This window comes from Streptomyces chrestomyceticus JCM 4735 (assembly GCF_003865135.1).
In the GTDB taxonomy this organism is placed as follows: domain Bacteria; phylum Actinomycetota; class Actinomycetes; order Streptomycetales; family Streptomycetaceae; genus Streptomyces; species Streptomyces chrestomyceticus.
Genome location: NZ_BHZC01000001.1, coordinates 4,404,084 through 4,516,768, shown reverse-complemented (window position 1 = coordinate 4,516,768; position 112,685 = coordinate 4,404,084). Strand labels below are relative to the sequence as shown.

General features: G+C 72.6%; 102 protein-coding genes, 2 tRNA genes, 1 other RNA gene, 1 pseudogene and 1 riboswitch (2 of these 107 cut by a window edge). Of the genes and pseudogenes, 48 read left to right on the top strand and 58 right to left on the bottom strand.

Annotated elements, in window-relative coordinates:
• The 3 genes from EJG53_RS19250 to EJG53_RS19240 form a co-directional block, all read right to left on the bottom strand.
• Window positions 1–475, bottom strand: the 5' end (the start) of a protein-coding gene (locus EJG53_RS19250; protein ID WP_125045884.1) for a GTP-binding protein. The gene continues 749 nt to the left of window position 1, outside the view; only the first 475 of its 1,224 coding nucleotides appear in the window; the start codon lies at window positions 473–475; its stop codon lies off the left edge, out of view.
• A 6-nt stretch (window positions 476–481) separates the two neighbouring features.
• Complete coding sequence (rpmF, locus tag EJG53_RS19245; RefSeq protein WP_030018017.1) at window positions 482–652, bottom strand: 50S ribosomal protein L32; 171 nt, start codon at window positions 650–652, stop codon at window positions 482–484.
• A gap of 131 nt (window positions 653–783) precedes the next feature.
• Window positions 784–1,620, bottom strand: coding sequence for a hypothetical protein (locus EJG53_RS19240; RefSeq protein WP_154806383.1), 837 nt, complete (start codon window positions 1,618–1,620; stop codon window positions 784–786).
• Window positions 1,621–1,950: 330 nt separating this feature from the next.
• Here EJG53_RS19240 and EJG53_RS19235 point away from each other — a divergent pair, with 330 nt between their 5' ends.
• The gene (locus tag EJG53_RS19235) at window positions 1,951–2,316 is read left to right on the top strand and encodes a hypothetical protein (protein WP_125045882.1); all 366 of its coding nucleotides are present in this window, start codon (window positions 1,951–1,953) and stop codon (window positions 2,314–2,316) included.
• 51 nt (window positions 2,317–2,367) lie between these two features.
• Here the strand turns inward: EJG53_RS19235 and EJG53_RS19230 are convergent, their stop codons facing one another.
• Complete coding sequence (locus EJG53_RS19230) at window positions 2,368–3,153, bottom strand: hypothetical protein (protein WP_125045881.1); 786 nt, start codon at window positions 3,151–3,153, stop codon at window positions 2,368–2,370.
• 337 nt (window positions 3,154–3,490) lie between these two features.
• On the opposite strand from EJG53_RS19230, the gene EJG53_RS19225 reads away from it, so the two are divergent.
• From EJG53_RS19225 to EJG53_RS19215, 3 genes are read left to right on the top strand one after another with little or no spacing between them, the layout of a single operon-like run.
• A complete protein-coding gene (locus EJG53_RS19225; protein WP_167515137.1) occupies window positions 3,491–4,390 on the top strand; it encodes an aminoglycoside phosphotransferase family protein in 900 nt (299 codons plus the stop codon).
• Entirely contained in the window at window positions 4,387–5,919 is a 1,533-nt protein-coding gene (locus EJG53_RS19220) for an amidase (RefSeq protein ID WP_125045879.1), read from the top strand. The genes EJG53_RS19225 and EJG53_RS19220 overlap by 4 nt, the downstream gene beginning before the upstream one ends.
• Before the next feature lie 39 nt (window positions 5,920–5,958).
• On the top strand, window positions 5,959–6,186 hold the full coding sequence (locus EJG53_RS19215; RefSeq protein ID WP_125045878.1) for a hypothetical protein: 228 nt from the start codon (window positions 5,959–5,961) through the stop codon (window positions 6,184–6,186).
• A 35-nt stretch (window positions 6,187–6,221) separates the two neighbouring features.
• Here the strand turns inward: EJG53_RS19215 and EJG53_RS19210 are convergent, their stop codons facing one another.
• The 13 genes from EJG53_RS19210 to EJG53_RS19150 form a co-directional block, all read right to left on the bottom strand.
• Window positions 6,222–6,752: a pyridoxamine 5'-phosphate oxidase family protein gene (locus EJG53_RS19210; protein WP_125045877.1), complete on the bottom strand. Its 531-nt coding sequence runs from the start codon at window positions 6,750–6,752 to the stop codon at window positions 6,222–6,224.
• A 2-nt stretch (window positions 6,753–6,754) separates the two neighbouring features.
• Window positions 6,755–8,257: a purine-cytosine permease family protein gene (locus EJG53_RS19205; protein WP_125045876.1), complete on the bottom strand. Its 1,503-nt coding sequence runs from the start codon at window positions 8,255–8,257 to the stop codon at window positions 6,755–6,757.
• A gap of 257 nt (window positions 8,258–8,514) precedes the next feature.
• Entirely contained in the window at window positions 8,515–9,576 is a 1,062-nt protein-coding gene (locus EJG53_RS19200; protein ID WP_125045875.1) for an ROK family protein, read from the bottom strand.
• Between the two features lie 23 nt (window positions 9,577–9,599).
• Window positions 9,600–10,721, bottom strand: coding sequence for an iron-containing redox enzyme family protein (locus tag EJG53_RS19195; protein ID WP_244955220.1), 1,122 nt, complete (start codon window positions 10,719–10,721; stop codon window positions 9,600–9,602).
• Window positions 10,722–11,723: a 2,3-diaminopropionate biosynthesis protein SbnA gene (gene sbnA, locus EJG53_RS19190; protein WP_125045874.1), complete on the bottom strand. Its 1,002-nt coding sequence runs from the start codon at window positions 11,721–11,723 to the stop codon at window positions 10,722–10,724. It abuts the gene before it with no gap.
• Window positions 11,720–13,414: a GMC oxidoreductase gene (locus EJG53_RS19185; RefSeq protein ID WP_125045873.1), complete on the bottom strand. Its 1,695-nt coding sequence runs from the start codon at window positions 13,412–13,414 to the stop codon at window positions 11,720–11,722. Before EJG53_RS19185 ends, sbnA begins: the two co-directional genes overlap by 4 nt.
• Window positions 13,392–14,939 (bottom strand): GMC family oxidoreductase N-terminal domain-containing protein, encoded by a 1,548-nt coding sequence (locus EJG53_RS19180; RefSeq protein ID WP_125045872.1) that lies wholly within the window; start codon window positions 14,937–14,939, stop codon window positions 13,392–13,394. The genes EJG53_RS19185 and EJG53_RS19180 overlap by 23 nt, the downstream gene beginning before the upstream one ends.
• A complete protein-coding gene (locus EJG53_RS19175) occupies window positions 14,936–15,292 on the bottom strand; it encodes a hypothetical protein (protein WP_125045871.1) in 357 nt (118 codons plus the stop codon). The genes EJG53_RS19180 and EJG53_RS19175 overlap by 4 nt, the downstream gene beginning before the upstream one ends.
• Window positions 15,289–16,719: an aspartate aminotransferase family protein gene (locus tag EJG53_RS19170; protein ID WP_125049449.1), complete on the bottom strand. Its 1,431-nt coding sequence runs from the start codon at window positions 16,717–16,719 to the stop codon at window positions 15,289–15,291. The genes EJG53_RS19175 and EJG53_RS19170 overlap by 4 nt, the downstream gene beginning before the upstream one ends.
• A gap of 82 nt (window positions 16,720–16,801) precedes the next feature.
• On the bottom strand, window positions 16,802–18,241 hold the full coding sequence (locus EJG53_RS19165) for an NAD(P)/FAD-dependent oxidoreductase (protein WP_218041923.1): 1,440 nt from the start codon (window positions 18,239–18,241) through the stop codon (window positions 16,802–16,804).
• Window positions 18,238–19,248, bottom strand: a complete 1,011-nt coding sequence (locus tag EJG53_RS43375; protein ID WP_125045870.1) for a glycosyltransferase family 2 protein — start codon at window positions 19,246–19,248, stop codon at window positions 18,238–18,240. The genes EJG53_RS19165 and EJG53_RS43375 overlap by 4 nt, the downstream gene beginning before the upstream one ends.
• 52 nt (window positions 19,249–19,300) lie before the next feature.
• Window positions 19,301–20,536 (bottom strand): DegT/DnrJ/EryC1/StrS family aminotransferase, encoded by a 1,236-nt coding sequence (locus EJG53_RS19155; RefSeq protein WP_125045869.1) that lies wholly within the window; start codon window positions 20,534–20,536, stop codon window positions 19,301–19,303.
• Between the two features lie 121 nt (window positions 20,537–20,657).
• Window positions 20,658–21,971, bottom strand: coding sequence for a GNAT family N-acetyltransferase (locus tag EJG53_RS19150; protein WP_167515136.1), 1,314 nt, complete (start codon window positions 21,969–21,971; stop codon window positions 20,658–20,660).
• A 486-nt stretch (window positions 21,972–22,457) separates the two neighbouring features.
• On the opposite strand from EJG53_RS19150, the gene EJG53_RS19145 reads away from it, so the two are divergent.
• Window positions 22,458–22,769 carry a hypothetical protein gene (locus EJG53_RS19145; RefSeq protein WP_031011560.1) on the top strand — a complete coding sequence of 104 codons (312 nt, stop codon included), beginning with the start codon at window positions 22,458–22,460 and terminating at the stop codon, window positions 22,767–22,769.
• A 78-nt stretch (window positions 22,770–22,847) separates the two neighbouring features.
• Here EJG53_RS19145 and EJG53_RS19140 read toward each other — a convergent pair whose 3' ends face one another.
• The gene (locus tag EJG53_RS19140; protein WP_244955219.1) at window positions 22,848–24,935 is read right to left on the bottom strand and encodes a TerD family protein; all 2,088 of its coding nucleotides are present in this window, start codon (window positions 24,933–24,935) and stop codon (window positions 22,848–22,850) included.
• Between the two features lie 386 nt (window positions 24,936–25,321).
• On the opposite strand from EJG53_RS19140, the gene EJG53_RS19135 reads away from it, so the two are divergent.
• Window positions 25,322–26,923 (top strand): ABC-F family ATP-binding cassette domain-containing protein, encoded by a 1,602-nt coding sequence (locus EJG53_RS19135; RefSeq protein ID WP_174856427.1) that lies wholly within the window; start codon window positions 25,322–25,324, stop codon window positions 26,921–26,923.
• 22 nt (window positions 26,924–26,945) lie between these two features.
• Here the strand turns inward: EJG53_RS19135 and EJG53_RS19130 are convergent, their stop codons facing one another.
• The 3 genes from EJG53_RS19130 to EJG53_RS42585 form a co-directional block, all read right to left on the bottom strand.
• Entirely contained in the window at window positions 26,946–27,710 is a 765-nt protein-coding gene (locus EJG53_RS19130) for a class I SAM-dependent methyltransferase (RefSeq protein WP_125045866.1), read from the bottom strand.
• Between the two features lie 87 nt (window positions 27,711–27,797).
• Complete coding sequence (locus EJG53_RS19125; protein WP_244955644.1) at window positions 27,798–28,430, bottom strand: alpha/beta hydrolase; 633 nt, start codon at window positions 28,428–28,430, stop codon at window positions 27,798–27,800.
• A complete protein-coding gene (locus EJG53_RS42585; protein WP_244955218.1) occupies window positions 28,325–28,747 on the bottom strand; it encodes a hypothetical protein in 423 nt (140 codons plus the stop codon). Before EJG53_RS42585 ends, EJG53_RS19125 begins: the two co-directional genes overlap by 106 nt.
• Window positions 28,748–28,859: 112 nt before the next feature.
• On the opposite strand from EJG53_RS42585, the gene EJG53_RS19120 reads away from it, so the two are divergent.
• The 5 genes from EJG53_RS19120 to EJG53_RS19100 all read left to right on the top strand — a co-directional run bounded on the left by EJG53_RS19120 (window position 28,860) and on the right by EJG53_RS19100 (window position 33,467).
• The gene (locus EJG53_RS19120) at window positions 28,860–29,861 is read left to right on the top strand and encodes a GlxA family transcriptional regulator (protein WP_125045865.1); all 1,002 of its coding nucleotides are present in this window, start codon (window positions 28,860–28,862) and stop codon (window positions 29,859–29,861) included.
• 197 nt (window positions 29,862–30,058) lie between these two features.
• Entirely contained in the window at window positions 30,059–30,895 is an 837-nt protein-coding gene (locus EJG53_RS19115) for a helix-turn-helix domain-containing protein (protein ID WP_125045864.1), read from the top strand.
• Window positions 30,896–30,977: 82 nt separating this feature from the next.
• Entirely contained in the window at window positions 30,978–31,448 is a 471-nt protein-coding gene (locus EJG53_RS19110) for a cupin domain-containing protein (RefSeq protein ID WP_125045863.1), read from the top strand.
• On the top strand, window positions 31,445–32,164 hold the full coding sequence (locus tag EJG53_RS19105; protein ID WP_125045862.1) for an SGNH/GDSL hydrolase family protein: 720 nt from the start codon (window positions 31,445–31,447) through the stop codon (window positions 32,162–32,164). Before EJG53_RS19110 ends, EJG53_RS19105 begins: the two co-directional genes overlap by 4 nt.
• Window positions 32,165–32,828: 664 nt before the next feature.
• A complete protein-coding gene (locus tag EJG53_RS19100) occupies window positions 32,829–33,467 on the top strand; it encodes an HD domain-containing protein (RefSeq protein ID WP_125045861.1) in 639 nt (212 codons plus the stop codon).
• Window positions 33,468–33,494: 27 nt separating this feature from the next.
• Here the strand turns inward: EJG53_RS19100 and EJG53_RS19095 are convergent, their stop codons facing one another.
• The 3 genes from EJG53_RS19095 to EJG53_RS19085 all read right to left on the bottom strand — a co-directional run bounded on the left by EJG53_RS19095 (window position 33,495) and on the right by EJG53_RS19085 (window position 38,492).
• Window positions 33,495–34,589, bottom strand: coding sequence for an ATP-binding protein (locus EJG53_RS19095; protein WP_125045860.1), 1,095 nt, complete (start codon window positions 34,587–34,589; stop codon window positions 33,495–33,497).
• Between the two features lie 203 nt (window positions 34,590–34,792).
• On the bottom strand, window positions 34,793–37,204 hold the full coding sequence (locus EJG53_RS19090; protein ID WP_167515135.1) for a LuxR C-terminal-related transcriptional regulator: 2,412 nt from the start codon (window positions 37,202–37,204) through the stop codon (window positions 34,793–34,795).
• Between the two features lie 265 nt (window positions 37,205–37,469).
• Window positions 37,470–38,492 (bottom strand): LacI family DNA-binding transcriptional regulator, encoded by a 1,023-nt coding sequence (locus EJG53_RS19085; RefSeq protein ID WP_125045858.1) that lies wholly within the window; start codon window positions 38,490–38,492, stop codon window positions 37,470–37,472.
• 525 nt (window positions 38,493–39,017) lie between these two features.
• Here EJG53_RS19085 and EJG53_RS19080 point away from each other — a divergent pair.
• Window positions 39,018–40,013, top strand: coding sequence for a carbon-nitrogen hydrolase (locus tag EJG53_RS19080; RefSeq protein WP_125045857.1), 996 nt, complete (start codon window positions 39,018–39,020; stop codon window positions 40,011–40,013).
• A gap of 82 nt (window positions 40,014–40,095) precedes the next feature.
• Here the strand turns inward: EJG53_RS19080 and alaS are convergent, their stop codons facing one another.
• From alaS to EJG53_RS19065, 3 genes are all read right to left on the bottom strand, one after another.
• Window positions 40,096–42,747: an alanine--tRNA ligase gene (alaS, locus tag EJG53_RS19075; protein ID WP_125045856.1), complete on the bottom strand. Its 2,652-nt coding sequence runs from the start codon at window positions 42,745–42,747 to the stop codon at window positions 40,096–40,098.
• 57 nt (window positions 42,748–42,804) lie between these two features.
• Window positions 42,805–43,890 (bottom strand): tRNA (adenosine(37)-N6)-threonylcarbamoyltransferase complex transferase subunit TsaD, encoded by a 1,086-nt coding sequence (tsaD, locus tag EJG53_RS19070; RefSeq protein WP_032928290.1) that lies wholly within the window; start codon window positions 43,888–43,890, stop codon window positions 42,805–42,807.
• A gap of 277 nt (window positions 43,891–44,167) precedes the next feature.
• A complete protein-coding gene (locus tag EJG53_RS19065; protein ID WP_125045855.1) occupies window positions 44,168–44,764 on the bottom strand; it encodes a histidine phosphatase family protein in 597 nt (198 codons plus the stop codon).
• Window positions 44,765–44,912: 148 nt separating this feature from the next.
• Window positions 44,913–44,998: riboswitch (cobalamin riboswitch) on the top strand.
• A gap of 53 nt (window positions 44,999–45,051) precedes the next feature.
• Here EJG53_RS19065 and EJG53_RS19060 point away from each other — a divergent pair.
• Window positions 45,052–45,270: a CbtB domain-containing protein gene (locus EJG53_RS19060; RefSeq protein ID WP_125045854.1), complete on the top strand. Its 219-nt coding sequence runs from the start codon at window positions 45,052–45,054 to the stop codon at window positions 45,268–45,270.
• A 16-nt stretch (window positions 45,271–45,286) separates the two neighbouring features.
• On the top strand, window positions 45,287–46,048 hold the full coding sequence (locus EJG53_RS19055; protein WP_125045853.1) for a CbtA family protein: 762 nt from the start codon (window positions 45,287–45,289) through the stop codon (window positions 46,046–46,048).
• A gap of 227 nt (window positions 46,049–46,275) precedes the next feature.
• Here EJG53_RS19055 and EJG53_RS19050 read toward each other — a convergent pair whose 3' ends face one another.
• Window positions 46,276–46,878, bottom strand: coding sequence for a CAP domain-containing protein (locus EJG53_RS19050; RefSeq protein ID WP_167515134.1), 603 nt, complete (start codon window positions 46,876–46,878; stop codon window positions 46,276–46,278).
• A gap of 390 nt (window positions 46,879–47,268) precedes the next feature.
• Here EJG53_RS19050 and guaD point away from each other — a divergent pair, with 390 nt between their 5' ends.
• A complete protein-coding gene (gene guaD, locus EJG53_RS19045) occupies window positions 47,269–48,627 on the top strand; it encodes a guanine deaminase (protein WP_125045851.1) in 1,359 nt (452 codons plus the stop codon).
• Here the strand turns inward: guaD and EJG53_RS19040 are convergent.
• The 7 genes from EJG53_RS19040 to EJG53_RS19010 all read right to left on the bottom strand — a co-directional run bounded on the left by EJG53_RS19040 (window position 48,582) and on the right by EJG53_RS19010 (window position 54,741).
• Window positions 48,582–49,997 carry a hypothetical protein gene (locus tag EJG53_RS19040; protein WP_244955217.1) on the bottom strand — a complete coding sequence of 472 codons (1,416 nt, stop codon included), beginning with the start codon at window positions 49,995–49,997 and terminating at the stop codon, window positions 48,582–48,584. The two genes, guaD and EJG53_RS19040, sit on opposite strands and share 46 nt — an antisense overlap.
• The gene (locus tag EJG53_RS19035; RefSeq protein WP_244955216.1) at window positions 49,994–50,860 is read right to left on the bottom strand and encodes an ABC transporter ATP-binding protein; all 867 of its coding nucleotides are present in this window, start codon (window positions 50,858–50,860) and stop codon (window positions 49,994–49,996) included. Before EJG53_RS19035 ends, EJG53_RS19040 begins: the two co-directional genes overlap by 4 nt.
• Complete coding sequence (locus EJG53_RS19030) at window positions 50,857–51,807, bottom strand: zf-HC2 domain-containing protein (protein ID WP_244955215.1); 951 nt, start codon at window positions 51,805–51,807, stop codon at window positions 50,857–50,859. Before EJG53_RS19030 ends, EJG53_RS19035 begins: the two co-directional genes overlap by 4 nt.
• Before the next feature lie 95 nt (window positions 51,808–51,902).
• Entirely contained in the window at window positions 51,903–52,544 is a 642-nt protein-coding gene (locus tag EJG53_RS19025) for an RNA polymerase sigma factor (RefSeq protein WP_125045849.1), read from the bottom strand.
• Between the two features lie 32 nt (window positions 52,545–52,576).
• Window positions 52,577–52,870 (bottom strand): hypothetical protein, encoded by a 294-nt coding sequence (locus EJG53_RS19020; protein ID WP_244955214.1) that lies wholly within the window; start codon window positions 52,868–52,870, stop codon window positions 52,577–52,579.
• Window positions 52,871–52,916: 46 nt separating this feature from the next.
• Window positions 52,917–53,474 carry a glycoside hydrolase family 25 protein gene (locus EJG53_RS19015; RefSeq protein WP_125045848.1) on the bottom strand — a complete coding sequence of 186 codons (558 nt, stop codon included), beginning with the start codon at window positions 53,472–53,474 and terminating at the stop codon, window positions 52,917–52,919.
• Window positions 53,475–53,850: 376 nt separating this feature from the next.
• Window positions 53,851–54,741, bottom strand: coding sequence for a DUF72 domain-containing protein (locus EJG53_RS19010; protein ID WP_125045847.1), 891 nt, complete (start codon window positions 54,739–54,741; stop codon window positions 53,851–53,853).
• Between the two features lie 95 nt (window positions 54,742–54,836).
• Between EJG53_RS19010 and EJG53_RS19005 the strand changes: the two genes are divergently transcribed.
• Complete coding sequence (locus tag EJG53_RS19005) at window positions 54,837–55,232, top strand: GNAT family N-acetyltransferase (RefSeq protein ID WP_125045846.1); 396 nt, start codon at window positions 54,837–54,839, stop codon at window positions 55,230–55,232.
• A gap of 81 nt (window positions 55,233–55,313) precedes the next feature.
• Here EJG53_RS19005 and EJG53_RS19000 read toward each other — a convergent pair whose 3' ends face one another.
• Window positions 55,314–56,066 carry a DUF4232 domain-containing protein gene (locus EJG53_RS19000; RefSeq protein ID WP_125045845.1) on the bottom strand — a complete coding sequence of 251 codons (753 nt, stop codon included), beginning with the start codon at window positions 56,064–56,066 and terminating at the stop codon, window positions 55,314–55,316.
• A 258-nt stretch (window positions 56,067–56,324) separates the two neighbouring features.
• Window positions 56,325–56,412, bottom strand: a tRNA-Ser gene (locus EJG53_RS18995).
• Window positions 56,413–56,553: 141 nt separating this feature from the next.
• Between EJG53_RS18995 and ffs the strand changes: the two genes are divergently transcribed.
• The 10 genes from ffs to EJG53_RS18945 all read left to right on the top strand — a co-directional run bounded on the left by ffs (window position 56,554) and on the right by EJG53_RS18945 (window position 67,697).
• Window positions 56,554–56,652, top strand: an RNA gene (gene ffs / locus EJG53_RS18990) — signal recognition particle sRNA small type.
• A gap of 52 nt (window positions 56,653–56,704) precedes the next feature.
• Window positions 56,705–59,374, top strand: coding sequence for a DNA polymerase III subunit gamma and tau (locus tag EJG53_RS18985; RefSeq protein WP_125045844.1), 2,670 nt, complete (start codon window positions 56,705–56,707; stop codon window positions 59,372–59,374).
• A 250-nt stretch (window positions 59,375–59,624) separates the two neighbouring features.
• Window positions 59,625–59,981, top strand: coding sequence for a YbaB/EbfC family nucleoid-associated protein (locus EJG53_RS18980; RefSeq protein WP_107058815.1), 357 nt, complete (start codon window positions 59,625–59,627; stop codon window positions 59,979–59,981).
• A 213-nt stretch (window positions 59,982–60,194) separates the two neighbouring features.
• Entirely contained in the window at window positions 60,195–60,794 is a 600-nt protein-coding gene (gene recR, locus EJG53_RS18975; RefSeq protein WP_003984655.1) for a recombination mediator RecR, read from the top strand.
• A complete protein-coding gene (locus EJG53_RS18970) occupies window positions 60,787–61,452 on the top strand; it encodes a DUF5063 domain-containing protein (RefSeq protein ID WP_125045843.1) in 666 nt (221 codons plus the stop codon). Before recR ends, EJG53_RS18970 begins: the two co-directional genes overlap by 8 nt.
• Before the next feature lie 387 nt (window positions 61,453–61,839).
• Complete coding sequence (locus tag EJG53_RS18965; RefSeq protein ID WP_031012973.1) at window positions 61,840–63,111, top strand: aspartate kinase; 1,272 nt, start codon at window positions 61,840–61,842, stop codon at window positions 63,109–63,111.
• Window positions 63,108–64,211 (top strand): aspartate-semialdehyde dehydrogenase, encoded by a 1,104-nt coding sequence (locus EJG53_RS18960; RefSeq protein ID WP_174856426.1) that lies wholly within the window; start codon window positions 63,108–63,110, stop codon window positions 64,209–64,211. The genes EJG53_RS18965 and EJG53_RS18960 overlap by 4 nt, the downstream gene beginning before the upstream one ends.
• Before the next feature lie 556 nt (window positions 64,212–64,767).
• Entirely contained in the window at window positions 64,768–65,343 is a 576-nt protein-coding gene (locus tag EJG53_RS18955; protein ID WP_031012969.1) for a SigE family RNA polymerase sigma factor, read from the top strand.
• Window positions 65,340–66,653 (top strand): DUF4232 domain-containing protein, encoded by a 1,314-nt coding sequence (locus EJG53_RS18950; protein ID WP_125045842.1) that lies wholly within the window; start codon window positions 65,340–65,342, stop codon window positions 66,651–66,653. The genes EJG53_RS18955 and EJG53_RS18950 overlap by 4 nt, the downstream gene beginning before the upstream one ends.
• 108 nt (window positions 66,654–66,761) lie before the next feature.
• Complete coding sequence (locus tag EJG53_RS18945) at window positions 66,762–67,697, top strand: SURF1 family cytochrome oxidase biogenesis protein (protein WP_125045841.1); 936 nt, start codon at window positions 66,762–66,764, stop codon at window positions 67,695–67,697.
• A 12-nt stretch (window positions 67,698–67,709) separates the two neighbouring features.
• Here the strand turns inward: EJG53_RS18945 and EJG53_RS18940 are convergent, their stop codons facing one another.
• On the bottom strand, window positions 67,710–68,546 hold the full coding sequence (locus EJG53_RS18940) for a pentapeptide repeat-containing protein (RefSeq protein ID WP_244955213.1): 837 nt from the start codon (window positions 68,544–68,546) through the stop codon (window positions 67,710–67,712).
• Between the two features lie 247 nt (window positions 68,547–68,793).
• Complete coding sequence (locus tag EJG53_RS18935) at window positions 68,794–70,698, bottom strand: S9 family peptidase (RefSeq protein ID WP_125045839.1); 1,905 nt, start codon at window positions 70,696–70,698, stop codon at window positions 68,794–68,796.
• A gap of 69 nt (window positions 70,699–70,767) precedes the next feature.
• On the opposite strand from EJG53_RS18935, the gene EJG53_RS18930 reads away from it, so the two are divergent.
• Window positions 70,768–71,619, top strand: coding sequence for a class I SAM-dependent methyltransferase (locus EJG53_RS18930; protein ID WP_125045838.1), 852 nt, complete (start codon window positions 70,768–70,770; stop codon window positions 71,617–71,619).
• An 85-nt stretch (window positions 71,620–71,704) separates the two neighbouring features.
• Here EJG53_RS18930 and EJG53_RS18925 read toward each other — a convergent pair whose 3' ends face one another.
• From EJG53_RS18925 to EJG53_RS18905, 5 genes are all read right to left on the bottom strand, one after another.
• Complete coding sequence (locus EJG53_RS18925) at window positions 71,705–72,730, bottom strand: PLL family lectin (RefSeq protein ID WP_125045837.1); 1,026 nt, start codon at window positions 72,728–72,730, stop codon at window positions 71,705–71,707.
• A 181-nt stretch (window positions 72,731–72,911) separates the two neighbouring features.
• Window positions 72,912–74,297 (bottom strand): cryptochrome/photolyase family protein, encoded by a 1,386-nt coding sequence (locus EJG53_RS18920; protein ID WP_125045836.1) that lies wholly within the window; start codon window positions 74,295–74,297, stop codon window positions 72,912–72,914.
• A gap of 69 nt (window positions 74,298–74,366) precedes the next feature.
• The gene (locus EJG53_RS18915; RefSeq protein WP_125045835.1) at window positions 74,367–74,762 is read right to left on the bottom strand and encodes a hypothetical protein; all 396 of its coding nucleotides are present in this window, start codon (window positions 74,760–74,762) and stop codon (window positions 74,367–74,369) included.
• 391 nt (window positions 74,763–75,153) lie between these two features.
• Window positions 75,154–76,782, bottom strand: coding sequence for a protoporphyrinogen/coproporphyrinogen oxidase (locus EJG53_RS18910; protein ID WP_244955212.1), 1,629 nt, complete (start codon window positions 76,780–76,782; stop codon window positions 75,154–75,156).
• Complete coding sequence (locus tag EJG53_RS18905) at window positions 76,779–78,326, bottom strand: globin domain-containing protein (RefSeq protein WP_125045834.1); 1,548 nt, start codon at window positions 78,324–78,326, stop codon at window positions 76,779–76,781. The genes EJG53_RS18910 and EJG53_RS18905 overlap by 4 nt, the downstream gene beginning before the upstream one ends.
• 468 nt (window positions 78,327–78,794) lie before the next feature.
• Between EJG53_RS18905 and EJG53_RS18900 the strand changes: the two genes are divergently transcribed.
• The 3 genes from EJG53_RS18900 (at window position 78,795) to EJG53_RS18890 (ending at window position 82,251) form a co-directional block, all read left to right on the top strand.
• On the top strand, window positions 78,795–79,553 hold the full coding sequence (locus EJG53_RS18900) for a response regulator (protein ID WP_125045833.1): 759 nt from the start codon (window positions 78,795–78,797) through the stop codon (window positions 79,551–79,553).
• A gap of 284 nt (window positions 79,554–79,837) precedes the next feature.
• Window positions 79,838–81,583, top strand: a complete 1,746-nt coding sequence (gene ctaD / locus EJG53_RS18895; RefSeq protein ID WP_125045832.1) for an aa3-type cytochrome oxidase subunit I — start codon at window positions 79,838–79,840, stop codon at window positions 81,581–81,583.
• 116 nt (window positions 81,584–81,699) lie between these two features.
• A complete protein-coding gene (locus tag EJG53_RS18890) occupies window positions 81,700–82,251 on the top strand; it encodes a hypothetical protein (protein WP_125045831.1) in 552 nt (183 codons plus the stop codon).
• A gap of 33 nt (window positions 82,252–82,284) precedes the next feature.
• On the opposite strand, the gene EJG53_RS18885 is transcribed toward EJG53_RS18890, so the two are convergent.
• From EJG53_RS18885 to EJG53_RS18875, 3 genes are all read right to left on the bottom strand, one after another.
• The gene (locus EJG53_RS18885; protein ID WP_125045830.1) at window positions 82,285–83,427 is read right to left on the bottom strand and encodes an SPFH domain-containing protein; all 1,143 of its coding nucleotides are present in this window, start codon (window positions 83,425–83,427) and stop codon (window positions 82,285–82,287) included.
• Window positions 83,428–83,441: 14 nt separating this feature from the next.
• Complete coding sequence (locus EJG53_RS18880; RefSeq protein ID WP_125045829.1) at window positions 83,442–83,693, bottom strand: hypothetical protein; 252 nt, start codon at window positions 83,691–83,693, stop codon at window positions 83,442–83,444.
• A 101-nt stretch (window positions 83,694–83,794) separates the two neighbouring features.
• Window positions 83,795–84,739, bottom strand: a complete 945-nt coding sequence (locus EJG53_RS18875; protein WP_244955211.1) for an alpha/beta hydrolase — start codon at window positions 84,737–84,739, stop codon at window positions 83,795–83,797.
• A gap of 420 nt (window positions 84,740–85,159) precedes the next feature.
• Between EJG53_RS18875 and EJG53_RS18870 the strand changes: the two genes are divergently transcribed.
• Window positions 85,160–85,972, top strand: coding sequence for a winged helix-turn-helix domain-containing protein (locus EJG53_RS18870; protein WP_307721692.1), 813 nt, complete (start codon window positions 85,160–85,162; stop codon window positions 85,970–85,972).
• 290 nt (window positions 85,973–86,262) lie between these two features.
• Here the strand turns inward: EJG53_RS18870 and EJG53_RS18865 are convergent, their stop codons facing one another.
• The 4 genes from EJG53_RS18865 to EJG53_RS18850 all read right to left on the bottom strand — a co-directional run bounded on the left by EJG53_RS18865 (window position 86,263) and on the right by EJG53_RS18850 (window position 91,922).
• Entirely contained in the window at window positions 86,263–87,552 is a 1,290-nt protein-coding gene (locus EJG53_RS18865) for a wHTH domain-containing protein (protein WP_125045827.1), read from the bottom strand.
• Between the two features lie 35 nt (window positions 87,553–87,587).
• Complete coding sequence (locus tag EJG53_RS18860) at window positions 87,588–89,930, bottom strand: HD domain-containing protein (protein ID WP_125045826.1); 2,343 nt, start codon at window positions 89,928–89,930, stop codon at window positions 87,588–87,590.
• A gap of 440 nt (window positions 89,931–90,370) precedes the next feature.
• Window positions 90,371–91,066, bottom strand: a complete 696-nt coding sequence (locus EJG53_RS18855) for an HAD family hydrolase (protein WP_125045825.1) — start codon at window positions 91,064–91,066, stop codon at window positions 90,371–90,373.
• Entirely contained in the window at window positions 91,056–91,922 is an 867-nt protein-coding gene (locus EJG53_RS18850) for a GntR family transcriptional regulator (RefSeq protein ID WP_125045824.1), read from the bottom strand. Before EJG53_RS18850 ends, EJG53_RS18855 begins: the two co-directional genes overlap by 11 nt.
• A gap of 522 nt (window positions 91,923–92,444) precedes the next feature.
• Here EJG53_RS18850 and EJG53_RS18845 point away from each other — a divergent pair.
• From EJG53_RS18845 to EJG53_RS18775, 15 genes are all read left to right on the top strand, one after another.
• Window positions 92,445–92,807: an HIT family protein gene (locus EJG53_RS18845; RefSeq protein WP_125045823.1), complete on the top strand. Its 363-nt coding sequence runs from the start codon at window positions 92,445–92,447 to the stop codon at window positions 92,805–92,807.
• Between the two features lie 90 nt (window positions 92,808–92,897).
• Window positions 92,898–93,086, top strand: a complete 189-nt coding sequence (locus tag EJG53_RS18840) for a hypothetical protein (RefSeq protein WP_125045822.1) — start codon at window positions 92,898–92,900, stop codon at window positions 93,084–93,086.
• 246 nt (window positions 93,087–93,332) lie between these two features.
• The gene (locus tag EJG53_RS18835) at window positions 93,333–94,106 is read left to right on the top strand and encodes a DUF4097 family beta strand repeat-containing protein (RefSeq protein ID WP_125045821.1); all 774 of its coding nucleotides are present in this window, start codon (window positions 93,333–93,335) and stop codon (window positions 94,104–94,106) included.
• A gap of 40 nt (window positions 94,107–94,146) precedes the next feature.
• Complete coding sequence (locus EJG53_RS18830; protein ID WP_125045820.1) at window positions 94,147–94,596, top strand: DUF3307 domain-containing protein; 450 nt, start codon at window positions 94,147–94,149, stop codon at window positions 94,594–94,596.
• Window positions 94,597–94,706: 110 nt separating this feature from the next.
• On the top strand, window positions 94,707–95,018 hold the full coding sequence (locus tag EJG53_RS18825) for a hypothetical protein (RefSeq protein ID WP_125045819.1): 312 nt from the start codon (window positions 94,707–94,709) through the stop codon (window positions 95,016–95,018).
• Window positions 95,015–95,293: a DUF6303 family protein gene (locus EJG53_RS18820; protein WP_125045818.1), complete on the top strand. Its 279-nt coding sequence runs from the start codon at window positions 95,015–95,017 to the stop codon at window positions 95,291–95,293. The genes EJG53_RS18825 and EJG53_RS18820 overlap by 4 nt, the downstream gene beginning before the upstream one ends.
• A complete protein-coding gene (locus EJG53_RS18815; RefSeq protein WP_125045817.1) occupies window positions 95,290–96,153 on the top strand; it encodes a protein spdB in 864 nt (287 codons plus the stop codon). The genes EJG53_RS18820 and EJG53_RS18815 overlap by 4 nt, the downstream gene beginning before the upstream one ends.
• The gene (locus EJG53_RS18810) at window positions 96,153–96,500 is read left to right on the top strand and encodes an RRQRL motif-containing zinc-binding protein (protein WP_125045816.1); all 348 of its coding nucleotides are present in this window, start codon (window positions 96,153–96,155) and stop codon (window positions 96,498–96,500) included. Before EJG53_RS18815 ends, EJG53_RS18810 begins: the two co-directional genes overlap by 1 nt.
• A gap of 1 nt (window position 96,501) precedes the next feature.
• Entirely contained in the window at window positions 96,502–96,819 is a 318-nt protein-coding gene (locus EJG53_RS18805) for a hypothetical protein (RefSeq protein WP_125045815.1), read from the top strand.
• A gap of 107 nt (window positions 96,820–96,926) precedes the next feature.
• On the top strand, window positions 96,927–99,041 hold the full coding sequence (locus EJG53_RS18800) for an FtsK/SpoIIIE domain-containing protein (RefSeq protein WP_125045814.1): 2,115 nt from the start codon (window positions 96,927–96,929) through the stop codon (window positions 99,039–99,041).
• A 205-nt stretch (window positions 99,042–99,246) separates the two neighbouring features.
• A complete protein-coding gene (locus EJG53_RS18795; RefSeq protein WP_125045813.1) occupies window positions 99,247–99,711 on the top strand; it encodes a hypothetical protein in 465 nt (154 codons plus the stop codon).
• Window positions 99,712–99,864: 153 nt separating this feature from the next.
• Entirely contained in the window at window positions 99,865–100,701 is an 837-nt protein-coding gene (locus EJG53_RS18790) for a bifunctional DNA primase/polymerase (RefSeq protein WP_125045812.1), read from the top strand.
• 2 nt (window positions 100,702–100,703) lie between these two features.
• The gene (locus tag EJG53_RS18785; RefSeq protein ID WP_125045811.1) at window positions 100,704–102,182 is read left to right on the top strand and encodes an ATP-binding protein; all 1,479 of its coding nucleotides are present in this window, start codon (window positions 100,704–100,706) and stop codon (window positions 102,180–102,182) included.
• A gap of 442 nt (window positions 102,183–102,624) precedes the next feature.
• The gene (locus EJG53_RS18780) at window positions 102,625–102,837 is read left to right on the top strand and encodes a helix-turn-helix domain-containing protein (RefSeq protein WP_125045810.1); all 213 of its coding nucleotides are present in this window, start codon (window positions 102,625–102,627) and stop codon (window positions 102,835–102,837) included.
• A gap of 67 nt (window positions 102,838–102,904) precedes the next feature.
• Window positions 102,905–104,125, top strand: a complete 1,221-nt coding sequence (locus EJG53_RS18775; RefSeq protein WP_125045809.1) for a site-specific integrase — start codon at window positions 102,905–102,907, stop codon at window positions 104,123–104,125.
• 91 nt (window positions 104,126–104,216) lie between these two features.
• On the opposite strand, the gene EJG53_RS18770 is transcribed toward EJG53_RS18775, so the two are convergent.
• From EJG53_RS18770 to EJG53_RS18760, 4 genes are all read right to left on the bottom strand, one after another.
• Window positions 104,217–104,290 (bottom strand) — tRNA-Pro (locus tag EJG53_RS18770).
• A 12-nt stretch (window positions 104,291–104,302) separates the two neighbouring features.
• Window positions 104,303–104,869, bottom strand: coding sequence for a Pr6Pr family membrane protein (locus EJG53_RS18765; RefSeq protein WP_244955210.1), 567 nt, complete (start codon window positions 104,867–104,869; stop codon window positions 104,303–104,305).
• Between the two features lie 80 nt (window positions 104,870–104,949).
• Window positions 104,950–105,117: a hypothetical protein gene (locus EJG53_RS42580; RefSeq protein WP_154806382.1), complete on the bottom strand. Its 168-nt coding sequence runs from the start codon at window positions 105,115–105,117 to the stop codon at window positions 104,950–104,952.
• A gap of 153 nt (window positions 105,118–105,270) precedes the next feature.
• Window positions 105,271–106,209, bottom strand: coding sequence for a metallophosphoesterase (locus tag EJG53_RS18760; protein WP_125045808.1), 939 nt, complete (start codon window positions 106,207–106,209; stop codon window positions 105,271–105,273).
• Between the two features lie 230 nt (window positions 106,210–106,439).
• Between EJG53_RS18760 and EJG53_RS18755 the strand changes: the two genes are divergently transcribed.
• The gene (locus EJG53_RS18755; RefSeq protein ID WP_031010044.1) at window positions 106,440–106,904 is read left to right on the top strand and encodes a GatB/YqeY domain-containing protein; all 465 of its coding nucleotides are present in this window, start codon (window positions 106,440–106,442) and stop codon (window positions 106,902–106,904) included.
• A 170-nt stretch (window positions 106,905–107,074) separates the two neighbouring features.
• Here EJG53_RS18755 and EJG53_RS18750 read toward each other — a convergent pair whose 3' ends face one another.
• Window positions 107,075–109,282, bottom strand: coding sequence for a transglycosylase domain-containing protein (locus EJG53_RS18750; RefSeq protein WP_125045807.1), 2,208 nt, complete (start codon window positions 109,280–109,282; stop codon window positions 107,075–107,077).
• A gap of 549 nt (window positions 109,283–109,831) precedes the next feature.
• Here EJG53_RS18750 and EJG53_RS18740 point away from each other — a divergent pair.
• Window positions 109,832–110,224: a WhiB family transcriptional regulator gene (locus EJG53_RS18740; RefSeq protein ID WP_030022571.1), complete on the top strand. Its 393-nt coding sequence runs from the start codon at window positions 109,832–109,834 to the stop codon at window positions 110,222–110,224.
• A gap of 548 nt (window positions 110,225–110,772) precedes the next feature.
• Here the strand turns inward: EJG53_RS18740 and EJG53_RS18735 are convergent.
• Both EJG53_RS18735 and EJG53_RS18730 read right to left on the bottom strand, forming a co-directional pair.
• Complete coding sequence (locus tag EJG53_RS18735) at window positions 110,773–112,191, bottom strand: ArsA family ATPase (RefSeq protein WP_244955209.1); 1,419 nt, start codon at window positions 112,189–112,191, stop codon at window positions 110,773–110,775.
• Window positions 112,188–112,685, bottom strand: a pseudogene (locus EJG53_RS18730) (ArsA family ATPase) (it continues 497 nt past the right edge of the window). The gene EJG53_RS18735 and the pseudogene EJG53_RS18730 overlap by 4 nt, the downstream one beginning before the upstream one ends.

Sequence of the window (112,685 nt, the reverse complement as noted above, 5' to 3'; positions counted from 1 at the left end):
CGAGGCCGTCGCCGCCCGCCAGTTCCTCGTGGAAGTTCGCGGCGTCGACCACGGTGACCATGGTGTCCAGCCGAGCGAGGTCGTTGAGCGTCGCGCCGTCGTCGCGCGGGAACGCGAAGGTGGCGGCCACCGGCAGCGGCTCGGAGATGCCGCTGGACTCGATGAGCAGGTGGTCGAAGCGGCCCTCCCGGGCCAGCCGGGCGACCTCTTCGAGGAGGTCGTCGCGCAAGGTGCAGCAGATGCACCCGTTGACCATCTCGACCAGGCGTTCCTCGGTGCGGGACAGCGCGGCCCGGCCGCCGCGGACGAGCGCGGCGTCGATGCTGATCTCGCTCATGTCGTTGACGATCACGGCGACGCGCAGCCCCGCCCGGTGGTGCAGGACGTGGTTGAGCAGCGTGGTCTTGCCCGCGCCGAGGAATCCGGAGAGCACGGTGACGGGCAGCGGGCCGGCCGGGGGCGGCGACGGGGTCATGGGCGGTCAGTCCTCCGGGCGCAGCAGGCCGAGCCGGTACGCCTTCACCAGGCGGCGCGGCACCTGGTAGACGGAACCGTCCACGGTCACCGGGACCAGGGCGGGCGTGCGGGCCTTCCACTGGGCGCGGCGGTGGCGGGTGTTGCTGCGGGACATCTTCCGCTTGGGAACGGCCATGGTCCGGGAACCTCTCCTGGGCGCGGGGGTGCTGACGGGCACGCGGTGGTGCCGCGCCGCCGTGGGCGGGCGCGGACCCGTGCCGGTGCCGGTTCCGGACGAGGCTATATGAAAATGAATCCCATTACGAGCTAAGGGGTACGGCGTCCCGGACGGGGTGACGGCCGCGACCCGGGCAGGGCGGCTATCTCCTCGTCCAGCTCGGGGTACGGGATGACGTGCCCGCGGCCGAAGCTCTTGTAGGCCGCCGGGCGGTTGCGGCGTCCCGCGTTGTTGGCGTGGCATATCTCGCGGCGCCCGCACTGTGGGCAGTACAGGCTGGCGACGAACGGCGACAGGGCGACCGGGCCCGCCGGGCTGAGGACGTACACCGTGTCGTCGGCGACCGGCGCCGGGCAGGAGAAGGTCATCCGGTCGAAGTCCGGGTGGTCGCCCATCAGGTGGTCCGCCACGACCTCGAACGTGCCGGTACGGCGCTGGTAGGCGCAGGACACCGTGAGCAGCCAGGGCAGTCCGGTGAGGAACTGGGCGGACATCAGCGCCTGTTCGAGGGTGAGCCGGTGCTCGGCGACGCGCAGGGCGGCTTCCTCCTGCGTCCGCGGCTTGTCGCCGTGCGAGGTGCGGTTGCGTTCGCCCTTGAGACGGTCGAGGAACTGGGCGAGCCCGGGATCGTCCGGCCGGGCCGCCATCTCGGCGTCGTCCCGGAGGGCCTCCGCGAGGCCGGGCACCACGTCCGTACGCTCCCGCGCGACCCGGCACAGGTGGTGGAGCCACACCGTCCAGGTGCCGAAGGTGGTGCCCGTGCCGGCGAGGGCGGTGCGCAGTTCCGCGAGGTTGCGCTCCCCGGCGCCGTGTGCCGTGAGCAGTCCCGCCGCGGTGACGGCGACGGTGGCGGCGAGCGTCTCACCGGCTTCGAGCAGCGCCTCGTGGCGGTCCTTGGCGGTGTGCGCCCGCTGCATCTCGTGCACGGTCCGCGCCACGGGGTGCGGAAAGCCCCGGCGGGCGGCGGCCAGGGGATCGGGGGCCGTCGGGTACGCGGTCTCGGGGCGGGCGGGGCCGTGGGGCGGCGGTGGGGGCGTGCGTCTCGGTGGGGTGGGGGTGCGTGGGGGTGGTGGGTCGGTGTGGGGGGCTGGGGTGGTGCGTGGGGCGGGGGTGGAGCGTGGGGGTGGAGTGGTGTGCGGGGTCTGGGGCGGGGTCGTAGCGGTGTGTGGGGGAGGGGTGGCACGAGGGGGCTCGGTGGTGCGAGGGGCTGTGGCGGTGTGCGGGGGAGGGGATGTGCCCGGGTTCGGGGAGGGGATGTGCCCGGGTTCAGGGGCGGGCTCGGGTTCGGGGCCGCGACGGGTGACGGCTTCGGGTCGCTCGGCCGTTCACCCCACCGCCACCTGCGGATGCCCAGCCGGATCCAGGCGGGGACCACCCCGAAGAGCAGGGTGAAGGTGAGCACCGCGAGCAGTGTGTCCAGCCAGCGGGGCAGGCCGCTCGACTGCTCCTGGCTCGTGCCGATGCTGAACGCCACCATGACGGCGAGGCCGACGGTGAGCCAGAACGCCCAGTCCCGGCGCAGGGGTGCGTCGTACAGCCGCAGCACGGCGTTGTACCGCCGCGGCGACGGCTGCGGCGGACCCGACGGCGCACGGCCGGTGGCCCTGGTCATGTACCCATAGTGCCTTTGTGGCGTGGCTCACATCCAGCCCTGTGGATAACTCGGATCGCCCCTAGCGATCCGGACTCTCGTACGCCGGGCTCCCGTAGGCGGGCCTTCCGTAACCCGGGCTGGCGTACTCGGGGCTGGCGTACTCCGGGCTGCCGTATTCGGGGGCGGAGTAGCCGGGGCGGGTGCGGGGTGTCGGGGCTGCCGGCGGGGTGGTGTGTGTCTCCTCCTGGGTGCGGATGTGGTTCAGGAGGAACGGGAGGATGCCGCGCTCCAGTAGTGCGCGCTGCCAGGCCGCGCGGGCCTGCGCCACCTCGGGATCCAGGTCCCCGGTAGCGGCATCGGCGCCAGGGGCGCCGTCCGCCGAGCGGTTGCGGGCCGCGGTCACCAGCATCCAGGCGAGACCGGCGACGGTCGCCGCCGCCGCGATGCCCGCGGCGAGCCAGCCCGCGTACACCAGCTCGTCGGCGAACTGCCGGTGGAAGCCGACCAGCCGCATGCCGAAGCCGATCGCGAGGAAGAGGACGGCGGCCACCGCGCCCAGGCTCGGTACGAGGACGCCGAGGGCGGGCAGCAGGCCGCCGCCGGAGTCCGCGGCCGTACGGGACTCCGCGTCGGGAGGCGGCGCGGCGTTCGCGGAGCGTAGCCGGGCGTACGTCTCGTACTCGGGTGCCGCGGCGGCGCAGAGGGTGTCGCGTTCCCGGTGGGCCCGGGTGCGGAGCTGTTCGCGGTCGGCGGCTCCCGGGGTGCGGCGCAGCGCCTCTCCGAGCTCCGGGGAGTCGAGTGCCTGGCCGAGGGCGTGCGCGAAGGCGGCGTCCACCTCGGTCCGTAGGGAGTCGGTGCCTGGCATGGGGATCCCCCCGGCGGGTCGGTGCGCTCCCGCGCAGCGCTGATTAAGTTGCTGGATTGCGCAACTGTACAACTCCGTAGGGTGGTGACCGTCCCGCCGCTGCCGACTTCCAGCCATCCGGCAGTGCGTCGGCAGTCCGTCGGCGGCCCGCAATCCCCGGATCGGGTGGCCGGCCACGGCCGGGTGAACCGTGCCGCGCACGACCCGTGCCGGGCAGCGCGTTGACGGTCTGGTCGAACTTTCGACCGAGAGGGCGCCCGCGTGGGACCGTGACGAACGGTCCGCGGGCCTCGTTCTGCGAGCACCCGTCCGAACCGGCGTCAACCGAGGAGGAACTGTGCCAACCGTCCCGAACCCCGTCGCCTGGGCCCGCAGCCGGGCCGGCGGTGAGATCACCGAGGTGCGCGACGTCTCGCGGCAGCGGACCGGCGCGCGGGTGTGGGAGCTGACGCGCGCGGACGCGGCCCGGTTCTTCCTCAAGGTGGCGCCGACGCCGGACCGCTACACGCGCGAGACGCACGCGTACCGGCACGCCGTCCCCGCCCTCGGCCACGCGCACGCGCCGGTCCTCGTAGACAGCGACCCGGGCCGTCTCGCGCTGCTGCTCACCGCCGCGCCGGGGACCGGTGTGTCCGACGCCGCGCCGGGCCGTGCCGACCGTACGGAGGTGTACCGGCAGGCGGGCGGGCTGCTGCGCCGTCTGCACGACGCGTGCGGCCCGGGAGGCGCGGCGGGCCCGGTGGGCGGCGTGGACCGGTGGGCCGCCGAGCGGCACGCCGCCGCCGAGGCGCAGGTGGCCGAGCTGTCGGACGCGGGCGTGCTGGACGCGGCGGAGCGGCGGTTCATTCTGGACCGGGCCGCGGTGCTCCACCTGCTCCCGCCGCTGCCCGCGGGCTTCCTGCACGGCGACGTCGGCGCGCACCACTTCCTGTGGGACGCGGCGGGCCGGCGCCTGGCGCTCGCCGGGTTCGCGCAGGCGCGGCTCGGGTGCGCGGCGGAGGATCTCGTACGGGTGGCGTACGGCGCGTGCCTGCGCGATCCGGGCCTGCGCGCCGCCTTCCTGCGCGGTTACGGGCGGGAGCTGACGGACGCGGAGCGGTACGCGCTGCCGGCGCTCGCCGCGCTGGACGCCGCGGAGACGTGGGCGCGCGGTGTGCGGACGGGGGACGAGGACGCCGTCGGGCGGGCCCGGGGGGTGGTGGGGGCGCTGATGGACGGTGTTGGGTTGCGGGTATGAGTGGTGACAACGATCTCGCCGGAGCCGGAGCCGGAGCCGGAGCCGGAGCCGGAGCCGGAGCCGGAGCCAGCACCGGCACCGGGCCCACCGGTGCCGACACCGACACCGGCCTCACCTTCACCGACGCCACCGACCTCGCCGCCCGCATCCGCCGCCGCGAGGTGTCCGCGCGAGAGGTCGTACGGGCCCACCTGGACCGCATCGAGCGCGTCAACCCGCAGGTGAACGCCATCGTTTCCCTCGACCCCGAAGGAGCGATGGCGGCCGCCGCGGCCGCCGACGAGCACCTGGCGCGCGGCGGGGCGGCCGGGCCCCTGCACGGGCTGCCCATCGCCTTCAAGGACACCCACCTCACCCGGGGCATGCGCACCACGTACGGCTCGCCGCTGCGCGCCGACACCGTCCCCGACGAGGACGAACTGCTCGTCCAGCGCGTCCAGGCCGCCGGGGCGGTCCGCATCGGGAAGACCAACGTGCCGGAGTTCGGCGCCGGTTCGCACACCTTCAACCCCGTCTTCGGCGTGACCCGCAACCCGTACGACCTCACCCGCTCGGCGGGCGGCAGCAGCGGCGGTGCGGCGGCCGCGCTGGCCGCCGGGCTGCAACCCCTCGCCGACGGCTCCGACATGGGCGGTTCGCTGCGCAACCCCGCCTCGTTCTGCAACGTCGTCGGGCTGCGCCCCACCCCCGGCCGGGTGCCGTCGTACCCGGCGTGGAACCCGTGGGACACGCTGACCGTGCCCGGCCCGATGGCCCGTACGGTCGCCGACGCCGCGCTGCTGCTCTCGGTCATGGCGGGGCCCGACCCGCGCTGCCCGGTGAGTCTGGAGGGGCCGGGAGCGCCGTTCCGTGAGCCGCTGGAGCGGGACCTCACCGGGCTGCGCGTGGCCTGGACGCCCGATCTGGGCGGCCGGGTGCCGGTCGACGCCGAGGTGCGGGCGGTGCTGGAGCCGCAGGCGGAGGTGTTCCGGCGGCTGGGCTGCCGGGTGGAGGAGGACTGCCCGGACCTGGACGGCGCCGACGACGTGTTCCGGATTCTGCGGGCCCACCACTTCGACCTCGCGCTCGGCGCGGCGCTCGACGCGTCCCCCGAGGCCCTGAAGCCGAGTCTCGCCTGGAACATCGAGCAGGGCCGCCGCCTGACCGGCCCCGACCTGGCCCGTGCCACGGTCTGCCGCGCGCGGCTGTACCGAAGCGCTGTCGACTTCTTCACCCGGTACGACGTGCTGCTGGCGCCGGTGTCCCAGGTCGCGCCGTTCGACGCGGCGGCGGAGTACCCGGACACGGTCGAGGGGCAGCCGCAGCACACCTACATCGACTGGATGCGTTCGGCCTACTTCGTGTCCGTCCTGGGCGTGCCCGCCCTGTCCGTACCGGCGGGCTTCACCCCGGGCGGCCTCCCGGTGGGCCTCCAGATCGTGGGCCCGCCGCGCGCCGACCTGGCCGTCCTGCGGGTCGGGGCCACGTACGAAGCGGCTACGCGGCACGGCCGACGCCATCCGGACATCCTTGGCAAGATCACCACCTGAGCCCGCGACGGGTCACCCCTCGTCCCTAGAATCACACGCATGAGCGAGGGGGAGAGTGCGGAACAGCTCGGCAACCGGGCGGCCCGCATAGCGGTGTCCGTGGTGTGTGCCGTCCTGGTGGTGGGCCTGGCCCTGCTGCTGGCCTGGTGGCTGGGGCTGTGGGCGCCCGGCTTCGCGTGGCTGTCGACGAAGCTGGCCGTCAAGGCCGCCGTCTTCGGGCCGATCGCGCTGGCGGGGCTGCTCACCTGGCGGCGTAAGTGCCTGTGAGGCGACGCCCGTTCGTGGGGTTCTGATCCTCCGCCTCACCCCGGCTCGTACGCCTTCGCCCACGCCGTGGTGAACGGAAAGGTGACCCGGTGGGGCACCGTGTTGCCGTGGACCGGGTGGGGGTCGGGGGTCAGGGCCGAGTAGGCGTGGACGGTGGCGCAGTAGAAGCGTTTGGGGGAGCCGTCCTGGAACTCGGCGGGTTCGCGGGCCCGGCGGGCGCGGACGGCGGGGTCGGGGTAGCGGCGGGCGTAGAAGACCGCGAGGGCCGACGGCAGGTCGGCCGGGGCGAGGGCGTGCGCGGTGCCTTCCCCGTAGAGGGCCTGTGCCTCGGAGTCGGCCACCTGGGAGTCGAAGACCAGGAGCGAGACGGCGGGATTGGCGGCGATGTTGCGGGAGTGCACCGCGTCCGACGCGGACCACCAGTAGAAGTGGTCCGCGTCGTCCCAGGCGTAGGTGACGGGGACGGCCCAGGGGGTGCCGTCGGGTCCGGCGGTCCCGAGGGTGAGATAGCGGTTGGTGTGCAGGAGGCGGGCCGCCTCGGCGCGTAAGTCGGGGATGGTGGACATGGTCAGGAGCCTTCCTGGGGGAGGGCGGGGGCCGTGGTGGGGAGCAGGTCGGGTGCGGTGCGGCGGCGGGCGATGAACCAGTACGCGACGGTGGGGACCGCCAGGCCCACGGCCCAGGAGAGGTCTATCCCGTCGAGGGCCGAGGCGACCGGCCCGGTGTAGGCCGAGGTGTGCATGAAGGGGATCTCCAGCGCGAAGCTGACGGCGTAGACCAGGACGGCGGGGCCGTTGATGCGTCCGTACACGCCGCCGCCGGGGGCGAAGAAGGACGGTACGTGGTAGTTCCCGCGCCGGATCAGGTAGTAGTCGACGAGGTTGATGGCGGTCCACGGGATCAGGACGTACTGGAGGATCGCCAGGAAGTCGGTGTACGAGGCGAGGAAGGTGTCCTGGAAGGCCAGGGCGAGGGTGAGGCCGAGGGCGAGCGGGCCCGCGATCAGCGCCGTACGGGTCAGGCGGCCCGGCAGCCAGGTGTGCCGGAACGTCTGGGCGGCGGTCACCAGGCACAGGGAAGTGCCGTACAGGTTCATGGAGTTGACGTGGACGACGATGACGGCGAAGGAGCACAGCACGACGGCGGAGAGGGTGCCGCCGAGCACGGTGTCCAGTCCGGCGATCGCGTCGTCCGCGACCGCGATGCCCATGACGATGCCGAGGAACATCGGCAGCACGCTGCCCAGGACGCTGCCCCAGTAGGTGAACCACAGGGTGGAGCGGCGGGACGCGGCGTGCGCGGGCATGTAGCGGGTGTAGTCCGAGACGTACGGGGCGTAGGTGATCTGGAGCAGGATGCCGATCGCGGTCATGCCGACGAAGCCGGCGAGGGTGAAGCCGGTGGCGTTCGTGGCGCGTTCGAGGACGCCGGGGGTCAGGAACACCCGTACGGCGCACAGGGCGAGCAGGGCGAGGGTGACGACGGTGGCCCAGCGGCCGACGCGGTGGATCAGGCGGTAGCCGACGACCGCGACGACCAGCCCGGCCAGCGCGCACAGCACCAGCCAGCCGGAGGTGTCCACGGCGGGCACCGACCGGTTCAGCGCCTGCCCGGCGATGACCAGGTTGGACGCGAACCAGCCCGCGTACATGAAGACGACGACGAGCGTGACGAGCAGCGAGCCGTGACTGCCGAACTGGCCGCGGCTCTGGATCATCTGGGGGACGCCGAGCCGCGGGCCCTGCGCCGCGTGCAGGGCCATCAGGAAGCCGCCGAGCAGGTTGCCGAGGGTCACGGCGGCGACGGCGGGCCACAGGCCGAGGCCGAAGACGAGCGGGGCGATGGTGCCGGAGACGATGGTCAGCGGGCTGATGTTGGCGGCGAACCAGACGGCGAACAGGTCACGGGGGCGGCCGTGCCGTTCGGTCTCCGGTACGGCGTCGATGGTGCGGCCCTCGACGAGGTGGTGGGCCGGGCCGCCGGACCCGGCGTGGGGGCCGGTTCCGGCGGTGGCGGCGGGGTGGGGGGCTCCGGAGCCGGCGGGACCGGCTCCGGGGGCGGGGTGCTTCATGGTCGGGCCCCTTTCAGGGGAGGAGAACCCGGCTGGGAAGAGCGAACCCGATGGACGGCCTCCGGGGGTGGTCCGCCGCGCCCACTGCGGTGTACATGCCCGTTTCCCCCACCTCCGCCGCGCCGCGGGCAGACCTGGTCAGCGGGGGCCGCGCGGCCGGTCAGGGCCGGGTCGGCAGCCGACGCGGGTGTGCGGCTGGGGCGGGCTGTGCCCGCGTACGGGCACGGGCGCGACCGCTTGTGCCCGGCCGTGGCCGCTCATGTCCGTACGCCTTCGTGGGCGTGGAGGAGGTCCCAGGCCAGCAGTCCGGCGCCGGTCCGGCCCGCCCGTTCACCCAGCCGGGCGAAGACGATCTCGGGCAGCGCCTGGAAGGCGGCCCGCTGTTCGAGGCCGCGCCGCAGCGGCGCGCGCAACTGCTCGCCCGCCTGGCTGAGCCCGCCGCCCAGCACCAGGACGGCCGGGTCGAAGAGGGTGACCGCCGTCAGCAGCGTCTGGGCCATCGCGTCGGCCGCCTCCTCCCACACCTGCACGGCCGCCGGGTCGCCGGCCGCCGCGCGCCGCGCCACCTCCTCGGCGCCGGAGACCGGGGGCAGCGCGCCGCACCGCTGGTTGTAGCGGCGGGCCACGGCGACGCCGCCCGCGATGGTGTCCAGGCAGCCGCGCTGGCCGCACGGGCACGCGTCGCCGTCCGGCCGGGTGACGACGTGCCCGACCTCCGCCGAGCGCCAGTGGCTGCCCGGGAACGGCTTCCCGTCCAGCAGCAGCGCGCCGCCCACCCCCGTACCGACGGGCACGAACAGGACGACCCGGTGGCCGCGCCCGGCGCCCAGCCGCGCTTCGGCCAGGCCGCCGGACCGTACGTCGTGCCCGAGGGCGACCGGCAGTCCGAGGCGCTCGGCCGCCAGCCGCCGCAGCGGCAGGTCGCGCCACTGGATGGAGGCGGAGAACACGACGGTGCCCGCGTCCTCGTCCACCAGCCCGCAGGAGGCGATACCCACCGCGCGGACGTCCTCGCCCGCGTCGCGGGCCACGGCCAGGGTCTCGGCGGCGTGGTCGAGGACGGCGCGCAGGACGGCGTCGGGGCCGTCCGCGCTGCGGGTCGGGCAGCGGCTCTCGTGCCGGACCGTGCCGTCGGCGGCGACCAGCGCGGACTTGACGAAGGTGCCGCCGATGTCGAGGCCGAGGGTGCAGCCGCCGGGGCCGCCGGGACCGCCGTTCGCCCGGCCGGGTCCGGGCGTGGTGAGGATCGTGCCGGGCAGGGTCAGTACCGCGTCGGCCGCCCCCGCCTGCTGGTGGGCGCTCCGGTCCGGGTCCGTCATGTGTCCTCCGATCGCAGCCGGCCTCAGTGGTCCTGGGGCCGCGGTGCGTGCGCGCTCCGCGGGCCCATGGTCTCCAAGTGACGCAGGATGCGGTCGTACTGCCGCACGCCCGTGTCGACCGCGAGGTGCGCGCCGTACAGGGCAGCCCGTACCTCCGGGGGTGTGAGGCGGGGGCGCTGGGCGCGCAGGCCGTCGCACAGTTCCCGGCTGTGGCGGGGGTCGATACGGGTGTGGGCGGTGTAGTACACGCGCATGTCGTCGTCGTGGATGCCCACCCGCGTCATTCCCTCCAGCAGGAGGGTGAAGTGCGGTTCGACCCAGCTTTCGAAGACGAGGAAGCAGCCGTACGCGGCCTGTACGCGCGCCGGGCGCAGCAGCAGCGCGGCGAAGAGGTTCGATGTCGGCTTGGCGAACCACGGGTGGGCGCCGCGGTAGCGGGCCAGCGCTTCCCACCCGGCGGGGGAGCCGAGCTGGCGGCGCAGCCAGTACGTGTGGAAGTTCTCCAGCCGTCCGCGCCCGCACTCGTCCCACAGGTTGGCCGCCGCGACGGCCTTCTGCTGTCCCTGGAGGCCGACGACGAGGAGGGCGACCTCGTCGTCCACGATTTCGTTGCGGATCAGTTCGCAGCGCAGGAAGTACTCGATCTGCTCGCGGGAGGCGTCGGTGGCGAGGAAGCGGAAGAGGGGGTGGGAGGCGCCGGGGTTGCGGGCGGCCAGCGCTTCCAGGTGGTCGGCGGCCGCTTCCTGGTTCCGCAGGGCCGGTACGGGCGCGGGGGTGCAGCCGTACGTCAGGAACTCGTGTTCCAGCCGGGTGCGCGCCGCGTACAGGGCGATCTCCAGGTCGTCGTCGGGGGCGTGGGCGGCCGGTCCGTCGCGGTAGCCGAAGGACTGGGCGTAGAGGGTGGCCAGGTGGTCGTGGAGGAAGCGGCCGTGGGCCTCGGGGTCGGCGCGCAGGCGGGCGAGGTGGGCGGCCTGGGCGGGCGGGGGAGCGGCCAGGAAGCGGACGAGCGCGGGGTCGAGGGAGCGGAAGGGGTGGACGGGGGGCCAGTACAGATCCTGGAGGCCGTCGTCACGGTCCGGGGCGGTGGGAGCCGGGGCGGCGTTCGCGGTGGGGGGCAGGGCGGCGTTCGCGGTGGGCGGGTTCATTCAACGCACCTCCTCTGGGGCGGACTGCGCGGTGCCGGGCGTCCGGGGGCGGCCGGCCGCCGCGGCGCCGAAGTGCTCGGTGACCCAGGCGTCGTCGTACACGGTGTCCAGGTAGCGGTCCCCGAGGTCGGCGGAGAGCGCCACCACCCGGGCGCCCGGCGGGATGCCGGACCGCAGCCGCAGGACGGCGCAGAGCACGGAGCCGGTGGAGCCGCCGACGGCCAGGCCGTGGGAGCGGGCGAGGCGGCGGCACATCCGTACGGCGTCCCGCTCGGGTACGGCGACCACCCGGTGCACGGCGCGCGGGCGGCAGAGCTCCGGCACCCGGCTGGTGCCCAGGCCCGGGATGCGGCGGGCGCCGGGCGGGCCGCCGAAGGTCACCGAGCCCGCGGCGTCCACGGCGACCACGGTGGTCCGGGGCGAGCGGCGGCGGAAGTGCGCGGCGCAGCCCATGACGGTGCCGGTGGTGCCGGCGCCGACGAAGAGGTAGTCCACGGTGCGGATCTCGCGCAGCACGGCGGCGGCGGTGCGCGCCGCGTGCACGGCCGGGTTGGCGGCGTTGGCGTACTGGTTGAGCCAGGTCAGGGACGGGTCGAGGTCCAGGGCGCTGCGGATCAGGGCGATCCGGCTGCCGAGGTAGCCGCCGTTGCCGTCCGGGGTGTCCGCGACGCACACATGGGCGCCGAACGCGCGCATCAGCGCGACGCTCTGCCGCGGTACGTGCGGGTCGGTGACGCAGGTGAAGGTGTAGCCCTTGGCCGCGCAGACGGCGCTCAGGGCGATGCCCAGGTTGCCGGAGGAGGACTCGATCAGCGAGCCGCCGGGGTGCAGCAGGCCGCGGCGTTCGGCGTCCTCGACCAGGCCGGTGGCGGTCTTGAGCTTGACCGATCCGGCCGGGTTGAGCCCTTCCAGCTTGAGGAAGAGTTCGGCGTGCGGCAGCAGCCCGTGCAGGCGCAGGAAGACGTCGTCGGTGATCAGTTCGTAGGCGTGGTCGACGATCATGGGCCCGCGGTCCCTCCGTCCCCGGAGCCGCCGCGCGCCGTGTCGGCGGCGCGGGCCGCACCGGCCTCGCGGGGCGTACCGGCCGCGTGGATGCCGTACGTCTCCTCCGGCACCCCCGCCACGCCCGGCGCGATGCGCAGCGCGTTGGCGGCGATCGTCAGCGCCGGGTTGACCGCCGCCGACGACGGGAACCAGGAGCTGTCCGCGACCCAGAGGTTGTCCAGCTCGTGGGCCTTGCACCCCGGGTCGACGACGCTGGCCGCCGGGTCGTCCCCGGCCACCGCCGTGCCGCACTGGTGCGAGTTGACCGCGATGCCCATCCGCCGGGTGCGGATCAGGGGGAAGCCCGCGCGGCGCATCATCTGTACGGCGCGGCGCGCCAGTTCGCGGTGCGGCGGCAGGTTCACCGGCCGCCAGTGCACCTCGATCCGGTCCCCGGGGCCGACGGCCACCCGGTTCCCCGGCACCGGCAGGTCCTCGCTGGTGAGGTACAGGTCGAAGCTGCGCCGGGTGGCGGCGGCGAGCAGCGGGCGCGGTGTCCGGGGCCACAGTCCGCCCGCCGACGGGGGACGCAGCTTGCCCAGGGCCTGGATGTTGCCGAGGGGCCCGCGCGAGCCGTTGCCCAGGTACCAGTCGTTGACGCCCAGCGTCTTCTGGAACACCACGTCGTTGGCGTGGCGCGGGGCGACGGCCATGAGGAAGGTGCTGTTGTGCACCATGTAGTTGCGCCCGGCCTGCCCGGACCCGTTCGCCAGGCCCGTGGTCCGCACCGGCCCCGTACGCAGGGAGCCGGGCTCCGAACGCAGCAGCAGCGCCGCCGTGTTGACCGCGCCGCAGGCCAGGACGAAGCGGTCCGCGCGAATGCGCAGCTCACGGCCCTCGTACTGGGCCAGCGCCTCGGTGACCCGCCGCCCGGACGCGCCGGTGACGAGCCGGGTGACCGTGGCCCGGGTGAGCAGCGAGACGTTGCCGGAGGCCAGCGCGGGCCGCAGCGCGCACACGTCGGCGTCGCTCTTGGCCTCGACCAGGCAGGGGAAGCCGTCGCAGGTGCCGCAGCGCAGGCACCCGCCGTCTTCCCGGAGGTCCACGCCGGTGGGCAGGGCGAACGGGGTCAGGCCCTGGTCGCGCAGCGACGCGGCGAGCGTGGCGACGGCGGGTTCGTGCGGTACGGCCGGCCAGGGGTAGTCGCCGGAGCGCCACGGGTCGGTCGGGTCGGCGGCGCGGGCGCCGTGCACCCGGTAGAGGCGTTCGGCGCGCGCGTAGTGCGGTTCGAGCACGCCGTACGGGAACGGCCAGCCGGGCGAGACGCCCTCGGCGTGCTCCAGCGGCCCGAAGTCGGCCTCGCGGAAGCGTGGCAGGGTGGCGCCGAAGACCTTGGTGTTGCCGCCGACGTAGTAGTGCACGCCCGGGGAGAAGAACCGGCCGGACGCGGCGTCGTACCAGGGTTCGGCGTTGCGGTAGCGCGCGGCGGTGAAGACGTCGGGCGCCGACCAGTTCTGCCATTCCCTCGGCAGGAAGTCGCCGCGCTCCACGACCAGGACCCGCGCGCCGGTGCCGCACAGGGCGTACGCCAGGGTCGCGCCGCCCATGCCCGAGCCGAGCACGGCGATGTCGCAGTCGACGACGGGCCCGGCGGGGCGCAGCAGGCCGCGCGGGCGCCCCGTGGCGTCAGGGGGTGGTGTCGCTGTCACAGTGCCTCCTCGTGGGGACCTGTGGTGCGGAGGAGAGGTGGCGGGCGACGATCTCGTGCGCGAAGGCCATGACCGTGCCCTGGGGGCTGATGCCGGCCGGACCCGGCAGCACCGACGCGTCGCACAGCCGGAGGTTGGTGAAACCGTACGGTCGGCCGTCCTGGTCGCACACCCCGCCGCGTGCGGGCCGCCCCATCGGGCAGGACGCCATGGCGTGGACGGAGACCAGGTTCCAGCCGCGCGGGTCCGACCGGGCGGCGAACTCCTGCGCCGTACGGTCCGAGCGCAGCACACCCGGGCACGGCGGGTAGAGCTCCACGGCGCCCGCCCGGAAGAGCAGCCGCGCCGCCCGGCCGAGCGCGAAGCGCAGCAGGGCGTGGTCGTGCGGGGTGAGGTGGTGCCGCAGAAGCCGGGTGCCGCCGCGCAGTTGGCGTACGGCTACGCGTCCGGCCATCCGTACCTGCACCGTGTACACGGCGACTCTGCCCAGGTCGGCCAGCAGTGTGTCCAGCACCGCGGGGCCGTGTCCGGTGAGGGCCGCCGCCAGTGATCCGGCGGTGAGGTTGGCGGGCATCAGGTGGATGCCCAGCCCGTCGAATTCCCGTAGTTGCGCGGTGAAGATGGTGCCGCGTGTGGCGTGCACCGGGTCCGGGAAGCAGGCCACCAGGCGGAAGTTGACGTGGAAGCCCATGGCGCGCCCGGCCCGGCGGCGGTGGATGCCGCTGCGCTGGAGGAGGAGGGCGCTGCCGACGGCTCCGGCGGCGAGGAAGACCGTGCGCGGGCGGTAGTCGATACGGGTGCGGGCGTCCGGTCCGTCCGTCCCACCCACCCCTTCTGACCCGCCGATGGCCGTCACCCCGTACACGGTCCGGCCGTCGTGCCGCAGCAGCACGGCCCGCGTCCCGGATACGATCCGGGCGCCGTACCGCTCGGCCTCCGGGAGGTAGCTGACGAGCATGCTGCGCTTGGCGCCGCTCGGGCAGCCGGTCGGGCAGCGGTTGCGGTGCCGGCAGCCGGGGGCGGCCCGCCGGGCGGCGGCCCAGCGCCAGCCCAGGGTGTCGGCCGCGCCCGCCAGCAGCCGGGAGTCCGCGTTGCCGTCGCCGTGCGGCTGCTCGCCGACGCCGAGGCGCTCGGACACCGTACGGACGTGCTCCGCCAGCCGGCCGGCGCGGTAGTCGGTGGTGCCCATCTCCTGCGCCCAGCTCTCCAGCAGCACGTCCGGCGGCGCCCACAGGACCCCGCCGTTGACGACCGTGCTGCCGCCCACGCAGCGGCCCTCGCCGTACGGGATGACCGGGCTGCCGAAGACCGGGGTGAGCCCGGCGTCGCGGTAGAGGCGGCGCAGGTTCTCGGCGGGTGCCGCCGCGGCGATCTCGGCGGTGCTGGTCCGGGGGCCTTCCTCCAGGACGACGGTACGGTGGCCGGCCCGCGCCAGTTCCAGCGCGGCGACCGCGCCACCGGCGCCGGAGCCGATGACCAGGGCGTCACAGGGGACGGTGCGGGGCGGGGGGCGGCGTCGGGTCATGTGTCCCGCTCACCGTCCAGAGCGCCGTACAGCGCGAGGGCGTCGACGAGGTCGAGGAAGCGGCCGAATCCGGGGATCCGCGCGAGCCGGTCGTGCCCGGCGGGTGCGGAACTCCCCGCCGGCGCCGGCCCGGCGCCCCGCAGTGCCAGCCCGGCGATCCGCAGCGCGATCTCGGCACCGAACCGGTACGACCTCGGCAGCCGCTCCAGCGTCCCGCTGACATGCGCGGCAGCGCGCGCGCTCGCGCGCGGCCCGGCGAGGGCCGGGTAGCGGGCCGCCCACCGGCGGGGCAGTCCGCTCGCGCGCAGTGCCCGCGCCATCCGGCTGCCCTTCTCCGCGTGCGCGCCGCTCACCGCGCCACCGCCTGCTCCCTGGCCTCCTTGCCCCGCACGGGCACCTGCTGCGCCAGTACGTCCTTGGCGAAGCGGGTCAGCAGCCGTCCGGCCCCCTGCTGGAGCACCGAGTCCAGAGCCTGGAGGAACAGCTCGACCTCGGTCTCCCCGGCGACCAGCGGCGGCGAGGCGATGAGTGGCAGGCCGTGGTTGGAGCCGTAGTAGGCCAGGACGCCGAAGTCGCGGTAGAGAGAGGCGATCACGGCGGCCGTGATGAGCTTGCGGCGGGCCCGCGGGTCGCGGACGAAGGAGGAGGGGACCAGGCGCAGCAGCCGGTCCAGTGCGGGGTTGCCGTCGTTGAGGAACAGGCCGTGCAGTGCGCCCTGGCCGCAGGTGCCGGCCACCAGGGAGCGGTGGCGGGCGGCGAGGGCGGTGAGGCCCCCGCCCAGCCGCTCGCCGATCCGTACGGCGCGCGCCGGGTAGTCGTCCTCGACGGCGACGGCGACGGCTTCCAGCGCGGTCGCGGTCTCCTCGCCGAAGCCGTAGTAGGTGGTGCTGTGCAGCGTCGCGTCGGCGAGGTTGTCGTACGCGGCGCGGAAGACCGGTTCGCGCGCGACGTAGCCGGAGATGGACGCCTTGCCGCCGCCGAACGACTTCGAGGTGGTCAGGACGTCGGGCAGCAGGCCGGGGTGGCGCATGAAGTGGAAGAGCGTGCCGGTCCGTCCCCAGCCGGTGTACACCTCGTCGAAGATCAGCACGATGTCCCGTTCCGTGCAGAGCCGGCGCACCTCGTACAAGAACTCCGCCGAGCATGCGCGCACGCTCGACGCGCTGAACGGCTCCAGCACCACCGCGTACACGTCGCTGCCGCCGTCCCCGGTCCGGTGCCGTTCCAGGGCGAGGGCGAAGGACTCCGGGTCGTCGTAGGCGAAGTGGTCGGTGCCCGGCAGGCCGGGGTACGGGAAGTCGACCTCGGGGGAGGCGGTGAGGCTGCCCGCGCCGAGGAGCTTGCCGTGGAAGGAGATGTCGCTGTGCAGCACGGTGCCGCGGTGGCCCCCGTGGTACTTGTACGCGAGTTTCACGGCGCCTTCGACGGCCTCCGCGCCGGAGTTGGGGAAGTAGCTGATGTTCAGGTCGCCGGGGAGCAGCCGGGCCAGATTGTGGCTGAGCGCGGCCACGTACGGGGACAGGAAGTTCTTGTGGACCTCCATGGCGCGCCGGTCGGCGAAGCGGCGGCGCGCGGCGAGCAGCCGGGGGTGGTTGTGGCCGTGGTTGAGGACGCCGATCCCGCCGGTGAAGTCCAGGATGCGCCGCCCGTCGCGCAGGGTGATCCAGCATCCTTCGGCGTGGTCGACCAGGTCCTGGCCGAAGCCGAAGGAGCCGAGCAGCGAGACCTGGGCGCGGCTGACGTACTGCCGGTAGAGGTCGTGCACCTGGCGGGCGGGCATCCGCTCGCAGTCGTCGGCGCTGAACAGGGTCTGCCGCGGTCTCCGGGGCTGCCGGGTCCGCTGCGCCTGCTGGGCGCGGGGGTCAGTCATGGTCCTCTCCGGTCCGGTGGATGGGGTGGGCGGGGGTGGCGCCGGCGGTGCGGCGCTCCGCCGTACGGATGCGGTCGGCGATCAGCCGGCCGGCGCGCTGCCCGCCCCGCAGCGCGTAGTTGGTGCCCCGGTCCTCGGGGAAGACCTGGGCCATTCCGGCGAGGTAGAGCCCGGGTACGCCGTTCTCGACGCCGGGCACGGTCCGCGAGTAGTGCCGGGTGATGACCGGCTGCGCGTACCGGGCGCGCCAGACGTGGTGGGCGCGCACCCACTCCGTGCGGAACGCCGGGAACATCCGCCGCAGGTGGGGAAGGCTGTACCGGTAGACCTCCGGGTCGCTCATCCGGTAGAGCGGGGCGTCCGCCGGCAGGTACGTGGACAGGTAGACGAGGTGCCGCCCGCCGTAGTGCTCCGGGGCGTCGAGGTTGGTGTGCTCGATGACGCCGACGTACGGGAAGTGCGGGTCGGTGACGTTGAGCCAGTACGTGTCGGACAGAGGCCGGTCGTTCTCCAGCACCAGGCAGAGGTTGGCCAGGTACGGGATCGCCGTGAGGCGGCGGCGCAGGGCCGGGGCGGCGGGGTGCGCGGACCGGTCGAGCATTGCGGCGGCGGGCCCGGGGGCGCAGGTCACCAGCACGCGCGGGGCGCGCGTCACCTCACCACCGCAGCGCACGCCGCGTACGCCCTCCGGCCCGGTCAGCACCTCCGTCACCGGGCTGCCGGTCCGTATCCGTACGCCCAGCCCGGCCAGCCGGGGCAGCCAGGCGTCCAGCAGGGCGCCGCAGCCCCCGCGCAGGTAGTGCAGGACCTCGCGGCCCGACCGGCTGCGGCTGCCGCCCCGCAGGTGCAGCTTGGTCCACATCCAGGTGGCGCCGACCTCGGGCGCGTACGGGCCGAACTTGCCCTCCAGCAGCGGCCGCCACACCCGGTCGTAGACCCGCCGCCCGCCCAGCCCGACCAGCCACTCCTCGGCGGTCAGCGCCTCCAGCTCGCGCCAGTGCCGGACCCGGCCCGCGCGCAGCACCGAGCGGCCCAGGCGCAGCCGGTCGACGGGTGGCAGCGGCGCGAAGCGCAGCACGTCGAGCGGGGTGGAGAGGCGGTGGATGCCGCCCGCGTAGTAGAAGCCGGTGCGGCCGTGGTGGCGCTGGACGAGGTCGGCGCGGCCGAGGTCGGCGCAGAGCCGGAAGATGCCCGTGTCGGAGGCGAACCAGTGGTGGTAGAAGCGCTCCAACTGCCGGCCGCCGACGGTGAACGTGCCCGCGAGGCCGCCCACCTGGGCGTCGGCCTCCAGGACGAGGCAGCGCAGCCCGGCCCGGCCGAGTTCGTGGGCGGCGGCCAGGCCCGTGAATCCGGCCCCGACGACGATGACGTCCCAGTCCGCGTCGCCGGGGTGTGCGTCCCGTACCTCCCGGTCGCCGTTCACGGCCGTCACCGAGGGCTCCCGGCGGTCCACGCCTCCCGGGGCCCGGCCATGCCGGCGGCCGTCAGCTCCGCCGGTGCCGGGACGCCGGCCGCCCACCGCTGGCGGACCACGTACGGCGGCCTGCCGCGCACCTCGCGGTGGACCAGCAGCAGGTACTCGCCCAGCACCCCGAGCAGCACCGCCTCGCAGCCGAAGGTCCACGCGGCGAGCGGCAGCGGGCGGCGCCGCACGGCCGAGGTGACGGCCGTACCGCCGAGCCAGGCCAGGCCGACGGCGGCGGGCACCCGGGCCGGGGCCGAGGAGCAGGCGAGCAGGCCGCGCCGGGACAGGCCCGCCATCTTGCGCAGCGTGTACTTCGTCCGCCCGGCGAGCCGCGGTCCCCGCCCGTACTCCAGGCTCGTCTCGGGGAAGCCCGCCCAGCACACCGAGCCGCGCAGATACAGCTCGCTCTCCGGGAGCAGCGTGAGGGTGCGGACGACCTCGCGGTCCAGCAGCCGGAAGTCGCCGGTGTCGAGCTTCACGGGGTGGTCGGCGACCGCCGCCAGCAGCCGGTAGAAGACGTGCGCGGTGCCGGTCTTGAAGCGGCTCTCGCCCTCCCGGCCGGTGCGCCGCGCGGAGACCACGGGCCAGCCCGCGCGCCAGCGTTCGACCATGTCGGCGATGAGGCCGGGCGGGTCCTGGAGGTCCGCGTCGATGGTCACCACGGCGTCCCCGGCCGCCTCGCGCAGGCCCGCGAGGACGGCCGGCTGGTGCCCGAAGTTGCGGGTCAGCCGGACCAGCCGGACCCGCGCGTCGGCGGCGGCGAGCGCCGTGAGCCGGTCCCAGGTCCCGTCCCGGCTGCCGTCGTCCACGTACACGACCTCGTACTCGCACTCCGGCAGGCCGCGCAGTACGGCGCGGAGCCGGCGGTGCGTCTCCCCGATGACGGCGGCCTCGTCGAAGCACGGCACCACGACGCTGACCAGGGGCCTGGCGGCCACGGCGGTGAGCTGCGCGGGCGTTCGGGTCGCGGGCATGACGGTCCTTAGGTCGGTGGGTGGTCAGGGCAGGGGGAGCATGGGCCGGGGGTCAGCCGAGCACTTCCGCGACCGTCTCGCGGAACCGTTCGGCGACCTCGGCGACCTCGTCCGTACCGCTGAAGACGGTGACCCCGAAGTCGGCGCCCAGGTAGGTGTCGGTGGTGCCGACGGTCATGGCCAGCGACCGGCTCAGCACGTCGTCGGTGCGCGGCAGCGCGCCCGCCCGCCAGCCGTCCCGCCGCCAGGACTCCACGGCCGGGCGGAACGGGCAGGAGGAGCCGTCCGGGGCGGCCAGCGCGGCCAGTTCGGGGATCCCGCCGTAGTAGTGCTTGGGCGAGTGCAGCAGCGTCTTGGTGCCGAGGCGCTTCGCGACGGCCTCGGCGTCCGCCCGCTCGTCGAAGACGTGCACCAGGAGGGTCGCGCAGTCGCCCGCCGCGTCGTGCAGGGGGCGGCGGACCAGCCCGTCCCGTACGGGGATCTGCGCCAGCAGGTCGTCCCGCAGCTCCCGGGTACGGGCCAGCACGGCGTCCAGCCGGCCGAGCTGGGCGCGCGCCACGGCCGCCGTCAGCTCCGTCATCCGCAGGTTGAGGCCCCACAGCCGGTCGCCGGGGCCGTCCTCGCGGCGGTACGGGAACCAGCCGTGGTCGTGGAAGCCGTACGCCCGCTGGAAGATCCGCTCGTCGGCGGTGAGCAGGAAACCGCCGTCCCCGCCCGTGATCACCTTGAACATGTTGAGGGAGAAGGCCCCCGCGTGCCCGAAGGTGCCCAGCGCCTGGCCCCGGTACGTACCGCCGCACGCCTGCGCGGCGTCCTCCAGCACCAGCAGCCCGTGCTCGTCCGCGGTCCGCCGCAGCGCCGTCATGTCACAGGCCGCGCCGAGCATGTGCACCGGCATCAGCGCCTTCGTGCGCGGCGTGATCCGCTGCCGTACGTCGGCGGGATCGAGGGTGAGCGAGGCGTCCACCTCGGCCAGCACCGGCGTCGCCCCGCTGTACGCCACGGCGGCGAGGCACGCGCCGTACATGTACCCGGGCACGATGATCTCGTCACCGGGCCCGATGCCGAGCGCCGCGAGGCCCGCCTGCAGCGCGGACGTGCCGCTGTTGACGGACAGGCAGTACGGGCTGCCCAGCCGGTGCGCCGCGGCCTGCTCGAACAGGCGGGTCTGGGTCAGGTCACCGAGCGGGTAGGAGTGCGCGGCGGTCGTGCGCGCCCAAGCGTCCAGCACCTGCTGCACGTTGTCGCGCTCCTCGTCGCCGAAGAAGGCATAACCGGGTCCGGGCATGGGGACTCCTCGCAGAAAGATGGACGACGCGGCCACCGGCAGCCGTCCTCATGGTCACGGGGCCGGAACCGCGCGGCTTCCGCCGGCCGGGCAGCGGTCGGGGGACCGCCGGGCACCGGCCTCAGAAAGCCGTCGGACAGTACGGCGCCGGATCGTGGCGGAAGGCGGCGGAGGCGGCGCGCAGCGCGCCCGGCCGCAGCTCCGCGACCCGGCCCGCGAGCGCGAGCTGGGCCAACGAACCGCCGCCGAGCAGCACCGCGCCGACGTCACGGGCGCCCAGCGCGAGATCGGCGGCGGCTCCCGTCCGCACACAGACGGCACCGCCCCCGGGCTCCGCACACAACCGCCAACGACCTTCGTTCCAGGGGCACATCACGTCCCGCACCTCAAGCACCACATCCACCGGCGCACTGTAGGTACGCGCGGTGAGGGCGCGGTCCAGGTCCACGGCACGGGCGTACAACTGATCACGTACGGTCGGTGCGGCGCTGCGCGGGTCGTCGAGCAGCGCCAGCAGCGGGTCGTCGACCGGGCAGCATGCCGCGGTGACGGCCCCTGCCAGGTCGGTGTCGAGCAGTGACCGCCACACGAAGGCGTACGCGGCGGGGTCGCACGCGAACACCTCCCGGACGGAGAGGGCATAGCGCGGCCGGGACCGCTCCCAGGCGGGCCGCAGCCGGTACAGCGCGTACGCGCGCGCGTCACCGCCGGGCCCCGAGACGACCATGCACAGCAGCCGTCCCGCGCCGTTCCGGCCGGCCGGCTCGTCCTCGACGGCGCGGCGCTGCCAGGCGGCGTCCCTGCGCAGCAGACCGGGCCGCTGGGACAGGCAGGCGCGGTAGACGTCCGCGACGGCAGCGTGCGCCTCATCGGGTGAGACGACGTCCAGCGTCAGCCCCGAGGCGGCCACCTCCCCCGCGAACGCCCGCGCCTCGGGCGGCACGGACACCTCGACGGCCTGGGAGGCGAGCCCGAACCCGAACCGCCCGTAGATCCCCGGTTCGGTCGAGTGCAGGACCGCGACCGGCTCGGTCCGCTCCTCGTGCAGCGCGGTGAGCGCCTTGCGCAGCAGCTCCCGCATCAGCCCGCGGCGCCGGTGCGGCGGCGCGACCGCCACGTACCCGATGCCGGCCACCGGGGCCGGGCCGCCCGGCAGCGTCATCTCCAGCGCGTACCCGGCGAGGGTGGCACACGGGCGCCCGCCGTAGCACGCGACCAGGGAACGCTTCGGTTCGAAGAGGGCCCCGACCACGGCGCTGTGGGCCGGCGAGTGCGGATGGCCGCCGTACGCGAGGTCGAGCACCGCCCCGAATTCCGCCCATTCCGCGGCGGCCCGGAAGGTGTAACCCGCGGTGGCCCGGCCGCCGCCCGCACCGGTCCGCGCGGCCGTTCCGGTCCCCGGCCGCACGTCCTTCGGCGCTCCCACGTCCGCCACGTTCTCCACTTTCCTCTCCAAAGGCTGTCATCGGCCTCGTGCCCGGGAAGGGTTGCGACGAGCGCGGCGCGAAAAGGTCGTCGGCGTTCGACGCAGAGGCCCGCTCCGGAGCGGCGGAGTGCGCCGTGTCACCGGAGAGTTGATGATCGCGAGGCCCGGATCGCGAATTCCTCATGCGTCGACGTACCGGGGCCGCCGGAAAGGCTGAGTCCTAGATTTGTGAGGTGGCAGGAGACTGTCAACCCTCCCGAAAAAAGAATCATGCACCCGTCGCGCTCCCCGTCGCCGCCCCCGGCTACGCCCGCCCCGCCGTCCGGTCAACCCTCCATTCCGGCCAGCGGCCCCGGGTCCGGCGGGCACTCCCCACATCTGGCCAACGTTGTCGAACGCCCTTGCTAGTCCCGGAGGTCCGGGCACAAACTGCCCTAGCCGCCGATCAGTTGATCGCCGGTTCGCATTCCTACGAGGACGCGACAGGAGCAGGCAATGCAGAACGGCAAGTTCCTTTCCGGCAGGACCGCCCCCGGTGAAGGCTGGCAGAACTATCCCGACCGCAATGGCGACGGCGTCTACATCGACGTCGACACCAGCGCCGGGGAATTCACCGACACCCCCGCCTATATCGCCGCCCTCACCGGCGACGACCGCATGTGGATGACCACCGGCGGAAACACGGTCTACGCCGCCACCCCCACCGGCTTCCGCATCTACGTCCGCCGCGTCGACCGCCAGCCCATCGACCCCGAATACGCCGCCAAGAACGGCTGGCACATCGCCTGGATTGCCGCCGAGACGTGACACCAGGGCCCCACCCGCCGGCCTCCGCGGAAATTCTGCGGGGGCCGGTGGGAGTGGGGAGGACGTCCGCCGGGCGGATCAGCTCAGGACAGCGGCCTCGGCCGGGTCCGGTGCGGAGGTGCGGCGCGCTGACCGGCGCTCCGTGCTGCCGGGCTGCGCGAGATGGGCGACGACACCCGCGTAGAACCGGTCCACGGCCTCGTCGGCGCTGCGGATGAACCCGGACTCGGCGTTGCCGCGGGTACTGCCCATTCCCTTGAACAGGGACAGCCGGAACCCGTTGATGGCCACCCCGTCCTTGGGCAGGAGGTCTCCGGGCTCCGGGCGCAGCCGCTCCAGCGTGCCGCGCGGCCCCCTGTTGCCCTCCACCAGCGTCTCCACATGTAGGTCCGCCGGCGCTTCGGCGAGCTGCCTGACCAGGCGCTTGACCCAACTGAGGGGATAACCCTGCTCCGGCGCCGGGATCTCGATGGACGTACGCAGCTTCCCCGTCCGCAGGTCCGCGGCGATCGCGAGGATGCCGGGCGTGGTGTCGATGCGCAGCTCGGCGGAGAGGCGCCCCTCCTCGCAGAGCCGGTCGGCGAGCGCCGCGCGACGGCTCGCCTGGTCGGTCCCGCGCTTGGCGCGCTGCACGGGCAGCACCTTCTGGCCCAGTTCCCCGCCCAGCCGCAGGCAGACCTGGCGGATGAGCCGCTCCCAGCTCTCGACGACGGCCACGGCGCGCTCGTCACCCTGGCAGAGCGTGTCCGTGTCGATGCCGTTGCGCACCGGCACCCACGCCGGGCCCATGTTCTGGAAACCGTGGCAGCCGGAGTTCTCGTGCTGGAGGTAGTGCAGCAACTCCTGGAGCAGCCAGGCGTGCGCCGCGTTGCCCACGCCCTCGTGGCGGATCAGCAACTGAGCCTGGTGCGCCACCTCGGCCCAGGACAGGTGCCACAGTGTCACCTTGTGCTTGCGGCGGCCGTCGGTCTTCACCTCGACCAGCGGGCTGCCCTCCAGCGCCACGTCGTTGGAGAGGGTGATCACCGCTTCGTAGCCGCGCCGGGCCGCGATGTCCATGTAGTCCTGGACCTGCTCGGACCTGAGGGGATTGCCGTTGGTCTTCGTCTCGACCAGCGCGGTCCACAGCTTGCCGGCCCGCTCCACCCGGATCACGCCGTCCGGGCGCCGGGGCGTGTCCCCGTTCGGCAGCGTGACCTCGGTGAACGTCTGCATCCGGCCGGCCGGGGCGCCGAAGCCCGCGGTCAGCCGCCGCCCGAACTCCGGGACCTGCGCCATCACGGCCAGCAGGACCGACGTCGCGCGCATCTCGCGTTCCCGGTCGCTCTTCAGCGTGGGCGCGGGGAACAGCCGGGCCTGGCGCCAGGAGTCGTTCTCGGCGAGGGACTTCTTCGCCACCATGGGCAGGGTGACCTTCTTCTTCGCCGTACGCGGCCCACGGGGGCGCCGTGCGGGAGCCGGGTCCGGTCCGGCTGACGGCGCGGGTATCTCGACCACCGGTACGGGCGCTGCCACCGGGCCGGCGGACGTCGGCGCCGCAGCCGCTCCCGCTCCCTCCGCGGCCTCGGGGCGCGCCGCGTCCGCTCCGGTCTCTTCCTCGTCCGCGGGCGCCGGCTCTTCCTCCTCGTCCACGGATATGCCGAAGTCCGTGGCCAGCCCCGCCAGGCCCGTCGCGTAGCCCTGTCCGACCGCGCGGAACTTCCACTCCCCGGCCCGCCGGTACAGCTCACCGAAGATGAACGCGCTCTCCTCCCCGGCGTCGGCGATGGTGAAGCCCAGCAGCGTCTCGCCCGTACGGTCGGCGACCGTCACCCGCAGGTCGTCCAGTTCCCCGAAGCGGCCCGTACCGTACTGGCTGGCCGCCACCACCAGGCTCTCGATATCGTCCGGTACGGCGGTCAGGTCGATGCTGACCCGGTCCTCAGTGCCGTTGGCCGTGGGCGTCTTGCCCAGTAACTGCACGCTGCCGTCGGCGGCGGCCGGATTGTTGTAGAAGAAGAAGTCCGCGTCGCCGCGCACCTTGCCGTCGGCGCCCAGCAGCAGAACGGAGACGTCCGCGTCGCCGTCCCCCGACGCGCTGCTCCAGCTCAGGCTCACCATCAGTGAACCGGTGTCCTCGCTCAGGGTCGCAAGTCCGACGTTGCCACCCTTGGTCATCTCGTGCATGGAGCCCCCACAAATGCCGCCGCATCCAGGGGCACGGGCACACCCGGCAGGCTGCTACGTGGTGACCTGCGATGCAGCACAACTCAGTGTGTACGCCGCGAACCTTAGACCCGTATCAGGTGTTTCGGGAGGTGCCGGGACCGGCGGAAGTCCGGATCTTCCGGATGCGGGACGACCTGCGGACGTCGGACACCGTGCCACCTCACCCGCAGGCCTGCCTCACTGCCGGTGAAGACCGCGGCAGGCGCCCCGTGCCGGAAAACCATGTGCACTCCCACCGCACCACCCCCTACCCTCGCCACCATGTCGACCCCCCGGATCTCCTAGCTCGGACACCCGCTTCCACGCCACCCGTGTGTCCTTGAGCTGTTCCGGAGTGTCAAATCATGATTACCGTTCGTGGTGCCGACGTGCGCGTCGGTGCCCGGCTTCTGCTGTCCGATGTGTCCTTCCATGTGGGGCCCGGTGACCGGGTCGGTCTGGTGGGCCGTAACGGGGCGGGAAAGACGACTTTGCTCGACGTCCTGGCGGGGCGGGTGCCGCCCGCTGCCGGGGAGATCGTGCGGACGGGGAGTCTCGGCCATCTGCCGCAGGACTCCCGCGCGGCCGACCCGGCCGTCACCGTCACCGACCGCATCCTGTCCGCGCGCGGGCTGGACCGGGCCGTGGCGGAGCTGCGGCGGGCCGGGGACGCGCTGGCCGCGGCCGTGGGGCCGGGGGCGCAGGAGAAGGCGATGGCCGCGTACGCGCGGGCCGAGGACGCCTTTCAGGCGCGTGGCGGGTACGCGGCGGAGGCCGAGGCGGCGCGGGTCGCGGACGGGCTGGGGCTGCCCGAGCGGGTGCTGCGGCAGCCGGTCGGCGGGCTGTCGGGCGGGCAGCGGCGGCGGGTGGAGCTGGCCCGCATCCTGTTCGCCGGGCACGGCATGCTGCTGCTGGACGAGCCGACCAACCACCTCGACGCCGACTCGGTCGCCTGGCTGCGCGGCTACCTGGCCGCTCACCGGGGCGGCCTGGTGCTGATCAGCCACGACACCGGGCTGCTCGCCGACACCGTCAATCGGGTGTTTCACGTGGAACCGTCGCGTGCCACCCTCGACGTGCACAACACCGGGTGGCACGAGTACCTCGCCCGGCGCGCGGCCGACGACCGGCGCCGGGCCCGGGAGCGCGCCAACGCCGAGCGCAAGGCGGCGGCGCTGCACAGCCAGGCCGACAAGATGCGCGCGAACGTCGCGACGGCCGTCTCCGCGAAGAACATGGCCCGCCGCGCCGACCGCATGCTGGCCGCACTGGAGCCGGCGCGCCGCAGCGAGAAGACCGCGCGCATCCGGCTGCCCGAGCCCGCGCCGTGCGGCCGGGTGCCGCTGGGGGCCGTGAGCCTGGCCAAGGCGTATGGGGAGCAACAGGTGCTGGACGGTGTGGACCTGGCCGTCGACCGGGGAAGCCGGCTGGTCGTGCTCGGCCTCAACGGGGCGGGCAAGACGACGCTGCTGCGGCTGCTGGCCGGGCGGGAGACGCCCGACGCGGGCCGGGTCGTCGCCGGGCACGGCCTGCGGCTGGGGTACTTCGCGCAGGAGCACGACACGCTGGACCCGTCCCGTACGGTCCGGGAGAACCTGGCCGCCGCGGCGCCGCACCTGAGTGACGGCGAGGCCCGGCACGTCCTCGGCTCGTTCCTGTTCTCCGGGGACGACGCGGACAAGCCGGTACGGGTGCTCTCCGGCGGCGAGAAGACCCGGCTGGCACTGGCCGGACTGGTCCACTCGCGCGCCAACGTCCTGCTCCTGGACGAGCCGACCAACAACCTCGACCCGGCCTCCCGGGACGAGGTGCTGGGCGCGGTCGGTACCTACCCCGGCGCGATCGTGATGGTCAGCCACGACCCGGGCGCCGTCGAGGCCCTCCGGCCCGACCGGGTGCTGGTGCTGCCGGACGGGACGGAGGATCTGTGGGGGCGGGAGTATGCGGAGTTGGTGGATCTGGCGTGAGGGGGCAGTCGTTGCCCCGCCGTCAGGCGGGCTTGCGGGCCTCGATGAGGAAACGGGTGGAGTGGGCCACGAATGGGCCCTCCGCCCGGATCTTCGCGTCCAGTTCCCGCAGCCGGTCGCGGTAGCGGTCCACCGTGAATCCCGGGACCATCCAGATCACCTTGCGCAGGAAGTAGATCACCGCGCCGATGTCGAAGAACTCCGTACGGAGGGATTCGGCGCGCAGGCCGGTGACCTCCAGACCGGCCGCCTCGGCGTCCCGGCTCTCGTCGTCGGGGTGGCGCCGGCGCCGTACTTCCTCGGGCTGCGGGCCGAGGAAGTACTCGACCAGCTCGAAGACGCTGGCCGGGCCGACGTGCTGGGCGAAGTACGTGCCGCCGGGCCGCAGCACCCGGGCGATCTCCGGCCACCACACGGTGGCCGGGTGACGGCTGGTGACGAGGTCGAAGGCGCCGTCGGCGAAGGGCAGCGGCGGCTCGTCCGGATCGGCGACGACGACCGCGCCGAGCGGATGCAGCAGCGTGGTCGCCTTCGCGACGTTGGGCGGCCAGGACTCGGTGGCCGCCATGACGGGCGGCAACGGACCGGCGCCCGCAAGGACTTCACCGCCGCCGGTCTGGATGTCCAGTGCCGCCCGGGCGGAGGCCAGCCGCTCGCCCAGGCGGCGCTGGTATCCCCAGGAGGGGCGCTGCTCGGTGGCCCGGCCGTCCAGCCAGGAGAAGTCCCAGCCTTCGACGGATACGGATTCCGCCTCGGCCACCAGGTCGTCGAAGGTGCGTGTGGTCATGGGGGGATCGTCTCAGGGGGCGGTGTGGATTTGCTACGTATTTTGGTGGTTTGCGGTGAGTGGGGGAGGATGGTGTTCGGTCCGGCCTTACGGGTGGAGGGCTTCGCGCAGGGCGCGCACCTGGTCCGCCAGGCTGCGTTCGCTGACCCGGGCCTTCGGGAACAGCAGGTCGAAGCCGTGCACGGCGCCCGGGACCTGCACCAGCTCGGTGGTGACCCCGGCGGCGCCCAGGCGTCCGGCGTAGGCGAGGCCCTCGTCGCGCAGCGGGTCGACCTCCGCCACGGCGATGTAGGCGGGCGGCAGGCCGCCGAGATCGGCGGCCCGGATCGGGGAGGCGTACGGCTCGGGGTGGCGCTCTTCCGCGTAGTAGCGCCAGGCCAGCTCCATCGCGGCCCGGTCGAGGACCGGGGTGTCGGTGAACTCGCGTACCGAGGCGCTCGTCAGGCTGCCGTCCACGCCCGGGTAGGTCAGCGCCTGGAAGACGAGGTGCGGCCCGCCGAGGTCGCGGGCGCGCAGCGCGGTGGAGGCCGCGATGTTGCCGCCGGCGCTGCCGCCCGCGACGGCGATGCGCTCGGGGTCGCCGCCGAGCTGCGCCGCGTTGGCCGCGATCCAGGTCAGGGCCGCGTAGGCGTCGTCGGCCGCGGCCGGGTAGGGGTGTTCGGGCGCGAGGCGGTAGTCGACGGAGACGACGACGGCCTCGACGTCCCGGGCGTACCGCAGGGAGCGCTCCTCCTCGGCCTCGGGGAGCCGTAGGTGAAGGCTCCGCCGTGCACGTAGAGGATCATCGGCAGGTTGTCGCGGGTGTCAGGGCGGGTGTCGGGGCGGTAGACGCGCAGCCGCAGTTGTCCGCCGGGCCCCGGGATGAACAGGTCCCGGACCTGCACCCGGTCGTCGGCGGGGGTGTCGGGGCGCTCCCGCAGCAGCGCGTAACGCTCGGGGTCGGCGAGGACGGCGTCCAGGCCGTATACGGGGAAGACGCCGGTGTCGGCGGTGTCGAGCAGCGTCCGGATCTCGGCATCGACAGCGGGAACGGTCATGGCGGGCCGCCACCTTTCGGGTGGGAGTGCGGAAGTGGAGGTGGCCCCAGCCTCTCCGTTTTACGGGAGTGACAGAAGTGGCCCGGGGGCCAGCATGTGAAACTATCGGGCCATGACTGTCGCAGCCCCGCACCGGGTGACGGTGCTCGCCCTCGCCCCGGTGGTCGCGTTCGACCTGAGCATCCCCGCCCAGATGCTCGCCATGGTCACCCCACGGCCCGGACGCGCGGCGTACGAGGTGCGGGCCGTCACGCCGGACGGTTCCGCGGTGGCGACGGTGAACGGATACGGCGTCCTGCCCCAGGGCGACCTGTCCCTGCTGGAGCACGCCGACACCGTGATCGTCGCCGGCACCCGCTGCCCGGACGTGCTCGACGGCGGCGTGGTGGACCCCCGGGTCACGGACGCGCTGCGCGCGGCCACCCGGCGCCGCGCCCGGATGGTGTCCCTGTGCACCGGCTCGTTCGTGCTCGCGGCCGCCGGCCTGCTGGAAGGCCGCCGGGCCGCGACGCACTGGCGCTACGCGGACCAGTTCCGGCGACTCTTCCCGTCGGTCGGCCTCGACACCGACCCGCTCTACGTCGCCGACCGCGGCATGCTGACCTCGGCCGGCGGCGCGGCCGCCATCGACCTGTGCCTGCACCTGATCCGGGAGGACCACGGCAGTTCCGTGGCCAACCAAGTGGCCCGGTACAACGTCGTCGCGCCCATGCGGGACGGCGGGCAGGCGCAGTACATCGACCATCCGGTCGCGGAGGACGCCGGGACGTCGACGGCCGCGGCCCGCGCGCTGATGTCCGAGCATCTGGACCGACGGCTGTCCCTCAAGGAGCTCGCGGCGCACTGCCACATGAGCGTACGGTCGTTCACCCGGCGGTTCCGCCAGGAGACCGGCACGTCACCGGCGGAATGGCTGACCTCCGCCCGCCTGAAGCACGCCCGCCATCTGCTGGAGTCGACGGAACTGCCCGTGGACGACATCGCCGCCCGCACCGGCTTGGGAAGCGGCACCAATCTGCGGCAGCACATGCGGGTCACTTTGGACACCACACCCTCGGCCTATCGGAGGGCGTTCCGGTCGACCGCCGCTTCCCGTACGGATGCACGGGCCTGACGGTGGCCCCCGCCGCACGGCCCTCAGAGTGCGGTGCCGGGGCGTCCTCCTCGGCCCTGTTCTCGTATAGCTACGGCCAACGGACATGTGGCGCTGCGTGACGGGGTCGGTAAGAACCGCGTCAGCGGCCGCAAGCGGCGGTGATCAGTCCTTGGATGGTGATCTTCCTGGGCCGGTCGGCTCGTACACTGACGAAAATGGAGGACCACACGGCCACGGGGGTCGGTGCACGTCCGGCGCCCCTCTTGCGGCAGTACGTCGACTCGTATGTCGGCTTCGACCTCCGCGGACTCCCGACGGGGGTGCACTGCGGCCCGCCGAGCCGCGCGCTCACCGCGGTGATCAGCCTGTCAGATCCCTTGGAGGTGGCGGCGGGCGTTGACGACGGGTCGCCGGTCACCCGATTCGGCAGCGTGGCCGGCGGTCTGATGTGCCGGTCCGTCGCGATTCACCACGACGGACGCCAGCAAGGCGTTCAGGTATCGCTGACTCCGCTCGGGGCCCGGGCCATCTACGGCATGCCCGCCGCCGAGCTCGCCCACCGACTGGTCCCACTTGACGAGCTTCTCGGAGCGCTTGCCGTCGAACTGGTCGACCGGCTCCGATCGGCGACAACATGGGCGACGCGGTTCACCGCGCTGGACGAATTGCTCCTCCGGGCTGTCGGCCGTGGCGCCTGCGGCGAACCTGTGCGCTGGGTGCGCCCCGAGGTGGCCGAGGCATGGCGCCGCCTCGTCGCCGCGCGGGGTTGCGTCCAGGTCGGTGCGGTCGCCGCGGAACTCGGCTGGAGCCGTCGGTACCTCACCGAGCGGTTTCACGGTGAGGTGGGCCTGTCACCGAAGACCTTCGCCCGAGTCTTGCGCTTCGAGCACGCGCACGAACTGGCGTCGGCGCAGGACCCGCTCCCGTGGGGTGATGTGGCAACCGTCTCCGGCTACGCCGACCAGGCCCATCTCGTCCGGGACTGGCGCGAGTTCACGGGCCGGTCGCCGACGGCCTGGCGTCGCAGCGAGGTCCTCCTCGGAGCCGGGTAGCCGCCAACCGTCTGCCCGTCCCGTCGGCTTCTCTTCCCTTTTCTTCAAGACCGCCCGATCGCTGTCGTGGACGATCGTCGGCATGAGACTCGTCAACCACGAACGCAATGCCATGGACCTGCGGACCACCCCCGTGCACCTCGGACTGGGATCGAGCGCGAAACCCGTCGAGGGCTTCGCCTGGGACCCGGAGGTGCTCCAGGCCTACAGCGCCGCGGTCGCGGCAGACGGCGCCGAGGGCCGGATGGTGATGATCTTCGACGGCGACGGGCTCGGCGACCATTGGGAGAGCCACCCTGCAGGCGACGAACTGGTCGTTTGCCTCAGCGGGTCCGTGACGGTCACCCGCGACGTGGACGGGGTGCCCGACCGCGTGCTGCTCGGGCCGGGCGAGGCCACCATCAACCCGGCCGGGGTATGGCACGTGGTCGACATGGAGGGGCCGACGTCCATCCTGGCCATCACTGCGACCCTCGGCACCGACCACCGTCCTCGGACCGACACCCGCCCGACCGAACGCGTCGGCACGCCCAGCCCGGACGAAGCGCCGTGACGACACGCATCGCGTGCCTCGGCGACAGCCTCACCCGCGCGCAGTTCAGCGTCGACTACCTGGATCTTCTCGGACGACGCCACCCTCCCGGTGACGTGCGGCTCGCCCGATTCGGCGCCAACGGCGACTTCGCCTACGACCTCTTGCAGCGCCTCGATGCCGTCGTCACGAACCCACCCGATGTGATCACCGTGTTGATCGGGACCAACGACGCCCGAGCGAGCCTTGCCGGCTACCCCGTCGAGCAGGCCATGAGGCGCAAACAGCTCCCCGATCGGCCGTCGGCAGGCTGGTTCCAACAGTGCCTGGGAGCCGTCGTCGCACGGCTGCGAGCGGAGACCGACGCGACGATCGGTCTGCTGTCCCTACCGGTACTCGGCCAACAACTCGACGGAGCAGCGGCACAGGCATCGCAGGCGTACAGCCGGATGATTGCCGAGGTCGCCGCCACCGAGGAGGTGGCCTACCTTCCGCTCCACGAACGCCAGATCGAGGAACTGCGCCAAGCGGACCCGCCGCCGATTTCATACCGGGAGGTGACGCCCGCAGCGGGCCTCGGCGTCCTCGTCCAGCACGCAGTGCTGCGCCGCAGCCTCGACACGATCTCGCGGCGGCGAGGTCTCGTTCTCACGACCGACCACATCCACCAGAACAGCCGCGGCGCCACCCTCATCGCCGAGGTCATCCACGCCGGCCTGCCGGCCCAGAGCGCGTAGCCGGTTCCGGCGCCGGCCAGTCGGGTGCCGTCTACCGCGCGGAGGTGGCATCCGATCCAGGCGGTCAACGCCTACGACATCCGGCTCGTCCGGGCGGTCAACGCCTACGACATCCGGCTCGTCCGGCTGCGCGACCACCGCGAGGGCACCTGGGTCCGGTCCCGTGGCGGCCGCTGTCGTCGACCGCGACCCGAGACCCGGGACAGAAGCGCCGGCTACGGGCGCAGGGTGCAGCCCCGACCCGCCGTTGCCGAGTGCCAGCAGGCGCCTTCCGTTCTGGCCCTGTTCTCGTATAGCTACGACCAGGTGGCGTGTAGCACTGCCTGATGCTCAGGGCGGCGGTGAGAGATGCCGCAGTGAATACCGAATTTACTGCGGCAGAGCCCCTACGGTGACCACCGCGACCTTCGGCGGACCAATCCAGCCGCCCGGGCGAGGTGTACGCATGTACGCCACCGGCCGAGGAGGCCGTCGGGGTGTACGGCGCGTGTCCGGATGTGTGGGCCTCCTGTCCGTACGGCCATGGCGCCGGGTGCGCCGGCGGGCGAAGGTGGAAGCCGACCGAGAGGCCGCAAGCCCTGGGCCGAGAGGCCGGAAGCCGTGGGCCGGAACCTGCGGGTCGAGGGGCCGGAGCCCTGGGACCGAGATGAAGGAGGAGGACATCGTGAGCGAGGTGATCGCCGATGTGCGGATCCCGGACAGCGCCCTGGCGCGGGAGGCGACCGAGCTGGTGCGCGAGGCCGCGTCGCCGCTGCTGTTCGACCACTCCCGCCGGGTGTTCCTGTTCGGGGCGCTGCGCGGACGGGAGCAGAAGCTGGAGTTCGACCCGGAACTGCTCTACGTGGGAGCGATGTTCCACGATCTCGGGCTGACCGAGCGGTACCGCCGCACCGACCAGCGCTTCGAGATCGACGGTGCCGACGAGGCCCGCGCCTTCCTGCACCGGCACGGCATCACCGGCGAACCGGCCGACCGCGTCTGGACGGCGATCGCCCTGCACACCACGCCGGAGATCCCGCTGCACATGGCCCCCGAGGTGGCCCTGGTCACCCGGGGCGTGGAACTGGACGTCCTCGGCATCGGCTACGACGCCGTATCCGACGAGCAGCGGGCCGCCGTGGTCGCGGCGCACCCGAGGCCCGACCTCAAGAACCGCATCCTGGCCGCCTTCACCGACGGCATCAAGGACCGGCCCGACACCACCTTCGGGAACGTGAAGGCCGATGTCCTCGACCACTTCGTCCCCGGGTTCGAGCGCGGCGACTTCGTGGAGGTGATCCTGGGGTCCGACTGGCCGGAGTGACGGGAGGGAGGAGGCTGTGTGCGGGCGTCACGCGCGGCTGAGGGACCACGCCAGGCAGCGCCGCAGCAACTCCCGTTCCTCGCCCAGGTCCACCAGCCACTGTCTGCCGTAAGCGCGGGCGCCCCGGGGCATGTGGAAGGGCGCGTCGGGCGCCGCCCGTGTGCCCGGCGGCGCTGCCTCCCGCAGGATCAGCGACTGCCGTTCGAGCTCCCCGAAGGCGACGGCCAGGGATTCGGGCGGCAGCCGCTCGTCCCCGCACACCACGTCGGCGTCGGACGCCGTGAAGGCCGACGGGAAGACGCTGCACCGGGCCCACAGCAGCCGTTCCAGCGGCGTGCAGAGCTGGAGGCTCCAGCCCAGCGAACCGCGCAGGGTGCGCTGCCGTTCGGGCCGGCCGGGGAGCGGGACGGGCAGGTCGAGGACGTACTCCGGCCGGGACAGACAGGACAGCAGGTCCGCCGCGGTCCGCCGGGCCAACTGCGCCGCCGCGATGTGTACGGCGAGCGGCAGCCCGTCCAGGAGGCGGCAGATCTCGCGGGCGGCTTCCGAGCCGATGTCCTCGGCGCCGTACTCCCGGGCCCGCGTCCGGAACAGGGCGGTGGCCGCGCCGAGCGGGAGCGGGCGCAGCGGGAACGTTCCGTCCGGCGCGTGCGGTGCGCTGCGGCGGCTGGTGGCCAGGATGTGGAGGCCGGGGCACGCCGTCACCAGCCGCGCGAAGATCTCGGCGCAGGGGCCGGCGAGCCGTTCGCAGGTGTCCACGACGAGCAGTACGGGGCGGGTGCCCACCGCCCGTACCAGGTCGTCGAGTTGCGGGCGGCCGTGGGCGACGTCGAGCCGGAGGGCCCGCGCGAGGTGGTGCGGCACCGGGGCGGGGTCGTCCAGCTCGGCCAGGTCGCCGAAGCCGACGGTGTCCCACCGGTCGCCCGCCATGCGGTGGGCGACCTCGGCGGCCAGGGCGCTCTTGCCCACGCCGCCGGGCCCGGTCACCGTGACCAGGCGCGTGGCCCGCAGCAGCGCTTCGAGCGCGTCGGCCACGGCGTCCCGGCCGGACAGTCCGGAGGGGCCGGGCAGCCCATAGGGGCCAGTTGGTCCGGCCGGCCGGGGGTGCCGGGACTTCGGCATGGGGTCGTGCCTCCGTGGTGGGGTCCGGCGTACGGCGGTACGCGAGGGACCGTAAGCCTGAAACGGCCGGAACCGTCCGGGCATCGGTAGACGCACGGAATCGGTATACCTAGGTGCGGCGCGCACCCGACGTTCCGCGCCGTTCCACGCTCCCGGTCCCCGCCGCGCGCCCCACACCCTCCTCGCGCGCCCCTTCGCACCCGTCAGCCCTCCCCGCCCGCCCCCGGCGCCCCCTCCTCCCGCAGCAGCGCCGTGATCTGGGCCCGCGACGCGTAGCCGAGTTTGCCGAGGATGTGTTCGACGTGGGCGTCGACGGTGCGTTTGGAGATGACGAGGCGTTCGGCGATCCGGCGGTTGGACAGACCGGCGGCCACCAGGCCCGCGACCTCGCGTTCGCGCCGGGTCAGGGCGGCGGAGGCGGGGGCGGTGCGGGCCGGGAGGGCGCGGCGGCCCGTGCCGGAGGCGGGCCGGTCGTCCTCGGCGGCGTACCGGACGGCCTGGGCGAGCGTCAGCGACGCGCCTTCCGCGGCCAGCGCGGCGAACCGCCGGGCGCCCAGGGCGGTACGGGCCTGCCGCTCGTACGCGTCGTGCAGGGTCTGCAACTGCGCGTTCCCGACCATCGGGTGCGGCCCGACCCGCCGCCACAGCGCGGCGGTGGCCCCGAACAGCCGGGCCGCCCGCCGGGCCCGGCCCTCGTCGGCCGCGAGCCAGGCGAGCAGTTCCGTCGCCGACGCGACGCCCAGTACGTCCTCCAGGCTGCCCTTGAGGAGAACGGCGCGGCGCAGCGCGTCCGCCGCCTCGGCGGGCGCGCCGAGCATCAGGTGCGCGAGGCCGCAGGTGGAGAGCTGGGAGCCGTGGACGTAGCACTCCGTACTGTCCTGGTCGATGTGACCGTTCTGGTCGCCTTTACCGCCTTTACCGCCTTCACCGCCTTGATCGACTGGCTCCGTACCGTCCTCGCCGAGCAGTTCCAGGGTCGTGCGCGCGGTGTCGAGCGTCGCTGCGGGCTGCCCGGCCAGGAGATGCGCGAAGCTCAGGTGCAGGGCGGCGATCCGGCGGCCCGTTCGGTCTCCTGCCTGGTGCATCAGGGTGCCGGCGGCCCGGACGAGTACGGGCCCGTGGGACGGTCCGCCGTCGTGGAAGCGGGTCGCGGAGGCGGCGAGCGCGGCCCATGCGGAGGCGCGGGTGTCCCGCAGGCGGTCCGCCGTGGCGACCGCTTCGTCGGCGAGGGCCGACGCGCCGGCCCGGTCGCCCTGGTTGCCGGTGAACATCGAGCACCAGGCGAGCGTCATCACCCGGTCCTGCGACGGCTCCCGCCGCTCCCGCAGGGCTCTGGTCATCCAGGTGGTGGCTTCGGCGGGCTGCCCGGCGCAGAGCCAGTAGGCCCACATGACGGCGGTCAGTTCCTGCAACCCGGCGTCGGCGGAGGCGTATTCGATGGCGGCGTACAGGTTCTGGCGTTCGCGCGCCAGCGCGCGGTAGCGGGCGAGCTGCGCGGGAGTGGCGAATTCGGCTACGAAGTCGACCAGTTGTGCACGGTAGTGAGCGACGAATCGGCGCCTGCACGCCTCACGCCCCTCGCGCTCCCGCAGCCGCTCGGCCCCGTATTCGCGCAGGAGGGCGGGCAGTCGGTAGCGGTCGCGCCGTTCGTCCAGACGCTGCACGACCGACTTCTCGGTGAGCCCGACCAGAGCCGTCAGGAGGACGGGCGCGGGCAGTTCCGCGTCCCGGGCCACCGCGTCGGCGGCGGTCAGGCCGAAGGGGCCGGCGAAGACGGACAGCCGCGCCCACAGCAGCCGTTCGGCGGGTGTGCACAGCTCGTGGCTCCAGTCCACGGCCGCCCGCAGCGTCCGGTGCCGCGCCGGACTCGTCGACCGGCCGGGCCCGAGTAGCGCCAACGTGTCACCGGCCTGCGCCGGGAGCCGGTCGAGCGGCAGGGCCCGCAGGCGTACGGCGGCCAGCTCGATGGCCAGGGGCAGGCCGTCCAGGCGGTGGCAGAGCGCGGCGGCCTGCGCGCGGTTGGCGTCGGTCAGGGCGAAGCCGGGCGCGACGGCGGCCGCCCGCTGGACGAGCAGGGTCAGCGCGTCGCCGTCCCCCGCGGCGTCGGGCGCCGGGAGGGGCAGGGGCGGTAGGGGCAGGACGTGTTCGCCGGGTATGTCCAGGGCTTGGCGGCTGGTGGCCAGGACCGTCAGGCCGTGGGACCGCGCCAGCAGCGGTCCGGTCAGCGCGGCGCAGGCGTCGAGCAGGTGCTCGCAGGTGTCCAGGACCAGCAGCAGTTCGCACTCGGCCAGGTACGCGGCGAGCGCGTCCAGGGGGGGGCGGGACGCCTGCACGGCCACGCCGAGCGCGTCGGCGACGGCCTGTGGCAGCAGGCGGGGGTCCCGGAGGTCCGACAGTTCGACGCAGCGGGCGCCGTGCGCGTAGTTTCCGGCCGCCTGTGCGGCGGCCCGCAGCGCCAGCCGGGTTTTGCCCACTCCGCCGGGGCCCAGCACGGTCACCAGTCGGGCCCGCTCCAGCAGAGCGCTCAGAGCGGCCAGTTCGGGCTCGCGTCCGATGAAGCTCGTGACGTCGGCGGGCAGTTTGCCGCCGGGTGGCCGGGCGGAGCTGAACGCCATGTGCATCACCGTCCATGCGGGGAGGCTCAAGGTAGCGGCGACTTCGCGGCAGGGGCCGAGGTGCCGCGACGGGGTCACGATCCGCCGGATGCCGGCGGAACGCGATCGCGGCGTGTCCGTAATGTGCCCGGGGCCGACCGGTCCGGATCGGTCGGGGCGCTGTGTGGTGGCGGGAGGTGGTGGGCGGCAGGAGGTGGTGGCGGTGGCGGGCGGCGGGACAAGTGGTGTGCGCGGCGGACGTGCCACCCGGCCCTTACGGCGACCCTTACTGCGGCCCTTCCGTCGCCGCCCCCGAGTGGCTGGACGCCCGTACCCGGAGGGACCAGCCGTGATGGCGTACGGTCCGTGGCCCGGCGCGGCCGGCCAGGATGTCGCAGAGCAGGGCGGCGCAGGCCCGCCCGTACGCGTCCGGACGCAGGTCGATCGCCGTCACGGGCGGCGCGCAGGCGCGCAGGGCCGGGCCGTCCACGCAGGAGGCGACGAGGAGGTCCCGCCCGGCCGTACGGCCGAGTCCGGAGGTGGCGCGCAGGACTCCGGCGGCGGCTCCGTCGGGCGCGCAGACCACCGCGTCGACGGCGGGTACGGCCGCGAGCAGGTCCACGGTGGCCTGCGCGGCCTCGTCGGGGGTGGCGGCGAACGGCACGGTCCGTACGGTGACGGGCAGTTCGTGCGTACGGCTCCAGGCGTCCGCCGTCTCGCGCAGCGCGGTGGCCCACGCGGAGGTGCCGGCGGGCGCGAGCAGCGCCGGGCGGCGGGCGCCGGACGCGCGCACATGGTCCAGCAGCGCGGTCAGCGAGGCGGCGTTGTCGCAGACCACGGCACCGGCGGGGGTGGCGCCCGTACCGAGGTAGCGCTCACCCGTGACGACGGGTACGCCCGCGTCGAGCAGGCCGGCCACATCCGTGTCGGTCGCCTCCGGGTCGATCACGAGCAGGCCGTCCACGCGGGAGGCGAGCCGCCCTGCCGCCTCGCCTCCCGGGGCCAGCAGCACCACGTCCAGGCCGTCCTCCTGGGCGCGGGTCACCGCCCCGAAGGCGAGGGTCATGTAGTAGTCCAGCCGGGTCGCGGTACGGGGCAGGTGCAGGCCGATCGCCCCGGTACTGGCCCGGCGCAGCCGCTGGGCGGCGCTGTTGGGCCGGTAGCCCAGCCGGTCAGCGGTGTCCCTGACCCGGCGACGGGTCTCCTCGGCCACCCGGCCGGACCCTTGGAGCGCATCGGAAACGGTGCTCTTGGAGACCCCGGCGGCCCGCGCCACATCGAGCAGGGTCACGGTGCGGCGGCTGGTCACGGGGCGCAAGTCTAGACCTACGGGGGCGGGCCGTCCGGGGTGCGGGGCGCGTCGTGCGGGGCGATGGGACGGGGGTGTCGCGTCGTTACGGGGCGGTTCGTTGATACGGGGGCGGGGCGTCGGTACGGCTGTGACTCGTTGATGCGGGGACGTTGCGTCGCTACGCCAATGACTCGTTGGTACGGGTGCGTAGCGTCGGCGCGGTGGCGACCCGTCGATACGGGGCCGGTTCGTCGTTACGGGGCGGTCGCGTCGTTACGGTCACGGTTCGTCGTTACGGGGCGGGCTCGTCGCCACGGTGACGGCTCGTCGCTACGGAACCGACCCGTCGCTACGGGGCAGGCCGACCCGTTCCCGTCCCACACATCGGCCACCCCTTGCCGGAACGTTCCGGCGCTCGTACATTGCTCTCTGCCGGAACGTTCCGGCACGCGGCAGCGCCCGCCTCCACGGCCCGCCGTATCCGTCCCGTTCCGCCCCGCATCCACCCACACCCCCGCGACCTCCCGCGCCCCAGGAGCCCCCATGCGTGTGATCACGGCCCTCACCCCGCCCGCCTCACCGGCCCGTACCCGGCCTGCCGACCGTGCCCCGCTGCGCGTCGCGCTCGTGCAGGAGCGCTGGCACCGCGACCCCGCCGAGCACCGTGCCGCCCTGCACGAGGGCATCCGGCTGGCCGCGGCGGAGGGCGCGCGCGTCGTCTGCCTCCAGGAGCTGACGCTCTCGCCGTACTTCGCGGTGGTCCGCAAGGCCGACCACCCCGAGCCCGCCGAGCCGGAGGACCTGCGCACCGGGCCCACGGTCACCTTCGCCGCCGAGGCCGCCCGTGCCCACGGCGTGTACGTGCACGCCTCGCTGTACGAGCGGGCCGACCCCGAACCGGGCCCGGACGGCACGGTGACGCCCGACGGCCTCGGCTACAACACGGCCGTCCTGGTCGCCCCGGACGGCACCCTCGTGGCCCGTACGCGCAAGACCCACATCCCCGTCACCGAGGGCTACTACGAGCACCACTGGTTCCGCCCGGGCCCGGCCGGTGCCGACGCCTTTCCGACCTATGCCGTGGAGAACGCCGTCCTCGGCCTGCCCACCTGCTGGGACCAGTGGTTCCCCGAGCTGGCCCGCGCCTACTCGCTGGCCGGCGCGGACGTGCTGGTCTACCCGACGGCCATCGGCTCCGAGCCGGGCCACCCCGGCTTCGACACCCAGCCGCTGTGGCAGAAGGTGATCACCGGCAATGCCGTCGCCAACGCCACCTTCATGATCGTGCCGAACCGTATCGGCACCGAGGGCCCGCTGACGTTCTACGGCAGCTCTTTCGTCGTCGACCCGTACGGCCGTGTCCTGGCCCAGGCGCCCCGCGACGAACCCGCCGTCCTGGTGGCCGACCTCGACCTGGACGCCCGCCGCGACTGGCTGGAGCTGTTCCCGTTCCTCGCCACCCGCCGCCCGGACGCCTACGGCCCGCTGACGGCCGCAGCCACGGCCACGGCCACGGCGACGGCGACGGCGACGGACTGACCGTTCTCCCCCGAGAACAGCGGCGGGCGGCCCCTCCAGGAGCCACCCGCCGCAACACCTCTCGCCTACTCCTGCTCTACCCCTACTCCCCGAGCAGCCCCGCCAACGCGCCCAGCGTCTGCGGCAGTTGGTCGGCGGCCAGGCCGCCGCCCTGGGCGAGTTCGGGGGAGCCGCCGCCCCGCCCGTTCAGCAGGCGCTTGACCAGGTCCGACGCCGAACCCCCGGCGTCCTTGCCGGCCTTGTTCAGGGCGACCACCAGAGCTGCCTTCCCGTCCGTGGCCGAACCGACGGCCACGGCGGCGGGCTGCCCCGCCGGCATCCGGTCCCGTACGGCCATGGCCAGCGCGCGGGCCGCGTCGGCGCCGCCGTCCGCGGTGGCGGTGACCACCAGGAAACCGGCGGCCCGTACGGCGGAGCCGGCCAGCTCCGCCGCGCGCGCCACGGTGGCCTGCTGCCGCAGCCGCTGGTTCTCCCGGTCGCTCGCCTTCAGGCGCTCCAGCAGCCCGGCCACCCGGTCGGACAGTTCGGCGCGCGGCGCCTGGATCTGTTCGGCGATCTGGCTGACCAGGTCGCGTTCGCGGGCGAGGTAGCCGAAGCCCTCGATGCCGACGGACGCCTCCAGGCGGCGCATGCCGGCGCCGACGGACGACTCCGCGGTCAGGGCGACGACCCCGACCTGCGAGGCGTGCGAGACGTGCGTACCGCCGCACAGCTCGCGCGACCAGGCGCCGCCGATCTCGACGACCCGTACCTTCTCGCCGTACGTCTCGTCGAAGAGCGCGAGCGCGCCCAGTTCCTTGGCCTCCGGGAGCGTCATCCACTTCACGCCCACCGGCAGGTCGCGGCGGAGCGCCCGGTTGGCGGCCTCCTCGACCTCGCTGCGGGTGGTGGCGGAGAGGCCGCCGCGCCACGGGAAGTCCAGGCGCAGGTAGCCGGGGCGGTTGTACGAGCCGGACTGCAGGGCCGTCGGGCCGAGGATCTCGCGCAGCGCGGCGTGCAGGACGTGCGTACCCGAGTGGGCCTGGCGGGCGCCGAGCCGCCACTCGGGGTCGACGGCCGCGTGCAGCGCGTCGCCCGGGGCGAGTTCGCCGGCGGTGATCCGGACCTGGTGGGCGACCAGGCCGGGCACCGGCCGCTGCACGTCCAGCACCTCGGCCTCGACGGAGGTGCCGGACAGCCGGCCGGCGTCGCTGTCCTGGCCGCCGGACTCGGCGTAGAACGGGGTCCGGTCGAGGACCACGGTGACGATCTCGCCCTCACGGGCCACCGGCACCGGGCCCTGGGCGCCGAGCAGGGCCAGCACCTTGGAGTCGGTCTCCAGGGTGTCCCAGGCGCGCCAGTCGGTGGGCCCGTGCTCGTCCAGGACCGTGCGCAGCGCGGAGGTGTCCACCGTGCCGCCGGACTTGCGGGCACGGGCGTCGGCGCGGGCCCGTTCGCGCTGCTCCCGCATCAGCGCGGCGAAGCCCTCGCGGTCCACCTCGACGCCCTGTTCGGCGGCCATCTCCAGGGTGAGGTCGATGGGGAAGCCGTACGTGTCGTGGAGGAGGAACGCCTGCTTGCCGGGCAGCGAACGGCCGCCCTCGACCTTGACCTTGGTGACGGCGGTGTCCAGGACGGCGGTGCCCTGGCGCAGCGTCGCGCGGAAGGCGTCCTCCTCGCCGGCCGCCTGGCCGGCGATCCGCTCGTAGGACTCGGCGACCTCCGGGTAGCTGGGCGCCATGCAGTCGCGGGCGACCGGCAGGAGTTCCGGCAGGGCCCGGTCCTCGTAGCCGAGCTGACGCATGGAGCGGACGGCGCGGCGCAGGATGCGGCGCAGCACGTAACCGCGGCCCTCGTTGCCGGGGGTGGTGCCGTCGGCGAGCAGCATCAGGGCCGTGCGGACGTGGTCGGCGACCACGCGCAGCCGTACGTCGTACTGCTCGTCGTCGCCGTAGCGGACTCCGGCGAGGGCGGCGGCGCGGTCCAGGATGGGGCGGGTCTCGTCGATCTCGTAGAGGTTGTCGACGCCCTGGAGGAGGGTGGCCATCCGCTCCAGGCCCATGCCGGTGTCGATGTTCCGGCGGGGGAGTTCGCCGAGGATCGGGTAGCCGGACTTGCCGGTGCCCTCGCCGCGCTCGTACTGCATGAAGACGAGGTTCCAGAACTCCATGTACCGGTCCTCGTCGACCTCCGGGCCGCCCGCCCGCCCGAACTTGGGCCCCCGGTCGTAGTACAGCTCCGAGCAGGGGCCGCACGGGCCCGGCACGCCCATCGACCAGAAGTTGTCCTCGTCGCCGCGCGAGACGATGCGCTCCTCCGGAAGCCCGGAGATCTCCCGCCAGAGGGTGCGCGCCTCGTCGTCGGAGTGGTGCACGGTGACCCAGATCCGCTCGGGGTCCAGGCCGTACCCGCCGTCGTCGACGGACTTGGTGGACAGCTCCCAGGCGAACCGGATGGCGTCTTCCTTGAAGTAGTCGCCGAACGAGAAGTTGCCGTTCATCTGGAAGAACGAGCCGTGCCGGGTGGTCTTGCCGACCTCTTCGATGTCCAGGGTCCGCACGCACTTCTGCACGCTGGTCGCCCGCGGCCAGGGCGCCGCCGCCTCACCGGTCAGGTACGGCTTGAAGGGCACCATGCCCGCGTTGACGAACAGCAGGGTCGGGTCCGGCGTCGGCAGCGGCGCGCTGGGGACGACGGTGTGGCCGCGCTCGGCGAAGAAGTCGAGGAAGCGGGCGCGGATCTCGGCGGTACGCAAAGGGGACTCCGGGGCGGTCGGTGGCGGAAGGGTGCGGGGCGGTCGGCCGGCGGGCCGTCAGGCTGCGGTCGCCGCCGCGGCCCGCGCCGCCCTGGCGACGGGGTGCAGGGCCGCGTACTCCAGCGGCGCCGACGGGTCGATCGAGAGGTCCAGCGGGGCCGGTGCGGCGCCCGCCCGTACGAGCAGGTCGCCGACGGCGGCGATCATCGCGCCGTTGTCCGTGCACAGCCGCAGGGGCGGTACGCGCAGGGTGATGCCCGCCTTCTGGCAGCGCTCCTCGGCGAGGGACCGGACGCGCGAGTTGGCGGCGACGCCGCCCACCACCACCAGGGTGCCCACACCGTGCTCCTTGCAGGCCGCGACGGCCTTGCGGGTCAGTACGTCGGCCACGGCCTCCTGGAGGGAGGCCGCACCGTCCGCCACGGGCAGCTCCTGGCCGGTGTGCCGTTCGGCCCAGCGCGCGGCGGCCGTCTTGAGGCCGGAGAAGGAGAAGCCGTACGGGTCGTCACGCGGCCCGGTCAGCGGCCGCGGGAACGCGACGGCCTTCGGGTCGCCCTCGCGCGCGGCCCGGTCGATCGCGGGGCCGCCCGGGTACGGCAGGCCGAAGACCCGCGCGACCTTGTCAAAGCACTCCCCGGCGGCGTCGTCGAGGGTGTCGCCCAGGTGCACGATCGGATCACGCGCCAGGTCCCGTACGAGGAGGAGGGAGGTGTGCCCGCCGGAGACGATCAGCACCATGCAGGGATTCGGCAGCGGGCCGTGCTCCAGGGTGTCGGCGGCGACGTGCCCGGCGAGGTGGTGCACCCCGTACAGCGGCACGCCCAGCCCGTACGCCAGGCCCTTGGCGCCGGCCAGGCCGACCTGGAGGGCGCCGGACAGGCCGGGGCCGGTGGTCACGGCCACCGCGCCGATGTCGGCCATGGTCAGGCCCGCCTCGTCGAGGGCGCGGTGCACGACGGGGGTGAGGGAGTGCACGTGCGCGCGGGCCGCGATCTCCGGGACGACGCCGCCGTAGCGCGCGTGCTCGTCCATGCTGGACGCCACCGCGTGCCCGAGCAGCTTCCCGTCGCGGACCAGGCCCGCGCCGGTCTCGTCGCAGGAGGACTCGATCCCCAGCACCACTGGAGAGCCTGGAGATGCCACCGCACCGCTCCTTCGTACCCGTTCCGTACCCGGCTCCGTCGCCGCCTCGGGGCACCTGAGCCGCCTTGTTGCAAGTCATGTGCAACAACCCGTCTCCGACCAGGATACGGCGGCGCGTACCGGGCCGGGCGGGGGCGCGGGCGGCCCGGGTGGGGCAGCGCGCGGTCCGGGCGAAGCCGCACGTGGCCTGAATCGGGGGCCGACGCCGCTCCGGTCGGGACCGGCGCCTCTCCGATGCCGCCCGGGAAGGGCCGCTGGACGGTGTCCGCGCAGGCGGTCACGGCCTCTCGGGAGCCGCCGGCCCGCCGAGTTCCCCCGCCACCCGGGCGTTCCACCGGCCGTCCCGCCCGCTCAGCGCCGTCACGGTCAGCGGCGGTACGTCCACCCGCCAGAAGGACGAGGGCGGGGCCCCCAGCGCACACACCACGCACGCACGTACGACGTCCGGTTCCACTACGGCCACGACCCGGCCGCCCTCCGCCGCGAGGCCCGCCAGCCAGTCCGCCACCCGGCCGAGGAACTGCGCCGACGTCTCGCCGCCGTGCGGCGCGCTGTCCGCGTCGGACAGCCAGGCCGAGACTGCCTCGGGCTCGGCGGCCAGCACGTCCTCCAGGGCCAGCCCCCGCCAGCGGCCCATCGCGCGGCCCGCCGCCCCCGGAGCCGGTTCCGCGCGCAGGCCGAGCGCCTCGGCCGTCTCCCGGCAGCGCGCGGAAGGTGAGGTCAGGGCCCGGTCGGCGGGCAGAGCGGCGGCAGCGGGGCGGGCGGCGCGGGCCCTGCGCAGGCCGTCCGGTGTCAGAGGTTCGTCGGCCGGGAAGCGCACCGCGCCCAGAGCGTCGTCGAAGGACGGTGAGACCAACATCACCCGGGTTGTCATGAGCACCTCTTTCGACGCGGATAACTACGGGCGCACCAGGGGAACGTCCCGGCGTACGCCCGCCGCCGTGCGCCCCCGGCGCCTCCCGCGGGGCCTTGGCCCGGCCGCCGCCACGCGGTACGTTCCCGATGCTATTGACGATGACATGACGGAAGCCGGTGGAATTCCGGCGCGGTCGCGCCACTGTGAACCCGCACCGGGCCCGTACGGGGCCGACGGGCGAGCCAGACCCGTCCTGTCGTCACGACTCCCCGACCGGGACGCGAGTTCCCCAGGAGGTTCCCGACATGGCCCACTCCGTCGCACCGCCGGCCACCGGCCGCGCCGCACCCGCCCCCCTCCCCGTCCGGACGGTCCTGCCGTGGGCGGTCTTCGGCGGCATCCTCATGCTCGTCCTGCTCTACTTCGTCGGTGCCGAGCAGGGCGCCACCGCGCTGCTCTCCGGCACCGGCGTGCACGAGTGGGTCCACGACGGACGCCACCTGCTCGGCTTCCCCTGCCACTGACCGGGGGCGCCCGCACATGAACTCCGCCACCGTCAGATCCCTCCTGGTGCGCGGCATGCTGGCCGGCCTCGCCGCCGGCCTGCTCGCCCTGCTCGTCGCCTACCTGCTCGGCGAACCGCAGGTCGACGCCGCCATCGCCTTCGAGGACGCGCACGCCCACGAACACGGGGCCGAGGTCGTCAGCCGCGCGGTGCAGTCCACCGCCGGCCTGGCCACCGGCGTCCTGGTCTACGGCGTCGCCCTGGGCGGGATCGCCGCCCTGGCCTACTGTTTCGCCCTCGGGCGCGTCGGCCGCTTCGGCCCCCGCGCCACCGCCCTGCTGCTCTCCGGCGCCGCCTTCGGCGCGGTCTACCTCGTACCGTTCCTGAAGTACCCGGCCAACCCGCCGTCCGTCGGCGACCCCGACTCCATCGGCACCCGCACCGCGCTGTACTTCCTGATGATCGCCCTCAGCGTGCTGCTGGCCGTCGCCGCCGTCGTCCTCGGCAAGCGGCTCGCACCCCGCCTGGGCACCTGGTACGCGACGGTCGCCGCCCTGGCCGCCTTCGCCGCGGCCGTCGGCCTCGCCTACGCGTTCCTCCCGGCCGTCAACGAACTCCCCGCCGACTTCCCGGCCCTGCTGCTCTGGAAGTTCCGCCTCTCCGCACTCGGCGTGCAGCTCACCCTGTGGACCGTCTTCGGCCTGCTCTTCGGCGAACTGGCCGAACGGGCCGTGGAGGTACGGGCAGATGCTGCTCCGCGAGGGGCGGACGGGGGAGTGGTGCCGTCGGCGCGGTGAGGTTGAGCGCTGTCGGCGCATTGATCCGGAGCGCTGTCGCCGCCCTGATCCGAGGCGCTGTCGTGGCGCGGCTCCGGAACGCGGGCAGGTGCCGCGCTCCGGAGCCGTGTGCGTCGGGTGGCGTACGCCTGGCCGGGGTGGGGTGGCATATACCTGGCCGGGACGGGTGGCATACGCATGGCCGGGACGGGTGGCATACGCCTGGCCGGACGGCGGGTGACGTCGCCTCAGGAAGGACGGGCCAGCAGCAGCGTCCACCAAGGGCCGCGATCGCCCGTACCGCTGTTGATCCCCACCCCCGCGTGCCGGAACGCGCAGTCGGCCAGCACCACCCGGTGCTCCGGACTGTGCGCCCACGCCCGCACCACCTCCGCGGCGTCACGCTGCCCGCGCGCGATGTTCTCGCCCGCACGGCGCCAGTCGTATCCGACGGCCGAGAGCCGGCTGCCGGGCCCCGATCCGCCGCGTTCCCGGTGCGAGAGCGAGTCCTCCCGGGCCATGTGGTCACTGTGCCGCTGAGCGGCCTCGGTGACCGTACGGTGCGCCCGTACGGAACGGCAGCCGGCCGCCATCCGTTCCCGGTTGACGAGCTGGATGACGGCCGCCCTGATCGCCGCGGCGTTACGGGGGGTGCGGGCGGAGCCCGGCGCCCGCAGCGTCTGTGCGGCCGGGGCGGCGTAGGGGGGCAGGGCCGGGTGTTCCAGCAGAGCCCCGTGGGACGCAAAGACGGTGTACGCGGTGTTCGGCAGCTCTTCCGGCTTCCCGTCCGGAGGCGTCGCGACGGCGGACCCGCCCACCGTCAGCCCCGCCAGGACCAGTACCGCCACCACCGCCCGCACCGCGTACCACCCGGTCCGCCGGCCCGCTCCGCGTCCCCGGCACCCGCGCGCCCCCGCCACCGCGCCCCGGCCCGCGAGCACATCCGTACTCCCGCCCGTGCTCCGGCCCTGACGTCCACCCGTGCCCCCACCCGTACTCCTGCCCGTACTCCCGCCCATTCGGCCCCTGTTCCTCGACTGTCAGCGGTGGTGGCGGCCGGTCGTCCCCCGGCCGTCACCCGGTCGGCGCCGTACCTGGCAGCCGGCCCGGTGACAGTCTTGCCGTCCGCGCGCCCGCGTCTGTCGTCCGCGGCCGATACCCGACCCGTTCGGCTGTACGGGCCGGCCGCCCGCTGACGTACGTCAGATCCATCCCCGCCCGAAAGCGGGTACCCGCCACCCATGACCACCAGCTCGCCCACCCCGGCCCCGGCCCCCACCCTTCCCACCCCTCCCTCCGCCGTCCGCGGTCCCCTCGTCCGCTTCCGCGCCGACCCCTTCCGCACCGGCACCGCGGAAGCCCTCGTCCACGACCCCGACGGGCTGCTGATCTGCGAGGCGGGCCGTATCACCGCCGCAGGCCCGTACGCGTCCCTCCGCGACCGGCTGCCGCCCGGCACCGAACCCGTCCACTACCCCGGCCACCTGATCACCGCCGGTTTCGTCGACGCCCACACGCACTACGTGCAGTTGGAGGCCGTCGCCCGCTTCGGCGCCCAGTTGCCCGACTGGCTCGGCCACACCTACGACACCGAGGAACGGTTCGCCGACGGCACCCACGCCCGCCGCGTCGCCGCCGCCTTCTGCGACGAACTGCTGCGCAACGGCACCACCACCGCCCTGGCCTTCGCCTCCGTGCACCCCGACTCGGCCGACGCCCTGTTCGAAGAGGCCACTCGGCGCGACCTGCGCATCGCCGCCGGCAAGGTCCTGATGGACCGCAACGCCCCCGACAGCCTGCTCGACACCGCCCAGCGCGCCTACGACGAATCCCTCGACCTGATCCAGCGCTGGCACGGCAAGGGCCGTAACCTCTACGCCGTCACTCCCCGCTTCGCCCCCACCAGCACCCCCGCCCAGCTCGAAGCCGCCCGCGCCCTACGCGCGGCCCATCCCGACACCCTCCTGCACACCCACATCTCCGAACACCGCGACGAGATCCCCTGGGTCCGCTCCCTCTTCCCCGACCGCGACGGCTACCTGGACGTCTACGACCACTACGGCCTGCTCGGCCCCCGCACCGTCCTCGCACACGGCATCCACCTCACCCCCTCCGAACGCGACCACTGCGCCCGTACCGGCACCGCCGTGGCCCACTGCCCGTCCTCGAACCTCTTCCTCGGCAGCGGCCTCTTCCCCCTCCGCGAGGCCAAGGAAGGCGACCACCCGCTCACCGTAGCCCTCGGCACTGACATCGGCGCCGGCACCAGCTTCTCCCTCCTCCAGACCATGCGCGACGCCCACCAGGTCGCCAAGCTGCGCGACCACGCCCTCGACGCCGTGCGGGCGTTCTACCTCGCCACCCGCGGCGGCGCGGAGGCCCTGGGCCTGGCCGACACGATCGGCTCCTTGACCCCGGGCCAGGAAGCCGACTTCACCGTCCTCGACCCCCGCGCCACCCCCCTCCTGGCCGACCGCACCGCCCGCGCCGAAACCATCGAGGACCTCCTCTTCGCCCTCGCCATCCTCGGCGACGACCGGGCCGTACGGGCCACCTACACGGGCGGTCGGATGGCGTACGAGCGGGACGCGGCGAGGTAGGTGAAGCAGGCGGCTGGACTCGGGCCCTTCACACCCGCCCTCCCCGGGTCACAACTGAGGAACCTTCCGCGCGTCGCAGCTCTCCACCGATCGGAAGTACCGGCCCAGCCAGGCACGCCGCCGGTCGTCGCCCATGGACGCGAGGTGCCGCAGGGCCCGGTCGCCGGCCTCGGCGGCGGCGACGGCCGCCTGGTCGCCCCCTTCCCGGGCGTACCGCGCCCAGGACGCCCGCCGGCGCTCGCTGAGCCCGTTCGACACCAGCCAGTCCCGTACGGCTTCGTCGACGCGCAGGAACGGGGCCGTACCGCCGCAGTCGCGGCGGCCCGCCAGCCCTGCCGCGGCCTCCCAGGCGAAACGTTCCGGGTCGGCCAGTCGCCCCCGTACGACACTCTGCCCCGGAGGAGCTGCGGCAGCTCGGCCTCGTCGCGGTGTGTCCCGCGCGGCAGGTCCTCGAAGCGGACCGGCGCGTCCGGCACGCCGGCCAGCCGGCCCGTGATGCCGGACAGAGCCCGGGACACCTGCGGCAGCAGGTCCTCTTCCAGGGCATTGACACACACCTGCGGCGACCCGCCGTCGCACACCTGGCGCCCGGCGGCCGGGTCCGGGCGCCACGCGCGTTCCCCCGCCTGCACGAGGACCACGGCGGCGCAGACCGCGGCGGTCAGCGGAAGCAGCGCGGCCCACCGCCCGCGCGCCCGGCGAGCGGCGTACGTCACGACCACCACCACCGCGAGCCCGCCCGTCCAACCGGCCATAGCCACCGGCTGCCACCAGGCGGGCAGCGCTTCACCGATACCTCCGTCGACGGCCGGACTGAGGAAGCGGGCCGCCGAGCCCCGGTCCAGAGAGAGGCTCAGTGCCAGGTAGGTGAGACCGGCCAGCACGGGCGCCGCAGGGCGCCACCGCACCCACCGCCCGACGGCCATAGCCACGGCGACCGTCGCGGCCAGGAACACCGCGTCCGCCACCACCGGCAGTACGAGGGGCCGCCCGGCCGACACGTAAGGTGCCGACGCCAGCAGCGCGCCGGCGGCGGCGAGCGCGTACCCGAGCACCACGGCGAGGACGACAGGCAGCGCGGCGACCACGAACTGCGCGAGCGCGCTCCTGGCGGCGGAGAGCCAGAGGTCGGCCGTACGGGAACGGCGCTCCCGACCGCCGTGCCAGCAGCCGATGGCGGCGGCGAGGGGGCCGCCGAGCAGGGTGGCCGCGGCGTGCAGTGCGAGCGACGTCTCACCCCAACTGCCCTGCCACCTGTCCGCCTTTACCGCCATCGCCGCCGCGAGGGTGAGGAAGACGGCGAGCCCGGCCCAGGGCGCGACGCTGCCGCGCGCTTCGGCGCGGAGGGGGTGCGGGGCAGGGGCGGTCATCGATTCGCTCCTCTGGGGGTGGCGGAGGAGGAGCCGACGGAGGCGGCGCGGTGATGACGGAGAACGGCCAGGTAGCCGCGCTCGACAGGACTGCCGCCCAGCCCGCCCGCCCGCGTCGCTCCCTCCGCCGCTGTCTTAACGGCTCCCTCCACCGCGAGCGACTCCGGCGTACCCCGGTAGACCACCCGCCCGCCTTCGAGGAGCGTGACCCCGGTGCACGCCACGGCCACGTCCTCCACCAGATGCGTGGAGACGATCACCGTCGCCTCCTTCCCCAACTCCCTGACCAGCTCCCGGAACGCGACCCGCTGCTCCGGGTCCAGCCCGGCGGTCGGCTCGTCGAGCAGCAGGACGTCCGGGTCGTTGACGATGGCCTGCGCGATGCCGGCCCGCCGTACCGTGCCGCCGGACAGCGTCTTCAGCTTCGCGTCGATACGGTCGGCCAGCCCGACCCGCGCCACCGCCCGTTCGACCGCCGCTCCGGCCGCACCGCCCGGCACCTGCTTCAGCCACGCCACGTACGCCACAAAGTCCCGCACGGTGAACCCCGGGTAGTACCCGAAGTCCTGCGGCAGGTACCCGATCCGGCGCCGGGTGGCCGTCAGCTCCGGGTGGCCCGACAGTTCGTGGCCCAGAAGGGTGACGCGGCCGGCGGCGGGCCGGGAGACGGTGGCCAGTACCCGTATCAGTGAGGTCTTTCCGGCCCCGTTCGGGCCGAGCAGCCCGTGCACTCCCGGGCCGAGGTCGAGGTCGATCCCGTCGAGGGCGACGGTCCGGCGGTGTCGGACGGTGAGCCCGGAGACGTGCACGGTGCCGGTCGTTGCGTTCTCCTGCGGCTGTATCTGTTTCTGTGTCGAGTTCACAGCTTCTCCAGCCGGTCGCGGCGTACGAGGACGAGCCCCGCGCCCAGGACGGCGGCCGCGGCCCAGGCACTTTGCGCCGCGCCCCCGGACAGGTAGCGGGCCAGTTGCTCCGCGAGCGCCGTCACCGGAAACGTCCCGGCGCCGCCACCGCCCCCGGGCTGCGCCGCGATCACCGGCAGCAGGACGGCGGACGCCCAGCCCGCCGCGACGACCCCGGCGGCCGTACGGCACCTGACGTACGAGCCGAGCGCGAGAGCGCCCAGCGTCAGCGCCAGTCCGGGCAGCAGCCAGGCCGGAGCGGCCGGGAGCCCGGGCGTACCCGGCAGGAGCGCGCTCACCGCCGTGAGCAGCGGCAGACTCACCCCGAGTACGGCCGCGCTCCTGGTCAGGAGCAGCCGCAGCCCGCCGGACGGTGACGCGGCGCCGATCTCGTACATCGGGTCGGCGCGCGGCCCGTACGAGAACGCCACCCCGGCCACCGGCAGTACGGGCGCGAGCGCCAGCAGCAGCGGCCGCGCACCGGCGAATCCGGCCCCGTACCCGAGTACGGCGGCGCCGGCGCACACCACCAGCAACGCGATCAGCCAGGAGCCGCGGAGAGCAGGCCCCGCGGACCAGAGCATCCGCACGAGACGATGGGGGAGCGGGGCGGAGGAGGGCCGAGGGCCCGCGCCTTCCGCGCCACCGGGCAGCAGCATCCCCCGTGCCTCGCCCAGCGGCGTCCCTCCCACCGCATCCAGCACTGTCCCCTGTACCTCGTCCAGCACTGTCCCCCGCACCTTCTCCAGCACCGACCCCCGTACGTTCTCCAGTACCGCCCCCGCAGGCACCGTGGCCCGGACCGCAGCCGACACTGTGGCCGCGCACCGGGAGCAGCCCTCCACATGCTTCTCCAGCGACCACGCCTCGGGCTCCGTAAGCGCCGCCTCGGCATACCGCGCCGCCACCGCCGCATCCACGTGCCACGGAGCGCGCGCGGAGACGGACCCCTCCGGGCCCCCCGGCCCTGTCGACCTCCCCCGCCTTCCGAACCATCCGCCCTTCACGCGAGCCCTCCCAACGAAACGTCGCTGCCGTGCAACTGAGCCAGCGCGGCGCGCAGTTCGCGCCGGGCGCGCATGGCGCGGGTCTTGACCGTGCCCTCCGGTATGCCGAGCAGGTGTGCGGTCTCGCGGGTGGTCAGGCCGTCGACCACCGTGGCGCGCAGTACGTCACGCAGTTCGGGCGAGATCCGGCGCAGGGCGGTGCCCACATCCCCGTACTCCAGACCGGCCAGGGCATGTTCTTCGGCGGACGGAGCGGGGGCCGGCGACTCCTGCCCGACGTGCACCACGCGCTCGGCGCGCGCGTGCGCCCGCTGCGCGTCCACCAGACGGCGCGCGGCGATCACCCACAGCCAGCCGCCGGACGTGCCCCCACGGTGCGGCCGACGGTACGAGTCCGCGGACCGCCACACCGTGACGAAGGTGTCCTGAAGCACCTCGCGCACGGTCTCCGGGTCCGCGCAGCGACGCGTCAGCCGCGCGTGCAGCCACCCCGCGTGCCGGTCGTAGTATGCGGCCAGCGCGGCCTGGTCACCGCGCGCGACGGCACGCAACAGCACGGCGTCGTCATCGCTGCTGCCGCTGTCGCTGCTGCCGACACCGTCGTCTCGGTCTGCCCCCACGGGGCGGAACAGTCTCACGCCCCTTTATCGCCACGGCAGTACCGTCCGGTTCACGGCCGCACGTATCCCCGTAACCCGTATGGGCCGTACTCCCGTGCGCCCGCCCGCAATCGGGCCAGCAGCCCGGCCGCCTGCCTCCGCGCCTCACGCAGCCACACCGACCGCTCCACCTCGGTCGAGTCGGAGACCGTACGGAAGACGTGCCGCCGGACGTCCGTGACCCCGACGTACGGCAGCACGCACGCCGCCCAGATCTGCCGCAACGGGTCGCCGAACTCCCGCCGCTCGCGCTCGGCGGGCGTGTCGGACGTGTTCAGCACCAGCGCGCGGCCGGCCCGCAGCAAGCCGACCGGCTCACCGTCCGCCGTCCTTCCCGGACTCCCTCCCGGGCTACTTCCCGACGGTGGCCCACTTCTTGAGCGCGTCACGGTTCTCGAACCTCGCGACGTTCTTGTCCAGCGGCCGGTCGGTGTGCTGGTGGAAGAGCCACTTCCCCTTGATCCGCGGCTTGCCGGGGCTGACGTAATCGGCGATCCACAGCCCGTCCGCGGCGTACGACGAGGTGTCGTGCCCTTTCCAGAAGGACACGTTGGTGTACAGCAGTACGCGATGGCTCGGGGCCAATTTCTGCACCTCGCGCAGGAACTGGTCCTTCTGCGCCCCGCTCGCGTGCGTACCGGCACTTGTCGTTTCCCAGTCGGCGGCGAGCACGTCACCTTCCTTCGCCCCGCATTTCTCGACGAAGTACTCGGCCTGGGCAGCGATGTTCCCGGGCCAGAGGAAGTGGTAGAAGCCGACCACACACCCCGCTTTCCGGGCCTTGGCCGCTTGATCCGCCCGGTGCGGGCTGGCGTAGGAACGCCCCTCGGTGGCCTTGATGAACACGAAGTCCAGGCCGGCCGTTTCGTAAGAGGACTGGTGAGCGGAGATGTCGACGCCGTGCAGCATGAGATGCCTCTCGGTGGTGGGAAGGGCAAAAGGAAGCGATGGCGATGATGTGAGCGAGGACTCCGGAAGGCCGCGTCGCCGGAACGCGAGGACGCAGGACATCGCGCCGCCAGGCCAAAAGGCCAAGCAGCAACAGGGCAAGGGGAACCCAGGAATCCAGGCCCACAACCCGAGCCCAAGGCATCACAGAATGCGAACCTGACCCCCGCCTAGCCCACTCCCAGCCCCGCTCCTTCTCCCAACGCCACTCCCTCTCCACACCCTCCTCAGCACGCCTCCCTCATACATTCCCCATATTCCCCGCGTGTCATCCCCAACCGTCCCGAGCCACCGTGGCACTCGCGTGCGCCCCCACCCTCACTTCACCCCTCGCCCTTTACCGCACCCCCTCGGGCAGGCCGAGCAACTCCCGCATCGACTCCGCGGCCCGAACGGCCGCGTCCGCACAGCAGTTGTTGAACAGCACGTGCACCAGTTCGGTCCGCTCCGCCATCCCGCGAAGGCGCGGCACCCACTCCGTCAACTCCGCCTCCGTATACGTGTAACGGAACCGGTCCTCCTTGCTCCCGGTGCCCCACGCGGCATTACGCCCGTGAAAGCGCACCACCGCGAGCCGGTCGTCCGTCACCGGGGTGACCGGGGGTATCGACACCGGCAGCGTCTGCACCATGTCCACCGCGACGGCAGCCACGCCCAGCTCCGTCAACATCGCTGCCGTGGACGCCTGCCGCTTTCCGTCCCGCCACCATTCGGGGTGCCGGAACTCCACCGCGACCGGCCACCCTTCGGTCCGCTCCCGGCACCGCCGGAGAAAGGCCTCCGCCCGCGCGCCCGGCGCGAACCACGGCGGAAACTGGAACAGCAACGTACCGAGCCGCCCCGCCTCCCGCAGCGGCTCCAACGCTCCGCTGAACCGCTGCCACACCTCGTCCAGCAGCCCACCGTCTTCCGCATCGGAACCCTCCCTGCGACGCACAAAGGTGGACCGCAGATCCACGGGCAACGCAGCAGGCCGCGTCGGGTGCCCGGTGAGCAACGAAAACGCCTTCACGTCAAAGCGGAAACTCTCCGGCGTGCGCTCTGCCCACAGTCGGCTGTTGCGCTCACTCGGCAATGCGTAATACGTCGCATCGACCTCCACCACCGGAAACCGCCCGGCGTAATGCCGCAACCGCCCCTCGGGATCCCGCCGCCCCGCTGGATACCACCCACTCGAAACCAGCGCCCGATCCGTCCACGAACACGTCCCGACCAAGATCTCACCCATGCCACCCGGCTACCCCGTCCCGCCGCCCCCACCGGAGCGACAACGAGACGTGCCCTCCCGCCCCGAACTCCCGCTCCGACTTCTAACCTCCCGCCATGACCGTCACCTATGAATGGCGAGGCGACTTCGACAACGAGGCCGTCAACGCGCTGCACGCCGCAGGGTTCGACCACCCGCCCCTGAAGATCGACTGGCTGTCACAGCTACGCCGGCACAGCCTCGGCTGGGTCTGCGCCCGGGAGGACGACCGGCTCGTCGGGTTCGTCAACGTGGCGTGGGACGGCGGCGTCCACGCGTTCGTCCTGGACACCGTCGTGGACCGGCGGTACCGGAGGAGCGGAGTCGGTACGGGCCTCGTCGCCCGGGCCGTACAAGAGGCCCGCGCCGCACAGTGCGAGTGGCTGCACGTCGACTTCGACGACGACCTGAAGCGCTTCTACTTCGACGCCTGCGGCTTCACACCGACGGACGCCGGGCTGATCCAGCTCTGAGGCGACCCGCGCACGCCGAAGGCCCCGACCGCGAACGGTAGGGGCCTTTCGTGCGGCGCGCGGTGAGCGACCGGCGGGTGATCAGTTGGCGATACCGACCGGGTGGGCCTTGATCTTCTCGTCGTACGGACCGGCCAGCTTCGGCGCATTGGCCGGCCACTTCAGGGACACGCTGTGGGTCTCGTTCGGCGGCGTCACGATGAGGTGGGTCGGGGTGGCCATGTTGCCGCCACTGGAGTCGACCGAGTACGAGATGCTGAAGGTGGCGGTGTCCCCGGCCCGCAGGTCGGTGATGCGGGGCTGCTCACCGCCGCGGTGGACCGGGGCGGAGGTGCCGTCGGCGTCCTTCAGGTCGACACCCGCGAAACCCGTCACCGAGCAGGTCCGCCCACCCTTGTTCGTCATCTGAACGGTGACATCGCCCGTCTCCTGGTCGGGCGAGCTGTCCACCGCCTCCATGGTCAGCTCGCTCGTACGGCAGAACTTGCCCTTGCCCCCGCCCTTCGCCGCGCCGCCGCCGGATCCGGCCCGGGACGGGGCACCGCCACCGGAACCGGCGCGGGGCGCGCTGCCCTCGCCGGAACCCGGCTTGGCACTGTCCGGCTGTGCGTCGCTGCCCTGCGCCGCTCCGCCATCGGAACCCGCACCACCGGACCCGGCGGACCCCGCCCCACCGGCCTCGGCGGCAGCGCCCGCCTGGCCCCCGGCCTTAGGGGCGGCGGCGTCCGACCCGGAGCAGGCGGTCAGGGAAAGCGCGGCGGCCGCGGTCAGGGCAGCGGCGGCGACGCGCAGGGTGCGGCGGCGAGCGGTGCGGTCAAAGGTGCCAGCGTTCATTTCGGGTCCCCCGGGGAAGTCGGTGTCGGGCTGTCCTCCGTACGACAACCACTCTGGGCGGGGCCACTACCGCCCGGCTGCCGCTCCGCTAACTTCCGGCTAATACGGGGGTGAGCAGGGAAAAGACCGCGCCTCCGCCCCCGGCTGCGGCTACCGGGACCGCTCCACCGACCGACCGAGACGACAACCGAGCCGGAACGCGACGAAGGCCCCCACCGCGAACGGTAGGGGCCTTCGACGTAGTGCCCGGTGAGGCACTGGCGGAGGATACGAGATTCGAACTCGTGAGGGGTTGCCCCCAACACGCTTTCCAAGCGTGCGCCCTAGGCCACTAGGCGAATCCTCCGCCGCAAACAATACAAGACGTTGAGGGGTGCTCGCGAACATGATCCGCCGGAGGGGGTCGGGAGTGATCGCGAAGAGGGGTGGGAGTGATCTTGGGGTGGGGTGGGGTCGTGCGTGGGGCGGGGGATCCGCTAGGGTTGGGCGCAGCCCCTCACGTGGCGCTATCTCACCGAACTCCCCCAGGGCCGGAAGGCAGCAAGGGTAAGTGAGCTCTGGCGGGTGCGTGGGGGGCGTTTGCGTTCCTGGGATCGGGGGCGGCCCGGTTGTCGGTGCGGGCCGATATCGTCGTATGCGTGTCGTCCCTTGCGCTGTACCGCCGCTACCGTCCCGAGACCTTCGCTCAGGTCATCGGGCAAGAGCACGTGACCGATCCGCTCCAGCAGGCCCTGCGGAACAACAGGGTCAACCACGCGTATCTGTTCAGCGGGCCGCGTGGGTGCGGCAAGACGACCAGTGCGCGCATCCTGGCGCGCTGTCTGAACTGTGAGAAGGGTCCCACTCCCGATCCGTGCGGGGAGTGCCAGTCGTGTGTGGATCTCGCGCGCAACGGGCGGGGGAGCATCGACGTCATCGAGATCGACGCGGCTTCGCACGGTGGCGTGGACGATGCCCGTGAGCTGCGGGAGAAGGCGTTCTTCGGGCCGGCCGGCAGCCGGTACAAGATCTACATCATCGACGAGGCCCACATGGTCACGTCGGCGGGCTTCAACGCGCTGCTCAAGGTGGTCGAGGAGCCGCCGGAGCACCTGAAATTCATCTTCGCGACGACCGAGCCCGAGAAGGTCATCGGGACGATCCGGTCGCGTACGCATCACTATCCGTTCCGGCTGGTGCCGCCGGGGACCCTGCGCGACTACCTGGGCGAGGTGTGCGGGCAGGAGGACATCCCGGTCGAGGAGGGTGTGCTGCCGCTCGTGGTGCGGGCCGGGGCCGGGTCCGTGCGTGACTCGATGTCGGTGATGGACCAGTTGCTCGCCGGCGCGGGCGACGCGGGTGTGACATATGCCATGGCCACGTCCCTGCTCGGGTACACCGACGGGTCGCTGCTGGACTCGATCGTGGAAGCGTTCGCCGCGGGGGACGGGGCGGCCGCCTTCGAGGTCGTGGACCGGGTCATCGAGGGCGGCAACGACCCGCGGCGGTTCGTGGCCGACCTGCTGGAGCGGCTGCGTGACCTGGTGATCCTGGCGGCGGTGCCGGACGCGGCGGACAAGGGCTTGATCGATTCGCCCGCCGATGTGGTGGAGCGGATGCAGGCCCAGGCGTCGGTGTTCGGGGGAGCGGAGCTGGCGCGGGCCGCCGATCTGGTCAATGCGGGGCTGACGGAGATGCGGGGGGCCACCTCGCCGCGGCTCCAGTTGGAGCTGATCTGTGCGCGGGTGCTGCTGCCCGCGGCGTACGACGACGAGCGCTCGGTGCAGGCGCGCCTCGACCGCCTGGAGCGCGGGGCGAGCACGGCCGGGCTGAGCGTCGGCGGGCCGGTGACGACGGGGGTCGGCGGGCCCGAGGTGGAGTACGTGCCGGGGCCGGGCGGGCATGCGGGGATGCCGGCGGTTGGGGCGGCTGGATCGGCTGCCGGGGCGTCTGCTGGGGCGCCTGCTGGGCCGGCCGGTCCGGCTGCCGCGCGTGCTGCGGTGCGGGGGATGAGTGGTGCCGGGGCCGGCGCCGGGGCCGGGAATGGTGCTGGGGCTGGGGCGGATGTGTCTGGAGTGCCTTCCGGTGGGGGGCCGGTGGAGTCTGCGGGGGCGGAGGCTGCGGCTGCCGCGCCGGGGGCTTGGCCGGGTGCCGGGAATGCGAATGCCGGAGCCGGCGCCGGGGCTGGAGCAGGAGCGGGTGCCGGTACGGGGAATGAGCAGTCGGCGCAGCCTGGAGCTTGGCCTGGTCAGGGGGGCGGCCAGGGAACCGGGCAGAGGCAGCCGGGTGCGTGGCCGGGGCAGCAGGCGGCCGGGGGAGCGGCCGGACAGCGGCAGCCCGGTGGGTGGCCCACGGCGACGGCGCCTGGGCAGGCCGGCGGCCCGGGAGGCGCCGGGGGTGCCGGTGGCTCTGCCGGTGGTCCTGGTGGCGGTGTGCAGGCCGGTGCGGGGACGTCCGGGCAGCCCGGTCAGTCCGTACCCGTACAGCACGGGCAGCAGCCTCAGCAGGCCGCTCAGGGTGGCGGGAGCATGGCGCAGGGTGCCGCGCAGGTGCGGCAGCTCTGGCCGGAGATCCTGGAGGCGGTGAAGGGCCGACGGCGCTTCACCTGGATCCTGCTCAGCCAGAACGCGCAGGTCGCCGGCTTCGACGGCACGACGCTGCAGATCGGCTTCCCGAACGCCGGAGCCCGGGACAGCTTCGCCAACGGCGGCAGCGAGGACGTGCTGCGCCAGGCGCTGGCCGACAAGTTCAACGTGCAGTGGAAGGTCGAGGCGATCGTCGACCCGTCCGGGGGCACCAATCCGCCCGGCGGGCCCGGTGGGGGCGCGCCGCAGGGCGGCGGCTTCGGCGGCGGCAATTTCGGCGGTGGCGGCGGCTTCGGCGGCCCCTCCGGTGCTCCGGCGCCGACGCAGGGCGGCGGGCCGGGGGGACCGTCCGGTGGTGCGCCGGCCGGATCCGGATCCAGCTCCGGATCCGGGTACGACGCGAGCGGCGGCCAGGGCGCGCAGATGGCGCGGCAGGCGGTGGCTCCGACGGGTGCCGCGTCCGGTGGCGGTGGCGGTGGCTACGGGAACGGCGGCGGTGACGGCGGCAGCGGCGGACCCAGCGGTTCCTACGGGGCCGGGGCCGGGACCGGTGCCTCCGGGCCTGCCGGTGGTGGCGCTGCCGAGTCCGCGTACCGCGAGCCGGAGCCCGCGCCGGTGTCGATCGAGGACGACATGCCCGCCGAGGACGACCCCGACCTCGTCGACTCCGCGCTGAGCGGACACGACCTGATCGTCCGCGAGCTGGGCGCGACGGTGGTCGAGGAGTTCAACAACGAGTACTGAGCGGTAACGGGTGATGGGCGGTGAGGAGTGTGGAGCGGGCGTGGCGGTTGTTCGGCGTGGCTGTGCCGAGCGTCCGTACCGGGCTCGCTGATCGGGTACCGGCGTGTGTCGGACGGCTGCCGGTGGCTGCCGTCCGGCTGTCGGCCAGGCGTGCGGCCGTGCTCCTCCGTACGGCGTAGGGCGTCACGCCGTTCGAGCACGTAGGCTCGGGCTACCGCACCAATCGTTGTCGTACGGCAGGAGTCACGTAGTGATCCCCGGTGGTCAGCCCAACATGCAGCAGCTGCTCCAGCAGGCCCAGAAGATGCAGCAGGATCTCGCGGCGGCCCAGCAGGAGCTGGCCGAGACGCCCGTGGAGGGCTCGGCGGGAGGCGGCCTGGTCAAGGCGACCGTGAACGGCTCCGGTGAGCTCCAGGGCCTGGTCATCGACCCCAAGGCGGTGGACCCCGAGGCCGGCACGGCCGAGGAGAACGCCGAGACGCTCGCGGATCTCGTCCTGGCCGCCGTGCGGGACGCCAACGCCAGCGCCCAGCAGCTCCAGCAGCAGAAGCTCGGCCCGCTCGCCCAGGGGCTGGGCGGCGGCGGCATCCCGGGCCTCCCCTTCTGAGCCGTCGGCCGCAGGCCATTGGCTGTCGGCCACAGACCGTCGGTCACCGGCCGCCGGCCGGGAAGAAGCAGGAGAACGACGCAGGCTCCGGCTCCGGCTCCGGAACCCCCGTTCCGGACTCCCAGGAGCCGAAGTCGTCGGAAGATGGGTCTCCCTTTCCGGGGAGGAGACAACTAGCGTACGCAGCACGGCAGAAGAGAGAGAAGACATTCCGTGTATGAAGGCGTGGTCCAGGATCTGATCGACGAGCTGGGCAGACTGCCCGGCGTCGGTCCCAAGAGCGCGCAGCGGATCGCCTTCCACATTCTTCAGGCCGAGCCGACCGACGTCCGCCGGCTCGCGAACGCGCTGATGGAGGTCAAGGCGAAGGTCCGGTTCTGCAGCGTGTGCGGCAACGTCGCACAGGACGAGCAGTGCCGGGTCTGCCTCGACCCGCGCCGCGATCCGGCGGTCATCTGTGTCGTGGAGGAGCCCAAGGACGTCGTGGCGATCGAGCGGACGCGGGAGTTCCGCGGCCGCTACCACGTGCTCGGCGGGGCGATCAGCCCGATCGAGGGCGTGGGCCCCGACGATCTGCGGATACGGGAACTCCTGGCCAGGCTCGCGGACGGCACGATCACCGAGCTGATCCTGGCCACCGACCCGAACCTGGAGGGCGAGGCCACGGCCACGTACCTCGCGCGCATGGTCAAGCCGATGGGCCTGCGGGTGACGCGGCTGGCCAGCGGACTGCCCGTCGGGGGCGATCTGGAGTATGCCGACGAGGTCACGCTCGGGCGGGCCTTCGAAGGGAGGAGACTTCTCGATGTCTGATGCCAGGCTGCACGACGCCACGCGGGATCCGGACGATTTCGCCGTTCAGATCTCCGACTCGATCGAGAGCTTCATCGTCGCGGTCACCGAGGTGGCCAAGGGTGACGAGCCGGACAGCGCCGTGCCGTTCCTGCTGCTGGAGGTCTCCCAGTTGCTGCTGACCGGCGGCCGTCTGGGGGCGCACGAGGACATCGTGCCGGACGAGCGGTACGAGCCCGACGTGGGCCCGGAGCCGGACGTCGACGAGCTGCGGGAGCGGTTCGCGCGGCTGCTGGACCCGGTGGACGTGTACTCCGAGGTCTTCGACCCGTACGTACCGCGCAGCGCGCCCGTCGCGTGCCGGATCTCCGACGACCTCGCGGACCTCATCACGGACCTGCGGCACGGCCTGGCGCACTACCGGGCGGGGCGGGTCAGCGAGGCGCTGTGGTGGTGGCAGTTCTCGTACCTGTCCAACTGGGGGCCGACGGCGAGCGCGGCGCTCCGCGCGCTGCAGTCGCTGGTCGCCCACGTACGGCTGGACCAGCCGCTGGACGAGCTGGACGGCCTGGACACGGACAGCGACGCGGCGGACGGCGACGAGGAGCGGCTCGCCGAGGAGGCCGGCAAGGTCATGGCGGCGGAGATCGCCGGGCCGCTGGGGCTGCGCGGGGTGTGAGAGGGCCGGGTGGCCGGGTACGCGTCCCAGCAGACCCAGCCGTGTACGGCGCCCCAGGGCGGCCCATGGCAGCCCAGGACGGGTAGGCGCGCGCAAGGCGCCCCCCGGCCGGTTTCGCCCCCCACGGCGCCCGGAACACCCACCGAACCCGGTGTGACCTGGGTTACCTTTCCGTGTGCCCTTGTGAGAAGCGGGCATGTGCTGGCCGAGCGGGCGCAACGGCGCGCCCACGCCGGTCCACGGACGTTCGCGACGTGAGCACTGTGTCTCACCATGTGGTATTGGCGAGGCGGATTCCGCCTGCTCGTTAGACTGAGCCGACCGCAGTACCCCCATTTCCGGGGGTCCGGGAGGAAACTCCCGAAGAGACAGTTGCGAGGAGCGCACGTGGGCCTTGTCGTGCAGAAGTACGGCGGCTCATCCGTTGCGGATGCCGAGGGCATCAAGCGCGTTGCCAAGCGAATCGTCGAGGCCAAGAAGAACGGCAACCAGGTGGTTGTGGTGGTCTCCGCGATGGGCGACACGACGGACGAGCTGATCGATCTCGCGCAGGAAGTGTCCCCGATCCCGTCGGGGCGCGAGTTCGACATGCTGCTGACCGCCGGAGAGCGGATCTCCATGGCCTTGCTGGCGATGGCGATCAAAAACCTCGGTCACGAGGCGCAGTCCTTCACCGGGAGCCAGGCCGGTGTCATCACCGACTCCGTGCACAACAAGGCACGGATCATCGATGTCACGCCGGGCCGCATCAAGACGTCCGTGGACGAGGGCAACATCGCCATCGTCGCCGGCTTCCAGGGTGTGTCCCAGGACAAGAAGGACATCACCACGCTGGGGCGGGGCGGCTCGGACACCACCGCCGTCGCGCTGGCCGCGGCGCTGGACGCGGACGTCTGCGAGATCTACACCGATGTGGACGGCGTCTTCACCGCCGACCCCCGGGTCGTGAAGAAGGCCCGGAAGATCGACTGGATCTCGTTCGAGGACATGCTGGAGCTGGCCAGCTCCGGTTCCAAGGTGCTGCTGCACCGCTGCGTCGAGTACGCCCGCCGTTACAACATCCCGATCCACGTCCGCTCGTCCTTCTCCGGACTGCGCGGCACCTGGGTCAGCAACGAACCGCAAGGGGACCAGCCCATGGAGCAGGCGATCATCTCGGGCGTCGCGCACGACACCTCCGAGGCGAAGGTCACGGTCGTCGGCGTCCCGGACAAGCCGGGCGAGGCCGCGACGATCTTCCGCGCCATCGCGGACTCCGAGGTCAACATCGACATGGTCGTGCAGAACGTGTCGGCCGCCTCGACGGGTCTGACCGACATCTCCTTCACGCTGCCGAAGGACGAGGGCCGCAAGGCCGTCACGGCGCTGGAGAAGACCAAGGCGTCGGTCGGCTTCGACTCGCTCCGCTACGACGACCAGATCGCCAAGATCTCGCTGGTCGGCGCCGGTATGAAGACCAACCCCGGGGTGACCGCGACCTTCTTCGAGGCGCTGTCCAACGCGGGCGTGAACATCGAGCTGATCTCGACCTCCGAGATCCGCATCTCGGTCGTCACCCGCGCGGACGACGTCAAGGAGGCCGTGCAGGCCGTGCACAGCGCCTTCGGTCTCGACAGCGAGAGCGACGAGGCCGTGGTGTACGGCGGCACCGGTCGATGACGACCCCCTTCTCGGGTACGGCTACGGGCCGCGTGGGTGACCGCGCGGCCCGTAAGCCGCATCTGGCCGTCGTCGGTGCCACCGGCGCCGTCGGCTCGGTGCTGCTCGGCATCCTCTCCGAGCGGGCCGACATCTGGGGCGAGATCCGGCTGGTCGCCTCTGCCCGTTCGGCCGGCCGCAAGCTGGCCGTACGGGGCGAGGAGGTCGAGGTCCTCGCGCTGGCCGAGGAGGTCTTCGACGGTATCGACGTCGCGGTGTTCGACGTACCGGACGACGTCTCCGCGCAGTGGGCGCCGATCGCCGCAGCCAAGGGCGCGGTGGTCGTGGACAACTCCGCGGCGTTCCGGATGGACCCGGACGTGCCGCTGGTGGTCCCCGAGGTCAACGGGCACGCGGCACGGGTACGCCCGCGCGGCATCGTCGCCAACCCGAACTGCACCACCCTGTCGATGATCGTCGCCCTGGGCGCCCTGCACGCCGAGTACGGGCTGAGCGAGCTGATCGTCTCCTCGTACCAGGCCGTCTCGGGCGCGGGCAAGGACGGCGTGGACACGCTGCGCTCCCAGCTCGCCGCCGTCTCCGGTACGGACCTGGGCACCACCCCCGGCGACGTACGGCGGGCCATGGGCGACACGCTCGGCCCGTTCCCGGCGCCGGTCGCGCTCAACGTCGTGCCGTGGGCCGGGTCGTTGCAGGAGGACGGCTGGTCCTCGGAGGAACTCAAGGTCCGTAACGAGTCGCGGAAGATCCTGGGCCTGCCCGGCCTGCGGGTCACCGCGACCTGCGTACGGGTCCCGGTGATCACCACGCACTCGCTGACCGTGCACGCGCGCTTCGAGAACGAGGTCACGGTCGCCGGGGCGCACGAGATCCTGGCGTCCGCGCCGGGCGTCGTGGTCTGTGACGACCCGGGGGCCGGCGAGTTCCCCACGCCCGCCGACGTGGTCGGCACGGACCCGACCTGGGTCGGCCGGGTACGGCGGTCGCTGGACGACCCGAGGGCGCTGGAGCTCTTCGTGTGCGGGGACAACCTGCGCAAGGGCGCGGCGCTGAACACCGCGCAGATCGCCGAGGTGGTCGCGGGGGAGCTGACGGCGTAGGCCGGGGGCCCCGTTCGTGGTCCCGGAGCCGGGAGCCCGTAAGCCGGTGGCCGGCCGCGCGCCGTCCGGACCCGGCGCACGGTCTCCGTACCCGGTGTGCGACGCTCGTTGGCCGGGAAGCGTCGACCGTGGCCGAGGAGTGCCTTTTTGGAGCAGCTACTGACCCGATTGGTGCTGTCACTGATCCGCTCAGGAGATACCTTGTGAGTTGTGTGAAGGTCCTGTGAGCGACTCGTTGGTCCAAACCACTTGAACTGGCCCGACGCCGTGTTCGACTATTCGCTCCCCCTTACTGCAACCGGTAGTTGGGCGGGGAGCGTCTTTGTGGCCGCCCCTCAAGGGTGTCCATGGACCTGTGGGACAAATGGGGTATTGGGGAAGAGCTGGTACGCATGAGGGCATTTGACCCGCCGTCAAAGACGGTGTCGTGCGCGTACAACCCTGATGGGGGGAAACGTGTCCAACAGGCGTGGCAGAGGTATTCGGCATCGCGATCGCCCCAGGGGGCTCCGGCGGCACAGCAGTGCGGCCGTTGCGGCCCCGCATGCCCGGGGGCATGCCGGTGATCGCCCCGTGGCCTGCCGCGCAGCCCGCGCAGCTCTCCCCTCAGCGTGGGGACACTGACGACGCGATGGCTGCGGGCACGACTGTCGACCATCTCACCGAGACCTACCGCGCGCACTACCGATCACTGCTGGGCCTGGCCGCGCTGCTGCTGGACGACACCGCCTCCTGCGAGGACGTCGTCCAGGAAGCCTTCATCCGGGTGCACTCCGCCCGGGGCCGGGTGCGCGATCCCGAGAAGACCCTCGCCTATCTGCGCCAGACAGTCGTCAATCTCTCCCGTTCGGCGCTGCGCCGCCGCATCCTCGGGCTGAAGCTGCTCTCCAAGCCGATGCCCGACATGGCGAGCGCCGAGGAAGGCGCGTACGACCTCCTGGAGCGCGACCAATTGATCAAGGCGATGCGGGGGTTGCAGCGCCGTCAGCGCGAGGTCCTGGTCCTGCGGTACTTCGCGGACATGACCGAGGCCCAGGTCGCCGAGACGTTGGGGATATCGCTCGGTTCGGTGAAGGCGTACGGCTCACGGGGTATCGCGGCGCTGCGCGTCGCCATGGAGGCTCCCGCATGAGTGGCAAGCAGTTCGGCCCGTACGACCCGCAGGACCGGCACGGCCCGTGGAACTCCCGTAACCACGGGGAGCCGCGGCACCCGCAGCACCAGCAGGACCGGCACGGCACACAGGACCAGCACGACGCACGGGCCCCGCAGGGCTCCCAGGACCCGCAGAACTCGCAGAGCCCACAGACGCCGAAGGAATCGCCTGACCCGAAGGACGAGCCGCAGGATCCCCGGGAGACCGGGCCGGAGGGCCAGTCCGGCCAGGACACCGGCCGCGGCGTCGGCGAGGACGAGCTGCGGCGCCTGCTGCACTCCGCCGTCGGCGACCTGGAGCCAGCCCCCGACTCGCTCGAACAGCTACGCCGCGCGGTCCCGGCCCGGCGCCGGCGCCGCCGCCACGCCGTGGTCGGCGCCGCCGCGGCCCTCCTGCTCGGCGGCACGTCCATCCCCGCGATGGTGCACGTGGCCAACTTCGCCGACGGTCCCGAGGACCGCCCCGCCAACGCCGCCAGTTCGCAGCGCACCCCGGGCGGCACCAAAGGCACGCACGGCGAGGGCACCGAGCACAGCGGCAAGCCGCCGGCCGGGCGCGGCGGGAAGAAGTCCGACCCGGGCGGCAAGCCCGCCGAACCCGGCAAGAGCCCGGACGCGGCGGACAAGAAGCCCAGCGCGGGCACCGGCACGCCGTACCCGTCCGGGACGATGGACGTCACCTCGCCCGCCTGTTCGCGCGCGCAGCTCGGCAACGGTGTCAGCTCGGTCGGCCCCGCCGACGCCAATGGCCGCGTCTACGGCTCGTTCCGGGTGGTGAACACCTCCGACACCGCGTGCTCGGTCGAGGGCGGCGGCGAGATCGGCGTGCTCCCGCAGGGCGGTACGGACAGCTCGCGCGTCAGCGTCGTCGACCACACCGCGGGCGACGCGGCCCCCGCTCTGCCCGACCCGATCACCACCCCGGACCAACTGGTGCTCAAGCCGGGCCAGGCGTACGAGGTCAAGTTCGCCTGGGTCCCGGCGGAGGGCGGCGGTACGACCGGCTGCTCCGCGCCGCCCCCGTCGCCGACCCCGGTGCCGTCCAAGGCGCCCGGTGAGAAGTCACCGGACTCCTCCACGTCGGTGTCCGGCGAGGGCGGCGGGAGCACCACGGGCGGCAGCCAGGCCGGCGGCAACGAGGGCACCCCGGGCGGCGGCTCCAACCCGCCGGGCGGCATCGTGCTCAGCCACACGCCGGAGGCCGGGGAGCCGGCCGCGGCGGACGTCAAGCTTCCGGACGCCTGCGCCGGGACGGTGTACCGCACCGAACCCCTGCCGGCGCAGTAGCGGTCCCGGCCCGCCTGCCCGCGTACGAGTCCTCATCCGGGCCGTGCGCGGCGGCGTGGTACGGCCCCGCCGTCCGGTCCGGGTGGCGCTCCCCGTACCGTGGGCCTTGTGTACCGATTCCTGCTGACCCCGCGGTGGTGGGGAATCAACGTCTTCGCCGTACTGGCGATTCCTTTCTGCATCTTCATGGGAAGCTGGCAGTTGAGCCGCTTCGAGGACCGCGTCGACACGCACCACCAGCAGGAGGACCGGTCCGCCGAGGCGAAGACCGCGGCCGCCCGGCCGCTGGACGAGCTGCTGCCGGTGGACAAGGTCACCTCGGGCCGCCAGGCCACCGCCACCGGCCGCTACGACACCGGGCACCAGTTGCTCGTCCCGGACCGCCGCCTCGACGAGCGGAACGGCTTCTACGTACTGACGCTGCTGCGGACGGACGGCGGCAAGGCGCTCCCGGTCGTACGGGGCTGGCTGCCCGGCGATGCGAACGCGCCGGAGGCCAGGGCGAAGGTGCCCGCGCCGCCGAGCGGTGCGGTGACGGTCACCGGGGCCCTGCAGGCGTCGGAGAACCAGGGCACCGACGGGGTGCACGCGGGCGGCGGGCTGCCGGCCGGACAGCTCGGCATGATCAGCGCGGCGTCGCTGGTCAACATCGTCCCGTACGACGTGTACGACGCCTGGATCACCGTGACCGAGGCCGAGGCGCCGCTGGTCGCCGTGCCGCCGACGGCGGCGGAGGGCAGCGGGCTGGACCTGAAGGCGTTCCAGAACCTGGGGTACACCGGGGAATGGTTCGTGTTCGCCGGGTTCGTGATCTTCATGTGGTTCCGGCTCTTCCGCCGGGAGGCGGAGGCGGCCAGGGACGTGGCGCTGGGGCTGGTCCCGGCGGAGGAGGGAGCGACGGCCGAGGGCTCGGGGAACGCCGGGCCGTCCGGGAGCGACGGGCCCTCCGGGAACGCCGGGCCCTCCGGGAGTGACGGACCTTCCGGGGGCGACACGAACGGTACGGCCGGCGCGAACGGCACCCCCTCCGCGACGCGGTCCTGAGCGGGCTGCCCCTTACTTCCAGTGCGCCGGGCGGCTGAGCGCCTCGGGCAGCTTGGTCGAGGCGTCGCCCTTGGCCGCGTTGAGCTGGGCCTGGGTGAGGAAGATGCTGCCGGTCAGGTCGGCTCCGCTCAGGTTCGCGTCCCGGAAGTCCACGCCGATCAGGTCGGCGGTCCGCAGATCCGCGCCCTTGAGGTCGGCGGCGATGAGGTAGGCGCCCCGCAGGTTGGCGCCCCGCAGATCGGCTCCCCGGAGCCGGGCGCCGATCAGGTCGGCTCCCCGGTGGTTCTTCTTACGGCCGGGAACGGTGGCCCGCACCAGTTCGCTGGCGCGCAGCAGCAGGGCGTTGACGTCCTGCCGTACGGCCGCGACGTCCACCTCGGCGAGCGCGTCGGCGCTGCCTCGGGTGAGCCGGTCGGTCTCGTCCAGAGCGCGGCGGAGGTCCTTGTGCACGGGGCGGGCGGCCGGCAGCTCCAGCGCCTCGGCCAGGTACCGGAGCAGCTCGTGGAGCTGGCGCATGACGGGGAACACGTCGAACATCTGCCGCGCGGTGCCCGGCGCGGCGCGCCAGTCCGTACCGCCGAAGGTGACCTGGGAGACCTTCTGGCCCGCGCCGAAGCAGTCGAAGACCGTACAGCCGGAGAAGCCCTTGTCGCGGAGGCGGGCGTGGATGCCGCAACTGAAGTCCGCCCGGAGGTTGGTGCACGGCTTGCCGGCGGGCTTGTCGACCGCGAAGTCGGCGGAGGCGGCGAAGGGCAGCGCGACGCAGCACAGCCCGAAGCAGTTGCCGCAGTCGGCCTGCAGGTCGAGACGGTCGCCGCCGGCCGAGGGGGCTTCATGCTTCTGGGACACCGTGAGTGCTCTCCTGCCACAAGACGAGCGGGAGTGCGCCCCCGCTCCGTTCCACGTACGAACCTCCATTCTCCCGGACGGGGGAGAGGGGCGGGGGACATGGGGCGGGGTGGTGGGGAGACGGGGGCGTGAGAGGGGGCCGGGGCAGGCTCCGGGGCCGGGGGCCGGGGCTGGCCTGGGGGCCGGGGCGAGGTCCACGCGACGCTCTGGGGGCCTCCCCCCCCGCCCCCACCCCCGCTCTCGCGAGCTACTGCTTCAGCTCACCACTGCCCTCCACCCCTTGGCCCTGTCCCTGGCCCTGGACCTGGCCCATTCCCAAATACCGCCGAGTGAAGTCCAGCTCCAGACGCACCTGCTTGATGCGCTCCTCCACGACCAGGGAGCCGTGGCCGGCGTCGTAGCGGTACACCTCGTGCGGGTGGCCGCGCTCCTTCAGGCGGTCGACGTAGTTCTCCACCTGGCGGATGGGGCAGCGCGGGTCGTTGACCCCGGCGGAGATGTAGACCGGCGCGCGCACCGCGTCCACGTACGTCAGCGGCGACGACGCCTCGAAGCGCTCCGGCACCTCCTCCGGCGTGCCGCCCAGCAGCGTGCGGTCCATCGCCTTCAGGGCCTCCATCTCGTCGTGGTACGCCGTGACGTAGTCCGCCACCGGGACCGCCGCCAGGCCCAGCGCCCACGCCTCCGGCTGGGTGCCGAGGCCGAGCAGCGTCAGGTAGCCGCCCCACGAGCCGCCCGAGAGCACCAGCCGCTCCGGGTCGGCCAGTCCGGAGGAGACGGCCCACTCCCGCACCGCCGCGATGTCCTCCAGCTCGATCAGCCCGACGCGGTGCTTGAGGGCGTCCGTCCACTCGCGGCCGTAACCCGTCGAGCCGCGGTAGTTCACCCGCACCACGGCGAAGCCGTGGTCCACCCACGCCGCGGGCGCGGACGCGAATGCGTCGCTGTCGTGCCACGTCGGGCCGCCGTGGATCTCGAAGACCGTCGGGAACGGGCCATCGCCGGCCGGCTGCTGCACGAGCGCGTGGACCGTGCCGCCCGGGCCCTCCACCCACGCGTCGGTCACCGGCACCGAGCCCGGCGCCTTCATCCCGGGCGGGTCGAGGACGACCCGCCCGGTCGTCGAGCGCACCTCCGGCGGCTGCGCGGCCGACGACCAGAGGTACTCCACCGAGCCGTCCGGCCGCGCCGTCGCCCCGGCGACCGTCCCGGCGGGCGTCTCGACGCGGGTGAGCTGCCGGGTCAGCGGCTCGTAGCGCCACAGTTCGGCGCGCGCCCGGAACTCGTGCTCCACCAGCAGCGCCGCGCCGTCCGGATACCAGTCGGCGGCCACGTCGCCCGGCAGGTCGATGTCCAGGGCGCTCTCCTCGCCCGACAGCGGGTCCCAGATCATCGGCTCCCAGCGGCCGCGCCGCTGGTGCCCGACGAGCAGCCGGGAGTCGCCGTCCACCGGCGCGAAGCCCATCACCGACAGGCCCAGCTCCTCGGTGCCGCCCTTGGTGTCGTCCAGCTCGGCGACGGTCGAGCCGTCCGGCCGCACCACCCGGATCGCGGAGTGCATCGCGTCACCGTGCTCGGTGTGCTCGATCGCGATCAGTGAACCGTCGTGCGACAGGGCGCCCACGCCCGCCGACTCGCGGTGCCGGTAGATCTCCACGGGCGCTTCTCCGGGCCGTACGACGTGCAGGGTGGTGCCGTCCTCGTCCGTGGAGCGGCCGATCACCGCCGTGCCGTCCCGGCCGAGCGCCAGGCCCGCCGGGTACGAGGGCTCCAGGCCGGGCGCGGCCGGCTCGTCCGGGCCGCCGCCGAACGGCTGCCGCTTCCAGATGCCGAACTCGTCCCCGTCGGTGTCCGAGAACCACCAGATCCACTCGCCGTCGGGCGTCAGCGTGCCGTCCGTCGTGCCGTTCGGCCGGTCGGTGGCCTGCCGCTGGCTGCCGGTCGCCCGGTCCCAGGCGTACAGCTCGAAGGTGCCGGTGGCGTTGGAGACGAACAGCGAGCGGTCCGGGGCGTCCTCGGCCCACTCGGGCAGTCCGACCCGCGGGGCCCGGAAGCGCTTCTCCCAGTCCGGCGCGGCCTCGGGGGAGCCGGCCGCCCCCGGGGCGCCCGCCCCGGAAGTGCCGGTGTTGGCGTTGGTGGTCTCGTCAGTCATGGCCCCATTCTGCGCAGGCCCGGAAAAATTCCGCTGACACGGCCCCCAGCCTGTGGATAACTTCGCCGCATGCGGACACACACGGGACCTGAGGACTGGCGTGCGGCCAACCGTGCCATGTGGGACGAGCGGGTTCCCCTCCACCTGGCGAGCGACTTCTACGACCAGGACGGTTTCCGCCGGGACCGGGACGTCATCCGTGACTTCGAGGCGGCGGAGGTCGGCGACGTCACCGGCAAGTCGCTGCTGCATCTCCAGTGCCACATCGGCCAGGACACCCTGTCCTGGGCCCACCGCGGCGCTGCCCGCGTGGTCGGCCTGGACTTCTCCGAGCCCGCGATCGAGGCCGCCCGCGAGCTGGCCGCCGAGGTCGGTATCGGCCCCGGCCGAGCCACCTTCCTCACCGCCGACGTGTACGACGCCGCCCAGGCCGTCGCCGCGTCCACTGCTGCGCCCTCGGTGTACGACGTCGTCTACACCGGCCTCGGGGCGCTCTGCTGGCTGCCGGACATCCGCCGCTGGGCCGAGACGGCCGCTTCCCTCGTCGCCCCCGGAGGTTTCCTCTACCTCGCGGAGTTCCACCCGCTCACCGACGTCCTGGACGACGAGAGCGCCTCGCGCGTCGCGTACGACTACTTCAGCCGGGACGCGTGGGTGGACGAGAGCCCGGGGACGTACACGGACTTCTCGGCCCCCACGGTCCACAACCGCCGCGTCGAGTGGCAGCACACCCTCGGCGACGTCGTCTCGGCGCTGGCGGCGGCCGGGCTGCGCCTGGAGTTCCTGCACGAGCACGACATGACGATGTTCCAGCGCTTCGGCTCGCTGGTACGCGGGGACGACGGCTACTTCCGGCTGCCCGCCGACCGCCCCCGCGTCCCGCTCATGTACTCGCTCAAGGCGACGCGCCCGCGCCCGTAAGGCCCGGACGGACGCGGGGCTCACACGGGCGCGGGACGCACACGGACGCTGGACTCACACGAAGGGGCTCAGGCGAACGCGGCGCTCACACGAACTTCTGCGGCCGGTGCCACAGCGCCTCGTCGGTGCCGCGGAAGAACAGCTCCAGCCGCCCGTCCCGGTTGGTGCCGACCACCGGGTCGCCGCCGACGTTGCGTACGACCTCGAAGTGGCCGCTCCAGTCCACGCCGTTGATCTTCGATTCCTCGGCCACGTACATGTGGCCGTTGGTGCTGTGGTGGAAGACCACCAGCCGCCCGTCGGCCGCGCGCGCCAGCGCGGGCGTGCCCTGGACGCCGCCCCCCAGGCTGGACGCGGAGGTCCAGGAGTCGTACCCGGCCTTCTGCTGGATGTGCCACAGTTGGGTGTCCGTGCCGCGGAAGAACACCTGGATGCGCTGGTCCGAGTCGAGACCGGCCTCGACGCCGCCGCCGATGTTGCGTACCAGCTCGAAGTGGCCGCTCCAGGAGTCGCTGGAGTCGGGGACCTTCTGCTGGTTGTCGTAGAGGTTGCCGTTGGTGCTGTGGTGGAAGACCTCCAGCTTGCCGTCGCCGGCCCGGGCGACCGCCGGGTTGCCCTGCACGCCGCCGGCCAGGCTGGACGGCGCCACCCAGTTCTCGTAGTCGACGTTCTGCTGGTACACGTGCCACAACTGGGTGTCGGTGCCGCGGAAGAAGACGTCGAGGCGCCCGTCGGCGTTGAGGGCCGGGACCGGGTCGCCGCCGATGTTGCGCACGATGATGTCGTCGGGGCTGAAGCCGACGTTGATCGCGCCCTGCCGTACGTGGTGCAGGTGACCGTCCGAGCCCTTGTAGAAGACCGAGATACGGCCGTCCCGGCTGCGGATGGCGTTGGGCTCGCTGCCCAGCGAACCGCCCAGGTTCTCCCAGTCGCTCCAGCCGCCGTCACGCTTCTGCCAGATGGTCCACAGCGCCTGCTCGTTCTTCCCGCGGGCGAACACCTGGAGCCGGCCGTCGGCGTTCGGGGCCACGGAGGGGTTGCCGACGATCTGCCCGTGCAGGGACGCGGCCTCGTCCCAGGCCAGACCGGGTGTGGTGGGGATGTCGACCATGATCGCTCTCCTTCGTGCGTACGAGTGGAGCAGGTCGGCGCACAGGCTAGCCACGGGAACGGCGCCCGAGAACACGGCTCGGCCGATTGACCGGAACCGCCCGTCATACCCGGCCATGAGCGACATCGGGGGACCGGCGAGGGCGCCGTCCACCGGCGCCCCACCGGCCCGCCCTGTCCCCCTACTCCAGCCCGCGGGCCTGCTTGAACCGCGCCAGGCCGTCCGCCAGGTCGACCACCGGTTCCGGATAGTCCACCTTCGCCCGCGCCGCGGCGGGCTTCAGCTTCCACGGCTGGTGCACCGCGCCGCCCTCCAGCCCCGGTACGTCCGCCAGTTCCGGCACCCAGCGCCGTACGTACGCGCCGTCCGCGTCGAAGCGCTTCGCCTGCGCCAGGGGGTTGAGGACACGGTTGGGACGGGTGTCGGTGCCGGTGCCCGCCGCCCACTGCCAGTTGAGCTGGTTGTTGGCCAGGTCGCCGTCGACCAGGAGCGACAGGAAGTGCGCCGCGCCCAGCCGCCAGTCCAGATACAGCGTCTTGGTCAGGAAGCTGGCGGTCAGCAGCCGCGCGCGGTTGTGCATCCAGCCCTCGTGGGCGAGCTGCCGCATCGCCGCGTCCACGATCGGGTAGCCGGTGCGGCCGGTGCGCCACGCCTCGGCCTCCTGCTCGTCGCGGCGCCACAGGTCGTGCCGCGCCCGGTAGTCCGTATGCGCGGCGGACGGGCGGGCCGCGAGGACCTGATGGTGGAAGTCCCGCCAGGCCAACTGCCGTACGAACGCCTCGGCGCCGTCCCCGGCACCGCCCGCCTCAAGGGCGCGCCGCACCAGTTCGACGGCGGACAGCGTGCCGAAGTGCAGATGCGGGGAGAGGCGGGAGGTCGCAGCCCCGGCGAGGTCGTCCTGCCCCTGCGCGTAGCGGCGCAGGGGAGCGCCCATCCAGGCCGTTGCCCGGCGGCGGCCTTCCGCCTCGCCGCCCGCCGCCAGCCCGGGGGACACCCCGGACACGTCACGCCGTCGCGGTACGGGTCCGGAGCGGGCTGCCTCGGGCACCCGCACCCGCCGGGGCGCCCGCAGTACGTCACGGTGGCGTTCGGCCTGCCAGCGGCGGAAGTACGGCGTGAAGACCGCGAAGTGGTCCTTGCCGGCCGGGGTGACCTCGCCGGGCGCGAGGGCGGTGACCACCGCGTCGTGCACGTGCAGCCGCCGTCCGTCGGCCTCCAGGGCGCGCCGCAGCCGCTCCTCGCGGCGGTGCGCGTACCCGCTGACCCCGCCCGCCACGTGCACGTCGCGCGCGTCCGTCTCGGCGGCGGCCCGCGCGGTCTCCTCGACCACGTCTCCCGTACGGACGACGAGCCGGCCCCCGCGGGCGCGCAGCGCCTCGTCCAGGTCCGCCAGGCAATCGGCCAGGAAGGCGCGCCGGTTGGGGACGTCGAAGCCCGCGGCCCGTACGCCGTCGTCGAGGACGAACAGCGGCACGGCACCGCCCGTGCCCTTCGCCGCGGCGTGCAGGACGGGATTGTCGTGGACCCGCAGATCGGAGGTGAACAGGGCGATCGAGGCAGCACTCATGCGGGTCGCTCCGGGCGTTGTGGGGGAGGGAAAGGGAGAGCGGGGGTGGGGTGGTCAGGGCGCGTACGGTTACGCCCGCGCGCCCCGGTCGCGCCGGCCGGACGCCGGCCACAACACCCCCGCGACCGACAGCGCGCCCCACCCCAGGGAGACGGCCACCGCGGCCCGCCGCCGCGCCCGCCCCGGCAGGGTCACGCCGAGCAGCGCCGCGTCACCGAAGTCCGCCGCGATCCGCAGACAGGCGGCGGTGCGCAGGGCCGGTCCCGCCGGTGCCAGGACCAGCGCCAGGCCGCAGGCCGCGTCGCGCCAGGCCAGCGGGCGCAGGGAGGTACGGGTGGCGGGGGCGGTCCGGCCGGTTGCTTCCGCGAGGCCGGAGGGCTTGGCCAGCAGGCCGGGCCAGGTGGTGACCGCCAGGCCGTACAGCGTCGTCGTGGCGCCCACCGTACGCAGCAGTCCCACGTGCATCGTCCGCCTCCTCCTGTCGGCCGCCACGGCAGGCCCGGGGCGTGCGCCTGCGCGTACCCACTCTTCACCAGCTCCCCCTCGACCTCGCGCAGGCTCTCCCGCGCGGCCTTCAGATGGCCGCCGGACCGGTCCGGTACGAGAGGGACGCAGATGCCCTGGCAACTGCGCCGGGGCGCGGGGGCGGCTGAGGTGGAACGCGCGGTCGAGGGGGACGACGATGTCCTCAATGTGTTCGGGGCGCTCGGTGCGGCAGAGGCGTCGCTCCACGGCGCGCCCCAGCCATCCACGAGCGTGCTCCGTGGCGCAGGCGCCGGAGCACGTACCCACACGCCTCAGCGTGCGCGTACGCGCCCCCAACGCCCTCGGGCCTACGGGACCCGTACCGGCCCCGTCAGGCCGCCTCCGCCGCAATGATCTCGTCGGCCGCACGCTGCCCGCTCGCCACGCAGTCGGCGACGCCCACACCGTCGTACGCCGCGCCGCACAGCCGCAGCCCCGGCAGCGCGGACAGCCCGTTGCGTACCCGCGTCACCCGCGCGGGGTGCCCGACCGCGTAGTGCGGCAGCCCGCCGATCCACCGGGTCACGTCGGTCGCCACCGGGCGCGCGGTCAGCCCGGTGGCCTCGCCCAGGTCGCGCAGCGCGGCGCTGACCAGGTCGGCGTCGTCCAGGTAGAGGACCTCCTCCTGGCCGTACCGGCCGATGGACGTCCGCAGCAGGAACAGGTCCTTGGCCCGCTCCGACAGCCAGTCCCACTTACGGGTCAGGAACGTGGACGCCTTGATGGTGTGCCCGTCGCCCGGCGGCACGAGGAAGCCGCACCGGCCGTCGAACGCCGTCAGCCCTTCCAGGTGCGAGCGCCGGAACGCCATCGTGACCAGGGCCATCGACGCGTAGGCGACCTCGGACAGCTCGGCCGCCGCGAGCGGCGCCTCGGCGGCGAGCAGGGTGGCCGCCGTCCAGGCCGGAGTGGCGAGGACCAGACCGTCGCAGAGCAGGGTGCGGGCGGCGGTGCGGACCTCCCAGCCGTACGGGCCACGGGTCAGCGCCAGGGCCGGGGTGTTGCGCAGGATCTCGCCGCCGGCGGCGCGTACGGCATCGGCCACGGCGCCCGCCAGGGTGCCCGCGCCCCCGTCCAGCCCGAGGTAGTCGGGGCCGCCGCGGGAGAGGTCCGGGATGGTGTGAGCGCTCTGGGCCCCGCCGGGGAAGCCGCCCGCGGACTCCGGACCGGCACAGACCGCGTCCGCGCCCGCGCCGGTGCCAGGCCGGGTGAACCCCGAGCGCGGCCGGGGGATGAGCGGCCCGGAGCGCCCCCGCCCGGAAAGGCCCGGCTGACCGGCGGCCCCCGGCCGGTCGGCGAGGCGCCGCTGCTCGGCGATCCGCCGTTCCTCCGCGATCCGCCGCCGCTCGGCCGCCTGCCGTTCCTCGGCGACGCGCCGCTGCTGCTCGGCCGTCCGCCGCCGCACCGCCCGTACGCCGGTGAGCAGCGCGCCGTCCTGCCGGGCCGCCTCGAAGAGCTGCGGCACGGCGGCCCGCAGGGACACCTCGTACGTGTCGGCCGTACGGGCCCGCCCGAGGACGTCCCGTCCGCGGCAGCTCGGGATCGGCCGCAACGCACCCCGCGTCCAGAGCGCGGCGTCCGTCGCGGCCGGGACACGCAGCCGGTCGCCGAGGCCGACCGCCCGCGCCAGGTCGACCGCTTCCGGCCGGGGCACCCGCAGGGCCTCGGCGCCCAGGTCGACCGGCGTTCCGGCGATCTCGCCCGAGCGGAGCTTGCCGCCGACCCGGCCGGTGGACTCCAGCAGCGTCACCCGCAGACCCGCGCCGGTCAGCCGGTGGGCGGCGGCGAGCCCGGCGATGCCGCCGCCGATGACGACGATGTGCCGCGCGAGCGTCGGACCGGACACGTCGGACCGCCCGGACGCGGCGGAGTCTCCCGTCCGGGGCACGGGACCTGCCGCCCCGTCAGGCCCGGGACGCGTAGCGGTACGTACGGCGGACACGGTCGTCGGCACGCTCATGAGTCGGCTCCTTCGAACGTGGTGCTCGCGGTCGTCCGCCGCCCGGCCGAGGCGCCCCGGGACCGGGACACCACGGCGGGGCCGCCCGCCGCCGGATCGCCGGCGGCCTCCCCGGGGCGGGACGGCGGGCGCAGGATGTCGGAGAGCGGATCGTGGCGGATGTTCTGCGGCGGCACCCCGGCGGCGGTCAGCCGGGCCACGGTCGTGTCGACCACCGCGGTCGGCCCGCTGACGTACGCGAGGTGTCCCGACCAGTCGGTGTGCCGCGTCACGGCGTCGGCCACCGTCTCGGCCAGCGCGTCGTAGCCGTACGCGTCCGGCCCGAACGAGCCGCCGGTCTCCGGCCGCCGCCCGATGACGGGCGTCACCCGCAGCCAGGGCCGTCCCCGCTCCAGCTCCGACGGCGCTCCCGCGTCGTACAGGTCGGCGAAGCTGTGCGCCCCGAGGAACAGCCGTACGCTGCGGTGGCCGCGGCGCGCCGACAGCTCCTCCAGCAGCGCCTTCACGGGCGCCCAGCCGGTGTCCGCCGCGACCAGGACCAGGTCGCTGGCCAGCTCGTCGTCCAGCGTCATCGACCCGCGCGGCGGGCCGACCCGCAGCGTGTCACCGACCGCGGTGTCCGCCACCAGCGCCTCGCTCACCCCGCCCGTGCAGGTCTGCCGTACGTGGAACTCCAGCTCGGCGTCGGACCGGGGCGCGCAGGCGATCGAGTACTGCCGCCACGCCTGCGGCAGCCGGGGCGACTCCAGCGCCGCGTACTGCCCGGCCCGGTACGGGTACGGCTCGTGCGGCCGCACCCGCAGGACGGCGAGGTCCGGGCGGCGCCGCTCGTGCGCGGTCACCGTGGCCTGCCAGTACGGCGGTTCGGCGAGCGCGGCCTCGGCGCCGCTGACCATGGCGGCGACGGCGAACCGCAGCATCCGCACCCACGCCTGCTCCACGGCCTCGGCCCAGCGCGGGCCCGCCGTACGGCGCAGCGCCTCGCACAGTGCCGCCTCGAACGCCTCGAAGTGCACCGGACGCACCCCGAGCTTGCGGTGGTCGCGGCCGAGCCGCCCGAAGACCTCCGCGATGTCGTCGGGCCGGTGCAGGTTCTCGATCAAGTACCAGAACGCGCGGGCCAGATGGGCGCGCTGGAACTCCATCGACTCCGGGAACAGCGACCGCAGATAGGGCCACCGCCGGAACATCGCGTCGTAGAGGTGGGTGATCAGCTCGCCGAAGGGCGTCACGAGTTCCAGGTACTCGGTGATCACCCGCTGGTCGGCGGCGCCGTCGTAGGCGTCGCCGGAAGCGTCGGTGCGGGCCTCGCCGTACGGATCTCCGGGGTACCGTCCGGTGGTCCCGGAGACGTTCCCGGAGTGGATCGCGGGCTTGCCGAGCGCGCGGGGGCTGCCGGACGGACCGTTCGGGCCGTTCGACTGGCCGCCGTACGTCGGGCGCTCCTGGACCGCGTCCTCGCGCGGCGAAAGGATACGGCGGCGCAGCCGCATGGCCTCGTGCCGGGCGAGCAGGGCGTGGTAATCGTCGTTGACGCCGCTCATGGCCGCTCGCCCGGGTTCGTGACGGAGGCCGCGCGGGCCGCGGAGCCCTGGCGGGCCGGGGCGAGGGGGGAGACCGGGAGGGCCGGAACGGCTCGGAGCGCTCTGACCGTGAGGGCGTACGACGCGAGGGCGTACGACGCGAGGCGTGGCATGAGCGGACCTCCTGAAGGGGATGGGGCGCGTCAGTATGGCACCAGGCAAAGGTGCCCAAACGGCCCTATTCCCCAGGGACTTTCGGCCCTCGCCGGGTACGGGCGCACGGGTGTGTGATGCCCTCGCACCCCTTTGCGCGCGGGCGGTTCACCTCCCCCGGCTACCGCCGGAAGCCGCTCCGAACGCGCGCGTACGGAGCGGGTGTTACGGCGGCGGCGGGCCACCGGCCCGGGCGGCCGCCGACCGGCCCGCCCCGCCGGACCGCCGCACCATGGACCGGTACCCCGCACGCCCGGCCGACAGATCGAGAGCCGCATGAACCAGCACACCGGACCCATCGGAACCACCGGCCCCGCCGCACCGGACGCGCAGCCCCTGCGCGTCTTCATCCTCGACGACCACGAAGTGGTCCGCCGGGGTGTCCGCGACCTCCTCGACGCGGAGGACGGCATCGAGGTCGTGGGGGAGGCGTCCAGCGGACCCGAGGCGCTGGCCCGGGTGCCCGCCGTGCGCCCGCAGGTGGCCGTGCTCGACGTACGGCTGGGCGAACGGGGCGAACCGTCCGGCGGCGACCACGAGGGCATCGTGGTCTGCCGCGAACTGCGCGCCCGTATGCCCGACCTGGCCTGCCTGATGCTCACGTCCTTCGACGACGACGAGGCCCTGTTCGACGCCATCATGGCGGGCGCGGCCGGGTACGTCCTCAAGCAGATCAACGGCTCCGACCTGGTGAACGCCGTACGGACGGTGGCGGCGGGCAAGTCGATGCTGGACCCGCGTACCGCCTCCCGCGTCATGGCCCGGCTGCGCGCGCCGCAGCAGGCCGAGTCGTCCCCGCAGTCCGAACTGGACCGGCTGGCACCCCGTGAGCGCGAGATCCTGGAGCTGATCGGCGAGGGCCTGACCAACCGGGAGATCGCGGACCGGCTGTTCCTCGCGGAGAAGACGGTGAAGAACCGCATCTCCACGATCCTGTCCAAGCTGGGGGTGGGCCGGCGGGTGCAGGCCGCCGTGATCGCCGGGCGGATACGGGGGCAGCAGGAGCGGCAGGGGGAGCAGCGCGGGGGGTGGTAGCCCGGCCTCGTCGTCCGGCCCGGCCACCTCTCCCCGCCACCCCTCCCCACCGTCCGATCTCGTCACCCGGCCCCGTCACCCGGACCTCGCACCGGGCCTGACGGCCTCTCACTTCAGGGACCGTCGGCAACCGCCCCGGCCCGCCCGGCCCTATGGCGGCGGATGCGCCGCGACGGACCCTGAAGAGGCCGGGAAGAGCCGGTCTCTCCCCCGTGCTGAGGCTCTTCCCGGCCAGAGTCGGAGTCAGGCGCCAGCGGTGCGCCAGAGGTGAAGGACACACCCCGGTGGACGGATCGGATACTCGTACGCAGCCAGACCCCGAAGCGCAGGGAGGTCCTGACGCTACGGCGGGCCCCGCCACCGGGCCGGACACCCACCACCGGGACGACCCGCCGCGCGCCGCACTCGGCCCCCGCCCGGTCCGCCGCCGTATCCCGGTGGAGTGGCTGACCACCACCGACCACAAGAAGATCGGGACGCTCTACCTCGTCACCGCCTTCGTGTTCTTCCTCGTGGGCGGCCTGATGGCCCTCCTGATGCGCGCCGAACTCGCCCGCCCCGGCACGCAGATCATGTCGAACGAGCAGTTCAACCAGGCGTTCACGATGCACGGCTCGGTGATGCTGCTGCTGTTCGCGATGCCGCTGTTCACCGGCTTCGCCAACTGGCTGATGCCGCTCCAGATCGGCGCGCCCGACGTCGCCTTCCCGCGGCTGAACATGCTCGCCTACTGGTTCTTCCTGTTCGGTTCGCTGATCGCGGCGGCCGGCTTCCTGACCCCGCAGGGCGCGGCCGACTTCGGCTGGTTCGCGTACGCGCCGCTCTCGGACGCGGTGCACTCGCCCGGTGTGGGCGCCGACATGTGGATCATGGGCGTGGCGTTCTCCGGGTTCGGGTCCATCCTGGGCGCGGTCAACTTCATCACCACCATCATCTGTATGCGCGCCCCCGGCATGACGATGTTCCGGATGCCGATCTTCACGTGGAACGTGCTGCTGACCGCGCTGCTGATCCTGATGGTCTTCCCCGTACTGGCCGCCGCCCTCTTCGCCCTCGAAATGGACCGTAAATTCGGTTCGCACATCTTCGACGCGGCCAACGGCGGCGCACTGCTGTGGCAGCACCTGTTCTGGTTCTTCGGCCACCCCGAGGTCTATGTCCTCGCCCTGCCGTTCTTCGGCATCATCTCCGAGGTCATCCCGGTCTTCTCCCGCAAACCGATGTTCGGCTACATCGGGCTGATCGCCGCGACGATTTCCATCGCGGGCCTGTCCATCACCGTGTGGGCCCACCACATGTACGTCACCGGCGGCGTACTGCTGCCCTTCTTCGCCTTCATGACCTTCCTGATCGCCGTGCCGACCGGAGTGAAGTTCTTCAACTGGATCGGCACGATGTGGAAGGGCTCACTGTCCTTCGAGGCACCGATGCTCTGGGCCACCGGCTTCCTCATCACCTTCGTCTTCGGCGGTCTGACCGGCGTCATCCTGGCCTCGCCGCCCATGGACTTCCACGTCTCCGACACCTACTTCGTCGTCGCGCACTTCCACTACACGCTCTTCGGTACGGTGGTGTACGCGATGTTCGCCGGATTCCACTTCTGGTGGCCGAAGTTCACCGGCAAGATGCTGGACGAACGGATCGGCAAAATCACCTTCTGGACCCTCACCGTCGGATTCAACCTCACCTTCCTCGTCCAGCACTGGCTTGGCGCGGCGGGCATGCCCAGGCGGTACGCGGACTATCTCGCCGCCGACGGATTCACCACCCTCAACACTCTCTCCACCATCGGCTCCTTCCTGCTCGGCCTGTCCTTCCTGCCCTTCTTCTACAACGTCTGGAAGACCGCCAAGTACGGCAAGAAGGTCACCGTCGACGACCCGTGGGGCTACAGCCGCTCCCTGGAATGGGCCACCTCCTGCCCGCCGCCCCGCCACAATTTCACCTCGCTGCCGCGCATCCGCAGCGAATCCCCGGCCTTCGATCTGCACCACCCGGAGATCGCCGCCTTGGAATCGAGCCGCACCTGAATCCCCGGCCCACGGCTGCGGAAGCCCGCCGACGCTTCCGCAGCCGTGGTCCGGCCCGACAGGGCCACACCCGTCGTCCCCCTCCCCACCACCCCTCCCCGAGGGAGGAACCCACGATGTCCCACCCCACCCTCGCCCTCGGCGCCACCGCGCTCTTCGCCGCCGGCTGCGTCTGGTACCTCCCCGCGGCCGCGGCCCTGCGCGCCGGCGCCGACCGGCCGTACTCGCACCGCATCGCCGCCGCGTCCTGCGTCACCTTCTGGTGCACGCCCGCGCTGGTCGCCGTACTCCTGCTGACCCCGGCCCCCTGGCCCGCGCTCGGCGCCGTAGCGGCCGCCGGGCTGCTCACGGCCGCGGCACTGCTGGCCGTGTCCCGCGTGCAGCGCGCCCGCGAACAGCACGAGGAGTCACAGCGCTGGTCCACCCTGCACCAGGGCGGCAAGGGTGCCCCGGCGCCGCCCCGCAACCCGGCCCGTGCCCAACTCACGTTCCTGCTCTACCTTTTGCCCGGCAACATCGTCGCCTCGGTGATCGCCGCCACCGTCCTGCTGACGGCGGACAGCCTGACCCACCAGAGCGCCGTCACCGCGACCATGACCGCCGTAGGCATCTCCGCCGCGTCCCTGGCCCTCGCCGGCACCCGCGCCCAGGCGACCCGCCGCCACTGACACCCGTACCGCCGATACTGCCCCTCGTACCGCCTACTCGATCTCCACCCGCCCGCCACCCTGCTCCGGCACCCGCCCGTCAGCCGTGCTCTCCTGCGGCGCGCCCAGGTTGCGGCGTACGGAATCCAGGATCGTCAGGCCCTGCCCCACCAGCCCGGCCGCGATCTCTCCCAGCCCGTCAGCACCGTTGAGCACGTTGACGTTGGCGCCGGAGAGACCGGCGGCGGCCTCCTTGACGATCTGCGGGAGCTGGTCGATCAGCATCCGGTCCAGTGCTACCCGGTCGTACGACGCGGCGGCCTCCGCCTGGATCTTCATCCGCTCGGCCTCGGCCATGGCCAGCACCCGGATGCGCTCGGCATCCGCCTCGGCAGGCTTGACCACCTCGGCCACCAACTGCTGCTGGCGCAGTTGGGCGGCCCGCTCCGCCAGTTCGGTCTGCGCGTCCAGCACCTCCTGCTGCGCATGGGCCTCCGCCAGCGGCCCGGCCTGCGCGGCCTGGGCCTGGGCGCGGTCCACCTCGGCCGAGTACTCGGCCTTGACGACGGCGGTCTGCCGCGCGTACTCCGCCTGCTTGCGCGCCGCCTCCTGCTCCGCCTCCGCCGCGGCCTGCGTCGCCTGTGCCTGGGCGATCTGCGCCTGTCGCTGGATCGCCGCCTTGTGCGGGGCGGACATGGCGTCGATGTAGCCGGTGTCACCGTCGTCGATCGACTGGATCTGCAACGAGTCCACGTGCAGCCCGATCTTGGCCATCTCCGACTTCGAGGTGTCCAGCACCTCGGTGGCCAGCTTCTGCCGCTCGGTGACGATCTCCTCCACCGTCATCGAGCCGATGATGGAACGCAGGTGACCGGCGAAGATCCGGCCGGTCAGCACCGACATCTGGTCCTGGTCGGAGAGGAACCGCTGGCCCGCGTTGACGATGCTCTCGGTGTCGTTGCCGACCTTGAAGGCGATCACGGCCCGTACCGTCAGCGCGATGCCCTGCCGGGTCACACAGGTCTCGACGACCTCCGACTCGCACATGGCCAGGGTCAGGAAGCGGGTCTTGCGGAAGACGGGCAGGACGAACTTGCCGTGGCCGGTCACCACACGGAACGGCGCGCCTCCGAGGCCACGCCGGCCACCCGAGATCAGCATCGCCTCGTCGGGGGCGGGAACGCGGTAACCGAACATCTCTCGTCGTCTCCTCAACCGGCGTCGCCGGCGTCACCGGCCAACGCGTCCAATGGATCGGCCCATCTGATCACGTCGACCTGGCGACCACCCCGGGACGCGACCACGAGCACGGCCGCCCCGCGCGGCAGGGGGTCCTCGGACCAGGCGAGGAACGTTTCCGTCCCGCCCCTGACCCGCACCAGGACCTCACCGGGCCCGGCAGCACCACGGGTCCCCAGCACCAGCTCTCCGGCACAGCCGAGCACCGCCTCGTCCGGCATCATCGGCGGCCGCCCCCTCGTCGCTCTGGCCTGCGTGACGACCCTAGCGTCCCACGGCCCCGCCCCACCGGCCCCTGACTCCTGGCCGGACGTCCGTACGTCCGTCAGCACTTCGGCAGGTCGCGGGCGAAGAACGACCGCACCTGACGGCGTACGGCGGGCACCGACCACGCCGGATCGGCCGCACCCACCAGCCTGGCCCGGCCCTCGGCCGTCATCAGCCCCGCCGCCTGCAACTGCGGTGCGACGGCCGCATAGTCCGTGAACACCCAGTGCGACGTACCGTCGAGCCGGTCCCGTCGCGTGTGCCCTCCCGGGTGGGAGAGCGCGGCCTTCCAGGAACGTTCCATCTCCGCCCGGCCGGCGAAGCCGTCCGTCCCCACCAGGAGCAGCGGCCGGTCCACCCCGTCCCGGGCCACCGGAAGCAGTTCCCCGGGGCGCCCGGAGGCGTCCGGCGCTTGGTCGAGGAAGCCCTCCCAGCCGACCGCGGCGCCGATACGGAAGTCCTCGTACAGCGCCTGGGCGGCCGCCGTGCCGCCCGCGGAGTGCCCGTACACACCCACCCGCCGCAGGTCCAGCGCCCGCCCCAGCCCTTCGGGCACCGGCCGCCCCGCCGCGTCCGCATCCCGCCCGGCCACCAGCTCCGTCAACCGGCACAGGACGGACCGCAGGTCGGCGACGCGCGCAGTGATCATCGTCCGGAACTGCTCCGCATCCGCCCGGGGATCACCCCGGAACACGGTCGTACGCACCCGCCCCCGCCCTTCCCGCGCCACCGGGAACTCGACGGCGAGGGCGTCCCCCGGATGATCGACGGTCACCACCACGGACCCGTGACTCGCCAAGTCCACGGCCACCGAGGCTCCGAGAGCGCGCGGGTCGCCCCCACCAGGGCTGTAGAGCAACACGGGCCACCGTCGCTCGCACTGCGCGGGAGCGTCCACGTACGCGCCGGTCGTGGTGGCCGCCCAGTCCACACCCGTAGACGGCAGCTCCGGGTGCACCTGCGGCGCAACCACCGAGAACACGTCCGCGACATCCGGCGTCATGTGCCGCGTTTCCGCCGCCCCTTGAACCGTACGAGCCGGATAGAACACCGTGACCATCACCTCGCGCACGGCGATCGCCGGCGCCCACGGATCCCTCCTCGCCCCATCAACGAGATACAGCGAGGCAGCCCCGACCGGGTACTCCCCGCCGGGCACCGGCAGCCGCAGCCGAAGGCCCCCTCGCCTGACGCCCGTGCACGTGACCATGTCCACCATCGCCTCTCCTCCCATCAACCGATCGCGTGAATACTGGCCGGGGGCGGGGGACGCGGCCGATGGTTGAGGCCCTGCCCGAAACGATGGCGCAACAGCACCAGGGGGAGTACGAGACCACCGGGGGACTCAGTGATCCGTATCCATTTCACCGCTGCCGACTTCGCGCGGGTCCGGTTCGCGCCCCGGCCGGCGCCCTTGCAGGAGATGAACACGGCTTTCCTGAAGGTGGCGTGCGGCGACGACCCGCTGCTTTTCGGCCACTGGAGACGACGCCTGCTCCGTTCCCTGCCGCGCACCGCCCTGCCCCTGCGCGACCTGGTCCCCGCAGGCCAAGCACCCACCTTCCTCGACGTATTCAGCGACTCCCTGGTGGAGGGCCTCGACTCCGTACGGACCACCCCGCAGGACCTGGTCCGCTCCGAGATGCGACGGGTGTACGGGAGCAGCGGCAGCCCGCCGCCCCCATGGGTCCGCGCCCTCTACCGCGGCGACAGCGATGCCTGGTCCCTCCTGCGCCGGGCCCAGCAGGCGGCCTTCGAAACGACTCTGCGCCCCGTATGGCCCCTGGTACAGGACCTCCACCGCGACGAATTCACCCGCCACGCCCTGACCGTCGCAGAACACGGCACAGCCACCGCCCTGACCCGGCTCGTCGGCGCGTCCCACCTGGACGGCACCCTCTGGGAGCTGCCCGCACCTGCCTCCCGGGACATCACCCTCAACGGCCGAGGCGTCCTCCTCCTGCCCACCTTCCACTGGACCGGCCATCCCCTGGTCGGCGACCATCCCGACCAGCCGGTGACCGTCACCTACCCGGCAGGCCCCGGCCTCCCGCTCACACCCTCCGGTGCGACAGCCCCCGCCGACGCCCTGGCCGCCGTCCTCGGCCGGACCCGCGCGGCCATCCTCGGCCTCTTGGCTGAACCCCACAGCACCTCCGACCTGGCGCGCCGCCTCCGGGTCAGTAACGCCACTGCCTCTGCGCATACGGCTGCACTGCGGGGGCGGGGTTGTTGACCACGGCGCGGGCTGGGAGGGCGGTGTTGCATCGGCGGACGGAACTGGGGGCGCTGCTGGCCAGGCGTGCGGAGTGAGTGCGTGTACGGGTGGTCACTCCGGTTGTTCGGTCGGCACTCGTGCCAGGGCTGCCCTTACGGTTTCGGCCAGGTCCGCTACGTGCATGCCCATACCCCGCAGGTATTGGGCGGTGACCGCCACTGGCATGTCTGCGTACCGGGCGGTCCAGATGAGCTGGGCGAGCGACATCGGAGGGTCCTTCGGCAGTGGCTTCCGCCGATCGTCGGCCGTCAGGAGACGGAGTGCGGCGCGGTGGGTGAGGCCCGGCGGTACGTCGTCGTGGGAGACCCGGAGTCCGTAGGAGCGGAGTCTGGTGGCCAATTCCTTGGGGCGCCGACCCAGGTCTCGGGCGGCAATGACGAGGCGGAAGAAGGGGATCTCGTCATCGGGGGTGAGCCGGTACCACCAAGGGGGGTCCCTTCGTGCAGCGGTTCGAGCGAACTGAGGCGCGACAGGTCATCCCGGCTGAACAGCTCACGGTCCAGTTCGGTCGCCCGCTGCGGCAGAACCATTTCCGTCTTAACCCAGTAAGCAGCCAGCCGGTTGAGCAGCGTGCGAATACTCAGGCCCAAGTGCGCGCTGACGTCGATAAGTTGGTGGAACTCCGGTGCGCGATCGGTCCGAAAGGGCGCCCAGAAGGCTTCCCCGCGGCCTGCGAGAAGCTGCAGGTCGTCGGGTGAAGACCGGCAGGTCGGCCGCGGTGGCAGCTCGAAGCCCAGGCATCCGTACGCTGCCCGTGCGTCGTCCGCCGACCAGCCCATCCGTATCTGTGCGGCGAGGATCTGCCAGGGAGTGAGAGGCCGGTCGGCGTCCAGCCACGGCCATTGCCCGTCGTGGCCTTCACTGAGCCAGTTGACGTACGTCTGGTCCGGCCAGTCCGGGAAGTCGAACGGCTGCACTTTCAAGCCGTACTGTTCAATCCGATACTGCACCTCCCTCGGGTCCAGCCCTGTCCGCAGGGCGGCCTGTGCCACGTGGCCCGGTGGTACGGGGCTGTCGTGCCAGATGATTCTCCCCTGGACGGTGTCGCCGTCCCCATGCAGAAGCTGGAGGTCCACCTCATCGGGTGCGCCCTCCGGCAGTTCCTCCGGCACGACACTGATGCCGTAGTGGCGGAGCCTGACCGCAGCTTCCGCCGCGCTAATCCCGAGCTTCTGGCCGACCCCCAGCAGATCACCGATCACCGCGTACGAGCGGCCGTGACGATGCGGCGTGTCTAGCCAATCCATGTCTGAGAGGCCCGACTCCTGCAAGCTGGACGAGTCGGGAATAACCAGCTCAGGGGCACCGAAGAGACGCCGCCGGGCTGCTGGGCCAGATGGTTCGCAGCCGAGTCGTCGGCTGATGCCGAAGACGTCCGACGGGGCGGGGTATCCCAACCCGAAGGGCTTCCCGCCGAGCAACTCCACATCCGAGGGCCTGGCCAGGACCACTTGGCGTGGCTCGCCCAGCTCCGGCACGAGCTGCGTCAGCTCAAGTGCGAGATGGCTGCCTTCGTGGGCGAGCGTACGCCAGAGCAAGAGGTGGTCCGGTATGGAGTAATGGAAGCCGCCCGCTATATGGGCCGTGCGGTGGTCCGGCGCCAACAGGGGGCAATGAGCTCTAGGTCGATAGGGAAGCATCCGGCCGCTGCGAGGACTGGCGTATCCGCGCGTACACGGAACCCGACCCTCGCATCGAAAGCGGCCGCCGCCACCAGGTCCGCAGTGCGCGGGCTACTTTGGGCGACTCCATGCATCCATCCCAGCGTGAGGAAACCCGTCGCGTCCGTCACCAGGGCAGGCGCCGCTGCCGTCAGCAACTGTTCGACCTGAGCCGACACATCGTCCAACACCGTGAGACGGTCGGTACTGAGGTTCCGGGGAGCGTGCTCTCCGCTCAAATTCACCACGACACCACGAGGCCCCGACAGCACGCCGACCTTCCGCCCCGGTTCAATCCGGAGCCCGTCCACCAGCAGCATGCCTCCCTCCTTGCACCAGATCACTTGTGTGCCCGGCGGGCTGTCCTGCCATTCGACCGACTGGTGGTACACCCTGGGGTATTCCGGTTGGAACACCCCGGCGTCCCACACTCTTCGCCGGGTACCGTGCTCCACAGTCGTGCGGAACTCGGCGATGTGCAGCACTTCGCCCAACGCGTGCAGCCCCGACCAGGAACGATGCTCGTTCCGCAGGTAGAGCCGTACCCGGGTGCCGGGCTTCCGGTCCGCCTGCCCTGCCTTCTCCACGATCCGGAACAGGTGATTCGGCCCAAGAATGTGCGCCTCCACCACCGGCCCGCCCACACCGTCCAGCCCCATCCGGCAGGACGTCACCCGGATCTCGTCCGCGAGCATGAAGTACGACAGGACACCGATGCCGAACCGGCTGTTGGGGTAGAGCCGTACCGGTGGCTCCACCCGCTCCCACTCCGCCTGCTCCAGCAGGAAGTCGGGCTGCTCGGCGAAGCGGGCACCGGCGTGCGAGAACACCCCGCGCAACTCCGCCTCGCCCATACCGATCCCGTCGTCCGAGCACTCCAAATACGGACGGCCGTCTTCGTCGACCCCCTGCCGGAAATCGATCCGACCCTCGTACGGATGGAAGGGACGGCCGGACCGCTCCAGGTACTGCGTCCTGGCACGCCGGTAGCGACACGCGTCGAGAGCGTTCTGGTACAGCTCCCGCACGGCAAGACCGTGGTCCTTGTAGAGCTGGGTGCCGGTCAGCAGACCGCGCACCCGTCGGTCGTCCAGCCGAAAGCGCGCACTGCTGCTGAACGTTCCTTCCGCCGGGACCACACCGTCCGCGGAGACCCGCGCGGGTAACGCCGGCATCGGCTGGGTGATCCGGTCGGGTACGGTGCGGCCGACCGCCAGCAGCAGCCCGTCCAGCCGCTCGGTATGCTCGCGCAGCGCTTCCACCACGGCCTCGTGCTCGCAGACCGCCTTCAGGACCGGCAGCGCCGGCGGTCCGCTCCATGCCGACCCGGCCAAGGTCCGCCGTACGCCGTCCAGGTCGACGGGGTTCGGGATGCCGGTGTGCTCGACCACCGTGTCCGGCAGCACCGCGAGTTCGATCGCGGAGCCGTACGCGACGGCCAGCAGCAGACTCGCCCGTCGCTCCCTGATGCGTTGGTGGCCGGGCCCGGGTAAGACGTCGTCCGCCTCCAACTGACCTAGATGCTCGGCATTACAGACCTCGGCCCCGAGCCGCAGCCCCGCCAGAATCCTCGCCAGCCGTCGCGGACTCAGCGCCTCCGTCAGCGGACCATGCTCGTCCACCAGCTCAGCAGCCAGGTCGACGAGCCGACCCGCCCCCTTGTCCTCCTGCGCGAGCCAACGGCGGTACAGCCACCACCCGATCACCGAAGAGGACTCCGGCCGCAGCTCCGCCCGGTTCACCAAGAGGCCGTGACCGGCCAGGAAGGACTGATAACCGGCCCGCCACCCGGTCGCTTGCGGCCGGGACCGCAGGTCGGCCGGGACGACCTCCACACGGGAAGCCACCAGAAGAAGCTGATGGGCCTGGTAGAGGTAGGGCAGCAGAACGAGCATCCCGGCTTCGGCCGGGTAGAGATCGAGCGCGCCGTCGGGCTCCCCGAGCAGCCACTCGACGCGGTCAGCGAACCGCGTAGCGAACCCGGGGTCGGCCCACGGGTCCCCCGCGATCCGCTGCTCGGCGGCATCCCGGACAGCAGCCAGCCGCCCCGCCAGCCGGGCCGCATGCTGCCGGCAGGGCTCGGCGTCACGCTGGGCCGCATGCGCCCAGACACCCGACTCCAGTACGGCCCTGACCCACGGCTCCTTCGGCGGCGTGGGCTCAATGGCAGCCTGGACGGTCACCGAGGCGGCCTGGATGACCGGCGCCTCGAAATTCCCCCCACTGATCGCATTCCTGACCCCGTCCTGCACCACCCGCTGCCCTCCCCGGTCGCTGCGGTGAGCCAGCTTAGGAGACCGGTACGCGGGATACGTGAGGTTCGATGACCGGATGCGGAGTCGTCCGCCGCGGCAAGTGCGGGCCGGCGCTGTGTCGTACATCACCAGCGGCTGATCCGGGTGCACTGGCCCGGACCTCCCCAACGCCGCCAGGAACGAGTCAGGGCCACCGACTCTCACGAGTCGGTGGCCCTTGACCTGCTACTTCTCAGTCGGGGTGGCGGGATTTGAACCCACGACCTCTTCGTCCCGAACGCCATTCTCGTGATCCTTGACCTGGTGAGGTGGCTGACGAACGGGAAGTTGTGCGGCGCGACTGTCCGTTGTCGTCCGGCAGTGTCCGGCTGATGCCGAGGCGTTTGGCCCCCTGTTTGGCCCCCCATCGGCCCCCTGTCTCTTGGCCGCCCGGAAGGTCGCTACCAGGGGCTCGATGCGAGAGCGCCAGCCACTTCGGCCATGTCGGTGATCACTGCATCGGCCCTGGCTTCAGTCAGGGCGAGGGTCTTGTGAGGCTTGTTGGCGAAGCCGATCGACATCGCTCCGGCAGTACGGGCAGCTTCGATGTCTGTCACCGAGTCCCCAATGAGCGTGCAGCGTTTCGGAGGAACGTCCAGCCGTTCGGCGGCGATCAATAGCGAGTGAGGGTCGGGCTTCATCAGGTCCGGTCGATAGGCGGCGCGTCCGATCACCTCGTGCACTAGGTGATGAAGATTGTGTTGCTTCAGAAACGCTCGTACACAGACTGCGGAATTGTTGCTGACCACGGCAGTCTTTCGCCCGGATGAGTGCGCCGCTTCGAGGGAGGCGACCGCGCCGGGAATCGGCGGGCCCGCTACCTTCACGGCCGACACTTCGGCTTTAGTCAGTGCTTCCTCGACTGCTCGGATGACCGGTTCGCCGCCTTGTACTGCGAGGCGCAGAATCTCCATCGGGTCTTCAAGGCCGCGCGCCTTGCCGCCAAGGGGCACATCGTGTCCAGCCACGACTTCCGTGAGGTCCTGGGCGACGCCGGGAGCGGGCAGACCCGCGAACACGTCGCAGATCGGCCCGTCGAAGTCGAAGAGAATCCCGCTGGACTCCCTGATGACCGTGGTGAGCTTGTCACTTTCCATCAGGGCCGAGGTCCCTTCCGATGGTGTCCCAAACGCTGTCGAACCACATGCGCGCCTGCTCGACCTGCTGCGCTCCGCTCGATGACTCGCCTTCGTTCACCGAGTAGTGGAAAAGCGTGGCATCGGTCCCTACGAGATCGTAGATCTCAATGGCCTCGCCCTCCGCGACCACCTTGTTGGGGCGGATGGGGTAGTACCCGAAAAACGCGTCTTCCTTGTTGATCACGTACAGCTTGAAGAACTGCGTTCCCGTGTGGACCCGCACGCTCACCTTGGTTTCCGGTACCAGGCCGAGAACGCTCAGCTCATGGATTGAGTTGGTGATGCTGCGCGTGAAGCCGACCATCATGTCGTGCATCCGGCGGCGTAGGCGCGGGTCGTCCGTCCCGTCTTCGCGCCGCACAGGCGCGGCGTGTGGCACCGACATGTCCGGCACCAGGATTCGGATGGTGATGCTCGAAGGGGTTAGGCGGCCAACGCGAATCTTGTCGATGGGCTCTTGAAGGGCGCTGTGCAGGGTCTCGCTCGAAAAGCCGGCGAAGTCGATCGAGACGTTGGTACTGGCAAACGCCTGCTCGACATACGGGCGGAGACCGGCCGGCCGTTCAGTTCGGTTGCGGACGTACACGCCGCTGCCCTTACGGGACACAACGAGACCTTCGTCCTCCAGGTCGCGGAGGGCCCGCTGGATCGTGGCGCGAGCGAATCCGTACAGCTCGGTCAGTGTCTTGTGCGAGGGGAGTTTGTCGCCGGGGCCTAGCTTCTTCGTCCGAATGGCGGCGCCAAGGCTGCTCGCCACCTGCTCAAACGGCGGCCGGTCGTCGTCCGGGTCCAGGGGTTCGGGCGTGAAGGTCATGCCTCGATGCTACGTCCTTTCACCGCGATCAGAGCAGCCAGGCTAGCCAGGTGTTGACATGACTAGCCAGGCTGGCTACGTTGTTCTCGTGCCCGCCGGGCTAGCCAAGTTGGTCAGGCCGGGGCGGGTTCACCTGCACAACCGCACGACCAGGAGCCCCGCGGTGGACGGGGGGAGGCGCCCGGGGCCTTGTCATCCGGAGGGCTTAGACCGAAAGGTCACGTCTCCATACGCCTGAAACGGGAGCTCGTGTTCCCGAAGGAGACACCCGCAACTGCCCCTCCTACCTCGGAGGTTCCGATGCGACGAACGTTCTGGGCGCCGCCCGTGCTGGACCGGCACGGCGCAGGCCATGCCCGCCGCGTCACCACCGCGCACCCCAACTTCCCGCGCGGTTGAGCACCAGTGCTCACGGTCCCTTCCGTCCGGCCGCCACACAGGCGACGCCGGGCGGCGGGGTGCCGCGACTGCTCGTGCCACCTCATCTGACTTGCCCTTTCCGACTCCACAGGAGATTCCGTCATGTCGAAGTGCTCCACGAACTGCATCTTCTGCCGCATCGTCGCCGGTAAGGCGCCGGCCACGGTGGTGGCCCGCTGGGACGACGCGATTGCGATCGTGCCGCTGGGCCCGGTCACCGACGGCCACGTCCTGGTCATTCCGGCCGTACATGTCGCCGACGCGACCGAGAACCCCGCGGTGACCGGCGCGACCATGACCCGCGCCGCCGAGTACGCCGCCAGCATCGGCGGCTCGCTGAACCTCATCACCTCCAAGGGCGCTGAGGCCACGCAGACCGTGTTCCACCTGCACATTCACGTGGTGCCGCGCATCGTCGATGATGCGCTGCCGCTGCCCTGGACGCCGCAGCAGTCCGCCGCCTGACCCTCCGGCCGCCGTGCTCCACACGCCGTGTGCGTGCGGGGCGCGGTGGCCGGACGGTCCGGTCCGGCCGGGACAACAACAGGAGCTGTCATGGGCAAGCGCAATGAGGACAACAACACCTTCATCAACGGCGGCACCGGCACCGTGCACACCGGCGACGGTGACACGTACGAGAACACCAGCACCGGCACCACCTACGACAACACCAACGTCCGCGAGGACGGTGCGACCGGCGTGCACATCACCGGCGGCAGCCACGGCATCACCTTCAACGCCTGAGCGTGCCCCGCACCCGTCGCTACAGCGCCACCTGACCTTGTCGCAGCTCTCCCGCTGCGGCCGGTTGCCTCCGCTGCTCGTCTCGTACGAGCAGCGCTGAGGGGAGCCGCGCACGCATTCATAGCGCTCCACCGCCCGCCGCCCTCGCGGACGGGTGCTCTTCGGGGCGGTCGCCTCTCGCCAAGGACCGCGACCGCCCCGGCGCTTCGCTCACCTCAACGTCTCTTCGACCACCTGGAGTTCTTCATGACCGAGCGTGTCTTCCTCTCCGAGACCTCCGGTCCGATCGTGCTGGGGATCTCGCTCCCGGTCGGCAGCGTCCGCATCCAGGTCATCGACAACCTGACCACCGCCCGCGTGGTCCTGCGCACCGACGACACCACGGGCCCGGCGGCCGATGCCGTCAACGGCGCCCGTAGCCGGCAGAACGGGCAGGCGTTCGGCATCGAGGTGCCGGAGATGCCCGGCAACGTGATGACGCAGAGCCGACGCGGCAACCGGATCGTGCAGAACTTCGGCACGGTCTACGGGTCGGTGACCGGCATGACCGTTGTCAACGGCCGCGTCATCTCCGGCGGCATGGACACCATGCAGACCGTCAGCCCGATCGAGGCAACGGTCTGCGTGCCCCCGCGCTCCTCCCTCGCGGTCGTCTCGCAGGCCGCCGACGCGGCGGTCTACGGTGACGTTGAGCGGATCGAGTTCCGGTCCATCTCCGGCGACCTGTACGCCGATGGCGCGCGGGACCTGCGCGCCAACACCACCTCCGGTGACATCCGCGCCGGCCGCGTCACCGAACAGATCACCGCACAGTCGGTCTCCGGCGACATCCAGGTGGGCTCGTACGACGGCCGTGGCGCGAGCCTGGACACCACCTCCGGGGACATCACGGTGCAGGCCACCAACGGCGCCGCCGGACACGTCAGCGCCCACAGCGTCTCCGGCGACGTGCGCATCTCCGGCGCCGGTCACCTGAGCGTGTCCGCCAACACCGTCTCCGGCCGCGTCCGCAACCACTGAGCCATCGTCCGATCCTTCTCTCTCGCCTAGGAGTCGCCCGATGGCTGCGGCCGTCTTCGCCGCTGTGTTCGCCGCCCTGTACGTCGCCCACAGCGTGGGGGATCACTGGGTACAGACCTCTCGCCAGTCCGCGCACAAGGGCCGCCCCGGCTGGGCCGGCCGCCTCGCGGACGCCCGGCACGTTGCCACCCTGACCGCCACCAAGGCGGCCGTCCTGCTGCCGGTCGCCTGGCTGCTGGACCTGCGCCTGTCCGTGCCCGGCCTGGTCGCCGGGCTCGCTGTGGATGCGGCCTCGCACTGGTGGGCGGACCGGCGCACCACGCTCGCGTGGTTGGCCCGCGTGATCGGCATAGCCGACTTCTACCGGCTCGGCGCCCCGCGTGCCGGCCGCGACGACAACCCGCACATCGGCACCGGCGCGTACGCGCTTGACCAGTCCTTCCACCACCTGTGGCTGCTGGTCGCCGCCCTCATCATCGCCGCGGCCTAGCCGCGTCTCCCCCGGCCCGTCCTGCGGCCGGGTCTCTTCCTTCCGGGGTGGTCGCCTCTCGCCAAGGACCGCGACCGCCCCGGCATCCCTTCGATGTCAGGAGTTCTGCCATGCGTAGCTACATCGGCCATCACCAGCTCGTGAACCAGACCGAGTTCGAAGAGCTGGCGTTCGGCTTCGACGAGCGGCCGACCGGCCTGGACGTCGAGCTGTTCCGCGGCCCGCTGCGGCCGGAGACGGCCGACGAGCGCCGCGCCCGTGAGGACGCGGCCCGCGACATCGCCGCGGACCTGCGGGCGATGGGCGAGGACGGCGACGAGATCGCCGCCTGGGACGCCCTGTACGCCGACGCGCTGACCCGTACGGTGCCGTTCCTGCGTGCCGCCCGCACCGACCAGTCGGAAGCGGGGGAGGCGGCATGAGCGGGCTGACGGCGCAGATGTCGAGCGACGGCGGACCGTGGCGTCTCTACGTCGTGGTGCCGGGGTCTTCGGACTGGCCGACCGCTGCGATTGAGGCGGGTGCGGTGCCGACCGTGGCCGAGCGGCGGGAGGTGCTGGCCGCTCTCGGGTACGAGGTGCGGCCCGGTGCTGAGTGGGCGTGGGCCGAGGACAGCGCCGACCCCGACGACGACAGCGCGCCGGTCCTGCTGATCGCGGCCGTCACCGTGCGGACACGAGCGGGGGTGCCGGCATGAAGGCCAAGACCGTGCTTCCCGCTGTGGCGATGACGGCGGTGTCCATGGTCCTGACCCTGGCCGTGGTCGTGATGTGGCTGGGCACGGCCGTGCCGTGGCCCGTCGCCCTGGTCGTCGGTGTGGGCATCGACGGCGGATGGCTGGCCACCCTCGCCTACGAACGCCGCCTTGCCGCGCAGGGTGACCACAACCGCGTGGTGACCGCCGTCGGCTGGTGCTTCGGCCTGATCGCGACCGGTGTCCTGGTGGCGCACGCGCTCACCGCGAAGGAGTCCGCCGGGGCGTGGCTGGCGGTGGCGTGGCTGCCGGTCGCGGCCAAGGCGCTGTGGCTGGTGCACGGCCTGTGGGAGCGCACCGCGCTCACCCCGGGCGCGCTGGGAGCGATCCGCGGCATCCAGCAGGAAGCTCGCGACGAGGCGGCCGTGGCCCGCGCCCGGCTGCGGGCGGAAGCGGTCACCGAGGAGACCCGGCTGACGGCCGTGACGCAGGCCGGGGCCCGCGTCGCACGCGTCCAGGCCAAGACCGCACAGACCCTCTCGCGGGCCTGGTCGACGCTGGAGACGGCCCGCGACGGGGAGGACACCGCACGGGCGCTGACCTGCGTGACGACCCCCGTCACGCCCGGTGTCACGCCCCGCTGGGACCTGCCGGTGTGGGGCCCCACCGAACCGGTACCGGCGCTCACACCGGGGGCGGCGCCCGCGCTCACCGACGAGGCGCTTGACGCACTGGTCGACCAGATCCGTCACAGCGAAGTCCCGGCCCTGTCCTACCGCGAGTTGGCCGCCCGCTTCCGCGCCGCCGGCCACTCCGCCTCCGAGGTCCGCCTGCGGGCCGCCTGGAAGCGCGTGGTCGCCTGATGGCGGCGCTGCCGGTCTTCCGGTGGCGCCTGGCCCCGGACGGCTACGCCACCCGCCGCCAACTCCGCGCCCGTGGCTTGCGGCCCGGCGGTCAGCCGGTGGCCGCGCAGCTCGAACGGCCGCGTCGCCGCCGGGGCCCGCTGGTCGCCTACCTCTACCGCATCGACCTCGCCCGACCGGTGAGGCCGATGACACCGGCCCGGCGGGCGGCGCTGGACGCCGCGATGCGCGCCCGCCGCACCTGCCCCGGCTGCCGGCGGGATGCCGGCTACGTCATCCCCACCTCGCTCGGCACCTGCGTGCCGTGCGCCGACCCCGACCCGCACGGGTCCGATGGGAGCACTTGAGATGGGCAACCCCGACATCCGCCGCCTGGACCGTGAGATCCGGGAGACGACGAAGAAGCTCGAAGCCCTCCGCCGGGGGGAGCGGTGGCCGCTGAACGGCCGTGAGCGCCGGGCCATGGCCCGCGCGCTGGCCGCCGGGTCCTACCGCTACGCCCGCGGCCGTGACACCAGCGGCGCCGAGGAGCAGATGGACGCGGCCGGCTCCGCCGCCGAGATGCGACTGACCGCGGAGCTGACCGCCCTGCACGGCGAGCGTCAACGCCTGATCACCGAGGCGGCCCGCGCCAAGGCCGCCAAGAAGTCCTCCGGCTGGTGGTGACCGGCCCCCTTCGCTCACTGGCCGGGGTGGCCGCCTCTTTCCACGGACACGGCCACCCCGGCTCTCCCTTACGCCCGCCCCGCAGGGGCAGTCAGGAGAGCTCCAGCATGTCTGAGAACGTCGTCCAGCTCCACAAGCCCGCCCCTCTGCCCGACGAGAACGCGCCGGTGACCACCCTGACCGTCGTACCGGACGCTGCGCCGGCACCGCCGGTGCCGCTGTGGGTGCGCTCCGGGCACGCGATCAAGACGGCCGTCACCCACGACAGGACGCGGGCGGCGGTCCGGGCGGCGGCCCGGCACGGCCTCTACACGGTCAACGGCGGGCGGATCGTGGCCCGCCGCACCTGGGACGGCCGCACCGGCGCCCGTTACGAGCGGATGCTCCGCGCCGCCGAAGCCGCGGGCAACCTGGAGGCAGCCGAGGAGTGGGAGGAGCGGTTGCAGCGCTTCCGCGCCGCCCGCCACCACCGCCGCATGGATCTGCTGCACTCCCCGGTCGATGCCGTCAAGGGCGTCGCCGTCGGCGCCGGCATGAGCATCGGCGTGCTGGTCGCGCTTGGCGTCGTCATGGCGCTGAACACCAAGCACGTCGGAGATGTGATCACGCCGCTGTCCGCGACGGTCGACTTCATCGCCCTGCTGATCCGCATCGTGCGCATCGTGTGGGGCCCGGCGCTGACGGTCGGTCCGCTGCTGGCCCTGCTGGCGCTGTGGTCGGTCGGCCGCAAGCAGCAGGCCGCACCCCAGTGGGCCCTTCCCGCCAACGCCCGCTCCGGTGAGGGCGAGCCGATCACCCCGTCCATCGTGGTCAAGGCGCTGCGAGACCTGGGGGTTCCGGCGCTGCGCAACGCCATCAAGGAGATGGGCGACGCCGGCGCCTCCATGCTCGGGCCGATCACCATCGCCGGATGCGGCGTCGAGGTGGATGTCACCTTGCCGTCGGGGGTGTCGACGGTGGAGGTGCAGGGGCGCCGCCGGAAGCTGGCGGAGAACCTGACCCGGCACGAGCACGAGGTGTTCATCACCATCCCGCAGGCGGCCCGCACGGTGCGGCTGTGGATCGCCGACTCCGGCGCCCTGGACGAGCCGATCGGCCCGTCCCCGCTGGTCACCGACGAGACGCTGACCGCCGACTACGCCACGGGACGTGCGCCGTGGGGTCAGGACCTGCGTGGGGATGCCGCCGCCCTGAGCCTGTACCAGCGCCATCTGCTCATCACGGGCCTGTCGAACCAGGGCAAGACCGTGGCCCTGCGTTCGCTGGCGCTGTGGCTGGCGCTCGACCGGTCGGTGCAGTTCCTCATGGGCGACCTGAAGGGCGTGGGCGACTGGGCCATGTTCGACGGGCTCGCCACCACCCTGATCCAGGGCCCGACCGACGAGCACGTCATCCAGGTGACCGAGATGGTCGAGGGCGCGGTGGATGAGATGAACCGCCGTATCCAGGCGCCGCCCGGCACCGTCTTCCCGCCGCTGATCGTGCTGGTGGACGAGGCGCAGGTGGCGTTCATGTGCCCGGCCAAGGACGAGGACAAGCGCCCCTACGGCGGCGCCAAGGCCAACTCCCGGTACTTCATGGCCGTCCGCAAGATTCACAATCAGGGGCGGGCGGTGAACGTGCTGATGTGGCAGGGCACGCAGGACCCGACCAACGAGAACCTGCCCAAGCTGGTCCGCGAGGGGGCCCACACCCGCGCCTCCCTCGCGCTGGGGACGGAGTCGCAGGCGCGCATGGCGCTGGGGGACAAGGCCGTCGACGGCGGCGCCGCCCCCAACCTGCTGCGTCCGGGCCTGGACCGGGGAACCCTGGTCGTCGCCTCCGACGGCATCACCATCCCCGCCGGGCAGTCGTCCATCACCGTACGCACGCACTACATCGATGATGAGGCGGCCGTGGCCATCACCGACCGCGCCAAGGCCCTGCGCGATGGCGTGACCACGCTGCACGCCGTTGAGCGCGGCGAGGAGCGTGATGCGCTGGCCGACATCGCCGACGCCATCGGCGATGTCGAGCGCCCGCTGACCGCCGACATCCTCAAGCGGCTGTCGCTGCTGAACGCGGACGCCTACGGCTCGTGGACCTTCGCCGACCTCAAGCGCGTGTTGGAGGCGGACGGGGTGGAGCCGTACAAGTCGCACGGCCGCATGGTCGTGCGCCGCGACGCCGTTCGCGCCGCGCTCGCCGACCGCGCGGATACCGATTCCGTTTCCGCCTCCTGATCCGGGGAGGCAGCGCGCTTCGGTCCGGGGAGGCGGGGAGAACTCCCCAACCGCCTCCCCGAACCGCCTCCCCCACGCTGATCAGCGAAAACACCGCTTCGGGGAGGCGGGGAGGCACGCAGGTCAGCACCCCAGAAAACCCCTCCACAGACGCCCCCGCAGGGGGTGTCTCTGCCTCCCCGTCGCTTCCGTGAAGGGATTCCGCATGTACCCCGATCCCGTTCGCCACGGGGCCGACGAGCGGGCCGTGAAGGTCCACCGGCCCACCCCCATCACCCCCGCCGCCGTGACACCGGCACCGCTCGTACACGTCCAGCCGGGCACCGTCCCGGCGGTGTCGAGCGTGGTCCTGCCGGACGGCCGGATCGTCACCGGCTACGCCATCGCCCCGGCCCAGCCCGAACCGGTCGCGGCCAAGCCCGTCGTCTCGCGCGCGGCGGTGAACGTCGCCCTCGGGGGCGTCGGGTTCCTGGCCGTGTGCGGCGGTCTGCTGCTGCTCACCACGTTCATCGCCGCCCTGACCGCGCTGGTGGCGAAGCTCATCATCCTCGCCGCCGTCATCTTCGGTGGCTGGGTCGCCACGCAGGTCTTCCGCGCGAGCGGCCACAGCGGCGGAACCACGGTCAACATCCGCAAGGCCGTCATCAAGCGCAACCACTTCCACGGCTAGACGTGGCTGGGGCGGTCGCCTCTCGCCAAAGACCGCGACCGCCCCGGTTCTCCGTCCCTTCGACAGAAACAGGAGACCTCCAGCATGACGCAACCCACCTCGTTCCGGCGAGCCGTATCCCGGCCGCGTTTTCCGGGCGCCGGGGAGGGCGGCATGAGCACGCATGACCTACTGCGTGCCGCGCTGGGCCTCGCGGCGGCCGGAGTGCCCGTGCTGCCGCTGCGGGCGGGCAAGGTGCCGTTCGGCAACTGCCGCACCTGCGCCAAGAACGCCTGCGGCGGCCGGCCGAACATGAAGACCGCGGGCCCCTGCCAGTGCCCCGGCATCTGCCACGCCTGGGCCGCCGCCACCACCGACCCGTGCGTCATCGCCTCCGCGGCCTGGACGGCGGTATGGCGGCAGGCCGTCTGCGTCGGCTACCACCCCGGCGGGGCGGGGCTGACGGTGGTCGACCTGGACGACGCGGCGGCCGTCGCATGGGCCCGCCGGACCCTGCCGGCCACCCGGACCGTGCCGACGACGCGCGGTGAGCACTGGATTTACCGGGGTGCGATGCAGTCCGCGAACGCTGTGCGGCCCGGCGTCGACCTCAAGTCGCGCATGTCTTACGCACGGTGGCTCGGCCCCGGCACCGGCACCCTGACCGATCTGCCCGACGCCGTGCGCGCGCTGACCGCGAAAAAACCCGCCCCGGTGGGGCCGGTGGTCACCGTGCCCGCACCCGCCGGCGGCGGAGCGTGCCCGCACCGCACTCCCGCCTACCTGGAACGCGGCATCACCATGGCCGAGCAGCGCATCACCGAGGCCACCTGTGCGGTCCACACCACCGTGTACCGCACGTTTCTGGCGGTGCTGTCGGTGCACGGCCGGTGCGGCTGTCTCTCCGACGGCCACGTCGCCAGGCTGTTCGCCGCCGCGCAGGCCAAGGGCGAGTCCCCGCGGCACTGCGCTGATGCGTGGGCCAACGCCCGCACCGCCCTGGGGGTGTAGCGGTGTCCGAGGACGACAAGACTCCGGCCCGCGAGATCATCACCGACTACGCCCAATCCCACTTCCGGTACTTCCGCACCGCCGACGGGACCGTGTACGCGCAGAGGAACGGCCACCCCGTGGCACGCCCGATCCGCTCCCAGGGCACCACCGGCAGCCACCGCCAAGAACTCATGGTCGGTCTCTTCCGGGACGGGGCAGGTGTGTTCAACGGCACCGCCATGAAAGAGGCGCTCGACCTGATCGAAGCACTCGCGCTGACCGAGGCCGTGCAACCGGTGCACATCCGCGTCGCCCCCGGCTTCGACGGGGCCACGTGGCTGGACCTGGGCCGCGCCGACGGGCAGTCCGTACGTATCCACCCCACCGGCTGGGACATCCGCACCCCGGACCCGCAGGAAGTCTCCTGGCGCCGCACCCAGCTCACCGGGGAACTGCCCTTGCCGGTCAAGGACACCGACGGCAAGGGCATCGACCTGCTGATGCGGCTGTGCAACTTCGCCAACGCCGAGACCGAATGCCTGGCCATCGCGTGGCTGATCGGCTGCCTGGGCCCGGCCGTGCCCGTCCCCGCCCCGTTCCTCACCGGCCCGCAAGGCGCGGGCAAGTCCACCGGCGGGCGGATGCTCGTACGGATCATCGAGGGCATGAGCGGAGACCTGCGCCGGGCGCCGAAGGATGAGGAGAACCTGATCACGGCGGTGGCGGCCGGATGGGTCACCGCCCTGGACAACCTCTCCCACATGACCCCGGAACTGTCGGACGCCATGTGCTGCATCGTGACCGGCGCGGAGAACGTGAAGAGGGCCTTGTTCACCGACGGGGACGTGTTCCGCGTCGGCTACCGCCGGCCCCTGCTGCTGACCGGCATTGATGTGGGAGTGATCCGGCCCGACCTTGCCGAACGGCTCCTACCTCTGCGGCTGGAGCGTCCCCGGGTGCGGCGCACGGAGGCGGAGTTGTGGTCGGACTTCGCGGAGGTGCTGCCTGTCATTCTCGGCTCGCTGCTGGACCTCACGGTGCAGGTGCGGGCGGCGGAGGCGGACATCCCGACCGACCTGCGCATGGCCGACTTCGCGCATCTGTGCGCGCAGCTCGACGCGGCCACCGGGCTCGGGGCGCTCGCCGCCTACCGGGCCAGCCTGGACGACCTCAACGACGACGTTATCGAGGGCGACCTGTTGGCGCAGACCGTCCTCAAGCACGCCGCCGGCATCGAGCCGGGCACCGAGCAGCGGATGACGTCCGCCGAATGGCTGCACTGCCTCACGGGCCTCTACAGCGGCGAGGACTTCCGCCCCCTGCCTAAAGGATGGCCGACCACCGGCAAGGTGCTCTCGGACCGTCTCAAGCGCCTTCAGCCCACCCTCGCGGCCCGGGGCGTCCTCATCGACTGGGGACGCACCAAGACGTCCCGCTATATCGAGATGGCGCGGCCGTCCGCCGCACCGCCCCCGCCCGAGCAGGAGGCGGCCTTCTGACCGCGCGGCACCACGGCGCGGGGACAAGCAAGAGGAGCACCCGTCCGCGCGTGCTCCTCTTGCTGTTCGGCGGCTCCGCCGCCCTGCGCAGGGCGCGCCGCGAAGCGGCTCCTTCTTCACGCTCTGAGCCGCGCACCACAACAGACAGCACCCCTCTGTCCGAAGTAGAAAGACGCTGCGTCACCTGCGTCACCCACACCCCGCAAACGGCACGTGACCAGCCGGAACAGCGGTGACGCAGACGGCCGATCTCTGCGTCACCCCGCGTCATCTGCGTCACCGGTGACGAAGCTCTTCGTCACCGGTGACGCGCTATCAGAGTCCTGCGTCACCCCGAAACGGCTGGTCAGAGCCACGGATGACGCAGATGACGCAGGTGACGCAGAAATCCGCACCTCGGACAGACACGGGCTCCCGCACTCCCCGCTTAGGAGACACCCGGATGAGCATTACGATCGCCGCTCCCGCTGAGCGGGTTCTGTACCGACCGGAAGAGGCAGCGATGGCCTTGGGCATCGGCCGCTCGCTGGTCTACGAGGAGATCCGCCTTGGGCGTCTTCGGACAGTTCGCATCGGCCGCCGCCGACTCATCCCGCCTGAGTACATCGCGCAGTACGTCGAACTGCTGAAGGGCGAGACAGAAGCTGCCGCTTGACCTCCCTCTCGTTCGCATCTACCGGGCCGCGCTTTCGGGCGCGGCCCGCTGATTTGGAGATCACCGCATGACCGACGCCCCGAAGCCTGCTCGTAGAGCTGGCCACGGTGAAGACACGATCTACTGGGACGCGGCGAAGAATCGCTATGTGGGTGCCGTATCCCTTGGGTATGCCCCGAACGGTAAGCGCCGTCGGCCGAAGGTGTACGGCAAGACGAAGACCGAGGTTCGCCAGAAGATCCGGGACCTGAAGAAAGAGGTTCAGTCGGGCGTCAAGGCGCCGGCCAACTACACCGTGGCCGACGCGGTGAACGACTGGCTGGAGCGCGGACTCAAGGGACGCGACGAGCAGGGCACCATCGGCAAGAACCGCTCGGTGGCGAACAAGCACCTGATCCCGTTCATCGGCAAAGCCAAGCTGAAGGATCTCAGTGCGGACGATGTTGATGACTGGTTGGACGGCAGGGCCGAATTCCTCGCCACACGGAGCCTGCGCGACTTGCTTGCCATCCTGCGCCGTTCCATCGAACACGCTCAGCGCAGGGACAAGGCCGTGCGAAACGTCGCTCGGCTTGTTACCGCACCGGAAGGGCGCCCTGGACGGCCGAGCAAGGCGCTGAACCTGGAGCAGGCGAAAGCCGTGCTCACAGCCGCGCGCCCGTCGCGGCTGTACGCCTACCTCGTGCTCTCTTTCCTCGGCGGCGTACGCACAGAGGAGGCCCGCCCCCTCACCTGGGACCACGTCTTCCTGGAGACGAGAGACGGCATCCCGCCGCATGTCGCAGTGTGGCGCTCGGTCCGCAAGCACGGAGAGACCAAGACCAGGAAGAGCCGCCGGACCATCGCCCTGCCGAAGATGGTGGTCGAAGTGCTCGAAGAGCACATGCGGTGGCAGAAGCAAGAGCGGGCCGCGCAGGGGAAGAAGTGGAGTCCGAACGGGCTCGTGTTCACGACTCGGAGCGGTGAACCACTCGACGCGGCCAACGTCCGGCGTGACTTCCGTGCCATCGTCGCCAAGGCTGCCAAGTTGCCGGGTATCGAGCTGAAGCCGCATGAGTGGACGACTCGGGAGACGAGGACCAGCTTCGTTTCCCTGCTCTCCGACCACGGCGTTCCGCTGGAGACCATCGCGCTGTTGGTCGGGCACAGCAGCCAAACCACCACAGAGGTGGTCTACCGTAAGCAGCTCCGGCCCGTGATCACGAAGGGTGCCGAAGCGATGGATCACATCTTCGCCGGCGACCAGGAAGGGGAGGAGGCGCAGGAAGAGGGCGGCGCTGTGGCCTGATTCACTTTGCGTGGCCCCCTGTTTGGCCCCCCAACGAGTCAGGGGCCTGATCCGCTCTCACGGATCAGGCCCCTGACCTGCTACTTCTCAGTCGGGGTGGCGGGATTTGAACCCACGACCTCTTCGTCCCGAACGAAGCGCGCTGCCAAGCTGCGCCACACCCCGAAGCAACGAGCTCTACTTTAGCGGACCGATCCCCGAAGGTGAAATCCGGTTCTCCGGGCGACGGGGGTGGGGCCTGACCTGGTCGATCGCGATGAGGATCAGGGCGAGGGCGTAGAAGGCGGAACCGAAGATGAGGGTGTTCAGGGCGATGCCCGCGTAGCCGTGGAGGTCGACGTCGAGGAAGGGGTACGGGTAGCGGCCCTCGGTGCCCGGGTCGAGGAGGGCGCCGCGGACGAGGGCGAAGGGGAGGTAGAGGAAGGGGTAGGCCAGCCACTGTGCGGCGTAGCGCCAGCGGAAGCCGCGGGGGGTGGTGAGCAGGAGCCAGTCGAGGGCGGCACCGATGGGGGTGACGGTGTGCAGGAGGTGGGTGGAGACGGTGCGGACGGTGTCGTGTTCCGGGGTGCCGGTCATCGAGAAGCCACTGGAGTCGTTGGTGAGAACGAAGTGGTAGACGAGGCCGGTGATGGCTATGAAGAGGAGGACGCCGCCGCTGATGCGTGTGGAGATCGGGGGACGGGCGGCCCAGGCGCGGTAGGCGGACCAGGCGAAGAAGACGGCCACCGCGATGTTGGTCTGCACCGTGAAGTAGCTGAAGAGGCGGCCCAGGTCCGGGGTGATCGCGATGTCCAGGGCGATGCCGGCCAGCGCGGCCAGGGCGATCAGCAGGCGGAAGGCGGCGGCCAGCGGGCGCCGGACCGGGGGACGACGGCGGAGGCCGGGGTGTGGGCCGAGGCGGCCGCCGCTCCCCGGGCGTACCGGGTGGAGGCGTGCGAGGTGGCCTGGGGCGGACGGGAGCTCGGGACGCGTGCGCTGGTGGGGTCGATCATCCCCCCACGCTAGACGGGAGTGGGGGGTGATGCGGAGAGTGTGTGCGAATTCGAGGGAGGAGAGGGGGAGGGGAGGAGGGGGAGGAGGAGCGGGTGGGGCTCACAGGCCGCTCCTGTCCGTTCCGGGCCCGGCCCCGCCCGCCCCCCCCGGTTCTAGTCCCGGGCCGTCAGCGTCAGCAGTGTCGCCTCCGGAGGGCAGGCGAAGCGGACCGGGGTGTAGCGGTTGGTGCCGCAGCCTGCGGAGACGTGGAGGAAGGAGGTGCGGCCGGCCGTGGTGTGGGTGGACAGGCCCTTGACCCGCTCGGTGTCGATGTCGCAGTTGGTGACCAGGGCCCCGTAGAAGGGGATGCAGAGCTGGCCGCCGTGGGTGTGGCCGGCCAGGATCAGCGGGTAGCCGTCGGCGGTGAAGGCGTCCAGGGTGCGCAGGTAGGGGGCGTGGACGACGGCCAGGGAGAGGTCGGCGTCCGGCTCCGGGCCGCCGGCGACCTGGGCGTAGCGGTCCCGCTTGATGTGCGGGTCGTCCAGGCCGGTCAGGGCGATCTCGAAGCCGCCGGCCGAGCCGTCGAGCTTCAGGCGGCCGCGGGTGTTGGTGAGGTTGACCCAGCCGGCCGTGTCGAAGGCGTCGCGCAGGTCTTCCCAGGGGTTGTGGATGGCGCCGACGACGGGCGGGTTGCCGTTCAGGCCGTGCCGCTTCTGGACTTTTTCGACCAGGTAGCGGGCAGGGTTGCGCGGTTTTGGGCCGTAGTAGTCGTTGGAGCCGAAGACGTACGCGCCCGGGAACTCCATGAGCGGACCGAGCGCGTCCAGTACCTCCGGGACGCCCTCGGTGTCGGAGAGGTTGTCGCCGGTGTTGATCACGAAGTCGGGGCGCAGCCCGGCCAGCGACTGGAGCCAGCGCTGTTTCTTGCGCTGGCCGCTGACCATGTGGATGTCGGAGACCTGGAGGACGCGCAACGGCCGCATCCCGGGCGGCAGTACGGGCACGGTGACCCGGCGCAGTCTGAAGGAGCGGACTTCGATTCCGGCGGCGTAGACCAGGCCCGCGGCACCGGCCGCGGCGATGGACATGGGGACTCCGTAACGGGCGCGCATGATTCCCATCGTGGCAGAGCGAGCGGGGGAATCGCCCATCGGTACGTCCTGCCCCGCTCGCCGGCGCGGCACACCCGTTGTCCGGTACGTGTCGGCCGTACTTCGGTACGTATCACCCGTCCTCCGGTACGGCACGGCACAGCCGTACGCCCGCCCACCGGTACGTGACGTCCGCACACCGGAACGTAATGGTGGGGCGCGGGGCGCCGCGTACGGGCATACTCGACGTCATGACCACGCTCAAGTCGAAGCTGCAGGACGACCTCACCACGGCCATCAAGGCCCGTGACGAGCTGCGCTCTTCCACCCTCCGTCTCACCCTGACCGCCGTCCAGAAGGAGGAGGTCGCGGGCACCGAGGCGCGCGAGCTGTCGGACGCCGAGGTCGAGAAGATCGTCGCGCGGGAGGCGAAGAAGCGCCGGGAGGCCGCCGAGGCGTTCGACAAGGGCGGCCGCGCCGAGTCGGCGGAGCGGGAGCGCGCGGAGGGCGAGGTGCTCGCCGAGTACCTGCCGAAGCCGCTCTCGGACGAGGAGCTGGAGAACATCGTCGCCGAGGCCGTGGCGGAGGCGAAGGGCGGCGGCGCCGAGGGGCCGCGGGCCATGGGCGCCGTCATGAAGATCGTGAACCCGAAGATCGCGGGCCGGGCCGAGGGCGGCCGGGTGGCCGCGGTGGTCAAGAAGCTGCTCGCGGGCTGAGGAAGGCGGGCGGTCCAGGCGGTCGAGGCCGCCCAGGCGGTAAAGGTCGCGCAGGCCGTCCGGACGGTGCCGGCCGCAAGGTCACTGCTCTCCGTCGCCCGCTCTACGAAAAGGGGCGCCCCCACCACCCGGTGGGGGCGCCCCTTCGTACGTCCTGCCTGACCGCGGCCTCAGCCCCCGGTCCCCCCGAACAGCTCGGGGAACCCGGGAATGTGCCAGCCGCCACCCGGCTTGCCGTCACCGCGGCCGTGGCCGCCGCCGTTCCCGCCTCCGCCGCCGGGCCGGTCGTGGCGGCCGCCGCCACCGCCGCCCTTGCCGTCGCCCTTGTCGGAGTCGCCGAGCGGGACGGTGGGCAGGGACGGCGCGGGCCGGCCGGACAGGGCGCCCGACATCGCCTCGCGCCAGATCGGGCCCGGGGTGTCCGCCCCGTACACCTTGTCGTGGAAGGTGCCGCCGATGGTGATGTCGAACATCCGCCGCTTGTGAGCCGGGTCACCCACCCAGACCGCGCCGGCCATGTTCGGGGTGTAACCGGTGAACCAGGCCGCGTACCGGCTGTCGGTGGTGCCGGTCTTACCCGCGCTGTCCCGGCCCTGGAGACCGGCTTGCTTGCCGGTGCCGTCCTCGACGACGCCCTTGAGCAGCGCGTTGATGGTCTTGGCGGTCTGCTGGGACATCGCGCGGTGACAACTGGTCTTCGGTACGGTCAGCGCCTTGCCGGTCGTGTCGGTGATCGACTCGATGGCCACCGGGGTGCAGTGGATGCCCTCGTTGGCGAAGGTCGCGTAGGCGTTGGCCATGGTCAGCGGGGAGACCTCGGGGGAGCCCAGCGCGATGGCGGGGCTCTGCTCCACCGGCTTGCCGTTGGAGCGTTTGATGCCCATCTTGTCGGCCATATTGGTCACCGGGCAGATCCCGATGTCGCTGATCAACTGCACGAAGTAGGTGTTGACCGACTTGGCGGTCGCCTCCTTCATGCTGTACGGGCCGACCTCGGAGGTGTTCTCGTTCGAGACCGGGAAGTTGCCCGTCCACTGTCCGGTGCAGGTCGGGACCGGGCTCGGGTACTGCATCTTGTACGGCGACGAGTACGACTGGTCCGGGCCCTTGCCGGCCTCCAGGGCCGCCGCCGCGATCACCGGCTTGAACGTCGAGCCGGGCTGGTAACCCGCGCCGCCGCCCATCTTCTGGTCGACGGACAGATTCATCTGGGTCTGGTTCTGACCGAAGCCGTACGGACGTGACTGGCCCATGCCCAGGATCTTTCCGGTGCCGGGCTGGACGATCGTCGCCGCGGTGGCGACCGGGTCGTTGGCGTAGACCTGGCCGGTGACGGCCGACTGGATCGACTTCTGGGTCTGCGGGTCGAGCGTCGTACGGATCGTCAGGCCGCCCTGGTTCCAGCGCTTGCTGCGTTCCTTGCGGGTCTTGCCGAACGCCTGATCGTTCAGCAGCACCTCGCGTACGTAGTCGCAGAAGAACCCGGCGCCCGAACCGGCCGTGATGCAGCCGTTCTTGGGGCGGCTGACGTCCAGCTTGATCGGCTTCTTGGCGGCGGCGTCCGCCTCGGCCTGGGTGACGGCCTTCGTGTCGGCCATCCGCTGCAGCACGGTGTTACGGCGGCGCTGCGCCTCCTTCGGGTCGTTGACCGGGTCGTACCGGCTCGGCGACTGCACGATGCCCGCCAGCAGCGCGGACTCGTCCAGCGTCAGGTCCTTGGCGTGCTTGCTGAAATACCGCTGGGACGCGGCCTCGACGCCGTACGCCTGCTGCCCGAAGAAGGTGATGTTCAGGTAGTTCTGCAGGATCTTCTGCTTGCCCAGTTCCTCCTCGACCTGGATCGCGTACTTCAGCTCCTTGACCTTGCGGCCGATGGTCTGCTGGGTGGCCTGGGCGACCTTGTCGGGGTCGTCGCCGGCCTCCTCGATGAAGACGTTCTTCACGTACTGCTGCGTCAGCGTCGAGGCGCCCTCGGAGACGCCGCCGGACCGCGCGTTCTTGTTGACCGCCCGCAGGATGCCCTTGAGGTCGATCGCGCCGTGCTGGTAGAAGCGCGCGTCCTCGATGGCGACGATCGCCTTCTGGACGTACGGCGACATCTCCTTGAGGTCGACCACGGTGCGGTCGCGCGAGTAGACCTTGGCGATCTCGCCGCCGTTCGCGTCGAGGATGGTGGTCCGCTGGCTCAGCGGTGGAGTCTTCAGATTGGCGGGGATCTCGTCGAAACCTTCGACCGATCCCTTCGCCGCGAGGCCCAGCGCGCCGGCGGCCGGAAGGGCCAGGCCCGCCAGCACCGCTCCGGCCAGGACGCTGACACCCAGGAATTTAGCGGCCTGCTGGGTCTTGGTCAGACCCCCGCCGTCGCGCTTCTTACCCATGAGGGCAGCCTAAGCCCTCGTGTGCGGCGGCCCGAGGGAGCGGGGCTGGGTCGGGACATCCGCGTACCGGGGCGCCGCCGGGGCCCGGCCGGTCCCGCGTACGAGCCGGGGGCGACGGCAGCGGTTGTGACGGCAGTGACGCAGGTGACGACCGGTCGGTGCGACTTCACGAGGTGGCTCCGTTCTCAATCGCCGGACAGGGGCGCATCTGTTCGTTTAACCTGATCCCGTCCGGTGTCGCAGAGGGATCACGCCGGTCCGTCAACCCCGCCTCCGCGTGTGCGAGGCGCCCCGTACGTCCGCATCCGTCGCCGTACACCCGTTGTGGCAGTGGCGAACTGTCCCGAGCCGCCGGGAACGTGGCGTATGCCACCGGCTCACTCCGTTGGGTGATCTGCCGCGTACGCATAGTCCGTTCGGGCCATTCAAGATTGGGCCCGAAGGGGGTGTTGCGCCCTGCTCGCCTTCCGTAACGTCCTCAACTGGCAACGGTGAATATGCCGCTTGCCGCCGTGGGGGAGCCTCGATTCGGGAGAGGACGGCGCCAGCATGAGCTGGGTAACCGACTGGAGTACACAGGCAGCCTGCCGCACCACCGATCCGGACGAGCTGTTCGTTCAGGGCGCGGCCCAGAACCGGGCCAAGGCGGTCTGCACCGGATGCCCGGTGCGGACGGAGTGCCTGGCCGACGCCCTGGACAACCGCGTGGAGTTCGGAGTCTGGGGCGGCATGACCGAGCGCGAGCGGAGGGCGCTGCTGCGCCGCCGCCCGACCGTCACCTCGTGGCGCCGGCTGCTGGAGACGGCGCGTACGGAATACGAGCGCAGCACCGGCATCCTGCCCGTGGACTGTGAGGACGACGAGACGTACGAGAACACCTACGACAACGCGTACGGCAACCGCTACGACGGTACGTACGACGACTACGCCGCAGTCGGTTAGACGTCACCAGCCGTCTGCCGTGGGCCGGATGGTCCACGGGCGTATTCGGCACGGGCCGGAACGGTCGGCGTACGGTCGTGACCGCTGTGCGGTCGTGATCGTCGTGCTTCACGCACGGTCGTGATCGGCGTTGGACGTTCTCTGTGCACGGGCGTGGTCGGCGCGGTGCAGGGACGTGGCCAGTGGGCATGTTCGGTGTCGGCGCGCTTTGGTCCGGGCTGGGCCCTGTCCGTACGGGACCCCTGTCCGTACGGGACGAGTTCGTGCGACTCACGGCCGCACAAGCCGAGTCCGTACGGATGTGCCGCGCGTGCAGGAAGCCGGACCGGCGGCCCTGAAGGTGCCGGGCTCGTTGCTCAGTCTGTCTCTGTTCGCCGTGGACCGCTGTTTCCGCCGCTTCTGCTGCCCCCGGGGTGGTTGCCCCTTGGTCCCTTGCCCCTGCGGCCTCTTGGGCCCCGTACAGAGCCGCGTCGGGGCTGTTTCCGGGTCTCGGCGGGGCCGTTTCGTGACCTGGGTCCTGCCCGGACGGCCCTCGGCCGGTCCTCTGGTCAGTCCTCGGCGTGCCGGGTGTCGTCGTCCGTCCGTTCCTGGCTGGCGAGGCGGTCGCCGATCGCGCGCAGCCCCGCCAGGTCGTGCACATCACCGGCCAGCGCGGCGATCTCCGCCACCGGGACCTCGGGATGCAGCGCGGTGAAGCGGTCGCGCGTCCGCCGCTCGCGGGCGAGTACGTGCATCCGCTCCGCGTGCAGCCGCAGCAGCCCGGCAGCGAGGCGTGCTGCCGACGGGGTGTCGTCCGTTGTCCGTGGGTCCGCCGCGGCGGGGGAGTGGCCGTCGGCGGTACGAGAGTCAGCCTTCCCGTCCGCTAGATCCACAATGCCGTCGCCGTCAAGATTTTCGGACCGGTCGCCGGACGGTTCCTCGGCGGCGGCCCGGTCCCGGTCCGTGAGGGCCTCGGCGGCGGCCAGCGCCCGTTCCGCGCCGAGCTGGGCGGCGCCGCTGCCGTGCACCCGGTTCAGGACCAGCCCGGCCAGCGGCATCTGCTCGGCGGCCAGCCGCTCGACGAAGTACGCGGCCTCGCGCAGCGCGTCCCGCTCCGGCGCCGCCACGACGAGGAACGCGGTGCCGGGCGCCTGGAGCAGCCGGTACGTCGCGTCCGCGCGGGTACGGAAGCCGCCGAACATGGTGTCCATGGCGGCGGCGAACGTCTGTACGTCACGCAGCAGTTGACCACCCATGATCTTGCTGAGGGTGCCGGTCATCATCGACATGCCGACATTGAGGAACTTCATCCCGGCCCGCCCGCCGGCCTTCGCGGGCGCCATCAGCACCCGGATGAACTTGCCGTCCAGGAAGGACCCGAGCCGCTTGGGCGCGTCCAGGAAGTCCAGCGCGGACCGGCTGGGCGGGGTGTCCACGATGATCAGGTCCCAGGCGTCACGGGAGCGGAGCTGGCCCAGTTTCTCCATGGCCATGTACTCCTGCGTGCCCGCGAAACCGGCCGACAGGGACTGGTAGAAGGGGTTCTCCAGGATGGCGCGGGCCCGCTCGGCGTCCGCGTGCGCCTCGACGATCTCGTCGAAGGTGCGCTTCATGTCCAGCATCATGGCGTGCAGCTCGCCGCCCGCGCTGTCGTCGATGCCCTTGACCCGGCGGGGGACGTTGTCCAGTTCCGAGATGCCCATCGACTGCGCGAGCCGGCGGGCCGGGTCGATGGTCAGCACGACGGCCTTGCGGCCGCGTTCGGCGGCGCGTACGCCGAGGGCCGCGGCGGTCGTGGTCTTGCCGACGCCGCCGGAGCCGCAGCACACGACGATGCGGGTGCCCGGGTCGTCGAGCAGCGGGTCGACCTCCAGGAGGGCGGCGGGGGAGTGCAGCGCGCCGTGCCCGGAGGCGGGCGGTGCGGTGTTCCGGGACGGCGCGGCGTCGCCGGCGGTGCCGTCGTCCGGGAGGCTTGCGTCCGCGGTCATATGGGCCCCTGTTTCCGCAGGTCTCGCGCGAGCCGGTACAGCCCGGCGAGGTCCACTCCCTCGGGGAGCAGCTCCAACTCGTAGGTCGGCAGGTCGAGACCGGCCAGCTCGGCGTGCTCGGCCCGCTCCAGGTCGACGCGCTGCGCGTGCTCGCGGGCTTCTTCCAGGAGGGGGCGATGAGCCCGTCGGCCCACTTCACACCGGCCGCGCCGCGGCGGCCGCCGTGCAGCCCCGCTTCGGCCAGCGCCTCGGCGATGCCCCTGCGCGCCCCGTTGGCGGCGATGTCGACCTCGCCGGTGTCCAGCACCTCGGGCCGGGTCATGTTGATCACGATGCCGCCCACCGGCAGTCCGGCGGCGCGCAGCTCCGCGATGCCGTCCACGGTCTCCTGGACGGGCATCTCCTCCAGCAGGGTCACCAGGTGGACCGCCGTCTCGGGAGACTTCAGGACCCGCATCACGGCCTGGGCCTGGTTGTGGATCGGTCCTATCTTG

What these genes read in the sequence shown, in the direction of transcription:
- rpmF (WP_030018017.1), bottom strand. Translation starts at nt 652, where the DNA reads ATGGCCGTTCCCAAGCGGAAGATGTCCCGCAGCAACACCCGCCACCGC.
- EJG53_RS19230 (WP_125045881.1), bottom strand. Translation starts at nt 3,153, where the DNA reads ATGCCAGGCACCGACTCCCTACGGACCGAGGTGGACGCCGCCTTCGCG.
- EJG53_RS19220 (WP_125045879.1), top strand. Translation starts at nt 4,387, where the DNA reads ATGAGTGGTGACAACGATCTCGCCGGAGCCGGAGCCGGAGCCGGAGCC.
- EJG53_RS19215 (WP_125045878.1), top strand. Translation starts at nt 5,959, where the DNA reads ATGAGCGAGGGGGAGAGTGCGGAACAGCTCGGCAACCGGGCGGCCCGC.
- EJG53_RS19210 (WP_125045877.1), bottom strand. Translation starts at nt 6,752, where the DNA reads ATGTCCACCATCCCCGACTTACGCGCCGAGGCGGCCCGCCTCCTGCAC.
- EJG53_RS19205 (WP_125045876.1), bottom strand. Translation starts at nt 8,257, where the DNA reads ATGAAGCACCCCGCCCCCGGAGCCGGTCCCGCCGGCTCCGGAGCCCCC.
- EJG53_RS19200 (WP_125045875.1), bottom strand. Translation starts at nt 9,576, where the DNA reads ATGACGGACCCGGACCGGAGCGCCCACCAGCAGGCGGGGGCGGCCGAC.
- EJG53_RS19195 (WP_244955220.1), bottom strand. Translation starts at nt 10,721, where the DNA reads ATGAACCCGCCCACCGCGAACGCCGCCCTGCCCCCCACCGCGAACGCC.
- sbnA (WP_125045874.1), bottom strand. Translation starts at nt 11,723, where the DNA reads ATGATCGTCGACCACGCCTACGAACTGATCACCGACGACGTCTTCCTG.
- EJG53_RS19180 (WP_125045872.1), bottom strand. Translation starts at nt 14,939, where the DNA reads ATGACCCGACGCCGCCCCCCGCCCCGCACCGTCCCCTGTGACGCCCTG.
- EJG53_RS19170 (WP_125049449.1), bottom strand. Translation starts at nt 16,719, where the DNA reads ATGCCCGCCCGCCAGGTGCACGACCTCTACCGGCAGTACGTCAGCCGC.
- EJG53_RS43375 (WP_125045870.1), bottom strand. Translation starts at nt 19,248, where the DNA reads ATGCCCGCGACCCGAACGCCCGCGCAGCTCACCGCCGTGGCCGCCAGG.
- EJG53_RS19155 (WP_125045869.1), bottom strand. Translation starts at nt 20,536, where the DNA reads ATGCCCGGACCCGGTTATGCCTTCTTCGGCGACGAGGAGCGCGACAAC.
- EJG53_RS19145 (WP_031011560.1), top strand. Translation starts at nt 22,458, where the DNA reads ATGCAGAACGGCAAGTTCCTTTCCGGCAGGACCGCCCCCGGTGAAGGC.
- EJG53_RS19140 (WP_244955219.1), bottom strand. Translation starts at nt 24,935, where the DNA reads ATGCACGAGATGACCAAGGGTGGCAACGTCGGACTTGCGACCCTGAGC.
- EJG53_RS19135 (WP_174856427.1), top strand. Translation starts at nt 25,322, where the DNA reads ATGATTACCGTTCGTGGTGCCGACGTGCGCGTCGGTGCCCGGCTTCTG.
- EJG53_RS19130 (WP_125045866.1), bottom strand. Translation starts at nt 27,710, where the DNA reads ATGACCACACGCACCTTCGACGACCTGGTGGCCGAGGCGGAATCCGTA.
- EJG53_RS42585 (WP_244955218.1), bottom strand. Translation starts at nt 28,747, where the DNA reads ATGACCGTTCCCGCTGTCGATGCCGAGATCCGGACGCTGCTCGACACC.
- EJG53_RS19120 (WP_125045865.1), top strand. Translation starts at nt 28,860, where the DNA reads ATGACTGTCGCAGCCCCGCACCGGGTGACGGTGCTCGCCCTCGCCCCG.
- EJG53_RS19115 (WP_125045864.1), top strand. Translation starts at nt 30,059, where the DNA reads ATGGAGGACCACACGGCCACGGGGGTCGGTGCACGTCCGGCGCCCCTC.
- EJG53_RS19110 (WP_125045863.1), top strand. Translation starts at nt 30,978, where the DNA reads ATGAGACTCGTCAACCACGAACGCAATGCCATGGACCTGCGGACCACC.
- EJG53_RS19095 (WP_125045860.1), bottom strand. Translation starts at nt 34,589, where the DNA reads ATGCCGAAGTCCCGGCACCCCCGGCCGGCCGGACCAACTGGCCCCTAT.
- EJG53_RS19090 (WP_167515135.1), bottom strand. Translation starts at nt 37,204, where the DNA reads ATGGCGTTCAGCTCCGCCCGGCCACCCGGCGGCAAACTGCCCGCCGAC.
- EJG53_RS19080 (WP_125045857.1), top strand. Translation starts at nt 39,018, where the DNA reads ATGCGTGTGATCACGGCCCTCACCCCGCCCGCCTCACCGGCCCGTACC.
- EJG53_RS19065 (WP_125045855.1), bottom strand. Translation starts at nt 44,764, where the DNA reads ATGACAACCCGGGTGATGTTGGTCTCACCGTCCTTCGACGACGCTCTG.
- EJG53_RS19060 (WP_125045854.1), top strand. Translation starts at nt 45,052, where the DNA reads ATGGCCCACTCCGTCGCACCGCCGGCCACCGGCCGCGCCGCACCCGCC.
- EJG53_RS19055 (WP_125045853.1), top strand. Translation starts at nt 45,287, where the DNA reads ATGAACTCCGCCACCGTCAGATCCCTCCTGGTGCGCGGCATGCTGGCC.
- guaD (WP_125045851.1), top strand. Translation starts at nt 47,269, where the DNA reads ATGACCACCAGCTCGCCCACCCCGGCCCCGGCCCCCACCCTTCCCACC.
- EJG53_RS19040 (WP_244955217.1), bottom strand. Translation starts at nt 49,997, where the DNA reads ATGACCGCCCCTGCCCCGCACCCCCTCCGCGCCGAAGCGCGCGGCAGC.
- EJG53_RS19015 (WP_125045848.1), bottom strand. Translation starts at nt 53,474, where the DNA reads ATGCTGCACGGCGTCGACATCTCCGCTCACCAGTCCTCTTACGAAACG.
- EJG53_RS19010 (WP_125045847.1), bottom strand. Translation starts at nt 54,741, where the DNA reads ATGGGTGAGATCTTGGTCGGGACGTGTTCGTGGACGGATCGGGCGCTG.
- EJG53_RS19005 (WP_125045846.1), top strand. Translation starts at nt 54,837, where the DNA reads ATGACCGTCACCTATGAATGGCGAGGCGACTTCGACAACGAGGCCGTC.
- EJG53_RS19000 (WP_125045845.1), bottom strand. Translation starts at nt 56,066, where the DNA reads ATGAACGCTGGCACCTTTGACCGCACCGCTCGCCGCCGCACCCTGCGC.
- EJG53_RS18970 (WP_125045843.1), top strand. Translation starts at nt 60,787, where the DNA reads ATGTCTGATGCCAGGCTGCACGACGCCACGCGGGATCCGGACGATTTC.
- EJG53_RS18960 (WP_174856426.1), top strand. Translation starts at nt 63,108, where the DNA reads ATGACGACCCCCTTCTCGGGTACGGCTACGGGCCGCGTGGGTGACCGC.
- EJG53_RS18955 (WP_031012969.1), top strand. Translation starts at nt 64,768, where the DNA reads ATGCCGGTGATCGCCCCGTGGCCTGCCGCGCAGCCCGCGCAGCTCTCC.
- EJG53_RS18950 (WP_125045842.1), top strand. Translation starts at nt 65,340, where the DNA reads ATGAGTGGCAAGCAGTTCGGCCCGTACGACCCGCAGGACCGGCACGGC.
- EJG53_RS18935 (WP_125045839.1), bottom strand. Translation starts at nt 70,698, where the DNA reads ATGACTGACGAGACCACCAACGCCAACACCGGCACTTCCGGGGCGGGC.
- EJG53_RS18930 (WP_125045838.1), top strand. Translation starts at nt 70,768, where the DNA reads ATGCGGACACACACGGGACCTGAGGACTGGCGTGCGGCCAACCGTGCC.
- EJG53_RS18925 (WP_125045837.1), bottom strand. Translation starts at nt 72,730, where the DNA reads ATGGTCGACATCCCCACCACACCCGGTCTGGCCTGGGACGAGGCCGCG.
- EJG53_RS18920 (WP_125045836.1), bottom strand. Translation starts at nt 74,297, where the DNA reads ATGAGTGCTGCCTCGATCGCCCTGTTCACCTCCGATCTGCGGGTCCAC.
- EJG53_RS18915 (WP_125045835.1), bottom strand. Translation starts at nt 74,762, where the DNA reads ATGCACGTGGGACTGCTGCGTACGGTGGGCGCCACGACGACGCTGTAC.
- EJG53_RS18910 (WP_244955212.1), bottom strand. Translation starts at nt 76,782, where the DNA reads ATGAGCGTGCCGACGACCGTGTCCGCCGTACGTACCGCTACGCGTCCC.
- EJG53_RS18905 (WP_125045834.1), bottom strand. Translation starts at nt 78,326, where the DNA reads ATGAGCGGCGTCAACGACGATTACCACGCCCTGCTCGCCCGGCACGAG.
- EJG53_RS18900 (WP_125045833.1), top strand. Translation starts at nt 78,795, where the DNA reads ATGAACCAGCACACCGGACCCATCGGAACCACCGGCCCCGCCGCACCG.
- EJG53_RS18890 (WP_125045831.1), top strand. Translation starts at nt 81,700, where the DNA reads ATGTCCCACCCCACCCTCGCCCTCGGCGCCACCGCGCTCTTCGCCGCC.
- EJG53_RS18885 (WP_125045830.1), bottom strand. Translation starts at nt 83,427, where the DNA reads ATGTTCGGTTACCGCGTTCCCGCCCCCGACGAGGCGATGCTGATCTCG.
- EJG53_RS18880 (WP_125045829.1), bottom strand. Translation starts at nt 83,693, where the DNA reads ATGATGCCGGACGAGGCGGTGCTCGGCTGTGCCGGAGAGCTGGTGCTG.
- EJG53_RS18875 (WP_244955211.1), bottom strand. Translation starts at nt 84,739, where the DNA reads ATGACGCCGGATGTCGCGGACGTGTTCTCGGTGGTTGCGCCGCAGGTG.
- EJG53_RS18870 (WP_307721692.1), top strand. Translation starts at nt 85,160, where the DNA reads ATGAACACGGCTTTCCTGAAGGTGGCGTGCGGCGACGACCCGCTGCTT.
- EJG53_RS18855 (WP_125045825.1), bottom strand. Translation starts at nt 91,066, where the DNA reads ATGGAAAGTGACAAGCTCACCACGGTCATCAGGGAGTCCAGCGGGATT.
- EJG53_RS18850 (WP_125045824.1), bottom strand. Translation starts at nt 91,922, where the DNA reads ATGACCTTCACGCCCGAACCCCTGGACCCGGACGACGACCGGCCGCCG.
- EJG53_RS18845 (WP_125045823.1), top strand. Translation starts at nt 92,445, where the DNA reads ATGTCGAAGTGCTCCACGAACTGCATCTTCTGCCGCATCGTCGCCGGT.
- EJG53_RS18840 (WP_125045822.1), top strand. Translation starts at nt 92,898, where the DNA reads ATGGGCAAGCGCAATGAGGACAACAACACCTTCATCAACGGCGGCACC.
- EJG53_RS18835 (WP_125045821.1), top strand. Translation starts at nt 93,333, where the DNA reads ATGACCGAGCGTGTCTTCCTCTCCGAGACCTCCGGTCCGATCGTGCTG.
- EJG53_RS18830 (WP_125045820.1), top strand. Translation starts at nt 94,147, where the DNA reads ATGGCTGCGGCCGTCTTCGCCGCTGTGTTCGCCGCCCTGTACGTCGCC.
- EJG53_RS18825 (WP_125045819.1), top strand. Translation starts at nt 94,707, where the DNA reads ATGCGTAGCTACATCGGCCATCACCAGCTCGTGAACCAGACCGAGTTC.
- EJG53_RS18820 (WP_125045818.1), top strand. Translation starts at nt 95,015, where the DNA reads ATGAGCGGGCTGACGGCGCAGATGTCGAGCGACGGCGGACCGTGGCGT.
- EJG53_RS18815 (WP_125045817.1), top strand. Translation starts at nt 95,290, where the DNA reads ATGAAGGCCAAGACCGTGCTTCCCGCTGTGGCGATGACGGCGGTGTCC.
- EJG53_RS18810 (WP_125045816.1), top strand. Translation starts at nt 96,153, where the DNA reads ATGGCGGCGCTGCCGGTCTTCCGGTGGCGCCTGGCCCCGGACGGCTAC.
- EJG53_RS18805 (WP_125045815.1), top strand. Translation starts at nt 96,502, where the DNA reads ATGGGCAACCCCGACATCCGCCGCCTGGACCGTGAGATCCGGGAGACG.
- EJG53_RS18800 (WP_125045814.1), top strand. Translation starts at nt 96,927, where the DNA reads ATGTCTGAGAACGTCGTCCAGCTCCACAAGCCCGCCCCTCTGCCCGAC.
- EJG53_RS18795 (WP_125045813.1), top strand. Translation starts at nt 99,247, where the DNA reads ATGTACCCCGATCCCGTTCGCCACGGGGCCGACGAGCGGGCCGTGAAG.
- EJG53_RS18790 (WP_125045812.1), top strand. Translation starts at nt 99,865, where the DNA reads ATGAGCACGCATGACCTACTGCGTGCCGCGCTGGGCCTCGCGGCGGCC.
- EJG53_RS18780 (WP_125045810.1), top strand. Translation starts at nt 102,625, where the DNA reads ATGAGCATTACGATCGCCGCTCCCGCTGAGCGGGTTCTGTACCGACCG.
- EJG53_RS18775 (WP_125045809.1), top strand. Translation starts at nt 102,905, where the DNA reads ATGACCGACGCCCCGAAGCCTGCTCGTAGAGCTGGCCACGGTGAAGAC.
- EJG53_RS42580 (WP_154806382.1), bottom strand. Translation starts at nt 105,117, where the DNA reads ATGATCGACCCCACCAGCGCACGCGTCCCGAGCTCCCGTCCGCCCCAG.
- EJG53_RS18760 (WP_125045808.1), bottom strand. Translation starts at nt 106,209, where the DNA reads ATGCGCGCCCGTTACGGAGTCCCCATGTCCATCGCCGCGGCCGGTGCC.
- EJG53_RS18755 (WP_031010044.1), top strand. Translation starts at nt 106,440, where the DNA reads ATGACCACGCTCAAGTCGAAGCTGCAGGACGACCTCACCACGGCCATC.
- EJG53_RS18750 (WP_125045807.1), bottom strand. Translation starts at nt 109,282, where the DNA reads ATGGGTAAGAAGCGCGACGGCGGGGGTCTGACCAAGACCCAGCAGGCC.
- EJG53_RS18740 (WP_030022571.1), top strand. Translation starts at nt 109,832, where the DNA reads ATGAGCTGGGTAACCGACTGGAGTACACAGGCAGCCTGCCGCACCACC.
- EJG53_RS18735 (WP_244955209.1), bottom strand. Translation starts at nt 112,191, where the DNA reads ATGACCGCGGACGCAAGCCTCCCGGACGACGGCACCGCCGGCGACGCC.